This window comes from Nonomuraea africana (assembly GCF_014873535.1).
In the GTDB taxonomy this organism is placed as follows: domain Bacteria; phylum Actinomycetota; class Actinomycetes; order Streptosporangiales; family Streptosporangiaceae; genus Nonomuraea; species Nonomuraea africana.
The window spans coordinates 5,028,564-5,139,424 of sequence record NZ_JADBEF010000001.1; the positions used below are offsets into that span (position 1 = coordinate 5,028,564).

Annotated in this window: 119 protein-coding genes and 9 pseudogenes (2 of these 128 cut by a window edge); 68 read left to right on the top strand and 60 right to left on the bottom strand. The window is 68.3% G+C overall.

Annotated features, from left to right (window positions below; genetic code table 11):
* From H4W81_RS23720 to H4W81_RS48765, 3 genes are all read left to right on the top strand, one after another.
* A protein-coding gene (locus H4W81_RS23720; RefSeq protein ID WP_192776841.1) for a YihY/virulence factor BrkB family protein crosses the window boundary here: on the top strand, positions 1–454 show its end. It extends 536 nt beyond the left edge of the window; 454 of the gene's 990 nt are visible here — the last part of the coding sequence; its start codon lies beyond the left edge, outside the window; the stop codon is at positions 452–454.
* A gap of 176 nt (positions 455–630) precedes the next feature.
* Complete coding sequence (locus tag H4W81_RS23725; RefSeq protein WP_192776842.1) at positions 631–846, top strand: hypothetical protein; 216 nt, start codon at positions 631–633, stop codon at positions 844–846.
* A gap of 41 nt (positions 847–887) precedes the next feature.
* On the top strand, positions 888–1,010 hold the full coding sequence (locus H4W81_RS48765; protein ID WP_264083185.1) for a hypothetical protein: 123 nt from the start codon (positions 888–890) through the stop codon (positions 1,008–1,010).
* Between the two features lie 122 nt (positions 1,011–1,132).
* Here the strand turns inward: H4W81_RS48765 and H4W81_RS23730 are convergent, their stop codons facing one another.
* Positions 1,133–2,545, bottom strand: coding sequence for an aminotransferase-like domain-containing protein (locus tag H4W81_RS23730; RefSeq protein WP_192776843.1), 1,413 nt, complete (start codon positions 2,543–2,545; stop codon positions 1,133–1,135).
* Here H4W81_RS23730 and H4W81_RS23735 point away from each other — a divergent pair.
* From H4W81_RS23735 to H4W81_RS49435, 17 genes and pseudogenes are all read left to right on the top strand, one after another.
* Positions 2,544–3,791: an aminotransferase class V-fold PLP-dependent enzyme gene (locus tag H4W81_RS23735; RefSeq protein WP_192776844.1), complete on the top strand. Its 1,248-nt coding sequence runs from the start codon at positions 2,544–2,546 to the stop codon at positions 3,789–3,791. The genes H4W81_RS23730 and H4W81_RS23735 overlap by 2 nt on opposite strands.
* Positions 3,778–5,088: an MFS transporter gene (locus H4W81_RS23740; protein WP_192776845.1), complete on the top strand. Its 1,311-nt coding sequence runs from the start codon at positions 3,778–3,780 to the stop codon at positions 5,086–5,088. Before H4W81_RS23735 ends, H4W81_RS23740 begins: the two co-directional genes overlap by 14 nt.
* Positions 5,089–5,161: 73 nt before the next feature.
* The gene (locus tag H4W81_RS23745) at positions 5,162–5,425 is read left to right on the top strand and encodes a TetR-like C-terminal domain-containing protein (protein ID WP_192776846.1); all 264 of its coding nucleotides are present in this window, start codon (positions 5,162–5,164) and stop codon (positions 5,423–5,425) included.
* Positions 5,416–5,946 (top strand): cupin domain-containing protein, encoded by a 531-nt coding sequence (locus tag H4W81_RS23750; protein ID WP_192776847.1) that lies wholly within the window; start codon positions 5,416–5,418, stop codon positions 5,944–5,946. The genes H4W81_RS23745 and H4W81_RS23750 overlap by 10 nt, the downstream gene beginning before the upstream one ends.
* Positions 5,924–6,226 (top strand): hypothetical protein, encoded by a 303-nt coding sequence (locus H4W81_RS23755; RefSeq protein ID WP_192776848.1) that lies wholly within the window; start codon positions 5,924–5,926, stop codon positions 6,224–6,226. Before H4W81_RS23750 ends, H4W81_RS23755 begins: the two co-directional genes overlap by 23 nt.
* 402 nt (positions 6,227–6,628) lie before the next feature.
* Complete coding sequence (locus H4W81_RS23760) at positions 6,629–6,886, top strand: helix-turn-helix domain-containing protein (protein WP_225958759.1); 258 nt, start codon at positions 6,629–6,631, stop codon at positions 6,884–6,886.
* On the top strand, positions 6,886–7,389 hold the full coding sequence (locus H4W81_RS23765; RefSeq protein WP_225958760.1) for a DUF2089 domain-containing protein: 504 nt from the start codon (positions 6,886–6,888) through the stop codon (positions 7,387–7,389). Before H4W81_RS23760 ends, H4W81_RS23765 begins: the two co-directional genes overlap by 1 nt.
* Positions 7,386–7,646, top strand: a complete 261-nt coding sequence (locus H4W81_RS23770) for a hypothetical protein (RefSeq protein ID WP_192776849.1) — start codon at positions 7,386–7,388, stop codon at positions 7,644–7,646. Before H4W81_RS23765 ends, H4W81_RS23770 begins: the two co-directional genes overlap by 4 nt.
* Before the next feature lie 11 nt (positions 7,647–7,657).
* The gene (locus tag H4W81_RS23775) at positions 7,658–8,080 is read left to right on the top strand and encodes an SHOCT-like domain-containing protein (RefSeq protein WP_192776850.1); all 423 of its coding nucleotides are present in this window, start codon (positions 7,658–7,660) and stop codon (positions 8,078–8,080) included.
* 497 nt (positions 8,081–8,577) lie between these two features.
* Positions 8,578–8,883 (top strand): DUF1048 domain-containing protein, encoded by a 306-nt coding sequence (locus H4W81_RS23780; protein ID WP_225958761.1) that lies wholly within the window; start codon positions 8,578–8,580, stop codon positions 8,881–8,883.
* Positions 8,811–8,969 carry a hypothetical protein gene (locus H4W81_RS47490; protein WP_225960922.1) on the top strand — a complete coding sequence of 53 codons (159 nt, stop codon included), beginning with the start codon at positions 8,811–8,813 and terminating at the stop codon, positions 8,967–8,969. Before H4W81_RS23780 ends, H4W81_RS47490 begins: the two co-directional genes overlap by 73 nt.
* The gene (locus H4W81_RS23785) at positions 8,970–9,797 is read left to right on the top strand and encodes an ABC transporter ATP-binding protein (RefSeq protein ID WP_192776851.1); all 828 of its coding nucleotides are present in this window, start codon (positions 8,970–8,972) and stop codon (positions 9,795–9,797) included.
* On the top strand, positions 9,794–10,555 hold the full coding sequence (locus H4W81_RS23790) for an ABC transporter permease (RefSeq protein ID WP_192776852.1): 762 nt from the start codon (positions 9,794–9,796) through the stop codon (positions 10,553–10,555). The genes H4W81_RS23785 and H4W81_RS23790 overlap by 4 nt, the downstream gene beginning before the upstream one ends.
* Before the next feature lie 75 nt (positions 10,556–10,630).
* Positions 10,631–11,236 carry a DUF1707 SHOCT-like domain-containing protein gene (locus tag H4W81_RS23795; RefSeq protein ID WP_192776853.1) on the top strand — a complete coding sequence of 202 codons (606 nt, stop codon included), beginning with the start codon at positions 10,631–10,633 and terminating at the stop codon, positions 11,234–11,236.
* Between the two features lie 226 nt (positions 11,237–11,462).
* A complete protein-coding gene (locus tag H4W81_RS23800; protein ID WP_318781916.1) occupies positions 11,463–11,984 on the top strand; it encodes a tyrosine-type recombinase/integrase in 522 nt (173 codons plus the stop codon).
* Positions 11,985–12,284: 300 nt separating this feature from the next.
* A pseudogene (locus H4W81_RS23805) lies at positions 12,285–12,985 on the top strand (aminoglycoside phosphotransferase family protein); the annotation flags it as partial.
* Between the two features lie 18 nt (positions 12,986–13,003).
* Positions 13,004–13,144 carry a hypothetical protein gene (locus H4W81_RS49435; protein ID WP_318782536.1) on the top strand — a complete coding sequence of 47 codons (141 nt, stop codon included), beginning with the start codon at positions 13,004–13,006 and terminating at the stop codon, positions 13,142–13,144.
* Between the two features lie 722 nt (positions 13,145–13,866).
* Here H4W81_RS49435 and H4W81_RS23810 read toward each other — a convergent pair.
* Positions 13,867–14,487 (bottom strand): L-threonylcarbamoyladenylate synthase, encoded by a 621-nt coding sequence (locus tag H4W81_RS23810; RefSeq protein ID WP_192776854.1) that lies wholly within the window; start codon positions 14,485–14,487, stop codon positions 13,867–13,869.
* A gap of 966 nt (positions 14,488–15,453) precedes the next feature.
* A complete protein-coding gene (locus tag H4W81_RS23815; RefSeq protein ID WP_192776855.1) occupies positions 15,454–16,071 on the bottom strand; it encodes a TetR/AcrR family transcriptional regulator in 618 nt (205 codons plus the stop codon).
* Positions 16,072–16,142: 71 nt separating this feature from the next.
* On the opposite strand from H4W81_RS23815, the gene H4W81_RS23820 reads away from it, so the two are divergent.
* Positions 16,143–16,580, top strand: coding sequence for a DUF3995 domain-containing protein (locus H4W81_RS23820; protein WP_192776856.1), 438 nt, complete (start codon positions 16,143–16,145; stop codon positions 16,578–16,580).
* Positions 16,581–17,090: 510 nt separating this feature from the next.
* Here H4W81_RS23820 and H4W81_RS23825 read toward each other — a convergent pair.
* Positions 17,091–18,281: an ISAs1 family transposase gene (locus tag H4W81_RS23825; protein WP_192776857.1), complete on the bottom strand. Its 1,191-nt coding sequence runs from the start codon at positions 18,279–18,281 to the stop codon at positions 17,091–17,093.
* A 19-nt stretch (positions 18,282–18,300) separates the two neighbouring features.
* Between H4W81_RS23825 and H4W81_RS23830 the strand changes: the two genes are divergently transcribed.
* From H4W81_RS23830 to H4W81_RS23840, 3 genes are all read left to right on the top strand, one after another.
* Entirely contained in the window at positions 18,301–18,558 is a 258-nt protein-coding gene (locus H4W81_RS23830) for a hypothetical protein (RefSeq protein ID WP_192781472.1), read from the top strand.
* A gap of 215 nt (positions 18,559–18,773) precedes the next feature.
* Positions 18,774–19,952, top strand: a complete 1,179-nt coding sequence (locus H4W81_RS23835) for an NAD(P)/FAD-dependent oxidoreductase (protein ID WP_192776858.1) — start codon at positions 18,774–18,776, stop codon at positions 19,950–19,952.
* 69 nt (positions 19,953–20,021) lie between these two features.
* Positions 20,022–20,921, top strand: coding sequence for an RNA polymerase sigma-70 factor (locus H4W81_RS23840; protein ID WP_318781917.1), 900 nt, complete (start codon positions 20,022–20,024; stop codon positions 20,919–20,921).
* Between the two features lie 172 nt (positions 20,922–21,093).
* On the opposite strand, the gene H4W81_RS23845 is transcribed toward H4W81_RS23840, so the two are convergent.
* Both H4W81_RS23845 and H4W81_RS23850 read right to left on the bottom strand, forming a co-directional pair.
* Positions 21,094–21,399, bottom strand: coding sequence for a putative quinol monooxygenase (locus H4W81_RS23845; RefSeq protein WP_192776859.1), 306 nt, complete (start codon positions 21,397–21,399; stop codon positions 21,094–21,096).
* A gap of 13 nt (positions 21,400–21,412) precedes the next feature.
* A complete protein-coding gene (locus H4W81_RS23850; protein ID WP_192776860.1) occupies positions 21,413–22,453 on the bottom strand; it encodes an aldo/keto reductase in 1,041 nt (346 codons plus the stop codon).
* Positions 22,454–22,598: 145 nt separating this feature from the next.
* Between H4W81_RS23850 and H4W81_RS23855 the strand changes: the two genes are divergently transcribed.
* Positions 22,599–23,429, top strand: coding sequence for a helix-turn-helix transcriptional regulator (locus H4W81_RS23855; protein ID WP_192776861.1), 831 nt, complete (start codon positions 22,599–22,601; stop codon positions 23,427–23,429).
* Here the strand turns inward: H4W81_RS23855 and H4W81_RS23860 are convergent.
* Positions 23,340–23,720 (bottom strand): hypothetical protein, encoded by a 381-nt coding sequence (locus H4W81_RS23860; protein ID WP_192776862.1) that lies wholly within the window; start codon positions 23,718–23,720, stop codon positions 23,340–23,342. The genes H4W81_RS23855 and H4W81_RS23860 overlap by 90 nt on opposite strands.
* Before the next feature lie 279 nt (positions 23,721–23,999).
* Entirely contained in the window at positions 24,000–24,932 is a 933-nt protein-coding gene (locus H4W81_RS23865) for an NAD-dependent epimerase/dehydratase family protein (protein WP_192776863.1), read from the bottom strand.
* A 297-nt stretch (positions 24,933–25,229) separates the two neighbouring features.
* Here H4W81_RS23865 and H4W81_RS23870 point away from each other — a divergent pair, with 297 nt between their 5' ends.
* A complete protein-coding gene (locus H4W81_RS23870; RefSeq protein ID WP_192776864.1) occupies positions 25,230–25,856 on the top strand; it encodes a TetR/AcrR family transcriptional regulator in 627 nt (208 codons plus the stop codon).
* Between the two features lie 609 nt (positions 25,857–26,465).
* Positions 26,466–27,605 carry a lipase family protein gene (locus tag H4W81_RS23875; RefSeq protein ID WP_192776865.1) on the top strand — a complete coding sequence of 380 codons (1,140 nt, stop codon included), beginning with the start codon at positions 26,466–26,468 and terminating at the stop codon, positions 27,603–27,605.
* A gap of 112 nt (positions 27,606–27,717) precedes the next feature.
* Here H4W81_RS23875 and H4W81_RS23880 read toward each other — a convergent pair.
* Positions 27,718–27,972, bottom strand: a pseudogene (locus H4W81_RS23880) (transposase); the annotation flags it as partial.
* A 331-nt stretch (positions 27,973–28,303) separates the two neighbouring features.
* Between H4W81_RS23880 and H4W81_RS23885 the strand changes: the two are divergent.
* The gene (locus H4W81_RS23885; RefSeq protein ID WP_192776866.1) at positions 28,304–28,729 is read left to right on the top strand and encodes an SMI1/KNR4 family protein; all 426 of its coding nucleotides are present in this window, start codon (positions 28,304–28,306) and stop codon (positions 28,727–28,729) included.
* 26 nt (positions 28,730–28,755) lie between these two features.
* On the opposite strand, the gene H4W81_RS23890 is transcribed toward H4W81_RS23885, so the two are convergent.
* Together H4W81_RS23890 and H4W81_RS23895 are read right to left on the bottom strand one after the other, a co-directional pair.
* On the bottom strand, positions 28,756–28,959 hold the full coding sequence (locus H4W81_RS23890; protein WP_192776867.1) for a hypothetical protein: 204 nt from the start codon (positions 28,957–28,959) through the stop codon (positions 28,756–28,758).
* 269 nt (positions 28,960–29,228) lie between these two features.
* A complete protein-coding gene (locus H4W81_RS23895; RefSeq protein ID WP_192776868.1) occupies positions 29,229–29,402 on the bottom strand; it encodes a hypothetical protein in 174 nt (57 codons plus the stop codon).
* Positions 29,403–29,511: 109 nt separating this feature from the next.
* Between H4W81_RS23895 and H4W81_RS23900 the strand changes: the two genes are divergently transcribed.
* Positions 29,512–29,883 (top strand): hypothetical protein, encoded by a 372-nt coding sequence (locus H4W81_RS23900; RefSeq protein ID WP_192776869.1) that lies wholly within the window; start codon positions 29,512–29,514, stop codon positions 29,881–29,883.
* 52 nt (positions 29,884–29,935) lie between these two features.
* Here the strand turns inward: H4W81_RS23900 and H4W81_RS23905 are convergent, their stop codons facing one another.
* Positions 29,936–30,430 (bottom strand): tyrosine-type recombinase/integrase, encoded by a 495-nt coding sequence (locus H4W81_RS23905; protein ID WP_192781002.1) that lies wholly within the window; start codon positions 30,428–30,430, stop codon positions 29,936–29,938.
* Between H4W81_RS23905 and H4W81_RS23910 the strand changes: the two genes are divergently transcribed.
* Positions 30,409–30,549, top strand: a complete 141-nt coding sequence (locus H4W81_RS23910; RefSeq protein WP_192781473.1) for a hypothetical protein — start codon at positions 30,409–30,411, stop codon at positions 30,547–30,549. The two genes, H4W81_RS23905 and H4W81_RS23910, sit on opposite strands and share 22 nt — an antisense overlap.
* 105 nt (positions 30,550–30,654) lie before the next feature.
* On the opposite strand, the gene H4W81_RS23915 is transcribed toward H4W81_RS23910, so the two are convergent.
* The 6 genes from H4W81_RS23915 to H4W81_RS23935 all read right to left on the bottom strand — a co-directional run bounded on the left by H4W81_RS23915 (position 30,655) and on the right by H4W81_RS23935 (position 33,160).
* A complete protein-coding gene (locus H4W81_RS23915; RefSeq protein WP_318782512.1) occupies positions 30,655–31,170 on the bottom strand; it encodes a DUF1206 domain-containing protein in 516 nt (171 codons plus the stop codon).
* 39 nt (positions 31,171–31,209) lie between these two features.
* The gene (locus H4W81_RS23920; RefSeq protein ID WP_225960073.1) at positions 31,210–31,488 is read right to left on the bottom strand and encodes a DUF1206 domain-containing protein; all 279 of its coding nucleotides are present in this window, start codon (positions 31,486–31,488) and stop codon (positions 31,210–31,212) included.
* A 265-nt stretch (positions 31,489–31,753) separates the two neighbouring features.
* On the bottom strand, positions 31,754–31,942 hold the full coding sequence (locus H4W81_RS23925; protein WP_192776872.1) for a hypothetical protein: 189 nt from the start codon (positions 31,940–31,942) through the stop codon (positions 31,754–31,756).
* A 1-nt stretch (position 31,943) separates the two neighbouring features.
* Positions 31,944–32,573, bottom strand: a complete 630-nt coding sequence (locus tag H4W81_RS23930; RefSeq protein WP_192776873.1) for a hypothetical protein — start codon at positions 32,571–32,573, stop codon at positions 31,944–31,946.
* Positions 32,527–32,763 carry a hypothetical protein gene (locus H4W81_RS47495; protein WP_225958762.1) on the bottom strand — a complete coding sequence of 79 codons (237 nt, stop codon included), beginning with the start codon at positions 32,761–32,763 and terminating at the stop codon, positions 32,527–32,529. The genes H4W81_RS23930 and H4W81_RS47495 overlap by 47 nt, the downstream gene beginning before the upstream one ends.
* A gap of 241 nt (positions 32,764–33,004) precedes the next feature.
* Complete coding sequence (locus H4W81_RS23935) at positions 33,005–33,160, bottom strand: DUF6131 family protein (protein WP_192776874.1); 156 nt, start codon at positions 33,158–33,160, stop codon at positions 33,005–33,007.
* A gap of 166 nt (positions 33,161–33,326) precedes the next feature.
* Here H4W81_RS23935 and H4W81_RS50100 point away from each other — a divergent pair.
* Positions 33,327–33,521: pseudogene (locus H4W81_RS50100) on the top strand (transposase); the annotation flags it as partial.
* A gap of 83 nt (positions 33,522–33,604) precedes the next feature.
* Here H4W81_RS50100 and H4W81_RS47505 read toward each other — a convergent pair.
* Positions 33,605–33,895: a hypothetical protein gene (locus H4W81_RS47505; RefSeq protein WP_225960923.1), complete on the bottom strand. Its 291-nt coding sequence runs from the start codon at positions 33,893–33,895 to the stop codon at positions 33,605–33,607.
* 373 nt (positions 33,896–34,268) lie between these two features.
* Here H4W81_RS47505 and H4W81_RS23945 point away from each other — a divergent pair, with 373 nt between their 5' ends.
* Positions 34,269–34,844: an RICIN domain-containing protein gene (locus H4W81_RS23945; protein WP_192781474.1), complete on the top strand. Its 576-nt coding sequence runs from the start codon at positions 34,269–34,271 to the stop codon at positions 34,842–34,844.
* Between the two features lie 354 nt (positions 34,845–35,198).
* Here H4W81_RS23945 and H4W81_RS23950 read toward each other — a convergent pair.
* Positions 35,199–35,357: pseudogene (locus tag H4W81_RS23950) on the bottom strand (IS3 family transposase); the annotation flags it as partial.
* 297 nt (positions 35,358–35,654) lie between these two features.
* Between H4W81_RS23950 and H4W81_RS23955 the strand changes: the two are divergent.
* Both H4W81_RS23955 and H4W81_RS23960 read left to right on the top strand, forming a co-directional pair.
* Positions 35,655–36,125, top strand: a complete 471-nt coding sequence (locus H4W81_RS23955) for a hypothetical protein (RefSeq protein WP_192776876.1) — start codon at positions 35,655–35,657, stop codon at positions 36,123–36,125.
* A complete protein-coding gene (locus H4W81_RS23960) occupies positions 36,115–37,647 on the top strand; it encodes a multicopper oxidase family protein (RefSeq protein ID WP_192776877.1) in 1,533 nt (510 codons plus the stop codon). The genes H4W81_RS23955 and H4W81_RS23960 overlap by 11 nt, the downstream gene beginning before the upstream one ends.
* 427 nt (positions 37,648–38,074) lie before the next feature.
* Here the strand turns inward: H4W81_RS23960 and H4W81_RS23965 are convergent.
* The 3 genes and pseudogenes from H4W81_RS23965 to H4W81_RS23975 all read right to left on the bottom strand — a co-directional run.
* Positions 38,075–38,239, bottom strand: a pseudogene (locus tag H4W81_RS23965) (ATP-binding protein); the annotation flags it as partial.
* Complete coding sequence (locus H4W81_RS23970) at positions 38,217–38,408, bottom strand: winged helix-turn-helix domain-containing protein (protein WP_318782513.1); 192 nt, start codon at positions 38,406–38,408, stop codon at positions 38,217–38,219. The pseudogene H4W81_RS23965 and the gene H4W81_RS23970, both read right to left, overlap by 23 nt.
* A 158-nt stretch (positions 38,409–38,566) precedes the next feature.
* On the bottom strand, positions 38,567–38,758 hold the full coding sequence (locus tag H4W81_RS23975; protein ID WP_225958763.1) for a transposase: 192 nt from the start codon (positions 38,756–38,758) through the stop codon (positions 38,567–38,569).
* Positions 38,759–39,107: 349 nt separating this feature from the next.
* On the opposite strand from H4W81_RS23975, the gene H4W81_RS23980 reads away from it, so the two are divergent.
* Both H4W81_RS23980 and H4W81_RS23985 read left to right on the top strand, forming a co-directional pair.
* Positions 39,108–39,566, top strand: coding sequence for a hypothetical protein (locus H4W81_RS23980; protein ID WP_192776879.1), 459 nt, complete (start codon positions 39,108–39,110; stop codon positions 39,564–39,566).
* A gap of 216 nt (positions 39,567–39,782) precedes the next feature.
* Positions 39,783–40,994, top strand: a complete 1,212-nt coding sequence (locus H4W81_RS23985; RefSeq protein WP_192776880.1) for a cytochrome P450 family protein — start codon at positions 39,783–39,785, stop codon at positions 40,992–40,994.
* A gap of 203 nt (positions 40,995–41,197) precedes the next feature.
* Here the strand turns inward: H4W81_RS23985 and mctP are convergent, their stop codons facing one another.
* Both mctP and H4W81_RS23995 read right to left on the bottom strand, forming a co-directional pair.
* The gene (mctP, locus tag H4W81_RS23990; protein WP_318781918.1) at positions 41,198–42,811 is read right to left on the bottom strand and encodes a monocarboxylate uptake permease MctP; all 1,614 of its coding nucleotides are present in this window, start codon (positions 42,809–42,811) and stop codon (positions 41,198–41,200) included.
* Complete coding sequence (locus H4W81_RS23995; protein WP_192776881.1) at positions 42,808–43,035, bottom strand: DUF3311 domain-containing protein; 228 nt, start codon at positions 43,033–43,035, stop codon at positions 42,808–42,810. Before H4W81_RS23995 ends, mctP begins: the two co-directional genes overlap by 4 nt.
* A gap of 870 nt (positions 43,036–43,905) precedes the next feature.
* Between H4W81_RS23995 and H4W81_RS24000 the strand changes: the two genes are divergently transcribed.
* The 3 genes from H4W81_RS24000 (at position 43,906) to H4W81_RS24010 (ending at position 45,474) form a co-directional block, all read left to right on the top strand.
* Complete coding sequence (locus H4W81_RS24000) at positions 43,906–44,322, top strand: GMC oxidoreductase (RefSeq protein WP_192776882.1); 417 nt, start codon at positions 43,906–43,908, stop codon at positions 44,320–44,322.
* 107 nt (positions 44,323–44,429) lie between these two features.
* Positions 44,430–44,711: a hypothetical protein gene (locus tag H4W81_RS24005; protein ID WP_192776883.1), complete on the top strand. Its 282-nt coding sequence runs from the start codon at positions 44,430–44,432 to the stop codon at positions 44,709–44,711.
* Positions 44,712–44,889: 178 nt separating this feature from the next.
* On the top strand, positions 44,890–45,474 hold the full coding sequence (locus H4W81_RS24010) for a hypothetical protein (RefSeq protein WP_192776884.1): 585 nt from the start codon (positions 44,890–44,892) through the stop codon (positions 45,472–45,474).
* A 231-nt stretch (positions 45,475–45,705) separates the two neighbouring features.
* Here the strand turns inward: H4W81_RS24010 and H4W81_RS24015 are convergent, their stop codons facing one another.
* From H4W81_RS24015 to H4W81_RS24045, 7 genes are all read right to left on the bottom strand, one after another.
* Complete coding sequence (locus tag H4W81_RS24015) at positions 45,706–46,584, bottom strand: alpha/beta fold hydrolase (protein ID WP_192776885.1); 879 nt, start codon at positions 46,582–46,584, stop codon at positions 45,706–45,708.
* Between the two features lie 132 nt (positions 46,585–46,716).
* Entirely contained in the window at positions 46,717–48,873 is a 2,157-nt protein-coding gene (locus tag H4W81_RS24020) for an ATP-binding protein (protein WP_192776886.1), read from the bottom strand.
* Between the two features lie 101 nt (positions 48,874–48,974).
* On the bottom strand, positions 48,975–49,754 hold the full coding sequence (locus H4W81_RS24025; protein ID WP_192776887.1) for an alpha/beta fold hydrolase: 780 nt from the start codon (positions 49,752–49,754) through the stop codon (positions 48,975–48,977).
* Positions 49,755–50,065: 311 nt separating this feature from the next.
* Complete coding sequence (locus H4W81_RS24030; protein ID WP_192776888.1) at positions 50,066–50,776, bottom strand: alpha/beta fold hydrolase; 711 nt, start codon at positions 50,774–50,776, stop codon at positions 50,066–50,068.
* Positions 50,777–50,784: 8 nt separating this feature from the next.
* Positions 50,785–51,732 carry an alpha/beta hydrolase gene (locus H4W81_RS24035; RefSeq protein ID WP_192776889.1) on the bottom strand — a complete coding sequence of 316 codons (948 nt, stop codon included), beginning with the start codon at positions 51,730–51,732 and terminating at the stop codon, positions 50,785–50,787.
* 165 nt (positions 51,733–51,897) lie between these two features.
* Positions 51,898–52,893 carry an alpha/beta hydrolase gene (locus H4W81_RS24040; protein WP_192776890.1) on the bottom strand — a complete coding sequence of 332 codons (996 nt, stop codon included), beginning with the start codon at positions 52,891–52,893 and terminating at the stop codon, positions 51,898–51,900.
* Between the two features lie 154 nt (positions 52,894–53,047).
* Entirely contained in the window at positions 53,048–53,980 is a 933-nt protein-coding gene (locus H4W81_RS24045) for a helix-turn-helix transcriptional regulator (RefSeq protein ID WP_225958764.1), read from the bottom strand.
* 40 nt (positions 53,981–54,020) lie between these two features.
* On the opposite strand from H4W81_RS24045, the gene H4W81_RS24050 reads away from it, so the two are divergent.
* Positions 54,021–54,260 carry a hypothetical protein gene (locus H4W81_RS24050; protein WP_192781475.1) on the top strand — a complete coding sequence of 80 codons (240 nt, stop codon included), beginning with the start codon at positions 54,021–54,023 and terminating at the stop codon, positions 54,258–54,260.
* Positions 54,261–54,303: 43 nt separating this feature from the next.
* Here H4W81_RS24050 and H4W81_RS24055 read toward each other — a convergent pair whose 3' ends face one another.
* The 4 genes from H4W81_RS24055 to H4W81_RS24070 form a co-directional block, all read right to left on the bottom strand.
* Entirely contained in the window at positions 54,304–55,812 is a 1,509-nt protein-coding gene (locus H4W81_RS24055) for an AAA family ATPase (RefSeq protein WP_192776891.1), read from the bottom strand.
* A gap of 600 nt (positions 55,813–56,412) precedes the next feature.
* Positions 56,413–57,330 carry a TIGR03619 family F420-dependent LLM class oxidoreductase gene (locus H4W81_RS24060; protein ID WP_192776892.1) on the bottom strand — a complete coding sequence of 306 codons (918 nt, stop codon included), beginning with the start codon at positions 57,328–57,330 and terminating at the stop codon, positions 56,413–56,415.
* A 134-nt stretch (positions 57,331–57,464) separates the two neighbouring features.
* Positions 57,465–58,001 carry a GNAT family N-acetyltransferase gene (locus H4W81_RS24065; RefSeq protein ID WP_318781919.1) on the bottom strand — a complete coding sequence of 179 codons (537 nt, stop codon included), beginning with the start codon at positions 57,999–58,001 and terminating at the stop codon, positions 57,465–57,467.
* Between the two features lie 84 nt (positions 58,002–58,085).
* The gene (locus tag H4W81_RS24070; RefSeq protein WP_192776893.1) at positions 58,086–58,907 is read right to left on the bottom strand and encodes a GNAT family N-acetyltransferase; all 822 of its coding nucleotides are present in this window, start codon (positions 58,905–58,907) and stop codon (positions 58,086–58,088) included.
* A 173-nt stretch (positions 58,908–59,080) separates the two neighbouring features.
* On the opposite strand from H4W81_RS24070, the gene H4W81_RS24075 reads away from it, so the two are divergent.
* The 4 genes from H4W81_RS24075 (at position 59,081) to H4W81_RS24090 (ending at position 62,069) form a co-directional block, all read left to right on the top strand.
* Positions 59,081–59,512, top strand: coding sequence for a hypothetical protein (locus H4W81_RS24075; protein ID WP_192776894.1), 432 nt, complete (start codon positions 59,081–59,083; stop codon positions 59,510–59,512).
* A 133-nt stretch (positions 59,513–59,645) separates the two neighbouring features.
* The gene (locus H4W81_RS24080) at positions 59,646–60,278 is read left to right on the top strand and encodes a LysE family translocator (RefSeq protein ID WP_192776895.1); all 633 of its coding nucleotides are present in this window, start codon (positions 59,646–59,648) and stop codon (positions 60,276–60,278) included.
* 127 nt (positions 60,279–60,405) lie between these two features.
* A complete protein-coding gene (locus H4W81_RS24085) occupies positions 60,406–60,942 on the top strand; it encodes an alpha/beta fold hydrolase (protein WP_192776896.1) in 537 nt (178 codons plus the stop codon).
* A 71-nt stretch (positions 60,943–61,013) separates the two neighbouring features.
* Complete coding sequence (locus H4W81_RS24090) at positions 61,014–62,069, top strand: glycoside hydrolase family protein (RefSeq protein WP_225958766.1); 1,056 nt, start codon at positions 61,014–61,016, stop codon at positions 62,067–62,069.
* Here the strand turns inward: H4W81_RS24090 and H4W81_RS24095 are convergent.
* Positions 62,015–62,659 carry a helix-turn-helix domain-containing protein gene (locus H4W81_RS24095; protein WP_192776897.1) on the bottom strand — a complete coding sequence of 215 codons (645 nt, stop codon included), beginning with the start codon at positions 62,657–62,659 and terminating at the stop codon, positions 62,015–62,017. The two genes, H4W81_RS24090 and H4W81_RS24095, sit on opposite strands and share 55 nt — an antisense overlap.
* Before the next feature lie 541 nt (positions 62,660–63,200).
* On the opposite strand from H4W81_RS24095, the pseudogene tnpA reads away from it, so the two are divergent.
* The 9 genes and pseudogenes from tnpA to H4W81_RS24140 form a co-directional block, all read left to right on the top strand.
* Positions 63,201–63,536 (top strand): annotated as a pseudogene (gene tnpA, locus H4W81_RS24100) (IS200/IS605 family transposase); the annotation flags it as partial.
* Between the two features lie 227 nt (positions 63,537–63,763).
* Positions 63,764–64,987, top strand: a complete 1,224-nt coding sequence (locus tag H4W81_RS24105; RefSeq protein WP_192776899.1) for an NAD(P)/FAD-dependent oxidoreductase — start codon at positions 63,764–63,766, stop codon at positions 64,985–64,987.
* A 77-nt stretch (positions 64,988–65,064) separates the two neighbouring features.
* Positions 65,065–65,418, top strand: coding sequence for a hypothetical protein (locus H4W81_RS24110; protein ID WP_192776900.1), 354 nt, complete (start codon positions 65,065–65,067; stop codon positions 65,416–65,418).
* A gap of 104 nt (positions 65,419–65,522) precedes the next feature.
* Positions 65,523–65,792, top strand: a complete 270-nt coding sequence (locus H4W81_RS24115; protein ID WP_192776901.1) for a hypothetical protein — start codon at positions 65,523–65,525, stop codon at positions 65,790–65,792.
* Between the two features lie 103 nt (positions 65,793–65,895).
* Positions 65,896–66,852: a D-alanine--D-alanine ligase family protein gene (locus tag H4W81_RS24120; RefSeq protein ID WP_192776902.1), complete on the top strand. Its 957-nt coding sequence runs from the start codon at positions 65,896–65,898 to the stop codon at positions 66,850–66,852.
* A gap of 5 nt (positions 66,853–66,857) precedes the next feature.
* The gene (locus H4W81_RS24125; RefSeq protein WP_225960077.1) at positions 66,858–68,228 is read left to right on the top strand and encodes a UDP-N-acetylmuramoyl-tripeptide--D-alanyl-D-alanine ligase; all 1,371 of its coding nucleotides are present in this window, start codon (positions 66,858–66,860) and stop codon (positions 68,226–68,228) included.
* 46 nt (positions 68,229–68,274) lie between these two features.
* Positions 68,275–69,276 carry a tyrosine-type recombinase/integrase gene (locus H4W81_RS24130; RefSeq protein WP_192776904.1) on the top strand — a complete coding sequence of 334 codons (1,002 nt, stop codon included), beginning with the start codon at positions 68,275–68,277 and terminating at the stop codon, positions 69,274–69,276.
* A complete protein-coding gene (locus H4W81_RS24135) occupies positions 69,276–69,623 on the top strand; it encodes a helix-turn-helix domain-containing protein (RefSeq protein WP_225958767.1) in 348 nt (115 codons plus the stop codon). The genes H4W81_RS24130 and H4W81_RS24135 overlap by 1 nt, the downstream gene beginning before the upstream one ends.
* Before the next feature lie 87 nt (positions 69,624–69,710).
* Positions 69,711–70,076, top strand: a complete 366-nt coding sequence (locus tag H4W81_RS24140) for a CHRD domain-containing protein (RefSeq protein WP_192776906.1) — start codon at positions 69,711–69,713, stop codon at positions 70,074–70,076.
* A gap of 55 nt (positions 70,077–70,131) precedes the next feature.
* Here the strand turns inward: H4W81_RS24140 and H4W81_RS24145 are convergent, their stop codons facing one another.
* Positions 70,132–72,180, bottom strand: a complete 2,049-nt coding sequence (locus tag H4W81_RS24145; protein ID WP_192776907.1) for an ATP-binding protein — start codon at positions 72,178–72,180, stop codon at positions 70,132–70,134.
* The gene (locus tag H4W81_RS24150; RefSeq protein ID WP_318781920.1) at positions 72,177–73,109 is read right to left on the bottom strand and encodes an MBL fold metallo-hydrolase; all 933 of its coding nucleotides are present in this window, start codon (positions 73,107–73,109) and stop codon (positions 72,177–72,179) included. The genes H4W81_RS24145 and H4W81_RS24150 overlap by 4 nt, the downstream gene beginning before the upstream one ends.
* 134 nt (positions 73,110–73,243) lie before the next feature.
* Between H4W81_RS24150 and H4W81_RS24155 the strand changes: the two genes are divergently transcribed.
* Complete coding sequence (locus H4W81_RS24155) at positions 73,244–73,687, top strand: acyl-CoA thioesterase (protein WP_337959975.1); 444 nt, start codon at positions 73,244–73,246, stop codon at positions 73,685–73,687.
* A gap of 45 nt (positions 73,688–73,732) precedes the next feature.
* Positions 73,733–74,320 (top strand): alpha/beta hydrolase, encoded by a 588-nt coding sequence (locus H4W81_RS24160; protein ID WP_192776910.1) that lies wholly within the window; start codon positions 73,733–73,735, stop codon positions 74,318–74,320.
* A 108-nt stretch (positions 74,321–74,428) separates the two neighbouring features.
* Here the strand turns inward: H4W81_RS24160 and H4W81_RS24165 are convergent, their stop codons facing one another.
* Positions 74,429–76,492, bottom strand: a complete 2,064-nt coding sequence (locus H4W81_RS24165; protein WP_192776911.1) for an AAA family ATPase — start codon at positions 76,490–76,492, stop codon at positions 74,429–74,431.
* 314 nt (positions 76,493–76,806) lie between these two features.
* On the opposite strand from H4W81_RS24165, the gene H4W81_RS24170 reads away from it, so the two are divergent.
* The 4 genes from H4W81_RS24170 (at position 76,807) to H4W81_RS24185 (ending at position 81,105) form a co-directional block, all read left to right on the top strand.
* Entirely contained in the window at positions 76,807–78,165 is a 1,359-nt protein-coding gene (locus tag H4W81_RS24170) for an FAD-dependent oxidoreductase (protein ID WP_225960078.1), read from the top strand.
* A 137-nt stretch (positions 78,166–78,302) separates the two neighbouring features.
* Positions 78,303–78,467: an alpha/beta hydrolase gene (locus H4W81_RS50330; protein ID WP_192781007.1), complete on the top strand. Its 165-nt coding sequence runs from the start codon at positions 78,303–78,305 to the stop codon at positions 78,465–78,467.
* Between the two features lie 426 nt (positions 78,468–78,893).
* Positions 78,894–79,637 (top strand): aspartate/glutamate racemase family protein, encoded by a 744-nt coding sequence (locus H4W81_RS24180; RefSeq protein ID WP_192776913.1) that lies wholly within the window; start codon positions 78,894–78,896, stop codon positions 79,635–79,637.
* Positions 79,638–79,806: 169 nt separating this feature from the next.
* Entirely contained in the window at positions 79,807–81,105 is a 1,299-nt protein-coding gene (locus H4W81_RS24185; protein WP_192776914.1) for an NAD(P)/FAD-dependent oxidoreductase, read from the top strand.
* On the opposite strand, the gene H4W81_RS24190 is transcribed toward H4W81_RS24185, so the two are convergent.
* From H4W81_RS24190 to H4W81_RS24195, 3 genes are all read right to left on the bottom strand, one after another.
* Entirely contained in the window at positions 81,047–81,979 is a 933-nt protein-coding gene (locus H4W81_RS24190) for an MBL fold metallo-hydrolase (protein ID WP_397128824.1), read from the bottom strand. The two genes, H4W81_RS24185 and H4W81_RS24190, sit on opposite strands and share 59 nt — an antisense overlap.
* 157 nt (positions 81,980–82,136) lie before the next feature.
* Positions 82,137–82,373, bottom strand: coding sequence for a zinc-binding dehydrogenase (locus H4W81_RS47510; RefSeq protein WP_225958769.1), 237 nt, complete (start codon positions 82,371–82,373; stop codon positions 82,137–82,139).
* Complete coding sequence (locus H4W81_RS24195) at positions 82,370–83,104, bottom strand: zinc-binding dehydrogenase (RefSeq protein WP_225958770.1); 735 nt, start codon at positions 83,102–83,104, stop codon at positions 82,370–82,372. The genes H4W81_RS47510 and H4W81_RS24195 overlap by 4 nt, the downstream gene beginning before the upstream one ends.
* Before the next feature lie 522 nt (positions 83,105–83,626).
* Between H4W81_RS24195 and H4W81_RS24200 the strand changes: the two genes are divergently transcribed.
* The gene (locus H4W81_RS24200) at positions 83,627–84,667 is read left to right on the top strand and encodes an SGNH/GDSL hydrolase family protein (protein WP_318781921.1); all 1,041 of its coding nucleotides are present in this window, start codon (positions 83,627–83,629) and stop codon (positions 84,665–84,667) included.
* A 108-nt stretch (positions 84,668–84,775) separates the two neighbouring features.
* On the opposite strand, the gene H4W81_RS24205 is transcribed toward H4W81_RS24200, so the two are convergent.
* The 10 genes and pseudogenes from H4W81_RS24205 to H4W81_RS24250 all read right to left on the bottom strand — a co-directional run bounded on the left by H4W81_RS24205 (position 84,776) and on the right by H4W81_RS24250 (position 94,787).
* Positions 84,776–84,949 (bottom strand): hypothetical protein, encoded by a 174-nt coding sequence (locus H4W81_RS24205; RefSeq protein ID WP_192776915.1) that lies wholly within the window; start codon positions 84,947–84,949, stop codon positions 84,776–84,778.
* Between the two features lie 288 nt (positions 84,950–85,237).
* Positions 85,238–85,438 (bottom strand): hypothetical protein, encoded by a 201-nt coding sequence (locus H4W81_RS24210; RefSeq protein WP_318781922.1) that lies wholly within the window; start codon positions 85,436–85,438, stop codon positions 85,238–85,240.
* A 210-nt stretch (positions 85,439–85,648) separates the two neighbouring features.
* Positions 85,649–86,350 (bottom strand): ABC transporter ATP-binding protein, encoded by a 702-nt coding sequence (locus tag H4W81_RS24215; protein WP_192776916.1) that lies wholly within the window; start codon positions 86,348–86,350, stop codon positions 85,649–85,651.
* Entirely contained in the window at positions 86,338–87,102 is a 765-nt protein-coding gene (locus H4W81_RS24220; RefSeq protein ID WP_225958771.1) for an ABC transporter ATP-binding protein, read from the bottom strand. Before H4W81_RS24220 ends, H4W81_RS24215 begins: the two co-directional genes overlap by 13 nt.
* Positions 87,099–88,709, bottom strand: a complete 1,611-nt coding sequence (locus H4W81_RS24225) for a branched-chain amino acid ABC transporter permease (RefSeq protein ID WP_192776917.1) — start codon at positions 88,707–88,709, stop codon at positions 87,099–87,101. Before H4W81_RS24225 ends, H4W81_RS24220 begins: the two co-directional genes overlap by 4 nt.
* Positions 88,706–89,617 carry a branched-chain amino acid ABC transporter permease gene (locus tag H4W81_RS24230; RefSeq protein WP_192776918.1) on the bottom strand — a complete coding sequence of 304 codons (912 nt, stop codon included), beginning with the start codon at positions 89,615–89,617 and terminating at the stop codon, positions 88,706–88,708. The genes H4W81_RS24225 and H4W81_RS24230 overlap by 4 nt, the downstream gene beginning before the upstream one ends.
* 3 nt (positions 89,618–89,620) lie before the next feature.
* Positions 89,621–90,862 (bottom strand): branched-chain amino acid ABC transporter substrate-binding protein, encoded by a 1,242-nt coding sequence (locus H4W81_RS24235; protein WP_192776919.1) that lies wholly within the window; start codon positions 90,860–90,862, stop codon positions 89,621–89,623.
* Between the two features lie 274 nt (positions 90,863–91,136).
* Positions 91,137–91,546, bottom strand: a pseudogene (locus tag H4W81_RS24240) (alpha/beta fold hydrolase); the annotation flags it as partial.
* Between the two features lie 112 nt (positions 91,547–91,658).
* A pseudogene (locus H4W81_RS47515) lies at positions 91,659–92,030 on the bottom strand (integrase core domain-containing protein); the annotation flags it as partial.
* Between the two features lie 1,134 nt (positions 92,031–93,164).
* On the bottom strand, positions 93,165–94,787 hold the full coding sequence (locus H4W81_RS24250) for a collagenase (protein WP_192776920.1): 1,623 nt from the start codon (positions 94,785–94,787) through the stop codon (positions 93,165–93,167).
* Between the two features lie 221 nt (positions 94,788–95,008).
* Between H4W81_RS24250 and H4W81_RS24255 the strand changes: the two are divergent.
* Positions 95,009–96,251 (top strand): annotated as a pseudogene (locus tag H4W81_RS24255) (transposase); the annotation flags it as partial.
* A gap of 65 nt (positions 96,252–96,316) precedes the next feature.
* Here H4W81_RS24255 and H4W81_RS24260 read toward each other — a convergent pair.
* Positions 96,317–96,850 (bottom strand): hypothetical protein, encoded by a 534-nt coding sequence (locus H4W81_RS24260; protein WP_192776921.1) that lies wholly within the window; start codon positions 96,848–96,850, stop codon positions 96,317–96,319.
* A 124-nt stretch (positions 96,851–96,974) separates the two neighbouring features.
* Between H4W81_RS24260 and H4W81_RS24265 the strand changes: the two genes are divergently transcribed.
* Positions 96,975–99,290 carry an ATP-binding protein gene (locus H4W81_RS24265; RefSeq protein WP_192776922.1) on the top strand — a complete coding sequence of 772 codons (2,316 nt, stop codon included), beginning with the start codon at positions 96,975–96,977 and terminating at the stop codon, positions 99,288–99,290.
* Between the two features lie 1,092 nt (positions 99,291–100,382).
* On the opposite strand, the gene H4W81_RS24270 is transcribed toward H4W81_RS24265, so the two are convergent.
* The 5 genes from H4W81_RS24270 to H4W81_RS24285 form a co-directional block, all read right to left on the bottom strand.
* On the bottom strand, positions 100,383–101,792 hold the full coding sequence (locus tag H4W81_RS24270; protein WP_192776923.1) for a WD40 repeat domain-containing protein: 1,410 nt from the start codon (positions 101,790–101,792) through the stop codon (positions 100,383–100,385).
* Positions 101,793–102,008: 216 nt separating this feature from the next.
* Positions 102,009–102,662 carry an integrase core domain-containing protein gene (locus H4W81_RS49440; protein WP_318781923.1) on the bottom strand — a complete coding sequence of 218 codons (654 nt, stop codon included), beginning with the start codon at positions 102,660–102,662 and terminating at the stop codon, positions 102,009–102,011.
* Positions 102,631–103,110, bottom strand: a complete 480-nt coding sequence (locus H4W81_RS47525) for a hypothetical protein (protein ID WP_225958773.1) — start codon at positions 103,108–103,110, stop codon at positions 102,631–102,633. Before H4W81_RS47525 ends, H4W81_RS49440 begins: the two co-directional genes overlap by 32 nt.
* Before the next feature lie 56 nt (positions 103,111–103,166).
* Positions 103,167–103,508 (bottom strand): hypothetical protein, encoded by a 342-nt coding sequence (locus tag H4W81_RS24280; protein ID WP_192776924.1) that lies wholly within the window; start codon positions 103,506–103,508, stop codon positions 103,167–103,169.
* A gap of 1,043 nt (positions 103,509–104,551) precedes the next feature.
* The gene (locus H4W81_RS24285) at positions 104,552–105,007 is read right to left on the bottom strand and encodes a hypothetical protein (protein WP_192776925.1); all 456 of its coding nucleotides are present in this window, start codon (positions 105,005–105,007) and stop codon (positions 104,552–104,554) included.
* Positions 105,008–105,898: 891 nt separating this feature from the next.
* On the opposite strand from H4W81_RS24285, the gene H4W81_RS24290 reads away from it, so the two are divergent.
* A complete protein-coding gene (locus H4W81_RS24290) occupies positions 105,899–106,486 on the top strand; it encodes an LLM class flavin-dependent oxidoreductase (RefSeq protein WP_420538723.1) in 588 nt (195 codons plus the stop codon).
* Between the two features lie 5 nt (positions 106,487–106,491).
* Here the strand turns inward: H4W81_RS24290 and H4W81_RS24295 are convergent, their stop codons facing one another.
* On the bottom strand, positions 106,492–107,586 hold the full coding sequence (locus H4W81_RS24295) for a serine hydrolase domain-containing protein (protein WP_192776927.1): 1,095 nt from the start codon (positions 107,584–107,586) through the stop codon (positions 106,492–106,494).
* A 196-nt stretch (positions 107,587–107,782) separates the two neighbouring features.
* Between H4W81_RS24295 and H4W81_RS24300 the strand changes: the two genes are divergently transcribed.
* The 5 genes from H4W81_RS24300 to H4W81_RS24320 form a co-directional block, all read left to right on the top strand.
* A complete protein-coding gene (locus tag H4W81_RS24300; protein ID WP_225958774.1) occupies positions 107,783–108,262 on the top strand; it encodes a hypothetical protein in 480 nt (159 codons plus the stop codon).
* An 83-nt stretch (positions 108,263–108,345) separates the two neighbouring features.
* Positions 108,346–108,591, top strand: coding sequence for a hypothetical protein (locus tag H4W81_RS24305; protein ID WP_192776928.1), 246 nt, complete (start codon positions 108,346–108,348; stop codon positions 108,589–108,591).
* 148 nt (positions 108,592–108,739) lie between these two features.
* Entirely contained in the window at positions 108,740–108,931 is a 192-nt protein-coding gene (locus tag H4W81_RS24310) for a hypothetical protein (RefSeq protein ID WP_192776929.1), read from the top strand.
* Positions 108,932–109,633: 702 nt separating this feature from the next.
* Positions 109,634–110,464 (top strand): SDR family oxidoreductase, encoded by an 831-nt coding sequence (locus H4W81_RS24315; protein ID WP_192776930.1) that lies wholly within the window; start codon positions 109,634–109,636, stop codon positions 110,462–110,464.
* A 107-nt stretch (positions 110,465–110,571) separates the two neighbouring features.
* Positions 110,572–110,861, top strand: the 5' portion of a protein-coding gene (locus H4W81_RS24320) for an N-acyl-D-amino-acid deacylase family protein (protein ID WP_192776931.1). The gene runs 1,435 nt beyond the window's last position; only the first 290 of its 1,725 coding nucleotides appear in the window; its start codon is at positions 110,572–110,574; its stop codon lies off the right edge, out of view.

Genomic DNA, 110,861 nt, shown 5'->3' on the forward strand with positions numbered 1-110,861 from the left:
CACCGGCGGGCTGGCCGATCAGGCCGGAAAGGTCCTCGGAATCGGCGAGACCGCGCTGGTGATCTGGGGCATCGTCAAGTGGCCGATCCTGGTGATCATGGTGGCGCTGGTCCTGGCCCTGCTGTACTGGGCCGCGCCCAATGTCAAGCATCCCGGGTTCCGCTGGCTCACCCCCGGCAGCATGCTCGCCGTCGTGCTGTGGATCGTCGCGTCCGCCGCGTTCGGCTTCTACGTGGCCAACTTCGGCTCCTACAGCAAGACCTACGCCGCCCTGGCCGGCGTCATCGTCTTCCTGATCTGGTTGTGGATCACCAATATCGCCGTGCTGCTCGGGGTGGAGTTCGACGCCGAAATCGCCCGCGAACGCGCCATCAAGGACGGACACCCCGCCGGCCAAGAGCCTTACGTCGAGCCCCGCGACACCCGCAAGTTCGGCAAGGACGAGCCGGATTGAAGGGCAGATCGAGCGCGCCGTCGGCGAGGGGCCGCCGGCCAGCGGTGGACGGCCGCCGCCGTTGACGAGATCGCCGAGCACGTCGAGCGGCTGACCCTGTACCGCTTCAAAAGTCGTTGCAGGACGCTTGACCTGCGGATCGACCTGGGACGAAGGCTCAGGCATGATCGGTTCTTGTGCCTCACCGTCTCTTCTACCTGCTCATGATCCGGATGTTCGGCTGGCTGGTGCAGCTGGGCCGAAGCGAGGCGGCCAAGGACGCCGAGATCATGGTGCTCCGGCATGAGGTGGCGGTGCTGCGGCGTCAGGTCGTCCGGCCGAAGCCGGACTGGGCCGATCGAGCGATCCTGGCCGCCCCGGCGCGGTTCTTGCCACCGGGGCTGCAGGCTTAACTCGTCCAGGAGGGGCTGTTGCAGGCGCGCGTCCCGCACGGATGGACCAACGCCAGGGGGTCCTGGTTGAGGGCCGCAGCGGCGTGGTGCTCGTCGACGTGCTGCCCCTGGATGAGCAGGCCCTGCAGGACGAGGCGGCCTTGTGGCGGCGCGGCGAGCTGTGATCGCCGCGTGAAAAAGGGGGTGTCGGTAAGGATGACTCCACCAGCCGCCATCTGTGCGTTCCTGCGGGTCAGCGGCAAGGCTAAGAGGTCCGCGGGCGGTGGGTGTGGTTTTGGCGCTTCGATCAGCGCGTGCCGGCGGCGTGCTCGTGGGCGGACGCGAGTCGGCGTGCGGCTTCGATCAGCTCGGTGCGGTCGGCGGTGGCGGCGAATCCGAGGCGTAGGTAGGCCGCCGGGAGTTCGGTGGCGAAGTAGCGGTTGCCGGCGCTGACGGCGACGCCGTGCTGACGGGCCGTGTCGGCGATCACGGTGTCGTCGGTGCCGTACGGCAGGCGGACCCACAGGTGCAGTCCGCCCGTGGGGATACGGGTGAGGGTCCAGTGGGGAAGTTCGTGGGTGACGGCGGCCGCCAGCGCTCCGCACCGCTCCCGCAGGGCTGCGGCCAGAGAACGGACATGACGTTCCCACGTGGGAGAGCTGAGGAGTTCGAGCGCTGTTTCCTGGAGCGGGCGGGTGACGAAGAAGTCGTCGACCAGGCGGGTGGCGCGCAGGCGTTCCATCACCGGGCCTCGGGCCACCAGGGCGCCGATGCGCAGGCTCGGCGCCGCCGGTTTGGTGAGCGAGGTCAGGTAGACCACGGTGCCGTCGCGATCGTCGGCCAGCAAGGGCGGAGGCACCGGCGTGCCGTGGCCGAGGTGCCGCGCGAAGTCGTCCTCGATCACGAATGCGCCCGCTGCCCTGGCCGCGTCGATGATCTGCCGGCGACGTTGTGGCGCCAGCACGGTGCCGGTGGGGTTGTGATAGGCCGGCTGGCAGTACAGCAGGCGTGCGCGGGTCATGGCGAAGGCGTCGGCCAGGAGGTCGGGTTGCAGGCCGTCGGCATCCATCGGCACCGGTACCGGGCGCAGGCCGGCTGCCCTGGCGGCGGCTATCGCTCCCGGATAGGTGGGCGACTCCATCAGGATGGGGTCACCCGGCGCCGCGATGGCCCGGAACGCCATGGAAAGGGCGCTCTGCCCGCCGGCCGTGACCAGGATGTCGTCCGCGCTCACGCCGCCGCCGACCATGGCGGCGAACACGCTGCGCAGGGCCGCCAGGCCGCTGGCGGGGGCGCGGTCCCAGGCGTCGGGGCGGCGTGCGGCGCGGGCCAGCGCCGCGGTCAGGATCTGGGTGGGCTGGAGCGATCGATGCAGGTAGCCGCCGTCCAGCATGATCGTACCCGCGGGTGGCGCACCGACGGCGCCGGTGAGGATTCGGATGTCCACGGTCCGGTCGGCGAGGGTGACGGTCTGCCAGGCTGTGTCGGCCACTTCGGCGCGCCGCTGGGCGCGTGCTGCCACGTACGTGCCGCTGCCTGGACGGGTGACCACCAGGCCCTCGGCGGCGAGCGTGGCGATCGCCTGTGACACGGTGGCGGGGCCGACCTGGTAGCGCCGGATCAGCTCGCGGCTGCTGGGCAGACGGTCGCCCGGTGACAGCCGGTCGATCATCGCGCGCATCCTGGTCGCCAACTCCGCAGAACTGCTACTGTCTGACATGAGAACTGATAATAGCGCTTCCATAGTTTCCCCAGAATCGCTTCTGGACGTCGCGGCCCTGCGCGCGGACACCCCCGGCGCCGGCGACGTCGTGCACTTCAACAACGCCGGTTGCGGTCTGCTGGCCGCGCCTGTGCTGGCCGCGATGGTCGACCACCTGCAGCTGGAGGCGAGCATCGGTGGCTACGAGGCCTCGGCCGCCCGCGCCGAACAAGTCCGCGAGTTCTACGCCGAGACCGCTGCCCTGATCAACTGCGCTCCCGAGAACATCGCGTTCGCCGGTAGCGCCACCCACGCGTTCTCCACCGCCCTGTCGGCGATCCCGTTCGAGGCCGGTGATGTCATCCTCACGACCCGCAACGACTTCATCTCCAATCAGATCGCCTTCCTGTCGTTGAGCAAGAGGTTCGGCGTGCGTGTGGTGCACGCTCCTGACGCGCCCGAGGGCGGGGTGGACGTGGCGGCGATGGCCGCCCTGATGCGCGAGCACCGGCCCCGGCTGGTGGCCGCCACCCACATCCCCACCAACTCCGGCCTGGTCCAGCCGGTCGCCGACATCGGCCGACTCTGCCGCGAACTGGATCTGCTGTACCTGGTCGACGCCTGCCAGTCGGTCGGCCAGTACCCGATCGACGTCGCGGAGATCGGCTGCGACCTGCTCACCGCCACCTGCCGCAAGTTCCTGCGCGGCCCCCGCGGCTCTGGCTTCCTGTACGTGTCCGACCGCGTCCTGCGCGCCGGCTACGAGCCGCTGTTCATCGACATGTACGGCGCGCGCTGGGTCGAGCCGGGCCGCTACCAGCCCGTCGAGACGGCAGCCAGATTCGAGGACTGGGAGTTCCCCTACGCCATCGTCCTCGGCTGCGCCGCCGCCGCACGCTACGCCCGCCAGGTCGGCATGGACGCCATCGCCCGCCGTACCCCCGCCTTGGCCGCCGGCCTGCGCGACAGGCTCGCCGATCTGCCGGGAGTCCGCGTGCTCGACCACGGCCGGCAACTGGGCGCCCTGGTCACCTTCACCATCGACGGCTGGCAGCCGGAGCCGTTCAAGGCCGCCATGGACGCACGTCGTATCAACTCGGCACTCAGCTTCCGCCACTTCGCGCAGTTCGACTTCGGTGACAAGGACATCGACTGGTGCCTGCGCCTGTCGCCGCACTACTACAACACCGAACAGGAAGTGGACCAGGTCGTCGCGGCGGTCGCCGACCTCAGCGTCGCAGGCGGCAGCCGTGACGACCGCTGAACCTCTCACCGAGCCGGGTGCTGCCTCCGCGCAGGAAGGACTGTGGCGCAACAGCGACTTCCTGAAGTTCTGGCTCGGTGAGACCCTGTCGCTGCTCGGCACCCACGTCACCAACCTCGCGCTGCCGCTGACCGCGATCTACGCCTTCCACGCCACCGACGAGCAGGTCGGTCTCCTGCGGTTCCTGCAGCTCGCGCCCTACCTTGGGCTCGCTCTGCTGTTCGGGGTCTGGGTTGACCGGGTCAGGCGGCGGCCGGTCATGGTGTGGGCCAACCTCACCCGGATGGTCCTGCTCGCCCTGATCCCGGTCCTGTCCTGGCTGGACGCCCTCAGCATGGCACCGCTACTGGTCATCGCCTGCGTCATCGGCGTCGCATCGGTGCTGTTCGACGTGAGCTGGATGTCCTTCGTACCCACCCTCGTGAAGGACCCCAAGCACTACGTCGAGGCCAGCGCCAAGATGGGGATCAGCTCGTCGGCGGCTGACGTGGCCGGTCCCGGGCTCGCCGGTGCCCTGATCAGTGCGCTGACGGCGCCGGTGGCGTTGGTCGTCGACGCGTTCTCCTACCTGGTGTCACTGGCGTCCCTGCTGCTGATCCGCACGCACGAGCCACGCCCAGAACCACCTGCGGCGAAGAGACGCCTGCTGACCGAACTGCGCGAGGGTCTGCGCTGGGTCTTCGGCAACCAGATCCTGCGAGCGCTGGCCCTCGTCGGGTTCTGCTGCAACTTCTCCATGGTCACCGTCTGGACCATGTTCCTGCTGTACGGCACGCGTGACCTGCAGCTGGACTCCACGACCCTGGGCGGCATCTTCGCGACGGCCTCCGTGGGCGGCTTGATCGGCGCGGTGATCTCCCGGAAGATCATCGCGCGATTCCGGCTCGGGCTGGTCTATCTCGTGGCTCAGACGGCTCTCCTGCTGGGCCCGACACTGATCGTCCTGGCGGGCGGCCCGAGGCCGGTGATGGTGGGGGTGTTCGTCCTGTCCTTCTTTGCCACCTACCTGGGCCTCGGCGTCGCCAATGTCATCATCGTCAGCCTGCGCCAGACCAGCACCCCGCAGGCGATGATGGGCCGCATGACCGCGGTCTTCCGCACCTTGCTGTTCGGTGGCGGCGCACTCGGCGGTCTGTCCGCCGGCCTCCTCACGGGTGCGGTCGGCGCCAAGGGAGCGCTCACCACGGCGGCCATCGGCTCGGCCGCCGTAGTGATCGGGCTCATCATCTCCCCGGTGAGCCGGCTCCGCACCCTGCCACCAGCGCCGCCAGAACCCGCCGCTGCCGGAAACGGCTAAGCACGACCTGTCGTGGGGTGCCCGTTAACGCGGCTGCTACCAGCCGCCATTTCGGGTTTGACCTGCGCGATCAGTGTGTGCGGCGGCGGGGTGCCAGGACCTCGGTGATTTTGGCGATGGCTTCGGGTCCAGGTATCGCAACGCCATCGCGCTCGCCTTGATCGAGCGTGCGCGCGTGCGCGGCGAGCTGCGCGCAGACCTTGACGCCGAGGCGCTGTTCGGCCAACTGGTCGGCGCGCTCTACTACCGAGTATTGATCACAGGCGCGCCGATCGACCGGGCCTCCGCAGAACGGCTCGTGTCCTCCGCGCTCGAAGGGAGCCTGACATGTCAATGATCGTGGAAACGGCCATTGTCCGCGAGGTCGACGTCGAGACCATCATCTCGCCCACGGCCACGGGACGGCTGCTGCTCGACTCCAGCGACACTGGCGGTGCGCTGAGCACCGTCAGGATGACGCTCGCCGAAGGCGCGGACGGCGCTGTGCCCCATCACCACGCCACTTCGACCGAGCTGTTCTACGTCTTGGAGGGCAAGGCCCGCGTCCTGTCGGGCGAGGAGGTCGTGACGCTGGTGGCGGGCGACGTGGCAGCCGTGCCCCCCCGTCGGCAGCCTTTTCATCCTCTACGTCGGGGAGTGCGTACTCCTGCTACGCGGGAGATCCTCGAACACCCGGCCGCCCCCCTGACAGCGGCCAATCTGGCCCGGCTCGGCGAAGGTCTTCTCCGCGACACCGGATTCGAGCCGACCTTCGCCCTTGATCCGGCCCTGCGAGCGGTGCTGGATACGGCGCTGATAGTCGTGGAGCGCGACGTTCGCGCCGCGGGGATCACCGGTGCTCCGGCTGATCATCCCTGACCGGAACAACAGCGGCTATGCCCAAGTGGAGTTCGCGGGCGGTTACCACGGCAACGGCATCCGGCCCGCCGAGGGAAGAGACCCCCAAGGGGCACTTGCGAGCGTCGCCGACGCCACCCAAGAAACGATCATGGAGCTGACCTGGACGGTCTGGGCCGTCTGCCCCGTGCACGATCAGGGCCTGCACGCCGAGCTGGAACATGAGGTGGCCGTTTGGCGGTGCACGGCTGGTGGAACGCACACCGTTGCACCAGTTGGTGGACTTTCCGCCGAACACTGATAGCGATCTGTCGGCCGGTTGCTGGAGATCAGCCCTTGACGGTGTAGCGCCGTGGGATGCCTTTCAGAAGTGCTGGGCCTTCAGTGGTACCAGAACTCATGAGTGGTCCCAAAACTGGCCGACAGTGGTGCCACTTCAACCGTCGTAATCACTGCCCCGACGCCGACCTTGGCGGCATCCGCATCGCCGCCCGAATCCAGGACCACCTCCCGCCCGACACACGGCGCGGACGGAACCGAACCGGTCGGCCTCGTAGTAGGACACCGCTCTGCGGGGTGGCAGGTCGTGCGGTCAGATACCCCACCAGTAAGACGATCTTCTTTGTGCGATGGGTTCCCGGCCTGCAGTCGTCGCCTGGCCGCCGCCCGCGCTCGCGGTCAGCGCCTGGGCCGCCCGCCGGCGATGACCCCCGAGCAGGTCCAGCACGCCCGCGACCTGCTCACCCGGCCGGAGAACACCGTCTCCTCTATCGCCCGGCTCCTGGGTGTCAGCCGCTCGACCATCACAAGTACGTGCCCGAACTCGCGATGGGCCGCCCTGCCGTCGAACAGCCAACGGCGCGGGCCGAACTGGAGGCGGGAAGCTGATTCCCCAGATCATCGCCTACTTGGCGGCTGGTGGCATGTTGGTTCACTGCACCCCGTCTTGTGGAGCCGGTAATGCAGGCCGCCTCGGGTGGCAAGGCGGGGATGGCGGACCAGCAAGAGCCCGAAGAGAAGTGCGGGCTCAAGAAAATCAAGATCCACCTCTTGAAACTTGAAGTCTCGCCTGGGTATAACTTAAATATGACAGAGCAGGCGATGGACTGGCAGGAACTCACGAACCTGACCCGGGGCCAGCCGTTCGTCGTCGAGCGGGTGCGCCTGGCAGGCAACGGCGTCGCGATCGAGGGCGTGTTCGAGCTGCCGCAACTGGCTCAGCTCAACGTCGAGGATCAGATCTTCGTCACGGCGTTCGTGCGGTGCCACGGTTCCATCAAGCAGATGGAACGGATCTTCGGGGTGAGCTACCCGACGATCAAATCACGACTGAACCGGATCACGCAGATGCTCGACTTCGTCGAGACAGATCCGGCACCGTCGCGGGCCGACATCATCGATCGGTTGCGCCGCGGCGAGATCACCGCACAGCAGGCATTGTCCGAATTGGAGGGCCGGACGTGATGCCGCAGTTGCTGACCGTACGGGTCAAACGCCCGGACGGTCGTCGCATCAGGGTCTGGGTCCCGATACTCCCGGTAGTGCTCGTGCTCTCACCGGTCGTGGTCCTGACCGTACTGGGGGCGGCCGTGGCCTGCCTCGTGTATCGCGTCAGTGTGGTGCGGGCACTCGGCACCGGCTGGCGCATCGTCTCCGCGTTGCCCGGCACCCGGGTCGACGTCGAGCAGGGCCGTACGGCTGTGCTCGTAACTATCCGATAGGAGAGGTTCCGATGAACGAACAGCGCAAGGACATCCTCGACATGCTGGCCGAGGGCAAGATCACCACAGAGGAGGCGGAGCAGCTCATCGCCGCGCTCGAACCGGACCAGCCGCCGGCGGCGTCGAGTCTCGGCGCCCGGCCGAAGGGCAAGGCGAAGTACCTGCGGCTGGTGGTGCACACCCTTGAGGACGGCGAGCCGGGGCGGGTCGACGTGCGGGTGCCGCTGCAGCTGCTGCGGGCCGGCGTACAGCTGGCGGCCCTGATCCCGCCGCAGGCACTGGAGCGGGCCAACGCCGAACTGAACAAGTCGGGCGTGCCGTTCGACCTGGCGCAGGTCAAGCCCGAACACCTCGAGGCGCTCGTGGAGCACCTCGACGAACTGACCATGGAGGTCGAACAGCCCGATGCCCAAGTGCGTGTCTTCTGCGAGTAGGCGCCGTCTAGTTGGACGGACCCCCGGGAGGGTGCTGGAACACCCTCCCGAGGCCGCGCCCGCTACAGCAGAGCACGGTTGAACTGCCAATCTGAACTTTAGCCGCTCATCGGCGCGGCCCGGTCAACCTCCACACCGGCAGCGGCGAGGTCCGCGTCCGCGCGATCGGCGCCTGCGGGGTCATCAAGAACTCCGGCGGATACCCCCGAATCGGCGAGGCCACCGGCGACCTACGGGTGAACTCGGCCAGCGGCGACATCGTCGTCGACCACGCGCACGGCGCGCTCACCGCGAAGACCGCCTCGGGCTCCATCCGGGTCGGAGGGGCCGCCGCGCAAGGTGTATTGCCTGAACGCACGCGGACGGGAGTATCTCGACGAGTCCTGGAGGACCTGGAGCTTCCTCACCGAACGGCTCGAACAGCTCCGCGAAGGAGGTAAGTAGACGTGGCCGTAGGGCTGAGCGAGCCGAAGCGGCGCTACCGGTAGTACCTGGAGATGGTCACCGGGCCGATCGAGGACAAGCGGCGCTATCGGCAGTACAAGGCACGCACGCAGCGGCTTCCCGCCACCTATCACACGGCGATCGATGCGCTGCAGCGGTACCTGCGGTTCTTCAGGCCGTCGGATAAGGCGGACAGCCTGCTGGCGACGCTGGAGGATCTCGCCGATCTGTTCGAGCAGAGCGCGGCGAACGGAACCCCGCTCCGCGAAGTCGTCGGGGGGACCCGGTGGAGTTCGCCGAGGCGTTGCTTGCGAACTACCCGCAGGGTCAGTGGATCAGCCGGGAGCGGGAACGGCTGACCAACGCCATCAATCGCGCCATCAATCGCGCCATCGATCGCGTCACGGGCGACAAGCCCGTGACGAAACAGAGAACGGATATCTGAATGACAGCCAATAAGGTCCGAGGGCCTGTGATCCACGTGCAGGGCCTGGAGAAGTCGTACAAGGAGCTGCAGGTGCTGCGCGGCGTGGACTTCGACGTGGCGCGGGGCAGCATCTTCGCCCTGCTCGGCTCGAACGGGGCGGGCAAGACCACGGTCGTGAAAATCCTGTCCACGCTGCTCAAGGCCGACGCCGGGACGGCCCGCGTCCACGGCTTCGACGTGTCCACGCAACCGGCGGACGTGCGGGAGTCGATCAGCCTGACCGGGCAGTTCGCCGCCGTCGACGAAATCCTCAGCGGGCGCGAGAACCTCGTGCTGGTCGCCCGGTTGCGGCACCTCAAGAATCCCGGCAAGATCGCCGATGACCTGCTGGAGCGGTTCTCGCTGACCGACGCGGGCGCGCGGAAGGTGTCGACGTATTCGGGTGGCATGCGCCGCCGCCTCGACATCGCGATGAGCCTCATCGGCAATCCGCCGGTCGTCTTCCTCGACGAGCCGACGACCGGGCTCGACCCCCAGGCGCGCATCGAGGTGTGGCAGGCCGTCAAGGAACTCGCCGACCGGGGTACGACGGTGCTGCTCACCACGCAGTATCTGGACGAGGCCGAACAACTCGCCGACCGGATCGCGATCCTGCACGAGGGCCGGATCATCGTGAACGGCACCTTGGCCGAGCTCAAGCAGCTGCTCCCGCCCGCCAAGGTCGAATACATCGAAAAGCAGCCGACCCTCGAGGACGTCTTCCTCACCCTCGTCGGTGACAACGGCAGGAACGGCACGCCGGCCATGACCGCAACGTCGGCACGGACGCGTAAGGAACAACGATGACCAAGCATTTCTTCGGCGACACCGCCGCCCTGCTGGGACGATCCCTGCGCCACATCACGCGCAGCGTGGACACCATCATCACGACCACGATCATGCCGATCGCCATGCTGCTGCTGTTCGTCTACGTGTTCGGCGGCGCGATCAACACAGGGTCGGAGTCGTATGTGAACTACCTGCTGCCCGGCATCCTGCTCATCACGGTTGCTTCGGGCATCGCCTACACGGCATTCCGGCTCTTCCTGGATATGAAGAACGGCATCTTCGAGCGATTCCAGTCCATGCCGATCGCGCGGTCGTCCGTGCTGTGGGCGCACGTGCTGACCTCGCTGGTCGCCAATCTGATCTCGCTTGTGGTCGTGATGCTCGTGGCCCTGCTCATGGGCTTCCGCTCGGGGGCGGGAGTGCCGGCGTGGCTCGCGGTCGCCGGCATCCTGATCCTGTTCACCCTGGCGCTGACATGGATCGCCGTCATCCCCGGCCTGTCCGCGAAGACCGTGGACGGCGCGAGCGCGTTCTCCTACCCGCTCCTCTTCCTGCCGTTCCTCAGCTCGGCCTTCGTGCCCACCGACACCATGCCCGGCCCGGTGCGCGCCTTCGCCGAGCACCAGCCGGTGACCTCCATCGTCAACGCCATCCGCGACCTGTTCACCCAGCAGCCGGTCGGCACCGACATCTGGATCGCCCTGGCCTGGTGTGTCGGCATCCTCATCGTCGCGTACGCCTTCGCCATGAACACCTACCGCCGCAGAATCGCCTAGGTAGCTGTCTCCTTAGACCGATCAGTCAGCAATTTCGGTGGCGCGGTGCCACCACCTCGCCACGGAGGAGGCCGGATGCCGGCAGATCCGCCCAGCTCACCCGCGCTGCGCGCGTCCGACGCGGACCGCGACCGGGTCACCGAACTGCTGCGCGCCGCCGTCGCCGACGGCCGGCTCGACCCGGTCGAGTTCGACGAGCGGCTGGACGTGGCGCTGGCCGCCCGCACCATCGACGTGCTGGCCCCGCTCATCACCGATCTGATCGCGGTGCCAGGCGGCGACGGCGCACTCACGCTGCCGTTCGCTGGGACGCCGGCCGAGCCGGCCGCCGAACTGCTCACCATCAATGAGCGGCACGGCTCGGTGCGCCGTGACGGCCGGTGGACTCTGCCGTACCGGCTGGCGCTGCGCACCGCGTGGTGCGACGTGATGCTGGACCTGACCAGCGCGGTGCGCAGCGCGCCCGAGCTGGTCATCGAGCTGCGGGTGCGCGGCGGCAACGTGGAGTTAGTCCTCGCGCCGGGCATGGTGGTGGACGCCAACGAGCTGTCGGTGCGGCACAGCAACCTCGCGATCAGCAGGGACGCGGGCGACAACACGCCGGAGACGCTGCAGGTCCGCTTGGTAGGCCGAATGCGGCACGGCCGGCTCGACACCCGGTGGCAGACGCCGCGCCGGTGACGCGGCAGGGCCCGGATACCGCGGTATCCGGGCCCTGACATCTCGCACGTGGTGCGGGCGCGCCGCCGTGCTACGGCCTGTCATTTACGACGGCACCGCCGCCGACGAACCGTTCTTCCTGCTCATCCCCTAAACCCCTGCCGCCGTGCCCGAACCCCCGACCGCACCCGGGCGCTGGCCCGCGGCGACGTCGACACGCTGCTCACGGCCCCCGTCCTGGCCCTGCGTGAGCGCACCCTGTTTCGGCTGCTGTACGAAAGCGCGGCCCGGGCCGAGGGTCCTGGCCCTCGACGTCGACGACCTCGACCTGCGCAACCGCCGCGCCAAGGTACGGCGCAAGGGCGGCGCGGTCGACGTCATCGTCTGGCGCACCGCCACCGCCCGACTTCTGCCCCGTCTGCTGGACGGCCGCCGCACCGGCCCGGTCTTCCTGACTGGCCGCCGCGCCCGGGTGGAGCTCCCCCCGGGCGACGTGGATGTCGCCTCCGGCCGGGCCCGGCCGACCTACCGCCGCGCCGCCGAGCTGTTCGAGACCGCCACTGCCGACCTGCCCGGCGGTCCATGGGCCCTGCATCAACTGCGCCACAGCGCGCTCACCCACGCCGCCGAAGACGGCGCCAACACCTCCACCCTGCTGGCCTACTCCGGCCACACCTCGGTCGCCTCGCTGGCCCGCTACGCGCGCGTCTCTCCTGAGGCGCTTGCCCGTTGGCAGGAAAGCCGTGACCCGGCGGCCCGCCGGCACTGAGCCCGGGGTCGAGGAACCGGCGGACAGCCGTTGGCGCTGAGAGTGATCATGCATGGCAAACAAGCACGATCTTGGAGGAGTCAAGCCCACCGATGCGGGCAACGACTGATGGTCACGCTGACGGCGCCAGGCAGATCGCCTTGCGCGACGACGCCCACGGCGAGGTGTACTGAGACACTGGGGTCACCAAACAGGGCGCCTCCTCAGTCGCCAGATACGTCCTCACCCTGGTCGCCAAGTGCATCATGAAGACAACCAGCGCCTACGTCTGTCAAGGCCAGCCCGCACTATCGTTGCGGCATGAACACCCCGGCGGCGGAAGCCCACATCGACGACGACCTTGTGGACCGCCTGATCCGCACGCAGTACCCGGATCTGGTGGGCCCGCTTACCCCCGTCGCCAACGGCTGGGACAACATCATCTACCGCCTGGGGACGGACCTGTCCGTACGGCTGCCGCGCCGCCAGGTTGCCGTCGACCTCATCGTCAACGAGCAACGCTGGCTGCCGGTCCTGGCCGAGTACGTCGAGGTCCCGCTGCCCATACCCGTCAGGGCCGGCATGCCCGGCGAGGGCTACCCGTGGCCGTGGACGATTGCGCCCTGGTTCGAAGGCCGCACGGTTGCCGACGTGCCGCCGTCCGACCGCTCCAGCATCGCCGTCCCGCTGGCCGACTTCATGACGGGCCTCCACCGGCCCGCACCGCCTGATGCACCGCGTAATCCCGTCCGCGGCGTCCCGCTCGCCGCCCGCGACGAAGCGGTACGGCAACGCCTACAGTCCATTCCCCGATCAGCTGAGCTCCTCCCCCTCTGGGAGAAACTGGCCGCCCTCCCGCCCTGGCAGGGCCCCGCGCTCTGGCTCCACGGCGACCCGCACCCGGGAAACCTCCTACTCGACGGGGAAGGGCTGGCGGTGTCCTGGACTTCGGCGATCTCACCAGCGGCGATCCCGCCACCGACCTGGCAGCCGCGTGGCTGGTGTTCGACGAGAACGCGCGCGAGGTATTCCGATCACGCGTGGACGCCGACGAGGTGACCTGGGAGCGCGCACGGGGCTGGGCCCTTGCCATGGGCACTGCTCTGGTCGTCTACTCGGCCGATAACCCCAGCATGGCGGCCATTGGCGATCACGTCCTCGACCAGGTGCTTCTCGCCTAGAGGTGTTACGCAGCACCCGATAGAGCACGGTCAGACAACGGCGGTAGCTCGGAGACTGGATCCGGGGATGGGCGCCCAGCACCTTCTGAGAGAGGATTCATTGCAGCGCCCGCCGCAACGACGGCTTGTTCATGCGATCGCACCGACAATCCGACCAGCCGTTTCGAGCCCATTCCAAGATCATCCTGGGTAATTCTGTCCGGTGCACTGTTCCGCGATCAACGCGCTGACCTCCGCAAACGCCGCCACTCCGGCAGCCATCTCGCATTGTGTACGTTTTATGGCGATTCGGCGAGCTCGCCGCCCGCGCCGAGGACCAGGCGGCCGCCATCGCCGCGCTGTACGACGAGATCCGCCAAGGCGATCACGCGGTGCGCCGTACCGGCTTCGGACTGGTCCGGCTCGCCGCCCGCCCGGCCGACGCCGGTGTGGCGCCGTGGGGCGTGTGCCCCCGAACACGGCAACACCCTCACCTCAACCGGAGGCCTGACACGGTGTCATGCCCGGAGGGTGTGACCGCACCTGGGGTAGCGTGTGCTGGAGCTGCTCGCCCAACGTCTCCTTGAGAATGGTCTCCGACGGTTCCATGACCTGTGAGCCGGGACAGGAGGTCGTGGGCGTTTGGACCTGTCGGGACTGAAGATCATGCGGTGGCCGGGATCGACGATATCGCCGCCGTCGGCTCAAGGCGATGGCTCGGCGCCGTAAATGCCGGCGACCGCCTACTCGAAGAGAGACGAGTCTCCGGTGCCTCGGCGGAGGATCTCAGGCTCGCCCTGCGAGAAGTCGACGACCGTCGTCGGGGTGGCGCCGCATTCGCCGGAGTCGATGACGGCGTCCACCACATGGTCGAGCCTCTCCTTGATCTCCCAGCCCTGCGTCAACGGCTCGGTCTCGTCGGGCAGCAGCAGGGTGCTCGACACCAGCGGTTCGCCGAGCTCGGCCAACAGTGCCTGCGTGACGACATGATCGGGGATCCGGACGCCGACCGTCTTCTTCCGGGGATGCAGCAACCGCCGCGGCACCTCCTTGGTCGCGGGCAGGATGAACGTGTAGCCACCGGGGGTCGCCGCCTTGATCGAGCGGAACAGCGCATTGCTTACATGGACGAACTGGCCGAACTGGGAGAAGCCCCTGCAGACCAGGGTGAAATGGTGGTCACTGCCGAGGCTGCGGATCTCCCTGATGCGCTCTATGCCCTCCTTGTTGCCCAGCCGGCACCCCAGCGCGTAGCACGAGTCCGTCGGGTACGCGATCAGCCCGTCCGCATGCAAAAGCTCGACCACCTGGCTGATCAGCCGAGGCTGCGGACTGTCCGGATGCACATCGAAATACTTCGCCACACCCAGAGCTTAGGAGCGGAGACTTCACCGTGACACACGACCCACAAAGGCTGCCTGGAGGTGCCGGGCAAGGTCACGTCCGGCAAAGCGAAGCCTTCGTCGAGGCAGCGGCGAACTCGGCGGCCCTGGCGGCCTGCGGGACGGGCGTGGCGGAAGGCCCTGATGGCTCCAGACTGCAACGGCGCGCACGGGGATCGGACTGTTGGGCATGGCGAAGCCCGCGGCAGTCCAGTGGCGTTCGCCGCTAATGACGAAAAGCACTCCCTGTTCAAGAGCGCTCACGGCAAGCGAGACAGCCGGCCAGGGATCTTCCCGGGCATCATGGCAAAGGTAACGGGGCTGGCCGCAATGGCTGCCGCCACCACTTCCAATGTCGGCCGCATACGCTCTTCCATCTCGACTGCAGAAACTCGCAGATATTTGCAAGCCGGATCAGATCCGAGAACGAGAATGTGCTCGAAGCGGTGAAATCTACTCGGTGCTCGTGTGGGCGACCAGAAATGAATTCCAGCTTCGTTGTCGTGGAGCGAGACGTCGAGGTTGGTGTACCCCCGTTCAGCACCTGGGCTGACAGGTGCAGGCCTTTGGCCAACTGTCGGAGGAGTTCCGCGCTCGGCGTGCGCAGAGCACGCTCCACCTGACTCGACTCGGATAGGGGGTGCAGGCCTTTGTTGTGGCAGCGGGAGCTTCCGGCTGGCTTTTTGTCTGGTGAGTCATGCGCGGGTCCTGGCCGAGGCTGGATGCGAGTCCTCTCGGGGTTGCCTTGATCACGACAGACTCCATAGTTACACATAGTAGCAATAGATTGCTCTATGTAGAGTTGCTGGATCTGCGGAGCCAGAACCACGCACTCCTGCCCCGGGATCGTAAAGGCAGGCGCGATGGCCAACGAGACTCCTGTGCCGCTGGACCCGGCGAGCTTGGAGGCGTGGATCTACCTGCTTCCCCATCTCACGAGACCTTCCGTCAGCGCTCCACTGACCCTCCCGCTCCGGTCCCCTGGTGACCACCGTGCGCGACCGTGAGCCAGGTGATGAGGTGCTCCAGCGCGGCGGTCGCACTCTCGCCGGAGGCGTCGACCTCGGGCACGAGGTCGGAGGCAGCCCGTCGTAGTTCGACCCAGCCCAGGTAGGCGGCATAGGCGGTGACCGCTTGGCGTCTGGCCGGTGCGGGCGCCAGACCCAGGTCGGTATAGAGGTCGGTGAGGTAGGCGATCCTCTGTTCGGTGACCCTGCGCAGGATCGGGGCGACCCGCGGGTGGTCGGCGTGGGCGACGATCGCGGGCTCCAGGCCGCTGATGTCCCCCTCCCCCAGCGCGGTGGAGAACAGGGCCGCCAGCCTCTGACGAGGGTCGGAGATGTCCTCCAGTTGCGAGATCAGGGCCGTGGTGTGGTCGGTCTCCCACCGTTCGAGCGCGGCGGTCAGCAGCGCGTCGCGGTCTTTGAAGTGCCAGTAGAAGCTGCCGCGCGTGGCTCCCAGTTCACCTGCCAAGGCGTTGACCGAGACAGCGGCCACGCCGCCGCGGGCCATCGCTTGTAGGGCCGCAGTAGACCAGTCGTCAGGGGTCAGGTGCCTTTTCACCATGCCCGTACAGTAGTGTATGGTCACGCCATACAAGGGTGTATGGAAGGGAAAGTGGGATCACCATGACGCTGATGAAACTCGCTGGTGGAACGGCTGCGCTCGGCCTGGCCGCCGTCGGGGCGCTGCACGCAGTCTGGACATTCTCGCCCTGGCCTCTGGCCAGTCGGGCCGACTTCGCCCGCACGGTCGTCGGGGTTGCCGAGGCCGACGCTCCGGGACCAGGTTTGACGGCCGCGGTGGCAGCGGCACTCGGGACCGCCGGCTTCCTCGTCGCCGCACAGGCCGGCCTGGCTCCCCGCGTGCTGCCCACCCGGCTCGGCACTCTGGCCACATGGGCCATCGCGGGCGGGCTGCTGCTACGCGGCGGAGCGGGTCTGGCCACCTCCGCACTCGCCAAGCCCACCGATTACACCCGCTGGGACCTGGTGGCCTACTCCCCGCTGTGCCTGACACTCGGCGCCCTAACGGCCTACATCGCCACCTCAGCGACCAAGCAGGGTCAGCCATGACCCGCCGGATTCCCCGCTTGGCGATCCCCTGATCGGCGTGCACTTCCTGGTGGGCGTGCCGGCCTGGAGCACCTTCGGGACATGGTCCCGCACGGATCCACCAAGCCAGAACTCCGGCTCTCAGCGCACTGCAGCAGTCGTTCCCGATCACTGGTAGAACAGCACACAGGCCCCTGGTGGAGATGGTTGCTCTTGGTCGACAACCCTTCTACCAGGGGTCTTCCTGCTTCTGGATCAAGAACGATGATCCCGGGCGGGTGGGACTTGAACCCACGACCCACGGATTATGAGAATCCTCGGCTAATGTCGCACGGTGTCGCGATGTGCCGTTTTATATGGCTCTGGGTGCGATTTTCTTCGCCGTTGTGTTGGGTGCTGTCAATGCGTGCCGGGCCGTATCCCACACACGCGAGCAACCGCCGAGCAACCACGTTTCCTTTACCGTTAGCCTTAGGTGTCATTTGTCCGCATGTGCATCATCGCCGAGCAGGGCCCAGGGCTGAAGCGTTCTCATGTGGCGAGACCGAGTAGCTGAAGCCCGTCGCCTGGGTGGCTGCGGTAGTGGTCAGTGGCGGCGCTGATGTTGGTCCAGCCGATCAGGCGGGCCAGGCCGATGGCCAGGTTGCGCAGGCTCGCCAGGATGCGTGGAGCGGCGCCTTTCCGCACTCTGCAGGCGTCTTCGTGGTAGGTGACGTCGCGGATGTGGTGCAGGGCCTCGATGCTCCAGTGGCCGCGGATGAGGGTGGCGAGGTGGGCGTGGAGGATCCGGCCCGGCGGGAGACTGGTGACGGCGTAGATCGTGACGATGGTGGTCTTGCCGCTCTTGTGGTCGGTGCGGCGGCGCTTGACCTGGATGGCCTGCAGGGCGTGCGGGAAGGGCAGGCCCGGGCGGGCGGTGCAGATCTTCATGCGGCGGATCTCGCGGCGGCCATGCCCGGTCTCGTCGGTGCGGTCATTGAGGATGGCCTCGCGCCAGGGCAGGGCCTTGAGTCGGCGGTGCAGGGTGGGCTGGTTGCCCTTGACGACGAGCAGGTAGTGGCCGCCGGCGGCGACGATCTGGCGGGCATGTTCGTGCTGGGTGTGCAGGGCGTCGGCGGTGATCACCACGCCGGACAGATTCAGGTCGGCCAGCAGCGGCGTGAACGCGGGGATCTCGTTGCTCTTGGCCTGGATCTGGGCTTGGGCCACGACGGTCTGGGTGTCGTGGCGGACGGCGGCCAGCAGGTGGGTTACGCCGTCACCGGTGCGGCTGCCGCGCAGCGTCTTGCCGTCCACGGCCAGGCCGAGTAGCGGTTGTCGGGTGCTGGGGGTGGGCGGTGCGGCGCAGGCGGCCAGCTTGGTCAGATAGGCGCAGGTCGCGGTGTCGAAGGCGTCGCCGTCCAGGCGGGCCAGCAGCCGTCCCAGGGTGCTGGCGGCCAGCCGCGTCGCGGCGGGCAGGCCGAGCTGGACGCGTAGTTCAGGGTCGCATCCGGTGATGAATCTGGTGATCTTCGCCAGGGAGGTGGCGCCGCCGAGTACGGCGAGCAAGGCTAAGGCCAGCAGCGGTCCGAGTTGGTAGCGGCGCCCGCGACGGTTACGTGGGTCGGGTACGGCATCCAGGACATCGGCCAACGCGGGCAGGTCGGTCAGGTCCGTCATCGGGTCGGTGGTGGTGACGTGCTCCAGGTGGCGGGAGAGCACGTCGATCGGGGAAGATGGCACGCGAACGCGGCCCCTGTTCTTGATCGACTGGCTAGACACCGACGATCATCAGGGGTCGCGTTTGTCATCTCCGCACCGGGGCGCCCTCAACCATCTGCCCGTCTACAGGGCTACGACCGTCTCACCAGCCGAGAACGCTTCAGCCCTGGAGCAGGGCCAGGCCTTATTGCCGATCGAATTCATCGCCGCGCCCCTGCTCTTGCTCGCCTACGGCGTGATCCGCATCCTCGACGGTCTCGACGGCAGCCGCGGCACGGCGAGTCGCGTACCCGCGTGACCAGACCGCTCGGAGGTCGCGATCTGGCTCTTCGAGATCGACGCCGCCCCGCCGGTTGCCGACGGCGCCTCCTCAGTCGACCGATGCGACGTGGCACCGAGGGTGGCGCGCAATGTGATGTGGTTCACATCCGCGACCTGTCACGCCCGGTGCGGGCTGTTTGTCCCATGGGCGTCACCGGCACCGAAACCGGTGCCCGACCTTGGGAGAACGAAATGAACAACGGCCACCGCATTGTCGTCCTTGGCGCCGGCTACACGGGCATGTTCAACGCCATCCGGCTGGCCCACCGCACCCGCCGGACCGGCGTGAAGATCACGCTGGTCAACCCTTCGAGCCGGTTCGTCGAGCGGCTGCGGATGCACCAGATCGCAGCCGGGCAGGAGCTGGCCGACCACCAGATCCCCGACCTGCTCGCCGGAACCGGCGTCACGTTCGTCCAGGGCGCCGCCACCGCCATCGACCCCGAGGCTCGGCAGATCACCGTCGACGGTGCCGAGACCCTCGAGTACGACACGCTCGTCTACGCGCTGGGTAGCTCGACCGACACCAGCAAGGTCCCCGGCGCCGACATCCACACGTTCACCCTGAACAGCCCGGAGATCGCCGGCCGGTTCGCCGAGCGGCTCACCGAGATCGCCAAGGCCGGCGGCACCGTCACCGTCTGCGGCGGCGGCCTGACCGGCATCGAGGCGGCCACCGAGATCGCCGAGAGCCACCCGAGCCTGAACGTCACGCTGATCAGCTTGGAGGAGCCCGGCGGCATGATGGGTGCCGAGGCCCGCGCCTACCTCTACCGCGCGCTGGACCGCCTCGGCGTCGCCCTGGAGACCGGCTCCCGCGTCACCAAGGTGCTGCCCGACGCGGTCGAACTGGCCGACGGCCGGCTCGTCCACTCCGACGCCTGCCTGTGGACCACCGGCGTCAAGGTGTCGCCGCTCGCCGCCGACGCCGGGATCGCCACCGACGACCGCGGCCTCATCCTGGTCGACGCCACGCTGCGATCAGTGTCCCACCCGGAGATCCACGCCGTCGGCGACGCCGCAGCGGTCCGCCTGGCCTGGGGGCAGATCCACGGGACCTGTCAGAGCGGCCTGCCCACCGCCCAGTACACCGCCGACACCATCGCGCGGCTGCTGCGCGGCAAGGCCGTCAAGCCGTTCCGCTTCGGCTACTTCCACCAGCCGGTCAGCCTGGGCCGCCGCGACGCGGTCATCCAGTTCACCAAGGCCGACGACACCCCCGGCCGCTGGTACCTCACCGGCTGGGCCGCCGTCGCGTACAAGGAGATGGTCAGCGGCAGCCCCCTCCTGACGTACCGGCTCAGCAAGCGCATGAATGTCACCACCATCGTCTCCAAGGGCGGCCGCGCCACCCGCAAGCTCGCGGCATGACGGGTACCGACTCCCAGCGCCGTGATCTCGGGCTTGCCGCCCAGGTGACGGCGCTGGCAACATGAGCCGGTGATCGTGATCGACGGCAGGGCCGAGGAGGACCCGTACATCGAGAACAGGCGGCTGCTGTTCGCCACTGCCTACCGCATGCTGGGCAGCGTCACCGACGCCGAGGACGTCCTCCAGGACGCCTGGCTCACCTGGAGCACCGCCGACCGCGACGCGATCCACCACCCCAAGGCCTACCTGGTGCGAACGGTCACCAACCTGTCGCTGAACCGCCTCACCTCCGCGCGGGCCACGCGCGAGACCTACGTCGGCCCGTGGCTCCCCGAACCGCTTTTGACCTCCCCCGACATCGCCACGGAGACCGAATTGGCCGACACCGTCTCCATGGCGATGATGGTCGTCCTGGAAACCCTCAGCCCCGTCGAACGCGCTGTCTTCCTGCTCCGCGAGGTCTTCGGCTACTCGCACGCCGAGATCGCCGAGACCCTCGAACGTCCCGAGCCGACGGTCCGCCAGATCGCCCACCGCGCCCGCGAGCACGTCCAGGCCCGCCGCCCCCGCTTCGACACCGACGAGGCACAGCGCCGGCAGGTTACCGCGCAATTCATGAAGGCCTGCGCGGGCGGGGACCTGAACGCCGTGATGGAACTGCTCGCCCCCGACGTCACCGCCTGGTCCGACGGCGGTGGCAAGGTCACCGCCGCCCGCCGCCCCCTCCACGGCACCGACCACGTCGCGCGCTGGATCGTGGGCTTCCTGGCCAAGCCCGAGCTGGCCGCCCTGACCATGGAGCCCGCCGTCATCAACGGCGAGCTTGGCATCCTGGCCACTCTCGACGGCTACGCCGTCGGCGCCCTGTCGTTCGACCTCGTCGACGGCCACATCCAAAATCTGCGCTTCCAGGTCAACCCCGACAAGCTCAGCGGCCTCACCCCCGACAACGGCCTGGCATTCCTCTGATGCGCGAACGCGGGCATCGTCTGCGGGCAGCTCGGTGACCCTGTCCAAGCCGTCGCAGGAGGCACTCAACGATCTCCCGTATATCGGCCGCCGCCCCCGACGATGTCCATCGAAGGCACAGGTGTCGAAGGCGAGCGGCTGTCCGTGGTCAAGACCTTCACGGTGTGAGGACCTACGGAGCGGATTCCTGTGACGCCTCGACCAAGGTCCGAAGGGTCAGTGGCCGGGCCAGGATCCGGTCCAGGACTCTCTGGGCGTGACGCAGATGGGGGGTGGTGAAGTGCTCGTCGAAGGCCTGCCGGTTCTCCCACCGTTCCACGATCACCATGCGGGCCGGGTCGTTGGGGTCGACATAGGCCCGATACGAGAGGCAACCGGGTTCGTCCAGCGTTGGCTCGATCAGGGCTTCCAGCGCCGTGCGGAGCCGATCATGCTGGTCTGGGGCGGCGAGGAACTCGGCGATGACGAAAAGGGACATGGCCCGGCCTCCTTCATGCGTGGCGGGCGGGACCTCTGCCCGCACCGGAGACCGTGATCGCGGTGGCGATCTCCTCGATGTCGGCAGGGCTCAGCTCCAGCGAGCCCGCTCCGATCCAGCCGTCCACCTGGGCGGCCTTGCGCGCGCCCACGATCGCCCCGGTGATGCCGGGCCAGGCGAGCACCCAGGCGATGGCCACCTCGGCCACGGAACGGCCATGGCGTTCAGCGATCGGCCGCAGCGCGTCGGCGAGCTGGAGGTTGGCGGTCAGGCCGGTCGTGAAGTCGTGGTGGGCGGTCCGCCAGTCCTCGGCGGGCAGTCCGGCCACGCGCTCGGCGGAGAAGGCCCCGGTGAGCAGGCCGGACTGCAGCGGCGAGTAGACGATCACACCGGTCTCGTGCGCGCGTGCCCAGGCGATCTCATCGGCGGACGACCGGTTGATCGCCGAGAACGGCGGCTGGATGACGTCGACATGGGCGATCTGCTCGGCCGCCTCGAGCAGGTCGGGCGTGTGATTGGACAGCCCGATCGCCCGGACCTTGCCTTCGGCCTTCAGGTCGGCCATGACCTGCCAGTACTCCTCCAGCGGCGTGGCGTTGGGCGACACCGCTCCGAAGCCGCCACCGGCGTACTCCAGCGATTCGCCGGTGTCGGGATAGTGCACCTGGTACAGGTCGATGTGGTCGACGCCCAGCCGCCGCAGCGAGTCTTCGAGCTCGCGGCGGACGCTGTCCGGCTTCATGATCCGCCGAGGCGAGGCCGACGGATTGTCCGGGTCCCAGACCAGGCCGAGCTTGGTGAAGATGTACGGGCGATCGGCCTGCGGCAGGTCGGCGACAGCCTTGCCGACCAGTTCCTCCGAATGGCCCAAGCCGTACACCGCGGCGGTGTCGATCCAGTTGACGCCCGCGTCGAGCGCGTGGCGGATCGCGGCGACCGACTCAGCGTCGTCCGTGGCCCCCCAGCTGAAGGCCCAGCCCGAGCCCGACACGGCCCACGAACCGAAGCCCAATCGGGTGATCTCCATGCCGGTACGGCCAAGCGTGACAGTCATGAGTGATGCACTCCCGTGAATCGGAAAGCCGGAACCGTTCCGGCGGATTCAACCTTCGGCGATTCACGCCAGGTCAGGCAGTGCCCGGCTCTGCCTAGGCACGCCATGACCAGGCATCCACCTAAATCGCGAAATAATGGGACATATGATCTTCGATCGACGTGTCGAACTGGGTGAGTTCCTCCGATCGCGTCGCGCCCGGCTCCGTCCCGAGGAGTTCGGCCTGACCTCCTACGGACGGCAGCGCCGGGTTCCCGGACTGCGTCGCGAGGAGCTGGCGCAGCTGGCCGGGGTCAGCGTCGATCACTATGTACGGCTGGAGCAGGGACGCAGCCTGCAGTTCTCGGCGGAGGTCCTGGACGCGGTGGCCAAGGCCTTGCGTCTGGACTCGACGGAACGGGAGCACCTGTACCGGCTGGCCCGCCCCGCTCCGGCCGCGGCCGAAGAACCGGCGGACAGCCCGCCGCTGCGTCCGGGCATCCACAGCCTGCTCTCCGCGATCAGCGGTGCCCCTGCCTACGTGGTCGACCGCACGACCGACGTGCGGGCATGGAACCGGCTGGCGGCGGCGTTCATCACCGACTTCGGCGAGCTCCGCGCCGCGGAGCGCAACATGGCCAGGCTGGTATTCCTCGACGACGGCGTGCGCGACCTGTACGTCGACTGGTGGGCACGGGCTCGCGACGTGGTGGCCTTCCTCCGGCTGGACGTGGCGCGCCCACCCGTTCCTCCTGCCGCCCAGGCCCTGATCGAGGAGCTGTCGGCCGCCAGCCGCGAATTCCGCCAGATCTGGGCCGAGCACGACATCAAGGCCCCCGAGCACGGCAGCCACCGATACAGGCATCCGCTCGTTGGCGAGCTCGAATTGACCTACGAGACGCTCCGGCTACCCGGCCACCCCGACCTCGCCCTGGTCGTCCACACCGCAGAGGAGGGATCCTCCGCCCAGGAAGCACTCCGCGTCCTGATGCAGTAATCCCCGTATTTCGGTACTCATACCGAGGGCGATACGGATGTCTTGGCAGGAGGTAAGGCTTAGCGCAAGCGCGCTGGCTGAGGAGGCGGCCTGGATGAAGGCGACCTGCCGGTTGACAATGGTCAGGTGCCGGATCGGCTCGGCGGTGACTCGGTGCAGGTCGCCCAGCGCGCGCAGCTCGGCCAGTACCGGGCCGACCTCGGCCAGGTCGAGGTCGGCACGCGGGTCACGGAGCAGCCGACGGTAGAGACGTTCCTGCTCGGCGGTCAGCCCCAGGCTGCCCAGACTCATCAGCACCTCCTCTCGTCGGAGACTCTCGGCTGGTCACCAGACGGCCCATCCGTACGTCGGGGACGGGGCTGCCGGTCTTTGAACGAGCTGGTCCGGCGTCAGGGCATATGCCGGAATGGAGTACGGCTCCGCCACTCACGCCAGAGCGGAAGTCATTCCGATCTGGGCGAGCTCGTCGGGGGACGGCACCGGGCCTGCCGTTGACTCTGAGCCGGCCGCAGGGAGACTCCCGCGATCGCTGAGCCGGCCCGCAAGATCAGCGGAGGCCTCGACGCCGGGTCACGCCAACTCCTCCTTGAAACCCTGCCGCCAGGAGGGATAACGCAGCTGCCAGCCGAGCTCGGCCTTGGCCTTGGCGTTGGAGAAGCCGCGCCCCTCGGTCAACATCAGCACCGCCACGTCTCCGGCCAGCGGCCGGGCCAGCCAGGCGGGGATCCGCATCGGCCGCTTCGCGCCCGCGCACGCCGCCAGGTACGGCAGCCACTCGTTCGCCGGCGCCGGTTCGTCGTCGACGATGTTGAACACGCCGCGGGCCTGCTGCTCCACGGCCAGGACGGTAGCGGAGGCCGCGTCGTCCAGATGTATCCACGAGCAGTATCCGGCACCGCTCCCGACGACCGGGAACTGCCGCTTGCGCACGGGGCCGACCAGGTCGTCCATGGCGCCGGGGCCGTAGAACCAGCCGTAGCGCAGGACAGCGCCGCCGGCCTTGACGACCACGTTCTCGACGTGGCCGAGCGCCGCCATCCCGGGCTCGGCAGGGGTCCCCGTCATCGGGTCCAGCCCGTCCTGCTCGGTCTTGACCCAGCCGCCCTCGCGGATGCCGTTCCAGGCGCCGTAGGCCTGCGCGACGAAGTGAGGGACGCCGGTCGCCTCGGCGGCGGCCAGCAGGTGATCCGTTCCCTCGGTGCGCAGCCGGTTGGTGCCGGCGAACCATCGATCCATGTGCTTCATGTCGGCCTTGCCGGCGCGCTTCACGGAGATCGCGGTCATCTGGTGCACGATCACCTCCGGCCGGGCCTTGGCCACCGCCTCGCCGACCGAGACCGCATCCAGCCCGTCCATCACGACCGCCTCGGCGCCCATCTGTTCCAGCAGGCCCAGCCTGGCGGTGCTCGTCGTTGTCGCCGTCACCTGGTGGCCACGTGCCACGAGCTGCGGCACCAGCCGCCGCCCCAGCACCCCGGCCCCTCCTGCCACGAATACCCGCATGATCTCTCCTTTGACGTAGGTGTCTGCCTCTGAGACGAAACAGCCGGGCCAGTTCGTGACACGGAAGGCACGACAGTCAGGAAAGACCGTTCACTGCTGTCGCTCGCCGCCTCCACAAGATCAATGGTGCGGCGAGTCATGCCGTGCGTTGGTCTTGCCTGAGCCTCGCTCAGAGATTTACAGGTGTGCATTCACTGCACTGCTATGCAATGAATGCATCAAGATATACTCATGTCGTGTGCGGCCGTCAACACGGCCGCCGGCCAACACGACCGACCCGGGGGATGAAAGGACACGATGACCAGTGGAGAGCCAGTCCGCCGCGGCGGACGCGACGCGCAGCGCCGCCGTACCCGCAAAGCGATCATCGAAGCGGCGGTACGGCTGAGCGCCGGCGGCGCGACGCCGTCCATCGACGAGATCGCCGCCGCCGCCGACGTGTCACGTCGCACGATCTACATGCACTTCCCGTCCCTCGACCACCTGCTGATCGACGCAACCGCCGGCGCGATCAACGACCCCCCGGTCGAGCAGGCACTGGCCGACCCCGCGCTCGCAGGCGATGCCGCAGCCCGCGTAGACGCCCTCATCCAGACCCTGCTGGAGCACTCACCGCAATCGCTTCCCCTGGGCCGCCGACTGATCCGCCTGACCGTCGATATGCCAGTGAACGACACCCAAGAACCGCCCACCCCCCGCCGGACCCAACGCCGGGTCGGATGGCTGGAACGGGCCTGCGAACCGCTCCGCGACACCCTGAGCGAGGAATCATTCCAGCGCCTGATCTCGGCCCTGACCATCGTGGTCGGCTGGGAGGCGCAGATCGCCCTGCGCGACGTCCGCGGCCTTGACCCCCAGGCCGAACAGGAGACCATCAGGTGGGCCGCACGCGTCCTGGTGGAGGCGGCGATCAAGGAAGGGTGACCGCCGCCCTCGCTGCTGCTCGGCCGACTTTCGTCATCAGACGACGCGTGCCGGGTGGCGCGGGGCTCGGGCCGCAATCACCCTCCGCGAGGCTGAACCGCGGAGGGCCTTTCCCGTTGGCTCCAGTTCGCTCGGGCAGGACAACGTCCGAGATTGCGACCGCGCCCGCAACACCCTTCTCGCCGCCACGGCGCTCGCCACGAAGGGACAGGGCCGATCGCGCTCTCCCCGCTGGATCCGCTGCCCGAGCCGTGCAACCCGCGCCGGCGAGCATCTCCAGGCTGATCCTCGTGTCGTTGTTCCTGGCGGTGGGGTCGAACCCTGCGGTGCGCTGGCTGCAGGGGCGTGGCCTGCCGCGAGCAGCAGCGAGCGGCGTCGTGTTCGCCTGTACCGCGTCAAAACCCATCGCATAGGGCATCCTTCTGATGTTGTCGCGGGACACCCCGGCGTCCGCGGGAGAGGGCGACTGGAGCAGCTCCCCTCATGAGGAGTCCGCCGATCCGCGAACGCCATTCGCCTGACGAATGTGGTTTGCGACGGTCATTTGGGCCTTGACCACATGTTACCCATCGGTAACCATCGGCTCACAACGAATGAGAGGAGCTCGTCATGCGTCTCCGCCTCCTGTCTCTGATCGCCCTGCTGGTCGCCTCCCTCGGACTTGCCGCACCGGCTCACGCGGCCTCGGCCGGGAACGTGATCTCCGCCCAGCCCACGACCGTCTACCTCGCGCCGGGCAAGCTTCTCGAGGTGCCCGTCGACGCCTGGCGCCTGCTGTATCGCTCCACCTCGGCCACCGGCCGGCTCAACGCGGTGTCCGGCACCTTACTGGTGCCCAAGACCGACTATCCCTTCGGCAGGCGGCCGATCATCGGGTACGCCGTGGGCACGCACGGGATGGGGGACCAGTGCGCTCCCTCCACCAGCATGAACGAGGGCCGCGAGGCGGAGCTGGCCCTCATCAGCCTCTTCCTGCTGAAGGGCTTCGCCGTCGCGGTCACCGACTACGAGGGGCTCGGCACGCCCGGCACCCACACCTACATGGCGGGGATCTCCCAGGGCCAGGCGGTCCTGGACTCGGTGCGGGCAGCGATGCGCGTGCCGGACGCCAGGCTGTCCGCGGACGCGCCGGTCGCGATCACGGGCTACTCCCAGGGCGGCTCCTCCGCCGCATGGGCCGCACAACTCCAGCCCTCCTACGCTCCTGAGCTACGGCTGCGCGGCGTGGCCGCCGGCGGCGTCCCGGCAGACCTCAAGGCCGTCGCCCAGCACCTGGAAGGATCCGCCTCCTTCGGCCTTGCCGCGGCGGCGGGCGTCGGGCTCGACGCGGCCTACCTCGAGCTGGACCTGGAAGCCGACCTCAACGAGCGCGGCCGCGCCCTGCTCGCCGACGCGGCGGACGACTGCGTGGCCGAGATCAACGCCAAGCTGGCCGGGCTGCGGTTCTCCGACCTGTCGTCCCTGGACCTGCTCAACCAGCCCAAGTGGGTGGCCCGGCTCATCGAGAACCGGCTCGGCGCCGCTGCGCCTCGGGTGCCCGTGTTCCTGTACCACGCGCAGGGCGACGAGATCATCCCGCACTCGGTCGGCGCCACCCTGCGGTCACAGTACTGCTCGGCTGGGGCCCGGGTGCGCTGGGTGAGCCTTCCCGCCGGCAACCATGTGCTCGGCGCTGTCAAGGGTGGGCCCTTGGCCGTCGAGTGGCTGGCGCTTCGCCTGCTCGGCGTCCCGGCGACCAACAACTGCTGACCCCGCTCCGCCCGCCGTACCCATCCCGGTTCATCCCTCGGGCTCTCGCGTACGGCGGGCACATCTCCGGCAAGGGGACGCGACGCCAGCGATCCGAGAACGGCGTGGGTCTCCCGGGCGTTCGACGAGTTACAGGGGACGGGCCGGTCTGCGGCCCCCTTTTAACGCTCTGATCTGGGAGGAGTCCACCGCGGCTCGGGAGAAGTCGAGCGCGTCGGCCGCGCGCAGCCGATCGAGCAGCACCTCGTGCAGGCGCTGCCAGACGCCGGAGGCGTTCCACTCGGCCAGGCGCCGCCAGCACGTCATGCCCGAGCCGTAGCCCAGCTCTTTGCGGCAGATGCTCCCAGGCGATGCCGGTGTGCAGCACGGTTGGTGATCACTGCCGCTACGTTCTGTACCCGGACGACCCGGCACCCTCCCCTGAGTGAGCGCCTGTCGTCCGGAGCGCGATAACCGCTGACTAGCTCGTGCACCACGGACGGCCCGGCTCACCGGACGGTGACCACACCCGCCTGGTTCATGCCTCCTGCCACCGGAGCCATCTCTCCCGGCGTGCTGACCCCGCTCGCTGGCCCCGCCATCCTGGTCACCGCCCTCGCCCCCGGACAGCCTGCGGCTGCGCCGCCTTCTCGACTGCCTGCCCTGACATGACCTTGGGAATTCGGCTCATTGTCGGCGCCGACGGATAACCTCGCCCCATGTGGCGAGAGCTGGTGGCCGAGCTGACGGATGATCACGACTTTGCCGACCCGGTCGGCATCCGCGAGGTGGAAGAAGCGGAACAGGCGCTAGGCCATCCGCTACCCGAAGTGCTGGTTTCCCTGCTGCGTGAGACGAACGGCATCAGAGGCGCGTACGGCCTCGGGCTGGTGTGGTCGCTGAAGGAAATCGTCGAGGAGAACCTGCACTTCAGGAGCGGCTTTTTCAACTGGATGTACATGCCGTTCCATCCGCTGCTGTTCTTCGCCGACGCCGGCAACGGCGACCGGTTCGCCCTGAAACTTCCTCCGGTGACCCGCGAGGACGTGTTCTGCTGGGATCACGAGGACGACAGCCGCACGTGGGCGGCTCCGGACGTGGCCACGTATCTGCGCTGGTGGCTCACCGGTCACCTGAAGGTATGAGCAGAGCACGTCCACGACGCCGCCCTTCACCGAAAGTCGTCCATCTTGCGCTGAAGGTTGGGCGAGGCTTGGCGGCCGAAGCTGGGCATGTCGTCCTCGAAGGGGTGCGAGCCGGGATGGCCGTCGAACAGCAGGCACAGCTCGGGGTTGTCGAGGCGCTCGCCGAGCATTTCGACGATCTGCGCGACGCGCGGACCGCCGCCGTGGCGGTCGAGGCCATCGACGCTCATCTGGCGGCGCCCGATCCGAGCTGGGAAGTCATCCTCGCCAGCGGCTACGTCGCCAACTGGCGGCTCACGTCCGACCCCGGCGGACGCCCTCGGGTGGCGTGTACGACCTCAGCCTCCAGCAGTCTTCCGCTCGGTTGGCACATTCGGCGGCTGCGGGCGGTCCCGATGACCCCCCGGTGTTCCACGCCCGCGCTGACCTTGACCGAGTGACTGGCGCGGCCCCGGCCTACTGAGGCTGGGGCAGGTCCTGGACTCGGCGCCGAATATGGTCAGGCATGCCCCTCCAGCAACTCGGCGAGAACGTCAGCAACGTGGATCGCGGGTGCGGGGAGCCGCCCGCGCAGATGCGGAGGGATCAGCTCGGGGTCGGTGGCCGCCCGCCTCCTCGCCACCGCCGCCACCACCCGCCCGTGGCGGTTGCGCCTGCCGGAAAGTCCATCCACGCAGTTCAAGCGGCATGTGAGTACTCGTGGAGAACCCCTCCGAGCCGATCTCGACGTTTGTCGGCGTACCCACGGCGCACCGGCCGCGGGAGGTCGCAAGGGAGTCGTCATGCGTCTGTTGAAGCAGCTCGTGCCCGTCGCGGCAGTCGCCGCCATCGGCAGCGCGGGCGTGCAGGCAGTGGGGAGAAATCCGTACCTCACCCTGGTCCTCGGTGTCGTGACGGCCGTGCTCGCGCTGTTCGTGTACGCCCGGATGGTGCGCAGGTCCGAGCACCGCGCGCCGGTCGAGCTGGCCGCGAAGGGCGCCGCCACCACCACCGCCCGCGGGATGCTGATCGGTGCCGGGATGTTCGCGGCCGTCATCCTGAACATCGCCTTCCTGGGCGGCTACCGGGTCGACGGCATGGGCTCGGTGACTGGCGCGGTGGCGATGGTCGGGTTCATGGCCGCCGCCGCCGTGACGGAGGAGGTCGTCTTCTGATCGATCCAGCGTAGCCCGGCCGCCTCACCGCGGCGCAGCCCGCGCAGCGCGATCAGCTGCCACAGCGGATACAGCCGGTCGCCGCGCGCGAAGGTGAGGAACTCGGCCAGCTGCTCGGCGGTCCACACCGCCACCGCCGGCCGCTCGCCACCGCGCCGCCATGCGCGGGCAGCCGGATCACACGCGCCGGGTTGGATGCGATCAGGCCCTCACGGACCGCGGCGTTCAACGCCGCGCGCAGCGTCGCCCGGATCCGGTGCAGGGTGGAGGACGCGATCGGCTCCCCGTACCGGTTAAGCCGCCCAGCCAGCATGGCGAACATCCGCGCGATGTCGCGGCCGGCCAGCTCGGTCAGTTCGATCCGGCCCAGATACGGGATCAGATGCAGCCGCACGTGATCGGCGTAGGCCTTGCGGGTGCTGGGCCGCAGCTGGTGCTGCTTCTCCAGCCAGCAGCGCAGCCACCGTGCCAGCGTGCATCCCGCCCTGCCACCCCGTTCCCCCCTGCAGAGATCATTCTTTGCTGGTGATCCCGGCCGCGACCGCAGACTACGACCACCGCTACGTGCTGCCCGTGATACCGCTGGCCTGCCTGGCCGCCGCCCTCACGCTCATCCCCCTCACTCCCCCACCCGAACCAGCCACTGAGAGCCTCGGGATGCACTGAGTCGCAGGGAACGCGGTGACCTGCCGGGTGATCACTGCGAGGTAGCCTGCCCGTCTCCTCAACCGCCTTCTTCGCTGGTGGGAACGGCAGACCGGCAGAGCCCGCCTACCCGGGCTCGGTCTTACGCCAGCGGGCTTCGAAGAAGGAGTAGACCCCAAAGATCACCAGGCCCAGCGCGACGGCAACCAGCAGCCAGGGGCCGAACGGTGTTGTAGCGATCTTACGCAGCGTCCCGTCCAGACCTTGAGCCTCCTTGGAGTCGAACGTGGCGGCGGCGATGATGAGGAACACCCCGAGGACGCTGAAGACGCCTCCTCGCGCGAGGATGCCCATGAGCCCCAGCGTCTCGACCGTCCTGCGGGTGTGCGCGTTCATCTTTGCCATGTGCAGGTTGTCGATGAACTTCTTGAGGACGGCCTGCACCATCATGCCGACCCCGACCCCGACGACGCCGAGACCGATCAGCAGCACCAGCCATCGGCCACCCGTATGGCTCATGAGCGTCGCGGTGAAGTCCTTGGATTGGGTGTTGCCCGAACGTTGGCCCCCGACGCCCATCAGGAATCTGACGACGCCGATGCAGAGGGCTACGTAGATGGCGGCGAGGGCCAGCGATGCCAGCCGCTTTGCGACCGTGTGCCCGTTCGGGCTGGCCTGCCCCTACACCACCTCAGCGAGCCGCCACAACGCCAGCCCCGCAAAGCCGACAGCAACCAACCACAAGAGCACGAACCCGCCGGGATGCGCGGCGACAGCATGCAGCGCGCCCGCGGCATCAGCCGCCTCACCACCGATCCCGAGCGCGATCTGTACGGCCAGCAAACCGATCAGCACGTAATTCACACCACACGCCACGAACCCGCCGCGCGCGAGCCCCTCCAACCAACGGCTGGACGCCGCCTTCCGGCCCGCGGACTCGACCCCGCGCTTCATAGCCATCACAGACCGCCTCCAAGCTCGGCGCGGCAGCCACCAGATGGCCAAGCCCAGGCCGGGCCACAGCCAGGAGGGTCCAGACGATGATGATCGTGTCTGCCTCCTGGGGCAGCAGGTGGCTATCCAGCCGCGCCTGCCCCGAAGGCGGGGCTCGAAACACTGATGCGGGACGGCGTTGATCGGCAGAGACGAGGCTGCCGGGCGATGATGACCGCCGCCTCGCCTGGGAGGGGCGCTCCTCGAGCACCCTCCCCAACGACCGTCAGCGTCATGTACGGCGCGAGCCGCCGAGGAAGCCGCCGGTGCTTCCCGCGCCGATCCCCGCCTGGTGCAGAGCCAGCAGGCACAGGCCGAGCAGCATGAACGTCACGCCGCTGATCCCGCCCGGGATGTCGATGCCCAGCACGTCGAGCAGGAAGCCGATCCCGAAGATGATCGCCGCCACGATGGCGAGCACCTCACCTCACCTCATCTTCGGGGCCGGACAGCGCGAGCAGTTGTTCAAGCATGGCCCGGTAGTCGCGAAGAGCCAGCCTGAGCTGCTCGGTGTCGCCCTGGTCGGTGTTCTTCCATCGATCGCCCAGCTCGCTCGTGCGCGTGGTCAGCGAACTGGTGAGCGCGTTGACGATCTCGTCGACCAGCTCGCCCGCCTGCTCCATCGCCTGGCGCGGGTCGTCCACGAACGTGGCCTGCAGGTCTCGCCAGCGCGTGTGGGCCTGCTCAACGTCCTGGTCGAACAGGGCAGGGCTCTGCGGTGGTACGGCCTGCGCCCGGGCGGGTTCGGGCTCGACCGGCACGTCGGCGGTGGCGGCGTTGGGGTCCTTGGACCGCCTGTCCTGGACTTCGACGTCGGGGTCGGTTGAACCCTGGGCCTCGTGGCCCGTCGGCTCCTCCACCGCAGGGGCATCCCTGCGGGCCTGTTCCTGTTCCACGTGCGCATGGCCAGGGCCCGTCGCTGGGACGTCGTCCTTGTTCACCGCGTCGTCGTGCTGCCGCGGCGTTTGCAGATCTTCGTCTTCGTGCTTGCGCGGGTCCATGTCGTCACCGTCCTCCGGGATCGCGACGGGAGGTGCCTTCGTCTTGGTCATCGCGGCCCGTCGCCGGATCCCGGCGGGAGGCGCGGTCGTTGGCCGGCGACTCCCCGAGGAGCTCCTCGAACAGGGAGCGGTAGTGCATCATCGCCTGGCGCGACTCCTCCGTCGAGGCCTTCTTCGCGGCCGCACGGCCGCTGACCTCATGGGCTTGCCGGTAGTGGTCGAGAGTGTCGCCATGTCCCACCGAAAGTTTCGATGACTTCGCGCGCAGTACCTGGACTAGCGTCTGGCACGATCCTCGTGCTCGCGCTCGTGGCCACTATGCCGACGAGCAGCAGCGCGGCCTGCGGGCTTCACTTGACGCACCGCTCGCCGACTGGCCAGTTAACCCACCCGCAAGGACACAGAAGTGCCGTGACGAGAAGCTGCCCTGATCCCGCAACGTGACTGCGCTCAGTTCGGAAAACCCGCGCCCGCGCCGGGCGTCAGAACCAGTGTCGTCGGCCAGCGACTGGACGCCCGATGGAGCCCAACAAGAGCAGCACGAGGCCGATGACGAGGAGGACGGCGCCGACCGTATACAGGATCGAGATGCCGAGGAGCCACCCAAGCACCACCAGGATCACACCGAGGACGATCATGACATCCTCCTTGGAAACATGAATCCTCTGCTACGTGGTCGCGTAGCAATTGTAATATTCCCTGGTCGCTGGCGTCTAAATCGTTCGAGCGGTCCCACCTGTGGGTCCTGCAGGGAATTGACATGCGGCATGACCGGGGCGGGAAGGAAATCTCGTCGAGCCATGGGTGGGCAGGGGGCGCCGTCGTTCCAAGTCTGCCCAGCACGCAGCACCTCTCTGTCTCACGCCGTTGGGATCAGAGAGGTATGACGGCGGAAATGCGAAGCCGACCGGCTGCCAGTGGAACCTCCTGCCGCACGATCTGCCGCCGCGCAGCGCGGTCTACTACTACTTCGCTCTGTGGCGTGATGACGGCACCGACCAGACCATCCATGACCTGCTGCGCTGGCAGACTCGGGAGAAGAAGGGGCGATTAGCCGACCCGAGCCTGGCCGTGCTGGACACTCATAGCGTGCATGCGGCGGCCGGGGTGCCCGCCGACACGACCGGCAAGGACGCGGGCAAGAAGGTGCCCGGCCGCAGCGCGGCCTGGCCGTGGACGTGCTCGGCCTGGTCATCGCGGTGGTGGTGCTGGCTGCCTCGGCGCATGAGAATGTCGCCGGTACCGCGCTGCTGGACCGTCTGGCCACCCAGGCCCCCACTGTCCAGAAAGTTCTGGTCGACCAGGGGTTCAAGAGCTCGGTCGTCACCCACGGCGCTTCGCTCGGGATGCAGGTGGAGATCGTCGAACGCCATCCCGCAGACCGGGGGTTCGTTCCCCAGCCCAAGCGGTGGGTGGCGGAGCAGACCTACGGCATCCTCATGCTGCACCGCCGTCTGGTGCGCGATTACGAGCATCGCCCCACCAGCTCCGAATCGCGCGTGTACTGGGCGACACGCACTCGGCCGTTGACACGGTCCGGCCACACCGTGGCCCGCCTGGCCGATCCCGGATCCGCGCTTACGGCGAGCACGCATCGCGACGCTGCAGACCTCGATGGGCGGGGATCGGTCAGAAAGCGGTCTGTGGAACGGACAGTGCCCACGCCTAGATTCGGTCCATTCCTGCATTTTGACCCACATGGCTGGGCGAATGCCTCATCCCACCTCGTCGTAACAGGAGAAGATCATGAAACCCGCCCTGCCCATCGGTGTCGTGATCGCGGCTCTGGCCGCCACCACTGTCGCCGCGCCCGCGGCCGCTTCCACCGATGCCTCGGCCGGGGCCGCCGCAGGGACGCCGGCCGCCGCCCCGCCGGCCGGCACCTTGAACATCAGCAACCGCCGGACCAACCTGCAGCTGGAGGTCGGCGACGTCGGCGCCAGCGGCAAGGGCAGGGTCTTCAGCAGGTTCGCCCGCGGCGGCGGCGACACCGAACAGCAGTGGAACTTCATCAACGGTGGCAAGCTGGTGAGCAGGAAGCTCGTCCGAGGGCAAACCGTGTGCCTGGAGACCGACAGCGCCGATCGACTGTTCGTGGCCCGGTGCGTGGGTGGCAAACAGACCCAGAAGTGGGCGTTCAAGCTGGCGCTCGACGCTCCGGGGGCCTTCAAGGACGCCTTCGTCATCCAGAACTTCGCGACGAAGAAATGCGTGACCAGCGCCGAGGCGAATGCGCGGCGCAACGCCGCGGTAGGCGTCGGCTCCTGCAAGAGCGGCAACCTGCTCCAGCAGTGGTTCCCCGCACCGCTCGTTCGCGACTAGTGTCCCGCGCGGCGGTCTTGGACCATACGGGGAATGACCGTCATGGGGACGAAGGTACGGGTGACGGCGTCGTTCCAGTAGGCGACACCGACCGGCGCCTATCAGTCGTGTGATCGATACGCCGAAGTTTCCGGGGCCCGTAGCCGCGACACATCTGTCAAATGACAGCGGCCGACGTCAAAGATTGGTGGGAATGGCCTCGGGCCGCGGCTGAACGCCTCTCGAGCGATCTCCACGCGGCTGCTCATCCCGAGGTCAGCGGGGAGGGTCCGGCGGTCCTGCTCCTGCACGGTGTGCTCGCTTCGCTTACGGCTGACCTCATCGACGGCGCCCGGGCTTGGCCGCTTAGCACGCCGAGGGCGCCACCTCGAGCACCTGGTAGATCGGCTCGACGCCGCACCGGTCGCGATGGGCGTCGATGAAGGCGATCGTCGGGCGGTCGGGGGCGCTTTCCCGGGCGCAAAGAGCGGCCGCCGACTTCAGGATCTCGTTGGCCCGGCGCAGCTCACGCACTCCCGCTCAGTGGATCCTGCAGCACTGAGCAGAGGGTGGGCAGTCAGTGGACTGCCTATGAGCACACGCACCGCTTGAGGTCACCATCACCGGGAGCCGGACGGGTGACTCGGAAGGGACCCGTGATGGCCGCCCACATCCCCCGTCGTGTCACCCAGGCGAAGCCGTCCACCAGGACGCCTTGGTGTACTTCCTGGCAACCTTCCGAGTCGCCGAGCACCCCCACCGTGTCGCGCTCCCCACCGCGACACGCGACAACAGCGGCTCCTGACAGCCGCTATTTAAAAGGAGGGCGTGATGAAACACGTCTACAAGGTCTTGGCTTATCTGGTAGCGATCGAGGTGGCCGTGCAAGCGGCGATGGCAGTCTGGGGTGACGCCGGGCTCGGCAAGTGGATCTCTGAGGGCGGCGTGCTCGACAAGTCGTTCTCCGAGAGCGGGGGCACACCGTTTCCGGAGGTCGCCGGCCTTATCGGCCACGCCCTGAACGGGATGTTCGTGATCCCGGCCATCGCGCTGCTGCTGCTGATCTCGTCGTTCTGGGCGAAGGTCCCGGGAGCCGTGAAGGCGGCCGGGCTGGTGCTTCTGCTCGTCGTCCTGCAGGTCACCTTCGGCGTCGTCGGCCACAGCGTTCCGCTCGTAGGCGCCGTGCACGGCCTCAACGCGCTGCTGCTGTTCACCGCGGCGCTCTACGCGGCACGTCGCGGCGCGGCCGTGAGCCCGCCCGTCACCACGCAACCGCAGCCCGCGGCCGGCCATGCGGCGTAGTCGCCCCAGTGACGGCCGCATCCGTCTCGCAGTCGCGTACGCCGCGACCGCGGCCGTCCTTGGGCCGCTGATCTGGCTCTGGCAGGACAGCCTGCTGCCGGAGGCGTATTCGGTCATGGACATGGGGTACGCGGATTACGGGGGCGGGCCGAGCGGCTCCATGGAGCATTCCGGGGGAGGCGCATCGGCCCACGGCGGCCACGCACGGCAGGAGGGGGCCGGGCGTGACGTCACCCAGCTGATCGCCGACCCGGACCGTCCGGCTGACATCGCGGTGACCGTGGTCGCCCGCAAGCAACGGTTCCGGCTGGCCTCCGGCCGCGCTTTCGAGGGGTACACGCTCAACGGCCAGTCGCCCGGACCGGTCATCAAAGCGACCCAAGGCCAACTGGTCCAGGTGCGACTGGTCAACGAGTCGGTGCCAGGGGGCATCACGCTGCACTGGCACGGCCTCGACGTGCCAGGCGCCGCGGACGGAGTCGCCGGCGTCACCCAGGACGCGGTCGCCATCGGCAAGGAGTTCACCTACCGGTTCATCGCCGACCAAGCGGGCACCTTCTGGTATCACTCACACCAGATGTCGCACGAACAGGTGCGCGGGGGCCTGCTCGGGGCACTGGTCGTCACACCGCCGGGCAAGAGCGCCGACGCGAGCCAGACGATCGACGTCGAGGCGTTGGTGCACCTGTACAACGGAGTACGCACCATCAACGGCCGCGAGGGCGACGTCCCCGTCCGGGTGCCACCCGGCGCACGGGCACGGGTCCGGGTGATCAACACCGAGTACGGCGTCATGCCCGTCTGGGTCAGCGGCGCGCCATACCGGCTGGCCGCCATCGACGGCACCGAGATCAACGAGCCCACGCCGGTCCAGGACAAGGCCGTGGCGGTGGCCGCCGGAGGACGCGCCGACATCGAGGTGACCATGCCCGAAGACGGCTCACCGGTCCGGATCCACCTCGGCGGCCCGTCCGCCGTCGTGCTCGGCTCGACATCGCACGTCCCACCCCCGATCCCCCGGCCGGCGGCAACGCTCGACCCGCTTACCTACGGCACCCGCGCGCCGCTCGCCTTCGACCCCGGCACACCCGACCGGCGCTTCGAGTACGACATGGGGCGCCGCCCCGGCTTCCTCGACGGGGTCCCCGGGCTGTGGTGGACCATCAACGGTCACATGTATCCGGACGTGCCCATGTTCCACGTAGCCCAGGGCGACGTGGTGCGGATGCGCATCTCGAACAACAGCGGCGAGGCCCACCCCATGCACCTGCACGGCCACCACGCGGTCGTGCTCAGCCGCGACGGCGTGCCCGCCACCGGCAGCCCCTGGTGGGTCGACTCCCTCGAGGTCGGCGTCGGCGAGACGTACGAGATCGCCTTCGTCGCCGACAACCCGGGCATCTGGATGGACCACTGCCACAACCTGCCCCACGCCTCCGAAGGACTGACCGCCCACCTCATGTACGAGGGAGTCACCACACCCTTCACCGTGGGAGGCCCGGCCGAGAACGAACCGGAGTGAGCTGGTTTCGTCCACGATGAGCACGTCGCCTTTGTGGGTGATGAGCAACAGGGGTGCGGCCCGCCGCGAACGCTCCAAAAGCCCATCGGGTTCTTGAGCGTGCTGCGGATGGAGGGCGAAATCTACATTTCCCCCAGAACGTCGCTCACTGCCCGGATCGGCCGACTGGCACAGTCCTGTTCACCCGCGCTGCCCCCGCCCGTCACGGCCGGCCCAGCGCGAGAGTCTCCCGACGGAGTGAGCGAGAAGTGGGCAGCAGATGAATTGTTGCTTGAGTAGCAGGCGAAAATACCCTCCGCAGATCCGCATCCGCGAAGCACTTGCCGTTCGTCGTTAAGGAACTTCTGCATGCGTATCGGCTTCGCAGTACCTCAATATGGCGCCTTCGCCGACCCAGCCGCCATCTGTGCTTCCCACAGGTAGTGATTCAACGGGGCAGATTCATGGGTAGCCGGAGGGTGAACGTCGCGCCGTGACCAGAGACGCTTGCCACGGTTGCGGAGCCCCCGTGGGCCTCAGCCAACTGGCGAACGATGGCCAACCCCAGTCCACTCCCGCCGGTCTGCCGGTTACGCGACTTGTCGGCGCGCCACGCCCCCCTGCTGCCGTCCATCGGTCAGTTTGTATCCGACGCCGAACACGGTCACCAGGTGAGCCGGCCTCCGAGGATCAAGCTCGATCTTCTTGCGCAGGTTCGCCATGTGCACATCGATCGCACGCTCGGTGGAGTCACGGTCATAGCCGTTGGTCCGCTCCAGCAGCTGCTGGCGGGTGAATCAGGTTCAGCGGCCATCGCCCGGAGAATCTCGAATTCGTCTGGCGTGCACGCCTGCACCTGCCGAAAATTCCATCCATGCAGGTCAAGCGTTATGCGAGTACTCGTGGAGGACTCCGCCGAGCCGATCTCGTCGGCGTATGTTCAGGTCGATGATTCGTTGGGGTCCGTGATCGGGTCCGGGACAGTACGCAGCGGGGCGGCTTGGGCCAGGGCTTGATGGGCGCGGTGCTGGTTGTAGAAGTGTTCGTACTCGCGTAGGGCGTGCCGCAGGTGGCGCTCGTTCCAGAGCAGGCAGCGGTCCAGGAATTCGTGGCGGCACGACTGCGCACCCATCGCTCCATGATTGAGTTCATGCGCGGCATCCGGATCCCGGTGAGTACGGTCTGGATACCTGCCGAGGCGGCGCAGGCGTCCATGGCGGTGGTCGTCCCGTTGTGCGTCTTGGCGCCGAAGATCACCTCGTCGGAAACCGCCCCCGCAGTGAGTCGACGCCCATGTTCCCCACCGTCTCGATCGCACCCTCAAAGCCGAGGGTGATGACGAGTGACGTGACCCGGTCAGACCGGCCGCGCTCAGGTGCCCGGACAGTTAGTGAACAGCTTTCGGAGTGGTGGGCGAATAATTTCGTCTACCAGACTCTGGCTCCTCAGAAACGTGTCTTCGAAAACTTAGGGAGCTATCAGTGTTCAGACCAATTGCCAAGGCGGCGAGTTGCGCCATGGCCGCGGTCGCCCTCGCCGGGATCACCACCGCGGTGACCGCAACCCCGGCACTCGCAGACGGCACCGCCTGTAAGAGCGGAACGCTGAAGTCCGTACGCTCGGACGCCATCAACGCCGAGGGGTGGAGTGCCGAGGCGCGGGTGAAGGTCTGCATCCAGACCAGCAATAACACCAGAAAAGCCCTCGTTTCCAGCTGGATCACCTGGGTGGACACGGACCCCGTCTGCAGCATCAGGTTGCAGTATCTCGGGCCGCGTGGCTGGAGCGACGACGGAGACCCGGTGCACTGGTACGACAACCGCTACAAGTACCCGCAGCCGATGGGCGGGGTGATCGGCAACTACACCGGCCGCGTCAAACTGTGGTGCAAGGGCGAGCGAGCCTACCTGGACTCCCCCAGCCGGTATCTGACCTGGTAGTGACACGCCCGCCACCGGCAAGGAGGCGTGGGAGTCCTGGGGGCGACCGGAGTCAGGGACCGCAGTGATCACGCGTGTGCCTTCCCGGCCGACGTTGGCGCGTCGGCCGGGAAGGCACATCCTTTCCGACCGCACCCCTCGCGTTTCCTGGCAAGGCCGCGGAATGAACGTCATCTACGCGGATCAAAGAATCAGGGCACAAGAGTGAGGAGCGTCATGCCAATCCCCACGACCGGGGACACCCGGCCGAACCCGTTCACCGCCGTCGCCGACGGAGAGCGGCACGCGATCTACGCGGAGCTCACCGGCAAGGGGCCCGTCCATCGCGTGACCCTGCCGACCGGCCGGCAGGGCTGGATGGTCACCAGCCACGCCGAGGCCAGGGCGCTGCTGTCGGACCCGCGGCTGGTCAAGGGCGGCTGGCAGACCGGCGTGTACGCGAGCAAACTGGGCGAGGACACGGCCCGAGCCATCCACACCAGCATGCTCCACAGCGACCCGCCGGACCACACGAGGCTGCGCAAGCTCATCACCTCGGTGTTCACCCGGCGGAGGGTCGAGATGCTCGCCCCCGGGATCCAGCAGATGACCGGCGACCTGCTCGACGCGCTCGGCGGCCAGGACGTGGCGGACCTCGTCCCCGCCCTCGCGGTCCCGCTGCCGATCAACGTCATCTGCGAGCTGATCGGCATCCCTATGGAGGCCAGACCCGACTTCCGGAGCTGGACCCCGCTGATCGTGTCGCCGGACATCCACGGCTTCGAGGAATACCAGCGGGCCGCGCTGTCGATGCTCGCGTACACCCGCGGCCTGATCGAGGACAAGCGGCGCAAGCCGCGCAACGACCTGCTCTCGGACCTGATCGCCGCCCGCGACGGCGAGCACAGGCTCTCCGAGGACGAACTGACCTCGATGGTCTACCTCCTGGTCATCGCGGGGCACGAGACGGCCGCCCACCTGATCGCCAATGGCGTACGCGCGCTGCTCACCCATCCCGGCCAGCTCGCTCTGGTCCGCGAGCGGCCCGAGCTGCTCGAACCGGCGATCGAGGAGATGCTGCGCTACGACGGCCCGCTGCAGAACACGCTGCCGTACTGGACCGCCGAGCCCGTCGAGGTCGGCGGTGTCACGATCCCCGCCGGCGAGCTGGTGATCGTGGCCCTGACCGCGGCCAACCGCGACCCCGCGCAGTTCCCCGGCGGCGACGTGCTCGACATCACCCGCGAGGCGCCCGCGCACACCGCGTTCGGGCACGGCCTGCACTACTGCGTCGGCGCGCCACTCGCCCGCACCGAAGCGCGCATCGCCCTCGGCATGCTCCTCGACCGCTACCCCGCCCTGCGCCTGGCCGTTCCCCCCGGCACCCTCACCAGGACCGCGTCACTGCTGATCAACGGCCTGGACGCCCTCCCGGTGCACCTTCGCTAAGACCTGGTTCTCGAATCTTCTGACAGCGTGGGAGCGCCGCTGGTCGGTCTGGGCGCCCAGTTGGCGGCGGTGGTCAAGGCGGCGAGTGCTGAGGGTGCTCGCGCGGCGGCTTCGCCCCAAGTGCCCCTGGCCGCTGCCGCCGGCGCTGAACCACGGCGAAGCCCGCCCCCGGGCGTGCGGGAGCGGGCCGTGCGGGTGCCGGGTCAGTGCGAGCCGGTCAGATCCAGGTGCTTGACCTTGGGGTCGCCCTCGTCGGCGAAGTAGTCGCCGCGCGAAGTCGCGTCGTCGCCGTCGGCGATCTTGGCCGCACGGAACAGCAGTGTGCCCAGCGCGGCCACCGCCAGGTTGACGATCAGTCCAACGAAGCCGGCGTAGATGGTCATCTTGGTGTCGAGGCCCAGGTTGGACAGGCTGAACGCGGACCCGCCGAAGTGCAGCTTCCCGCTTCCTGGCGCGCCCGGAATGGTGTACAGCATCCACATGCCCGCTGCCAGGCCCGCGGCCCAGCCGGCGAGCAGGCCGCTCTTGTGGAACCAGCGGGTGTACAGGCCCAGGGCCACCGACGGCAGGGTCTGCAGGATGATCACGCCGCCGATGAGCTGCAGGTCGATGGCGAACTGCAGGTCGAGCAGCAGGATGCAGGCCACCGCGCCGACCTTGACCACCAGGGAGACCAGTTTGGAGACCCTGGCCTCCTGGGCGTCGGTGGCGTTCTTGTTGAGGTATTCGCGGTAGATGTTGCGGGTGAACAGGTTGGCCGCGGCGATCGACATGATCGCGGCGGGAACGAGCGCGCCGATGCCGATGGCGGCGTAGGCGACACCGGTGAACCAGTCGGGGAACAGCTGGTCGAACAGCTGGGGCACGATGGTGTTGTTGTCGGGCTTGCCGTTCGGGTTCATGATCGGTTTGGTGCCGGCGGCGATGGCCATGAAGCCGAGCAGCGCGATCAGGCCGAGCACGAGGCTGTAGGCGGGCAGCGCCGACATGTTCCGCTTGATCACGTTACGGTTCTTCGACGCCAGCACGCCGGTGAGGCTGTGCGGGTAGAGGAACAGCGCCAGCGCTGAGCCGAACGCCAGCGACACGTACTGCAGCTGGTTGCCGGCGTTGAGCAGGGTGCCGTCGCCAAGTGCGGGGGTTGCCGCGAACTTGGCCCCGGCCGCGTCGAAGATGGCTCCCCAGCCGCCGAGCTTGGCCGGCAGGTAGAGGACCGCGGCCAGGATGACGATGTAGATAAGCGCGTCCTTGACGAACGCGATCAGCGCCGGCGCGCGTAGTCCGGACTGGTACGTGTAGGCGGCCAGGATGGCGAACGCGATGATGATCGGCAGATGCCCGGTGATGCCCATCGATTTGAGCACCGCCTCGATGCCGACCAGCTGCAGCGCGATGTACGGCATGGTGGCCACCAGCCCGGTGATGGCGACGGCCAGCGCCAGCGTGGGCGAGCCGAACCGGGCCCGGACGAAGTCGGCCGGGGTGACGAACCCGTGCACGTGCGACACCGACCACATCCGGGCCAGCACCAGGAACACCAGCGGGTAGACCACCACCGTGTAGGGCATCGCGTAGAAGCCGATCGCGCCCGCCCCGAACACCAGCGCGGGCACCGCGACGAAGGTGTAGGCGGTGTACAGATCGCCGCCGACCAGGAACCAGGTGATCCAGGAGCCGAAGTTCCGGCCGCCCAGCCCCCACTCGTTCAGGCTGGCGATGTCGTCGGGCCGTCGCCAGCGCGCGGCCACGAACCCCATGCCGCTGACGAGCAGGAACAGCAGGCCGAAAACGACCAGCTCGGTCGTGTGCCCACTCACTTGGTCATCCGGTAGACGATCGTGGTGGCGGCGACGCCCACCGCGATGAAGGCCGTTTGCAGCCAGTAGAAGAGCGGAAAGCCCAGCAGGCGCGGCTCGTCGGCGTTGAACAGGAACGTCAGCAGCGGCAGCACGATCGGCACGACCAGCAGCCAGTTCCACGGGCTGCGGTCAGTGTGTGTCCCGGACCCCGCGGCGCCGACGCCGGCCACTTTTCTCGTCATCGGGTTTACTCCATTACTTTCTTGGGCGCGTCCACTCAAAATGAGCGCGAGATTCAGATACACCTATCGCGGCACGTCAACTGAACAGCCGTTATCGAGCCCATTCTTGGGACGGGACCGCTGATAGGAATGATCGGTGAGCCCGGTGATCAGAAACACGTTCGTTCTCTGCCCAATTCGCGGCCACCGGGAGAGTGTGGTCCGAGCCGAGCAGCGGCGCGCCCCCGGAGTCGCCCGGGTTGGGTGAGCAATGACCGAGCAGAAAGCGGTCTTACCTCGGGACAGCCGTCCCGGCGATGGTATTCGTGGGCCCCATGCGGGCCCTGGCTCGGCCGGGACTTGATCTCAAATGGCACCCGGCAGGGCTCGGACGAATCGAGACGTGAAATGAAGGCTGCTCGGATACTGCGTGCGCTGACCGATCTGGCGGGGACGGCTGTCATGGTCGCTCTGACCTGTACGTCTCCACACCGGCATGTGAATCGGCGTCGGCCGGATGCCGAACGTCAAGCCAACGGTGGTCATTGACCTGGCCCGCACGCGCGGCAGTACAGGCTGAAGTCGTGGAGGGCAGATTGGACGGCTACGACTACATCGTCGTAGGCGGCGGAACCGCCGGGTGCGTGCGCCTTTCCGAGAACGCTCACGCGGCCTCCGGCTCGACGGTCGACTGGCCGCGCGGGCTGGGGGCGGTGCTGGACCGGCCCAACCTCGATGTCGTGACCGGCGCGCTGGTCCACCACGTACGCGTCCGGGACGGGCGGTGCACCGGCGTCGACTACACCGTCGACGGCGTCACGCTCCGCGCGGGCTGCCCCGGAGAGGTCGTGCTCTGCGCGGGCACGGCCGGGTCGCGGCGCCCACCCGAGCGTGCCGCCCCTGCTGGACCCGGACTACCTCTCCGACGTCCGCGACCTGGACGCGATGGTCGCGGGGCTCAGGCTCGCCCGTCAGCTCGGCAACGCCGCAGGTCTGGACCCGTGGCGGGGCGAGGAGGTACTGCCGAGGCCCGGACTGAACAAGGACGGCACCATACGTGCGTACCTGCGCAGGAATCCGAACTCCTTCTACCACTACGCGGGCACCTGCCGGATCGGCACCGACGACATGGCGGTAGTGGACCCCGACCTGCACGTACGGGGCATACGAGCCGATCAGGCGTTCGCCCGACGAAACCCGACATGCGCACACACCGATGACGGCCGCGACCGCGACCACAGGTGTCAAGAGGGGAGAATCCACAGTGATCGCGCGAGTGAGCGTGCGCGGGGAGCGAAGCCTGGCTGAGGTGCTGCAAGCCGACCTCGCCGAGTGGACGCGACGCACAAATAGATACGTGGAGATCTGGGCGTTGCCCGAGCATGCCGTGCCGCCCCCGGGCGACCACGGCGGTGTTGTCGGTCGTGAGGATGGTGCTGTCCGCTGTGGAGCGGCGCGAGCTGGCGCGTACCGTGTCGCTCGCCGTCACCGTGGCGCCCTCCGGGCTGCGCCTGACAGCGAGTTTCGACAGAGCCGACGACAAGGACGTGGACGGAACGGACGAAGGCTTCGACGTGCCTTCGATGCGCGCCGCCTTCGCCGAGGCGGGCGGCACGCTGAACGTGACGACCTGCGCCGGAGGCGCGACGGTCAATGGCACCATCCCGGCCACCAACCTGCGCCGACGGGCCCGCTGACGCTTGGGCCGAGGCACCGACCGGCGATCGCGCCCGCGCAGGGCAGATCACCGCATTCACAAAGACGGACAGGTAATGAGCAGCGAAGTGATCTGGTCGAGCGGAAACGGGCCGCGTACGTTTTCCTCGCGACCCGGCAGTCGGCGTCGCCAGTCCACGCATGCTCTGGAGATATTCGATGATGCGAAGACATACGAGGTTATTCGCAAGTCTGGCCGTCGCGGCGGCACTGCCCGCGGTCACCGCTCAACCCGCACAGGCCGTCGCCGGCCCGCGCACCGCGGCCGCCTATTCCTGGCATCAACTGCAGTCCGCGACCGGCCATTGCCTCGTCCCCCGCGGCCGAACCGTGAAGGCGTTGCCCTGCAAGCCGGGTCAGTGGCTCTGGCGGGAAGTCGTGGTCCCCGCGCGCGACACCTTCACGGCGGACTCCCACATGTTCGTGTACGGCGAGGGCAAGACCGTGGATCCCGATGGCGGCACGTGGTGCCTGGACACCAACGGGATCTCGGAAGCCTATATGAGCAAGTGCGACAGCAATAGGGCGGACGATGGGCAACTGTGGTATCCGCTGTCCGATAGGAGGGTGAACGACTACTACTACTTCACCCTGGTCTCGGAGCAGTCCATGGGCAAGTGCAAACAGCTCGTCCACGCCGGCGGAGACACCGGAGTGACCCATTGCCCGCCTGGCATGCTCGATAAATCGCCCAGCAACCAGAATTGGCGGTTCGGACAGCCGAAGGGTGAATACCACTGGTAAATATCATTCAATTCTTCTGAAACACGGAGCCCCCGGCGTGGCCGGGGTTTCCGCTGCGTCGGCCCGGGTTTGCCTCTCCTGGCCGTATCGGAACACAGGCGCCCGGCCGTGGCGGTGACACCGGCCGCCGGGCGATCTCCCGGATGACCTCTGCGGAGGGGAACGCGGCGCTCATCGGGCGGAGTTCGAGCATAAGGTGAAAGGCCGGCTGCCCCGGGCTGTTGGCGTCGTTCAGCGGGTGAGCAGGTCGCAGATGGCTCTGGCGATGTCGGCCGGGGCCTCTTCGGCCATGAAGTGGCCGCTGGTGACGGTGCTGTGGTGCAGGTCGGGGGCCCAGGCGCGCCACAGGGCGGCGGCGTCGAAGCCGAGGGCGGCGCCCCAGTCCTGCTGGAGCACGGTGACCGGCATCCGCAGCCGGTTCCCGGCGTCGCGGTCGGCCTGGTCGTGGATCACATCGATCCCGGCCGAGGCGCGGTAGTCAGCCACGATCGAGGGCACCGCGTTCCGGCAGGCGTCCAGGTAGGCGGCGCGCACGTCGGCGGGGATCGCCTGGGGGTCGTTGGTCCAGATGTCGAGGAAGTAGCCGAAGAAGGCGTCCGAGCTGGCGGCGATCATCTGCTCGGGCAGGCCAGGCGGCTGGGCCATCAGGTAGAGGTGGAAGCCGACGGCGGCGCTGGTGCCGTGCAGCACGTCCCACATCTCCAGGGTGGGCAGCACGTCGAGGCTGGCCAGGTGGGTGATCGTCTCGGGGTGGTCGAGTGCGGCGCGGAAGGCGACCAGGGCGCCCCGGTCGTGTCCGGCCAGGGCGAAGCGCTCGTGACCGAGCGCGCGGGCCAGGGCGACAATGTCGGCGGCCATGGTGCGCTTGGAGTAGACGTCGGGGCCGGTCTCGGCGGGCTTGTCGCTGGCGCCGTAACCCCGCAGGTCGGGAACGATCACGGTGTGGTCGGTCGCGAGGTCGGCGGCGACGTGCCGCCACATCAGGTGCGTCTCGGGGAAGCCGTGCAGCAGCACGATGGGGCTGCCCGAGCCGCCGATGGCCACGTTCAGGGACACGCCGTCGGCGACGTGGACGCGCTGGTAGTCGAAACCGGGAATGACAGGCGTCATGATTGCGCCCTTTCAAGGAAGTGAACGGAGACCTATAACGTGCCGCGCGCGGATGAGCATGTGATCAGCGCGCCATCGTGGCCGGGCTTTGACTACGACTGGCGGCCGAGGCAGGACCCAGAAGAAGACCAGTCACCTGATCTGGGCGTTCTTGGCAAGGGTGCGAGATGGGCGGTATCTGTGTGGAAGATCGCTTCGACGAGCGGGTCGGGCAGGTGTTCTTCCGTAGAGTTCGCGGTGCCACAGGCTCGCGCACACGCGTTCGATGCCACTCGTGAGATGCCGACGATAGGTGGTGAAGGGCAGGCCGAGACGTTCGGCGGCGACTTCCTGAGCGGGGGCGCCGCGTAGGAATGTCATGGCCAGGGCGCGGTGGAGTTTATGGCTGCGTGGATCGTCGCGCAGGCTATTGATCGTCTCTTGTATCAGGTCCCGTAGAGCGGCGCCGGGATCGGATGCGGGATGTTCGGTGACGAGTCTGCTGCGGGCCAGGACATTGGTGGCCAGCGCGCTGGGCTGGAACATCTGACGCAGCGCGGTGCGAACGGCGTCGGTGAACTGTTCGTGGGACAGCACGGCGAGTTGGCATGCCGGGACGTCGGTGTGTTCCTGCCGTCCTGCCCGCAGTAGGTACTTCAGGCGTTCCAGCCACGCCTGCGCGGATACCGCACGCCAGTCATGGGCGAACAGGCCGTAGGTTTGCCCACCCAGTTGTGGCCGTTCGGTGATGTCATGCATGTCATAGTGGCGCTGGTAGCCGGCGGAGGAGTCGGGGTCCTGGATGACCACGTAGGACCAGGCCATGCGTTCGGAGCGCAGGCAGTTGCTGATGGCGCGCCATTGGATGAGGTCCATCACCGGCGAACTGCCGCGGTAGGGAGGTAGGACCCAGCTGCGGCCGATGGCCAGGTGTTCGCCGGCGCGTAGTGGGGTGGTGGCGCGGGCGTGTGCCCAGACGGTAGCGGTGATCGGATCGGTGGCGAGTTCGTGTTCGTCGAGGTGTTCCAGGCGTAGCCAGGCGCAGAAGGCGACCGGCTGGCCGGTTTCTGTGAGCCGGTAGAGGCGGAACGCCTGGGGCTGGCGTTCGGCCCAGTAAGCGGCGCCGGCTGCGGATTCCTCGTTCTCCGCGGCGTTGGCCACCTGGATCAGCGCGTCGATGTCCTGGGGCTGGAAGAGGTCTTCTTGGACCTCTCCTTGTCCGCGCCAATGGTGGAAGTCGGAGGTCATCGCATTGTGGCGGTACAAGAAGTACAGAGATCCGACCGCGTCCGGCGCATCGCGGTCGGCCACGCTGCAGAGCCTGCCGACATGATGGGCGTGGATGCGCTGATGCATGTCGGCGTAACCTTGCGGGTCGCGCCAGCGTAGGTCGGCTTCCACCACTTCGCGGATCACATCGTGGGGGAACAAACCTTGAGTGGTGGATTCGACGAACGGCAGCCGGCGCAGCCAGGCGAACAGTTGCGTTACATCACCTGGCGATGCTTGTCTTGATGTGGCTTCGTCCTGCATGACCTCGCGTAGCAGGGTCTCGGTGGTCATGTAGGTGTGGGCGCACACTTCCAGCGCATACCGGTGTTCGGGGGATGGGATTTCGCCGATCAGTTGGTCCAGCAACGTAGCCACCACGTTCTGATCCGGGCTCCACCGGCTGCTGGCCTGCCGGTCCTTGACCGCCACCGCGGCGCCGATCGCCAGGGCCAATGGATGCCCGCCGGCGAAGGCCAGCAGCGGCTCCTGCAGATCGGCCGTCACCCCGCGGGCGGCCACCAACGCCCTGGCCTCCGCGGGCGCCAGGTCTCGCAGCGACATCATCTCCAGAGCGTGTGCCCAGCCTGGGTCGGCACGCCAGGCAATGGCGGGCGGGGTGCGGCCGGCCACCACGACCAGCGCTTCTTCGGGCATCCTGGGCAAGAACCGTTCGTGTAGCCACCCCTCCAGGCCTTGAATCTGTTCGAAGGCGTCGATCAGCAACACCGTCCGCTCGTCGCGCAGCATCGGGGCGGCCTCGGCTTCGAACACCTCAGGTGAGGCGGTGATGGTGCGTCCGTCGATCGTGGCCACCGATCGGCCGACCGTCGCGGCTTCCTGGGCGAAGCGTCGCAGCAACGCCGATTTGCCGATCCCGCCGGGCCCGTGCACGAACATCACGCTGCAATCGCCGCCGAACAGGGCCGAGCCGAAAACCGCCAGTTCCTCCTCCCGCCCGACGAACGCTGCTTCACGTGCACTCTGCAGACGCCGCCCCAGCAGGCCGAACCGCTTTTCCGCCCGCTCATCCGCCGCCATCAAGATCTCTCTTTGTGTCCAACTTGGGAAAGTCCGTCATGCATGGCCCATCACCGCTTCCGGACCGTGGCGCTCGGCTTGTGCAGTGCGCCCGTGGTCTCTCAGCGGGCGGCGCGGCGGATGAGGTCGGTGACCGCCGCGGGTTCGGAGACCGAGATCGCGTGTGAGGCGCCCTTGACGCTGACGGTGCGGGCGTCGGCGCGCTCGGCCATCCACTGCTGGGCCTTGGGCGGGATGTTGTAGTCCTGGCCGGCGATCAGGGCGTAGGAGCGGATGTCCTTCCAGGCGGCCTTGGTGGCCTTCTCCTCCAGTGCCAGGGTGGAGACCGGCCGCTGGGTGGCGGCCATGATCGCGGCGGTGGTGGCGGGCACGTCGGCGGCGAACTGCTTGCGGAACCTGTCCTGCTTGATGGTCAGTTCGGTGCCGGTGCCGCCGCCGGGCAGGGGGTAGGAGGCCTTGCTCAGGGTTTCGCCCAGGGTGCTGCCGGGGAACTTGCCGGCCAGCTCACCGGCGCTTTCGCCGGCGTCGGGGATGAACGCGGCGATGTAGACCAGGGCCTTGACGTCGGGGTCGCCGGCGGCTGCCTGGCTGATGACCGAGCCGCCGTAGGAGTGGCCGACCAGGACCACGGGTCCTTGCACGGTGTCCAGGACGCTGCGCAGGTAGGCGGCGTCGCTGCTCAGTCCGCGCAGGGGGTTGGCCGTGGCGAGGACGGGGTAGCCGTCGCGCTGCAGGCGCCGGATGACGTCGGACCAGCTGGAGGCGTCGGCGAAGGCGCCGTGGACAAGGACGATGGTCGGCTTGGCCTTCTGCGAGTTCGCGGCGCTACTGGTCGCGGTGGCGGCCAGCAGCGAGCCGACCACGACCGGAGCGATGGCCATGGTGGCGAGGGTACGAACGACCAAGCGGGTGCGAGAAGAACGGGACATAGCGATTTCCTTAAAGGTTGTTGCTGGCAGATGGCGGTCCTGCGGGGGATACGTACTTCCCGCCATGGCCACCGAGAGCGGGTTGACCGGACATACCCCCCCGCCACGGAGGCGGGGCGACGCCCGCGCATCGGCGACGAGCGCCGTGAGGGCTTGGATGACGGCTCGGCGGATCGCCCGTCTGAGGGCGACCCGCCGAGCCGGCCGATGTTACCGACTCTCCCGGTGGCTGATGTGCTGGTCGGCTTTCGGCGTGAGGGCCGTCATGCCACGGCTTTGACGGCCTTGAGGATGACATCGGCGACGGCGATGGGCTGGGAGGCGGGCAACGCGTGCGAGGCGCCGGCGATCTCCACCTGCTCGCGGGCACCGGCCCGTTCCGCCATGAACCGGTGGGCGGCAAGCGGGATGTTGAAGTCCAGTTCGGGATAGACGAACCAGGACGGCAGGTGCCGCCAGGCCGGCGGACCGGACTTGTCCTGCAGCGCCCGATCGTTCAACGGCCGCTGGGTGACGGCGTCCAGGGCGGCGCGCTCCGGCGGCAGGTCGGCGGCGAACTGCTGGTGGTAGCGCTCCTGGCGGATGTACAGATCGGTGCTGCCATCGGGCAGCGCGACCGCGTTCAGGGTCTCGCCGAGTGTGCTGCCGGGAAAGCGGCCGCTCAGCTCGGCGATGCTCTCGCCCTCCTCGGGCGCGAACGCGGCCACGAACACCAGCGCCTTGACCCGGTCGTCGCCGCGGACGGCGCCCGAGATGACCTGGCCGCCGTAGGAATGGCCGACCAGGACGACCGGGCCGTCGAGGGAGGACACCAGGCCGGCTACGACGTCGGCGTCACCCGACAGGCTACGCAGCGGGTTGGCGATGGCGATCACGCGCAGGTCATGCTCACGCAGCCTGGTGATGACGCCGTTCCAGCTGGCCGACTCGGCGAACGCCCCATGGACGAGAACGACGGTGGGCGAAGTGGTCATGATTACTCCTAGCGGGTCTTCAGCGCGGTGGACAGAAAGTCGATGGCCTGGCGGATGGCCCTTTCGGCGGCATGAGTGCCGCGCAGGGCGTTGAGCATCACGAAGTCGTGGATGACGCCCTGGTAGCGCACAGCGGTGACCGCGACCCCGGCCGCGCGCAGCTTGTTCGCGTACTCCTCGCCCTCGTCGCGCAACACATCGGCCTCAGCGGTGATGACGAGTGCCGGCGGCAGCCCGGCCAGCTCCTCCAGGCTCGCTCGCAGCGGCGAGGCGGTGATCTGCGCACGCTCGGCGGGATCGGTGGTGTACTGGTCCCAGAACCACTGCATGCCGTCGCGGCGCAGGAAGTACCCCTCGGCGAACTCGTGGTAGGAGCCGGTGTCGAAGGCGGCGTCGGTGACCGGATAGAACAGCACCTGCGCCGCCAGCGGAATCCCGCCCCGCTCCTTGGCCAGCAACGTGAGCGCGATGGCCATGTTCCCGCCGACCGAGTCTCCGGCGACCGCCAGACGGGAGGCGTCCAGACCATGGGCGGAGCCGTGCTCGACCACCCAGCGGGCGGCGGTGTGGACCTGTTCGATCGCGACCGGGTAGCGGGCCTCGGGGGAAGCGCTGTAGTTGACGAACACCACCGCCGCGCCCACGCCGAGGGCCAGCTCGCGGGCCAGACGGCCGTGGGTGTGGTCGTTGCCGAACACCCAGCCCGCCCCGTGCACATAGATGATCACCGGCAGGGGGCCGCTCACCCCCGCCGGCCGGAACACGCTCACAGTCAGCCCGTCGGCGACCGTGAGAATCTCCTTGCCGGTGCCGGGCACCTCGATCTCGGGCGTCTGAGCCTGGTCCACGGCCTTGCGGCCGTCGGCGGGATCGAGGTCGAACAGGTAGGGCGGGTTGGCGGTGGCCTCGGCGAAGGCCTGCGCGGCCTCCTCGAGAACCGGTTTGACAGTGGACATCCTGGCCTCTTTCCCTGTGCATGACGTGCCGCTGCGGCCTCACGCACCTCAGCCTGACAAACCTGCCTTTCCGGACACATCAGTAAAACGACTGGTCTGTCGCTGGCTGCATCCTGAAGCGAGGGGACCCATCTCCTCCGCGGGTGGGGAGGCGGCCTGCCGGTGTCAGCGCCGGTCGGCCAGGGCGTCTTTGAGGAAGCGGCCACCCTGCCTCACCGCGGCCACCGTGGGCGGGCTGTCCCGCAGCGGGTTCAGGAATGCGAAGTCGTGCACCGTCCCCAGGTAGCGCACGCAGGTCACCGGCACGCCCGCCCGCCGCAGCAGGCGCGCGTACTGCTCACCCTCGTCCCGGACGACGTCCGCCTCCGCCGATACGACCAGGGCGGGAGGCAACCCCGAGAGATCCGCCGTGGTGGCCCGCAGCGGCGAGGCAGTGGGTTCGGCGATCTCATCGCCGTCGTCGGTGTACTGCTGCCAGTACCACTCCAACGCCGCGCGCGTCAGAAGGTAGCCGGACGCGAACTTTTCCCGCGACACGGTGTCGCAGTACGGGTCGGTCGTCGGGTAGTACAGCAGCTGCGCGCGGATACGGGGGCCGCCACGCTGCTTGGCCATCATGGTGAGCGCCGTCGCCATGGTCGCACCGGCACAGTCGCCGGCCACCGCCAGCCTCCGGCCATCCAGCCCCAGGGCGGCGGCCTGCTCGACCAACCAGGTCAGCACCGCGTACGACTCCTCGAGGGCGACCGGGTAGCGGGCCTCGGGCGTGCGGGTGTACTCGGGCACCACGAACGCGGCGCCGCTGGCGGCCGCCAGCTCGCAGATCATGCGCGCGTGAGTCCGCGCGTCGCCGAGCATCCAGCGGCCGCCGTGCAGGTACACGACCACGGGTAGAGGACCGGCCGTCCGTGGAGGCCGGAACGTCCAGAAGCCGACGAGCCCGGAGGGGCCCACCGGCGCCACCGCGTACTCGGCGTCTACATCGAAGTCGTCGTGCGCGTGGCCCTGGATCTCCAGGAGCGCCTGCCGGCCGTCGAGCGGACCGAGCTGGTGCAGGTAGGGCGGTGCGGCCGAGGCCTCGACGAACCGCTGAACGAGGGGATCGAGGACGACGGCCAAGCGGTCGGGCTCTCCTGGGCCCGTGACGGGCTCGAAACTCACGCGCCTCACCTCTCCTGTCGTCGTAGTGATCAACGAGCAGCGGCCCACGGGCCGCTGGGGCGATCGCCCTCGGCGCTGCCCTCCGTCTGCGACGACCCGGAATCTCTGCCGCCTTCGGAGATGGGCGCATCCGCCGGACGGCTCGCCGTGGCGGTCACAGATCGCCCAGCAGAGCCCGGAGTTGGTTGCGGCTGCTCACGCCGAGCTTCGGATAAACGTTGTAGAGGTGATAGCTGACCGTGCGCGGGGAGAGCATCAGCTGCTCGGCGATCTCTCGGTTGCGTAGTCCCTGCGCCGCCAGCCGTACGATCTGGCGCTGCTGGGCGGTCAGCCCCGCCAGCGGATCGGCCGGGGCGGGCGAGGTGGCCACACCACTGGCCCGCAGCTCACCGCGTGCCTCCTCGGCCAGGCCGATCGCGCCGAGCCGGGTGAACGACTCCAGCGCCGTGGCCAGGAGCGGGCGGGCGTCCAGCGGGCGTCGCCGCCTGCGCAGCCACTGCGCGTAGTGCAGCCTCGCCTGGGCCCGGGCCAGCGGCCACTCCTCGCCCACCGGGTTCACCGTGGCCAGCCGGAAGTGGTGCTCGGCGTCCTTCGGGTCGCCGGTCAGCGCGGCGGCGTGGTGAAGCAGCAGCGTCATCCGGGTCGTCGGCCGCGGGCCCAGCGCGGTGCGCACCGCCGCCACGATGCGGGCCGCCTCTTCCCACTGGCCCGTCCGCTGGGCGGCCGCCGCGAGGTCGGCCACCGACCGGTGCGACAGGAAGTAGTGCAAAGGTGCGCCGTCCCCGTCGAACAGCAGCCGGAAGTGACGAAACGCGCCGTCGAAGTCGCCCGCCGCCGCGGCGGCGGTGCCGGCGGCGTGCAGCAGGCGCGCGTGTGTGGCCCGGTTCTCCTCCAGGCCGACGGCCGTCCAAGCCGGGTCGGCCGGCATGACTGCGGGCTGACCGCGCAGGGCTTGGAGGGTCACCCGCAGCGCCTCGACGTCGATCTCCAGGTGCCGCAGCTTGTGCACGGCCGCGAGCGTCGCGGCCTCCTCCAGCAGGTCGTCGGCCTCCGCCCACCGCCCGGTGTCGATCAGCGCCGAACCCATCAACGCCAGCGTAGGAGCGGCAACGCCCATGGAGCCATACGTGCGGAACATGGCGTACGCCTGCCGGAGGGACTCCACGCACAGCTCGGACTCGTCGGCCGCCCAGGCGATGCAGCCAACGGCGCTCAACCGGTTCATCTGCGCGACGCCGACCAGCGGCTCCGGCAGGTTCGGCCGCAAGGTCCGCCGCAACAGCTCGGGGGCGTTCGTCGGGTCGGCCCCGGCCAGGGTGGAGGCCCGAACCGCGTCGAAGGCCGCGATCGTCTCCAGCTCCGCGTAGGGCGTGTCGCCGCCCCCGGTCTCGATCCGGTCGAGCAGGCCCGCTATCCGCCCCTGACCTCGGGCAGCCCTGACTGGAACGCGACTCCCTGAAGCACGGCGGTCAGGGCGAGCGCCGTCGTACCATGCTTCGGGGACTTCGGCTCCAGCGCTCCGAGCAGCACCTGGAACGCCTCCCGCTGGTGGCCGAACAACGACAGGGCCATGCCGGCGCCGCACGCCGCCAGGCCTAGCACGTCCGGATCATGAGTCAGCGCCGTGACCTTGCCGTACAGCTCGCGCACCCACGAGGGGTCGCCGGCGTTGTTGGCGGCCCTGAGCGCCTTGGCGTACCGGCGTGCCCGGTCCCTGGCTGCGGGGCTGCACTCCGCCGAGCGCTCCAGCGCCCGCGCCGCCGCGAAGAACCCGCCGCGCCGCTCGGCGAGCTCCGCGGTGTCCTCCAGCGCCGCCGCCACCGACTCGTCCTGGCCGAGGCACGCGGCGGCCAGATGCCAGGCCCGGCGGGCCGGATCCGCCGTCAGCGCCGCTGCCAAATCCCGATGCGCCCGCTGCCGGAGGTAGGCCGGGGCCCCGTGATACGAGCCTGCACGCGCCAGCGGATGCCGGAAGGCGACTCGCCCGTCCGCGACGGTGACCAGGCCGGCGGCCTCGGCGGGAGCCCATACCGCGATATCCTGCCCCGCGCCGGCGGCGGCCATGATCGTGGCGAGGTCTTCGTACTCCGACGCCGCCGCGTACAGGATCAGCCGCTGGGTGATCTCCGGCAGGCCGTGCAGACGCGCTGCGTACATCTGCTGGATGCGCTCCGTCCGCGGCAGCCCACCATCGGGCAGCGCTCCCGTGCCACCCATCTTGGCCGCCCGGCACAGCTCGATGATGGCCAGCGGATTTCCGCCGGCCTGCTGGAGCAGGTCGATCCGCGTACGGCCGGTGGGCGGGTGCGGCTGAGCGTCCACGAGGTCAGCCGCGGCCTGCTCGCTCAATGGCCCCAGCAGCAGCGTGGGCAGGTCCCCGGCGACACCCTCCGGGGGAGTCTGCCCACGCGACGTCAGCAGCACCGAAACGTCCTCCGCCGCGATACGGCGGGCCACGAAGCCGAGGACGTCGAGAGAGTCTCGGTCGGAGTGCTGGACGTCGTCCACGACCAGCAGGACGGGCCGCCGCCGGGAGACGCCTGTCAGCAATGTCAGGACCGCCACACGCAGCAGCATCGGGTCCGGCTGCCCGCCCACGGGAGCGATGCCCACCGCGCTCTCCAGCGCCCCCCGCAGATGCTCGGCAAGAGTGCCGGCCTCCGGCAGGACAGGAAGAAGCAACTGGTGCAAGGACGCGAAGGACTGCTGCGACTCCGCTTCGCTGCCCTGACACGCCAGCACGACCCATCCGCCGCCGCGCGCATGGTCGGTGGCGGCGGCCACCAACCTCGTCTTGCCAGTGCCGGCCTCGCCGAGCAGGAGCAGGATCCGCGATTCGCCGCGCTCCGCCTCGATGACGTCCAGGATGCGACGGATCTCGGACCGCCGGCCGACCAGCGTCACAGCGGGCTCGGCCACACGCGTGACGCTGTGCCCGCCGTCTCTCCGACGCCTGCTCCGGAGGTGCTGGTGGACCGTGCGGGAGGGACACAACCGGTCAGTTCGTTCACGGCATGCTTCCTCTCCCGTCGCATCACTGCCCCGAGGCCTGCGACTACTCGACCGCAGCGCCGCAGCGGATTCACGCATTCTCCCATCCTCCTCACCCAACGGCGGACACCGGGACTGCCCAGTAAACGGCTCTGTCTCTCCTCTTCCTGTCCCAACACTGACGCGTCGGGCGTTTGAAACAATGCGGCCGACGCCGGCCGACCAGTGCGGATTCTGTTTCATGGGTTGTTGCATGCGGCTGGACGACCGAAACACCCACATGAAACGATCTCGGGGCGCGCGACGACGACTTCGTGCGCATGGAAAGCCAACGACTGCCCCATACGGCCGCGAACAGCGCGGCAACAGCGCTACTCCTCCATGCCGGGGAGCCGTGCACGTACAACACGCTGCAGTCGGGGTCGTACGGGGCGGCACCGAAGGCCGCCAGTTCCTCCGCCCCTCCGACTGTGCGCGGCACCACAGCATCGGGCTTGCGACTACTCATTCGGGAAGGCCGTTGTCCGCTCAACCCGCGCGCAGCCCCGTGATGAGGGACTCCGCGACATCCAGCAGTTCGCCGCGCGATCGTGTCGTCGCCTGCACGTCGACGAACACTTCATGAGCGCCCGCCGCGCCCAGGGCGAACAGGTACTCGATGATCTGGCTCACGGTACCGGCATGGGGCACGTGGGCAGGGTCGGCCGGCTCATCAACGATCATCGGATTGAGCCGTATCACCATGCGCAGCGCCGATGGGTCCCGGCCGGCCCGCTCGGCGGCCTGTAGCGCCGTACCCCACAACGACTCCAGGTACGGCTGAGGCAGTGCCGCCCCCAGCCAGCCGTCGGCGCGCCTGCCGACGCGTTCCAGGGCCGCATGGGTGAAACCGGCGAGCAGGATCGGCGGACGGGGTCGTTGGGCGGGCTTGAGGTGAACGTGGGAAGGCGGCACCGTCCACAGCGGCCCCTTGTGCTCCACCACCTCCTCGGCCCAGAGGGTCTCCATCAGGTCGAGCGTCTCCTCCAGCCGGACGCCCCTCCCCTGCCAGGGCACCCCCGCCGCCGCGTACTCGTCCCGCAACCAGCCCAGCCCGATGCCCACGTCCAGCCGCCCGCGGCTGAGCAGGTCGAGCGAGGCCAGGCTGCGAGCGAGCACGACGGCCGGCTGCCACAAGGCGTTGAGCGTGCTGGTCCCCAGCCGTATGTCGCTCGTGCTGAGGGCCGCCAAGGTCAGGGCCGACAACGGATCGAAGAACGTTGTGAAGGCCTCCGGGATCGTGCCGTCTCCCCCAGGATATGGATCACTGGGTGCCAGTGGCACGAGGATGCGATCACTCGCCCACAGGCTGTCGTAGCCCATGCTCTCCAAACTCGCACTGGCACGGCCGATGAATTCCGGGTCGGCGAAGGCGCCATATTGTGGTACCGCGAAGCCGATGCGCATGCAGGATCCTTTGACCTTGAACGAAAAGTGATTGTGGCGTGGAACGCCGCGTCCATCGCCGATCGCCACCGGGCAACGCCCAGGCACTGACTTCGGTACCGAGGGCTTGTTCCGGGCGTCGCCCGGACGAGCCCCTAGAGACGCTTGCGGTAGACCACCAGGTCACATGGGGTGGCCAGCAACGGAGCCAGCGCCGGGTAGGACCCCTCGACCGGGCTGACGCCGGTCCGCAGGTAGCCGAGCCGGGTGTACCAGCCGGCCAGGAACTCTTTGGAGGGATGCGTCCAGGACCGGGGCGTGAGGATTTCGAGCTGCATGACCGGGCGTCCGCTGTCGAGGGCGCGACGCTCGGCGAAGGCGACCAGCTCGTGGCCGATGCCGTGGCCGCGGTGCGCGGGATCGGCCGCGAGCATGCCGAACTCGGCCGCGCGGTGATCCGGGGGGCGGATGCGGACGCAGCCGACGATGTACGTGCCCAGGCAGGCCACCGCGATCTGCCCGGCGGCGGTCAGCTCGGCGACCTCCTCGACGGTCGTACGGGCCGCGCCCGCATGCCACAGGCCGCTCTCGGCCTCGGCGTAGACCTCGTTGACCAGGCCGGACAGCCGCGCGAGCACGGCGGGGTCGGCGTGCGCGCCGGACGGCAGCAGAGATGGACGAAAATCGTGCACGATCTCATCCTCGTTGGTGGGTGGGTGCCACAGCGGCACCGTATCGGCCGGTGCGGCCGGGTCTATGCCGTCGCTCGCGTCACGTCAGCCGGCGTCCGGCCGCCAGATCCAGTCCCGCCGGCTGTACAGCGGGCGCAGCCCGGCGCGGAGCATGTTGTTCAGCGAGGGGTTGGCCGCTCCTTGCGCCGGCAGCCCGGTCTCCGCCACCAGCCAGCTACAGCCCATGGCCGCGGCCTCCATGGCGCGCCTGGCGAGCAGGGCTGACTGCGCGCCCTGGTTACGGTGTTCGGGCAGTGTCGCGCCGGCGTTGAGAGAGCCGATCGACCCGCGGATGAAGAGGTTGGCGGTGGCGATCATCGTGTCGCCGTCCCATGCGGCGAACGGGTGGAAATCCGGGTGGTCGTTGCTGCCCGCCAGCATCTCGGCGAGCCCTTCCTCGGGCATCCCGAACCCCCGGAGGCCGACCGTCGCCCATTCCATGGCGGCCTCCGGGCCGACCGGCCTGATGTCCAGCTTGCTCTCGCCGGGCCAGAACGTCTCAACCGGACAGGCCAGCTTCACGTTGTACGCTCCAGGGCGGAGATTGTAGGCGGCGCGGATCTCCTCCCAGTCCGGCGGCAGGACGGAAGGGGCGATCTGGAGGACGGCGACCTTGCTGTCCTGCGACCGGTAGAAGTCCACCACGCGGCCGATGAGGTCGTGCGTGACCGGCTCGTCGAAGCCGAATCCGAGCGCCTTGCTCCAGAACTCGGTGGGGTCGTTGCGCACCGACGTCGCCACGCCGCCACCGATGCGCGTGGTGGCGATCCCCAACGCGGACTTCATCGGCGGCGGCGCCATCGACACGTACTGGTACATGAATTCCGCCTCGATACTCTCGGCGAGAGCGGTCGGCAGTTCTTCCATGTCAAACTCCTTACTGGTGAATTGCCCTTCCCCGGCAGTCAGTGATCTTCGAGAAATCGGGGTCGCAGTGGTCTTCCGTATAGTCGGTGAGCGAACTGTCCACTTGCCAGCTCGTCCATTGCCCATGAACCGTCCGTTTCCGGGACGTGCGGCGTGGCGCGTGCCGTCAGCCGATGGCCTCCATCGCCAAGCTGAGCGGCCGCTTTCCCGGCGGCTCGCTGGGCACGACCCTGAACGCGGTCGCGCTGCCCGATAGCACCGATCCGTACATCCGGCAGGAGCGCTACCGCCAGCGGTTCACCGCCGACCTGTCACCGGGGCGCGCCACCTTGGACGCCGTCGCCCCAGCGGCCGTTGAACGACCGGGCGCTCAATGCCTCCCGGCCCGCCGCCGTCGCCGACGTCATCCTCCAGGCCGTCAAAGCCATCGCCTGACGACCCTCGCCGCCGTGGGGCCGGCGGTGACGGCCGCCCAGTCGCGACGGAGATCGGACGCGAAGCCACGCAACTCGATGACCGGGCTGAGCGGCTGCTCGGTGACCCAGTCCTGTGTCCCGGCCCTCGCTGAACAACATGCACCGCGCGAACAAAAAGTGGGCAGGTGAAGATCTGGAAATGAGCAGCCGCCTCAGGTCACCTTGTACGAACGTGTCTCTCCTCCCCCACGCGGGACCGCGGCGGAGATCCGCGCAGCGGGTGAGCGACGTGCATCAGCACCTGGATGCAAGGCGGATATCTATGATCAACTGGGTCGGCTTCATTCCTGCCGCTCTCCTCATCTCCCTCGTCCCCGGAGCGAATCAGCTCCTTGGCCTGAGCAATGCCGTACGCCATGGCACCGCGTACGCCCTGGCCGGAATCGGCGGGCGGCTGGCGGCCTTCGTCGTTCTCATCGGGCTGGTCGTGGCCGGGCTCGGCGCGATATTGGCCACCTCGGCCACGGCGCTCACGGTGATCAAGTGGGTGGGTGTCGTCTATCTCGCGTGGATCGGGTTCTCGAGTCTGCGCCGTGCCCGGCGCGCGCCGGCCGCCACCTCAACCGCCTCCCCGTCCGACACCGGCCAGAGGCTGCGGCCGCTCATCGTCAACGAATTCGTCGTGGGGATCAGCAATCCCAAGGCTCTGCTGCTCTTCGCCGCCTTGTTGCCCCAGTTCACGGGCGGACCGGCAGGTGACGCGGACAAGCAGCTCGTCTTGCTCGGGGCGGCCTACCTCGCCATCGAGTTCGTTGTCGGCCTCGGCTATATCGGAATCGGAAGCGGGATCGGGGCGATCGGGATCTCGGCGCGAACCCACCGCAGGATCGATCTCGGCAGCGGCCTGTGCTTCCTCGGCCTCGCCGGGCTCCTCGCCGTGGACGACGTCACCTGAGCCCCGGAACCGCCGTTCGGAGCCGGCTCGGCAGGATGCGTGCCGGCCATCGCGGGGGAACGGTCGCGATCGAGTGGCCGAGCACAAGCCATGGCGTCGCTGACGCCGCCACGGCGTAGGCAGCTCGATGCGGCGCTTACTCGTGTGGAGGGTCAGTTCGGGCAGGAGCACCACGGTCGGAGATCGGCGCCGTCACGTTCCCCCAGCCGGGCACTGGGGTCCAGACCCGTTCGCGCCCGAGGAAGGGGAGAGCATCGCCGAACTGAGCGGCCGCTTTCCAGGCGGCACGCTCGGTGAGACGTTGTTCCCGGTGGCTCTGCCCGACGGCAGCACGGATCTGTACATCCGTCAGGACCGCTACCACGCGCAGTTCGCCGCCGATCTGCCGGCGGAGCGTGCCGCCTTGGACGCCGTCACGCAGCGGCCGTTGAACGACCGGGCGCTGAACGACCGGGCCGGTACGCCGGCCTGGCGGGATCTGCCGTCGTGGTTCGTCTATCCCGAGCTGGACTTCAACATCCCCCTGGCCGCGCACCGGTTCATGGCCGAGCGGGCCGGTGCCCGCGAGGTCGTGGAGATCGCCGGAGCTTCGCACGCGCTGCCGGCTTCTCAGCCGCATGCGGTGGCCGAGGTCATCCTGCGGGTGGTCAAGGCCGTCGCCTGACGCGACGGGTTGCGGCGGATGGCTATCCCGGGGCCCCCATCCGCCGTTGGCCGGCGGCAGGTGGACAGGAAATGGCCTGGCCGGTGGACAGGGAGCCGGGCGACCATACCGGGACGGTCCACAGCATTCGTTTTTCTGGAGAACACATGATGATGGCCCAGCCCGTCAGCCGGCGCGGTGTACTGCGGGGCGCGGTGTTGCTCGGCGCCGCGGCGACCACCGTGAGCGTGACGACTGCCCCTGCGGCCGCCGGTCCTGCCGGGATGCCGACCTACCGCTACCTGCGTGACGCCCTGAACGTTTCGAAGTTGCATTACAACCGCGACGGCGAGTTCATCTTCCCCACGATCCGGGGGGTGGGCGACAAGATCAGCGACGCTCGCGCCCGCTACTACCTCTACTACGCCCCACACGAGAATCCCGGCGGCATCTGTGTGGCGTTCAGCGACTCTCTGGACCGGGAGTTCGTCGAGCACACCGCCAATCCGGTGATCGACAGATGGCTGCCGAGCACCACCGTCAGCCACGTCTCCTCTCCGCACGTCATCTGGGATACGGCCACCAAGCAGTTCTTCTGCTACTTCCACGGCGAGAACACCGTGACCCGGGTGGCCCGTTCCAAGGACGGCATCAACTTCACCGACGAGACGCCCATCCTGAGCACTCGCCTCATACCGGGGACCTCTGAAACGTCATATGCGCGGGTGTTCGAGCACGCTCTGCCGGGGCGCAACAACAAGTACGTCATGGTCTTCATGGGCGTCAGGAACGGCCGGCGAATCTTCTACGGCTGGTCTCCCAACGGCTGGGACAACTGGCAGTTCAGCTCGGCTCCGCTCGTCAACCACGAAGCCGACGGCGTGAGCGACATCTCCGGCCCCACGCTGGTCAAGCGCAATGGCACCGTGTACGTCGCCTACCACGGCAGCGACGGCAAGATGCGCATCACCGAAGTCGGCGAGAACTTCGACAAGGAGGTCCACCTCGGCGTCTTCCATTCGCCGATCGCCTCGGACGAAGGCCGGGTGGCCGCGCCGTCATTCGGCACCCAGGACGGCACCGAGTACATGTTCTACGAGGCCGGAGCGCGTCTGAAGGCGCGCATCTGCATAGCCCGGGCCGTCTGAGCGACCTCAGCGCGCTCAGACTCGACGGCTTGTCTGAGCTGGGACCGGGAGGTGACGCCGAGGAGGGGGAAGGCCTGGTAGAGGTGACTGCCCACGGTGCGGTACGACAGGTAGAGCCGCTCGCCGATCTCCTTGTTGGTAAGCCCTTCGGCGGCCAGTTCGACGATCTGGCGGTTGTGGGCGGGGAGGCTGGCCAGCGCTCCCCGGCTGACGGGTCCGGGGGTCAGACCCGCCGCGCGGAGCTCCGCTCGGGCCCGTTCGGCCCAGGGGGCGGCGCCCAGCCGTTCGAAGATCTGCAGCGCTTGCGCGAGCATCGCCCTGGCCTCGGTGATCCGGCGGGCCCGGCGGAGCCATTCGCCGAATTCCAGCCGGGTCTGTGCCCGCTCGAACGGCCATTCCTCGCCCGCCGGATCCTTGAGCGCCGCCTGAAAGTGCGGTTCGGGATCCTCGGTGAGCAGGGCGCGGGCCCGGTCGAAGATCAGGCGTAGCCGCAGGGAAGGGCCCGCGTCGCTCGCGGTAACGGCGCGTTCGAGAATGGCGCGGGCCTCCTCGCCTCGCACCGCCGTACTGACCCCCGGCGACCTGGTCATCTACGACACCACGCGCCCCTACACCCTCGACCATCCAGAACGCACCCGCCTGCACCTGCTCCACCTGCTCGCGGCACGCTCTGGCCGCCCCGGCCCGGCACGTGAGACAGATCACCGCCACGGCCCTCCGCCCCGACCACGGCCTGGCCCCGATGCTGTCTCCCTTCCTGACCGCCCTGGCAACCTCCGCCGGCGGCTACGCACCGCACGTCGGCGAACGACTGGGAGGCCATGTGAGCGATCTGCTGGCCACCCTCATCGCCGACCACGCGGAGGACCAGGCGGGGGACCACGCGGCCCAGGCCTTCGTCCGGCGCATCCAGCACTACGTCAACCAGCACCTGGCCGACCCCGGCTTGTCACCCGAGTCGATCGCCGCGGCGCACCGCATCTCCCTGCGCTACCTCTACGAGCTGTGGGCCGGTGAGGACACCGCCATCAGTCGCTGGATCCAGCGGCGCCGCCTCGAAGAGTGCAGCCGCGAACTGATCCGCCGCGGCCGGGTTGACGGCTCGGCGCTTGGCTGTCGCGCGGAGCCTGGTACCGGCGTGGGGCCTTCACCGACCCGATGCTGGTCCGATGCGAACAGATCATGCGGGAGGTCTGTGCCGACTTCGAGGTCGAACTTCGCGAGTTCAACGGCGACGACCACGTCCACCTGCTGGTCCGCTATCCGCCCAAGGTCGCCTTGTCCAAGCTGGTCAACTCGCTGAAGGGGGTCTCGGCTCGGACGCTGCGCAAGGAGTTCAGCGCCCACGTCCGCAGGTACCTGTGGGGTGATCGTTTCTGGTCCGGCTCCTACTTCGCCGGGTCGGTTGGCGGGGCCCCGCTGACCGTGCTCGAGCAGTACATCGAGCAGCAGAAACGGCCGGTCTGATCGGGGTTGGCGCCGGTTCGCCTGGCGGCGAATCGGCTGTTCTTGCCCCGCTACGCGGGACAATCCGCTTCACCGCCGGCCTGAAGGCCGGAGCACTACGGACGAACCCGGTAGACCGGGGGCATCACGGCCACTAATGGACGGAAAGCGGCAACTGTTTGGCCTGTTGACCGACCGGTTCGCCGGGCCACCCTTTCCTCAGCCGATGAGGGAACGAGGAGGGCGGAATGTCGAAGGTCGTGGTGGTGGGAGCCGGCCCCGCCGGATTGGTGGCGGCGCTGCTACTGGGTGCCGACGGGCACGACGTGACGGTGCTGGAGCACGATGAGAGCCGTTCGGGCATCCACCGTGCATGGGAGGTGTGGCGACGGCCCGGACAGAGCCAGTTCCGCATGCCGCACCTGCTGGACGACCTTGGCTGGCAGGTCCTGCGCACACAGCTGCCTGATGTGGTCGCCGAACTGCGAGGCTCGGGAGCGGTGGCGCTCGGCCTGACTGAGGGCGTCTGGCACGTGCCGGCGAACACCGGCCGCTGGCCGGACGACGACTTCGACACGGTGGGCGTCCGTCTGCCCGTCCTTGAAGCCGCATTGCTCTCCGTCGCCGAGCGGGCTCCCGGCGTCTCAGTCCGGCGGGGCGTCGGCGTCGCGGGGCTCGTCGCCGAGACCGCTCCCGACGGGAGGGCGCCCCGTATCCGGGGCGTGCTCACTCACCAAGGCGACACCGTCCACGCCGACCTGGTGGTCGATGCCACCGGACGTCACGGGCAGGTGAGCAGGATGCTGCGCGAGCATGGCGCCCACGTCGCCGAAGAGCGGACGAACGCCGGCTTCGCCTTCTACGCCCGGCACTTCGCCGGTCCCATGCCCCGGCGGAGCGCCAGAGTGCTCCAGCATCACCCGTTGCTCTCCTCCATGGTCATACCCGGGGACGTCGGAACCTGGTCGGTCGCCCTCGTCGTGGCGGACGGCGACCGTCAACTGCGCGCGCTGCGTCATGAAGCCGCGTGGCAACGGGCCGTGGCGATGTTCCCGCACGTGGCGGACTATGGTGCCGGCATCCCGATCAGCGATGTCCTGACGATGTCGGGGCTCCACGGCAGCCGCCGGAGTCTCGTGGCGGACGGGCGGCCGATCGCGACCGGGGTGCTGGCCGTGGGCGACGCCTGGGCGACCACCAATCCGATGTTCACGCTGGGCATGTCCTTGGCGTTCAGGCAGGCCGTCCTGCTGCGGGATGCCGTGCGGACGACCGGCGTCGACGCCGCCGGAGAGCTGGTGCTGCGTCTCCATGAGGCCACCCAGAGCGTGCTCTCGCCCGTCTATGAACGTCTCACCGCCTGGGAACGGCGGAGGCTCGCGGAGTTGGGCGGTCTCGTGCCGGGCCCACCGTACGAGGGCGACACGGACGCGTCGCCCTCACGCACCGAGCTTCTGGCGGCGATCGCGTAATCGAGGTTCGGTCAAGTGTTGGTTCCGTAGAGCTCCCGGAATCGTCCAAGCGGTGGGCGCGGGGCTCGTGGCGGCCGGTGCGCTGCTTCCCTGGGCCGGCATGGTGCTGCCCCGGCGGCGCCTACCCCGACCGGACGACGCTGCAGTTCTTCGACGCCCCGCATCTGGTCACCGGATTCCGCCTGCACCTGGTTCTGCTGGCTGTGGCCGCACTGCTGTGGCTGTTGTCGGCGACGCTGACCGCGGGTGGGCAGAGCAGGGCGACCAACCCGTACGGCGGAGCGGAGTTCCTGGCCTTCTGCGGCTTCGGCCTGGCCTTGATCGGCACGTTGTCGGCCTACCGGATCCTGGCCTGGATCGCCGCGCTGACCGAACGGCACCGGTCCTTCAGCTTCACGGTCATGCTTGCCTGCGCGATGTCGCTGCCGTGAACCGAGGCCGGCACGGGCTACTGGATGACCGTCGCCTCCAGCATCGGCGTCTACGCGGCCACCGCGATCGGGCTCGCCCACCCTGCGCGTGCAGGGCGACGCTCATGGTCGCCGCGGCGATGGCGGCGCTGGCCGACTTGAAGCGCAGCCGTACCGGCCGGGCCTGGCAGGCGATCAGTCAGGACGAGGACGGCGAACCGCTGGCCTTCTCCGTCATCTTCAACAATTACCTGGCGGCTCCCGTCAAGGACGTGGAGGACGCCATCGCGATCAGGCTCGCCTGCTTCAGCCGCGACCCCGCCCGCGCTGGAGGGCCACCGGCCAAGGCCGCCGGATACGCGCGGGAGACGTCCTGGTCACAGCCCCGGTCGTGAAGTGGACAGCAAATGGCCTGGGAATCGGCCGGGCGATGAGCCGATGCTCGCCAGGTCCAGCGGCGCACAATGGCGCGCTCACCCATGGAAAGGCTGATCGATCATGACTGAACGGCTGCGCGTGGCCGTGCTGGCAGGCGGGCCGTCCGCTGAGCACGAGGTGTCCCTTCAGTCGGCACAGGCGGTGCTCGACGCCCTGCCGAGGGATCTGTACGAGCCCACCCCCGTCATCATCGACCGGCAGGGCAGGTGGCCGGTCGAGTTGCGCGGCGACGTGGTGGACGTCGTCTTCCCTGTGCTGCACGGGCCGTTCGGCGAGGACGGCGTCCTGCAGGGCCACCTGGAGACACTGGGCATTCCGTACGTGGGCTGCGGCGTCCTCGCCTCGGCCGTGGCCATGGACAAGGTCGCGATGCGGCGCGCGTTCTTGGCCGAGGACATTCCCGTCACCCCGCACGTGTGGCTCACCCGGCACGAGTGGCACGCCACAACCGACCTCGGGAGCTTGGTGAAGTCACTCGAATGGCCGATGTACGTCAAACCGGCCAACATGGGATCCTCCATCGGCGTATCACGAGTCACCTCTCCGGAGGAACTGCGCGCGGGCATCGAGCTGGCGTTCACCTACGACCGGGCGGTCATCGTCGAGCAGGGCATGACCGCGCGCGAGCTCATCTGCGGCGTGCTCGGCGGCTACGACAACCCTCAGGCGTCGGTGCCCGGGGAGCTCAACGTGAGTGGCGCGTGGCTCGACTACGAGACCAAATATCTCAGCCGTAAGGACATCGCCACCATTCCCGCGATGCTGACCGAGCGGGTGGCCGAGGATGTGCGCGAGCTGGCCTTGCGCGCTTTTCGCGCGATCGGCGGCTACGGCCTGTCCCGCGTCGACTTCCTGTACGAGCAGGACACCGGACGCCTGTACGTGCTGGAGATCAACACCATGCCCGGCTTCACCTCCCGTTCCGTCTACGCCAAAGCCTGGGGGGCCAGCGGCGTCTCCTATCCCGATCTGCTGCGCCGCCTCATCGACCTGGCGCTCGCGAGGAGCGGTTCGTGATCCCCATGAGGCTGAGTGAGATCGCGCGCGTCCTCGACGCCGACCTGTGTGATGTCCGCGATCCGCAGGCGCTGGTGACGGCGCCCTCGGCGGTCGACTCCCGTGACGTGGTGCCGGGCGGCCTGTTCGTCGCGACAGCAGGCGCGCGGGCCGACGGTCACGACTACGCGGTCAAGGCCGTCGCCGGCGGCGCCGTGGCCGTGCTGGCCTCCCGGCCCGTCGGCGTGCCCGCCCTCGTGGTGCCCGACGTCCAGCTGGCGCTCGGCCTGCTGGCCAGGCACATGCTCGGCCACATCAGCCCGGCGGTGATCGGCCTGACGGGTTCCGTCGGCAAGACCACGACCAAGGACCTGCTGGCCCAGGTGCTCGAACGGCACGCGCCGACGATCGCCACGGACAAGTCGTTCAACAACGAGATCGGGCTGCCGCTCACCGTGCTGCGCGCTGATGCCATGACCCGGTATCTGGTGCTGGAGATGGGGGCCGGGCGCAAGGGCGATCTGACGTACCTCACCGAGCTCGCGCCGCCGCGGGTGGGCGTCGTGCTCAACGTCGGCGCCGCCCACGTGGTGAGAATGGGAGGCGGGCTGGCCAATGTGGCCGCCGCGAAGGGCGAACTGGTCGAGGCGCTGCCCACCGACGGATTCGCGCTGCTCAACGCCGACGACCCGTACGTCGTGGGCATGGTCGGCCTCACCCGAGCGCAGGTCACCCTGTACGGCAGGTCGGCAGGAGCTCACGTACGCGCCGCCGACGTGCGGATGGGCGAGGGGGCACGGCCCTCATTCGAGCTGGTCACGCCCTCCGGCCGGGCCCGCGTCGAGCTCGACCTCATCGGCGAGCACCAGGTGAGCAACGCCCTGGCCGCCGCCGCCGTGGCCACGACGCTCGGCCTGTCCGCCGACGAGGTCGCCGACGGGCTGAACGCGGCCAGGCGCCGCTCCGCGGGCCGCTTGGAGATCCTCGAACGACCTGACGGCGTCACCATCGTCAACGACGCCTACAACGCCAACCCCGAGTCCATGCGCGCCGGGCTGCGCACGTTGAAGGCGCTGGCCGGCGGCCGCCGGACCGTGGCCGTACTCGGCGCGATGGGGCAACAGGGGGAGGCCTCGCGCACCCGGCACGCGCAGGTGGGCCGGCTCGTGGCCGAGCTCGGGACCAACGTGTTGATCGCGGTCGGCTCGGGGGATCCGGTCGCGATGGCACAGGAGGCGCAGTCCGCGAACATGGGCGTCACCGTTCACCTCGCAGAGGACGTCGCCGGGGCCGTCCGCCTGGCCGCCGGGCTTCTCGAACCGGGGGACGTGGTGCTGGTCAAGGCCTCCAGCGAGATCGGGCTCAGCGCCTGCGCACACGAGCTGGCCAGGGCCTGACCGGCGCGGTCAACAGCACATGAACGGAGAGAGAACGTGTGCGGCGATGTCTGATGTGCTGAGCGTGGCATCCACGAGGCGGACGCCACGAGACGAGATCACACTGACCCGCTCCGAGGACGACGTCTTCGACGCGATGCTCGAAGGATGGCTGTGGCAACAGCGCAGCACAGGACGTTTCCAGGCGTCCACGCTCGTTTTCCGCGAGCAGATCGTCCGCCGCTTCGCCAGGTTCACCGGTGCTTACCCATGGCAGTGGTCACCCGAGCACGTCGACAGGTGGGGCATCCATCTGACCGTCGAGCTGCGCCGGGCGCAGTCGACCGTACGCGGCTACCAGGCCGCGCTGCGGTTCTTCTGCGGCTATGTCATCGAGTCGCGCAGCGGGTGGCCGGCGCTGTGCCAGGCCCGCTTCGGTAGGGCGCCCGAGCAGGTCTGCCATGAATGGAACACGGACGCGCATCTGGTCGACTACCACGGCGACCCGGGACGCCGGCCGATGACCCGCGAGGAGATCCAGCGCTTTCTCGACCACGCCGACGGACAGGTCGACGTGGCGTTGCGCCGCGGTCACAAGGGAGCGCTGGCCTGCTACCGGGACGCCACCGTCTTCAAGGTCCTCTACGCCTGGGGACTGCGCTGTTCGGAGGCGTCCGCCTTGGACGTCACCGACTTCCATCCGCATGAAGGTGCACCGGAGCTGGACCGTTTCGGATCCCTGTACGTACGGGCGGGTAAGCGCGCGAAAGGCCTTCCGCCACGGAGGCGGACGGTCGTCAGCGTGATGCCGTGGGCGGTGGAGGCGGTCCAGGACTACCTGGTCCACATCCGGCCTCGCTTCCGTGCCGCGCACCAGCCCGCGCTCTGGCCGACGGAGCGGCGCGGCCGTCTGGGAACCAAGGAGATCGAGGGCCGGTTCGCGGCCTACCGGGACGCTCTCGGTCTGGACAAGGCGCTGACGCCGCACTGCCTGCGCAGCGCGTACACGGTTCATGTGCTGGAGGACGGTGCGCGATCCTCTGTTGATCCACAGTCAGGAGTGACGTGATGGCGAAGTTGAACTATCGCTGGCATCTCCGCAAGGTGATGGCCAGCCGGGGCATGTACGCCACCACGCAACTGCGCTCGCTCCTGGCCGAGCAGGGGGTGGAACTGTCACAGAGCCAGGTCTACCGGCTGATCGTCAAGCAGCCGGAACGGCTGAACCTGCGCGTGCTGATGGCCCTGCTGGACATTCTCGGCTGCGCGATCGACGACCTGATCGAACCGGTCCCGAGGGCAGGAGAGCGCCGCGGTGGCACGGACCGCCAGGAGACGGCGATGCGCCGGCCGTCCGCCACCGAGGCGCGGTTCGGCCCGATGCGGCCCAAGCCGGCGCGCGTCCTGCCCGAATGAGTGAGGATCCGCGCTCGGCCAAGTCACCGAGGAGGCGGCGACCGCCGTTTCGAGCTCGGCGACCGCGCCGGTTCACCAGGCCAGACGGTGTCCACTTTCTACCCATTCGCGACCCGTAGCAAGAGCGAAGCCGGCCGCGGCTTCGGCGCGCAGGCGCGCACTCGGGAACACCGGGATGCTGCTGTCCTCCTCGCGGATCAGGAGCTCGATTTCCGTGCAGCCGAGGACGACGCCTTCGACGCCCTCGTCGGCGAGATCGACGATGATCTGGCCGTCTTCGCCGCCCCCGGCGGTCTCCCCGCGGGCGTCACCGGCGCGGCGGGCAGCGCGACGGCCTCGCCCTCCGTGGCCAAGGGCATTGAGCGCAACCCGAAGAACTGGTACACCAAGTTGCACACCGCGACGTTCCCCGACGGCGCGGTCCGCGGCCAGCTCAGCAAGGGCGGCTGGTAACGGCGGTTTGCCGCGCCGTCCCACGGAGTCGCGGCCACCAGAGCACGGCTGCGACTCACCCTCGGCCGTCGACCGCCCCGTAGATCTCGCGGTGCCAGAGGTCCTCGCACACGCGCTCGATGCCGGCGGCGAGATGACGGCGGTAAGTGGTGAAGGGCAGACCCAGGCGCTCGGCGGCGACTTCCTGTGTCGGGGCGCCGCGGAGGTAGGTCGTGACCAGGGCACGATGGAACTTGTCCGCGCGCGGATCCCCGCTCAGGTGGCCGATAGCCTGCTCGATGAGATCGCGCAGTGCCTTGGCGGGATCCGTGTCGCCGTGTTCCACGACGATCCTGGTGCGGGTCAGCGGACTGGCGGCCAGCTCACCGGGTCGGGACAGGTGGCGCAGCGCCTTGCGTACGGCGTCGGCGAACTCCCCCTGTGACAGCACCGCCATGCTGGGCGCCGGGACGGCCACGGCCTCCTGCATGCCTTCGAGCAGCAGCCGGTCGAGCCGGTCGAGCCAGGCCTGCGCGGAAACCGCCCGCCAGTCGTGGGCGAACAGGGCGTACTCGGTGCTTCCGAGCCAGGCGTGCTCTCCGACGTCGTGCATGTCGTAGGTCCGCAGGTAGTCACGCATGGGGTCGTCGTCGCGCATGGCCATGAACGACCAGGCCATGCGGTCGGCCCGCAGGCAGTAGCCGATGGCCCGCCACTGGATCAGGTCCGTGACCGGGGACGCGCCGCGGTATTCCGCACACACCCACGTCCGGCCGACAGCCAGGTGCTCGCCGGGCCGCAGCGGCGCCATGGCGCGGGCGTTGGCCCAGGCCGTGGCGGCGATCGGATCGATCCGCGACTCTTCCTCGGAGGGCTCGTACAGCCGCAGCCAGGAGCAGAAGCCCACCAGCTCGCCGGTCTCCGCCCTGCGGTAGAGGCGGAACGCCTGCGGCTGCCGGACGGTCCAGTAGGTCACGGCGGTCCCCGACTCGTCGTTCTCCACCTCCGAGGCCATCCGCGCCAGCGCCTCGGCGTCCTCGGGGCGGAAGGCGTCCTCGTACACCTCCCCGTCCCCCCGCCAGCTATGGAACTCCGCCGTCGACCCGACGGCGCGGTGCAGATAGAAGAGCGAGCCGACGGCTCCGAGAACCTCGGCATCGCTCGTTACACGCGTCCGGTCAGCCAGGAAGGCGGTGATGCGCCGATGCATGTCCGCGTATCCCTGCGGGTCGCGCCAGCGCAGGTCGGCCTCCAGCACCTCGCGGACGACGTCGTGGGGGAACAGGCCGAGCCGGCTGGACTCCACGAAGGGCAACCGCCGCAGCCAGGCGAACAGGGACGCGGCGTCGTCCGGCAGGATCTCGCGCAGCAGGTCCTCGGTGGTCACGTACGAGTGCGCGCAGACCTCCAGCGCGTGTCGGTGCGCCGCGCTGGGCACCTCGCCGACGAGCTGGTCGAGCAGGGTGGATATCACGTCCTGCGCGGGCGTCCAGCGCGAGCTCGCCCCACGGTCCTTGACCGCCACCGCTGCCCCCAGGGACAGGGTCAGGGCATGGCCGCCCGCGAAGGCCAGCAACGGTCCGCGCAGGTCGTCCGCCACGCCGCGGACGTCCAGCAGCTCCGCCGCGTCCGCGGGGGCGAGGTCGCGCAGCGGCATCACCCGCAGCGCCTCCGCCCAGCCGGGGTCGGCCGTCCACAGCAGGTCCGGCGCTATGCGCCCGGCCACCACGACCAGCGCGCCGACCGGCAGGCGCGGGAGGAACCGCTCGCGCAACCAGCCCTCCAGACCCTGCACACGCTCGAACGTGTCGATGATCAGCACCCCGCGCTCGTCGCCGAGCACCGATCCGGCCTCGGCCTCGAACTCCGCGGGCGTGGGGTCCAGCGTGTACGCGTTCAGCAGCGTCACGGGCCGCCCCGCCGCCTTCGCCTCCTGCTCGAAGCGCCTCAGCAGCGCGGACTTGCCGACGCCGCCGGGACCGTGGACGTACAGGACGTTGCAGGCGCCACGCAGCGCCGACCTGAAGAGGCCCAGCTCTTCCTCCCTGCCGACGAAGGTCCGCTCACGCATGGCCTGCAAACGCCCTTCCAACACCGTGAGATCCTGCTCGCCCCCCGAACTCATGGGACAACTGTAGTAACTCCAGACGGTTGGATCAGGCGGATAATTCCGTGTATTTCTACGCATTCGTGCTCCTGGGCCGTCCACGCCGACGCCGGGTAAAGACGGGTGCCTGTCTGGATCCGACGTCGTGCCCTGTGTGGCGCCCGCCCCCACGGCGGAGCCGGGCCAGGTCTCCGCATCATGCCCGTACCCTGCTGGAGGCTTGCTTCATGTCCCCCTATACCCGCCTGCATACCGTCCGGCGGGCACCAACGCGCCCGGCGGCAAACTTGCTCGTGCCTGGCCAGAATCTCCGGCAGATCGCTCCTGCCCGCGAGCGGCCCGTGTCCCGGCACGACGTGCTCAGCCTGGAAGCCCGCACGCCAGTCCAGCGACTTCAACGCCCCTTCCAGTGACCCCATCAAAACCATGGGCGTGAGGCCGTTGAACAGCAGGTCGCCGGCGAACAGCACACGCTCTTCAGGAAGCCGGGCCACCACGTCGCCGGCCGTGTGCGCGGCATGGCCAGGATGCCGCAGCTCGATCCGGCGCCTGCCGGAGTGGAGCGTCAGCTCGGACCGGAACGCCACGGCAGGAACGCGGCGCGTCACGTTCCCCCAGTCCGGTACCGGGGTCCAGATCGGCGGGCACCCGTCAATCAGGGGATCGGCCAGCTGCGCGTCCCGCATCGCCTCGTGTCCGAAGATCACGGTGTGGTCCGGCAGCAGGCTGTTGCCGTAGGCGTGATCCCCGTGCTGATGGGTGTTCACCGCCATCCGCACGGGAGCGTCGCGGGTCGCTTCAGCGACGGCCTCCAAGAACCGGCGGGTACGCTGCTCCGTCGCGCACGTGTCGACGATCACAACGCCGTCGTCGCCCGCCACGGCTCCGGCGTTGTTCACCCACCAGAACGGTTCCTGGCCAATGGGTGCGCACCGGGCGAGCACCACGGCCCATCTCGGCGTGTCCACGGGCGCTGAACAGCGCGTGGCCGGATATTGGGCAGCCAAGTGGTCTGGAACGCGGGGACACCGGACGGCATGATCTCCACCGTCCAATCACCCCCTCAGTGAAGGAAACCACGGTGACCGCTCCATCACATGGCCACATCACACCCGTACGGGTCCACTTCGACGAACTCGACCCCATGGGCATGCTGCACCACTCCCACTACATCCTGTTGCTGGACCGCGCGGTCAGCACCTACTGGAACGAGCAAGGCTGGGACACCGACCCAGCGAAGTCGGCGTTCAAGGAAGCGATTCTTGCCGTCCGCGACCTCAGCATCACCTACCACGTGCCGATCACCGGGGTGTCCGAGCCGCTCGTGCACTTCTGGCTGGAGAAAATCGGACGCAGCAGCGCGATCTACGCTTTCCGGGTCCTCTCGTCCGATCAGACGATCGTGCACGCCGAAGGGCGCCGCGTCAGCGTCAACATCGATCCGGAGACCCTCACCTCGGCGCCCATCAGCGCGGAGGCCCGGGAGGCGGCCATGGCTCTGCTCGGAGCCCCGGCGGAGGCGTGAGATCGCGTTCGTGACCCGGAGTCGCAAGTTCACCAAGGTAATCAGGTGGCCGCGCTCAACGCCGCCGGATACCGCACGATCGCACCCGACCTGCGCGGCTTCGGCGCCTCAGCCAAACCGGAGGAGCTGGCCGGCTACGACATGGCCGAACACGTCGGCGACCTGCTGGGCGTCCTCGACCATTTCGAGGTGCCGGAGGCACACCTGGTGGGCCACGACTGGGGAGCGGCACTCGCGCAAATGGTCGCGATCAACGGCCCGGCCAGGGCCACCAGCCTGTCGCTGCTGTCGGTCGGCCACATCGGCGCCGGCGGACCGGCGGCTGGCATCGAGCAACTCGAGAAGTCCTGGTACATGCTGCTGTTCCAGCTCGAGGACATCGCCGAGCGGTGGTTCAGCCACGACGACTTCGCCAACATGCGCGCGTGGCTGGCCACGCATCCGGAGCGGGAGGAGGTCATCGCACGCATGCGTGATCCACAGGCCCTCACGGCGAGGCTCGGCATCTACCGCAGGAATCTGCCGCCGCAGGTACGAGCGGCTGGAGGGCTGCGGCCACTGGATGCAGCTCGACGAGCCGGAAAAGGTCAGCGAACTGCTGCTCGATTTCTTCTCCACACTGCGTCGACCTAGGGTGTCCTGACCTTCGGGACCCGGAGGTCGCGTCCTGCCGGCCACTCCAGGTGGTCGCCCGCCGCTCCGCGCTTGCGGCGGCCGACCATGACAGGAGTGCGCCGATCGTCATCGCGCAGGCGAATGCGCGGCGCCCGTGCCGTACAGCTCGCGGTGCCACAGGTCGGCGCAGACGCGTTCGATGCCCGAGACCAGGTGACGGCGGTAGGTGGTGAAGGGCAGTCCGAGCCGTTGGGCGGCCAGTTCCTGGGTCGGCACCCCGTGCAGGTAGGTGGCCGCGATGGCCCGGTGGAACTTGACCGAGCGCGGGTCCTCGCGCAGCGCCTCGATCGCCTGCTCCACCAGTTCGCGTAGCGCCTTGGCCGGGTCCTGCTCGGCATGCTCCGCGACCAGCCTGCTGCGCGCCAGAGGGGACTCGGCCAGCACGTTCATCCGCGACAGGTGGCGCAGCGCCTTGCGGATCGCCTCGGCGAACTCCTCCTGCGACAGCACCACCAGCCGCCCCGCCATGACCCCGTTCCTCTCGTGCGGGTCCGGCGCCCAGGATGGGTTCAGGCGCTCCAGCCAGGTCCGCGGCGGCACCGCCCGCCAGTCGTGAACGAACAAGGTGTACGTCTCATCCTGCAGCTGTGGCCCGCCGGGGAGGTCGTGCATGTCGTGATATCGAAAACAATGCACCCGGCCCGGACTGGGCCGTCGTATCGCGAGATACGACCACGCCATCCGCTCCGACCGAAGACAATTGCCGATGACCCGCCACTGCAGCAAATCCATGACCGGCGAATTACCGCGGTAGGAGGGCAGGATCCACGACCGGCCGACGGCAAGATACTCGCCATCGCGCAGCGGCGCGGAGGCACGCGCGTGCGCCCACGCCGCCGCCACGATCGGGTCGGCCGCGAGTTCGGCCTCATCGGGCTCCGGCAAACGCAGCCACGCGTAGAAAGCCACCGGTTCTCCGGTCTCGGTCCGCCGGTATATCCGAAACGCCTCCGGTTGCCGCCGCATCCAGAAATCGGCATTGGCCGCCGACAGCTCACCCTCGGCCGTGTTCGCCAGCCGCCGCAGCGTGCCGACATCCTCGGCCCGCATGACGTCCTCCTGGACCTCGCCCTCGTCGTACCAGCTGTGCGGGTCGACCATCGCCTCGTTGTCGCGATGCAGGTAGAACAGTGCCGCTACCGCGCTCAGCACGCTGGGACCGGCCGCCGTACGCACCTTCTCCGTCAGATGCGCGTGGATGCGGTCGTGCATGGCCGCATAGCCCTGCGGATCACGCCACCGCAGGTCCGCCTCCAGCACCTCCCGCACCACGTCGTGCGGGTACAGCCCGAGGCTGCTCGACTCCACGAACGGGAGCCGCCGCAGCCAGCCGAACAGCGTCCCTGGATCCTCCGGCAGGGCCGCGCGGAGCAGCTCCTCCGTCGTCATGTAGGCGTGCGCGCAGATCTCCAGTGCGTGCCGGTGCGCCGCCGACGGCACCTCACCCACCAACTGGTCCAGCAGGGTCGCCACCACGTCCTGGTTGGGCGTCCAGCGCCGGCTCGCCCCGCCGTCCTTCACCGCCACCGCCGCCCCCAGCAGCAACGCCAGCGGATGCCCACCGGCAAAGGCCAGCAGCGGCTCGCGCAGTTCGTCGGCTACTCCGCAACTGTCCATCAGCTCCTTGGCGTCCCCCGGCGGCAGGTCGCGCAGCGACATCACCTCCAGCGCTCCGGACCACCCCAGATCGGCCTGCCACTGCATGTCCGGTGGGAACCGGCTTGCGATCACCATCAGCGCACCCACGCGCAGCCGCGGCAGGAAGCGCTCCCTCAGCCAGCCCTCCAGTCCCTGAATCCGCTCGAAGGTGTCCACCAGGAGCACCGCCTGCTCGTTTCGCAGTATCGGCTCGGCCTCGGCCTCGAACGCCTCGGGCGACGGTTCCAGAGTTCGTCCGTCTACCCTGGCCACCGACCGCCCGGCGGCCGCCGCCCGCCGCGCGAACCGCCGTAGCAACGCCGATTTCCCGATGCCGCCGGGGCCATGCACGTACAGGACGCTGCACCGGCCGCCGTACAGCGCCGTAGTGAAGACCGCGAGCTCCTCGCCCCTGCCCACGAACGCCTGCTCACGCGCCGCCTGCAAACGCCCGCCCAAAAACTCGGACTTGTTGTCGATCCCCGGTGACATGCCGCTAACTCTAACCTCTGGCCAGCTACCGACTCTGCTGAATCAATGCATATTTCGACGCATTCGAATGCGCCACAAAACGGGAAATTATCGAGGTCTGCTGCAATGGCGCTGGGGATTGATTCTGTCCATGCAGGAATCGTTCATCAGATGACATCGAGCTGCCACCGCGGGGCCGATGTTCCTACCGGCATGACGGTCGCCGAACCTGGCAGCTGAATAATCCGGTCGGCCCGGCCCGCACCGTGAATGAATAGATATTGGTCAACCGGCTGGTCTGGAAAGTGAGCACCGATCCGGCTGACCATGCAGCAATGACGGCTGACGTAGTGGTACTGGGAGCGGGGCCCGCGGGGCTGGCCACGGCTCTCCTTCTCTCCGCTGACGGGCATCGAGTGACGGTGCTCGACCGCGATTCGGCCGAGCCGACTGCTCGTGATGGTCAGGGCATGTCCCGGTTCCGTCAGCCACATCTGCTCCTGCCCCGCGGACTGGCCGTCCTGGAACGGCTGTTGCCCGAGGTGGTCGCCGCGATCGAGAACAGTGGCGGCCGACGCTGCAACCTGCTGGCCGGCGCGCGCGCGGAGCCCGATCGCCGGTACGAGGCCATGGCGGCGCGACGGCCGCTGCTGGAGGCCGCGCTGGCCGTCGTTGCGGCGCACGAGCCGAACATCGAGATCAGGCGCGGCGCCGGCGTCCGCGCGCTGCTGACTGGGCATTCGCGTAGGTCCTGCGTCCCCCACGTGCGCGGGGTGACGACGGAAGGCGGCGAGACGCTGGAGGCCGGGCTCGTGGTGGACGCGAGCGGATGCGATTCTCCGGTGAGCGCCATGCTGGGCGATCTTCGCCGCGTTCAGCGGTCCGCGGTGCGGACGGACGCGGGATTCAACTACTATTCGCGCCTTTTCCGCAGCGCCGATGGCTCCCTGCCCGCCCAGCCGGCCTGGCTGCTCGACCACCACGACAGCGTCTCCACGCTCGCCCTGCCCGGTGACAACGGCATGTGGTCGCTGACACTCGTGGTCTCCCGGAGGGACTGGGTCATGCGGTTGCTCTATGAGGAGGACGTCTGGAACCGGGCCGCGGCCTTGTTCCCCGAGCTGCGTGAGTGGATCACGTATGGCGAACCCATCACCGGAGTGCTGACCACGGCCGGCCCGGCCACTCGGCGGCGCCACCTGATCAGCGAAGGCCGGCCTTCAGTGACGGGACTGGTCAGCGTCGGAGACGCGTGGGCGACCACCAACCCGATGTTCTGCCAGGGGATGTCGATGGCATTGGTACAGGCCGAGCTGCTACGCGACGCGCTACGGGCGCAGGCCGACCCGGAGAAAATCATCCTCCGGTACGAGGAGGCGGCGCAGGCGGCCCTCGGCCCGTTCTATGACACGCTGCGCTTTTGGGAGCGCAACCGGCTGGCGGAGATCTACACCCGGATACGCGGCGGGCGCTTCTACGGCAGTGCGGGCTGGACCACGGCCAAGGCGCTGGAGGCCGCGAAGCTGGCCGACCCGGAGGTGCTGACGGCGATGGGAGACATCGGTTCCATGCTGGTCTCGCCCGAGGAGGCACTGGCCCGCCCGGGCGTCGTGGGCCGGGCGATGTCCCTGAGGGCGGACGCGCCGGCGACCGCCCTGAGGAGGGCGGAACTGCTCGGCGTGATCACCCGATGACACGACCCCTTCTCGCCCGCTCGGCGGCGAGCCGCCTGACCAGCCCGCCTCATCCAACCCAACGACGAAAGGGGCATCAACTCTCAAACCGCCCTCTGAGTGGTCATCCGACGGCGATTTGATGCTCCTACGCCCTGATCGCCGGCCAGGACTACAACATCCCGCCCAAGGCCCAGCAGTGGATGGCCGAACGCGCCGACGCCCGCACCGTCACCGTCAAGGGCGCCTCACACGCGGTCTCGGTCTCCGAACCCGCGGCGGTCACCGACCTCATCCGCCGCGCCGCCAGCGACATCCGCTGACACACCTCGGCCTCACCGGCCACGGCCGGTACCGGTCACCGAAGGCGGCCTCCTACCGGAGGCCGCCTTCGGCCGTTTCCCCCTGACGCCACGCAGGCGAAGGCCTTCATCACAGCGGCCCAAACCATCGACCGGTCCATCGCCGGCCGCACCCGTTCCCGGGCAGTGGGCCCACCGGTGCCTACGCTGAATCGCCCTAGCCGGCGTTCGTGCCCGAACCCTCCGACGCACGGCAGGCCAAGGACACCGGCCGCATATCCAGCGGCCGGGCCGTCCCCTCGCCGGTACGGCGCTCGCGTCGGCGCCGTCAGCAGGGGATCGCAGAGCCCCTTTTCCCTGGCCAGGCACGACCGGGCAGTTTTCGGCCTGTGAAATGAGCATGCAGTCCACCTAGCCTGCCACCACGAGATAACGAAACGGAGTCTCATGCGTACTATCGGTCTCATCGGCGGGCTGAGCTGGGAATCGACCGTCATCTACTACCAGATCATCAACCAGCGGGTACGTGAGCGCCTGGGCGGCAGCCACTCCGCAAACAGCCTTATCTGGTCAGTCGACTACACCACGGTCGAAGATCTCATTTTCGCCGACCGCTGGGAAGAGGTGAGCACGCTGCTCGTTGACGCCGGGCGGAAACTAGAGGATCTCGGTGCTGACGTCCTGCTCATTTGCAGCAACACCTTCAACCGCGTGGCTGATCAGGTGGCGCAGACCTCGAGTGTTCCCGTGCTCCACATCGTGGACGCCGTAGGCGCCGGGGTCCGCGCAAGGGGCATGCGCAAGGTCGGCCTGCTGGGAACCCGCTTCACCATGGAAGAGCCCTTCTATCGGGACCGGCTGGCCGCGCAGGGCTTTGAGGTGGTCGTCCCGGAGCGCGAGCAGCGCGAGCTGATCCATCGTGTGATCTTCGACGAGCTGGTGCGCGGGGTTCTGAAGGAATCATCCAGGAATGCCTATGCGCAGATCATCGCCGATCTCGCCAACGATGGCGCCGAAGGCGTCGTCCTCGGCTGCACGGAAATCGAGCTCCTGATCGATGAAAGCTACAGCGGCATCCCGGTGTTCCCGAGCGCGCGGCTGCATGCGGAAGCAGCGGCCAATTTCGCCCTCGCTCCGGAGTCGGCGCATCGCCTCATGGCAGCCGGGAGCCCATCGGACTGGAGCACATGAGCAGTCGCCGCGCATGGGCAGAAAGTGGATACCATCCGGCCTGGTGAACGGGCGGCCCTCGGGTCGGCCGTAAGCGGTATGACCATGAACGTGATCGTTATCGGAGCCGGGCCGGCCGGCCTGCCTCGCCACCGCAATGCTTCTCGCTGGACGGGGCCACCAGGTCACCGTGCTCGAACGCGACCCCGCAGAACCACTCTCGACGGGCCCGCAGTCGTGGGAGTCCTGGGAACGGCCAGGGGTGAGCCAGTTCCGGCTGCCCCACGTGATGATGCCCCGCGGGCTGGCCCTGCTGGAGGCAGTGCTGCCCGAGGTGGTGGCCGAGTTGGAAACGGCGGGCGCCAGGCGGCACAACATGATCGCCGGGGCATGGGGCGCACCTGCCGTAGGAGGCCGGCTCCCGGGGGACGAGCGTTACGAGACCATCGCCGCACGCCGGCCGGTCCTGGAGTTCGCGCTGGCGACCGTCGTCGCGCGCACCGCCGGTGTCACCATCCGGCGGGGTGACGGCATCACACGGCTGGTACCCGGCAGTGAACGACTGTCCGGCGTGCCGCATGTCGCCGGAGTGGAGACCCGCGACGGGGAGGTGCTCCACGCCGACCTGGTCGTGAACGCGAGCGGCCGCAACTCGCAATTCGCCAGGATGTTCGCCGAACTCGGCCCGATCCGCGACACCGAGGAGCGAGCCGAGGCAGGGTTCGTCTACTACGCCCGGCACTACCGTGACAGCGGCAACGGGTTGCCGGAGGCCACGCACTGGCCGCTCATCCACCAGGAGACCGTCACCGCGGGCACCCTGCCTGGCGACAACGGCACGTGGTCCCTGTTCCTCGTGGCCTCAAGCCGCGACCAGGACCTGCGGGCCTTGCGGGAGGTGGACGCGTGGGACCGCGCCATCGAGCTGTTCCCCGAGTACGCCCACTGGGCACGACATGGCGAGCCGCTCACCGGCGTACAAGTCATGTCGGCAGGCCAGACCAGGCGACGGGACTTGGTCGCCGACGGGCTGCCGGTGGTGACAGGCCTGCTCGCCGTGGGCGACGCCTGGGCCACGACGAACACCACGTTCGGGCTGGGGCTGTCGATGAGCCTGGTACAGGGCGCCCTGCTGCGGGACGCGATCGACACCGTGGGCGTTGGTGATCACGTCAAGCTGGGCCTCGCCTTCGCCGAGTCGCTGGAGACCACGGCCGCGCCCTACTACCGGGCGCTGGCCGACTGGGACACGCACCGGCTCGCCGAGATCGACTCCGTGCTCAAGGGCGAGCGGTACGAGACCGCCGACCCGGCCTGGCTGGTCATCAGGGCGCTGGACGCGGCAGGCGTCCGGACGCCGGCTGATCGCGACGAAAGGGCGCCCTGCCGCTCCGTGCAACGGCGGGCCGCCCTTTCGTCAAGGCTTGGCCCTAGACAGACGTCGGCAGCGGGCCGCCGTTCCAGGTCATCGTGTCGCCGAAAGCGGTGAGGAGATCCACCTCGCCGCCGACGGCCTCGGCGTAGGCGCGGTGGAGGTTGAGCACCAGGCGTTCGGCGTCCCCCCATCCCGCGAACTCACCGAGGTCAGCGTCCTGAGCTGCGGCCAGTGGTGTGAGTCCGTTCTCGCGCCCCTTTCGGGCGACCTCGAGCACGAAGCGGTAGTAACGCTCGTGAACGGCCAAGATCTCCGGCAGATCGCTCGCGGCCGCGAGAGGCCCATGCCCCGGTACGACGTGCTCGGCCTCGAAGTCCGCCAGCCAATCCAGCGACTTCAGCGCCCCTTCCACCGACCCCATCAGCAGCAGCGGTGTGAGGCCGTTGAACACCAGGTCGCCGGTGAACAGCACGCGCTCTTCAGGAAGCCAGACCACCACGTCCCCTGCCGTGTGCGCGGCATGGCCAGGGTGCCGCAGCTCGATGCGGCGCTTGCCGGCGAAGAGGGTCAGCTCGGACTGAAACCCCACGGACGGGACGCGGCGCGTCACGTTCCCCCAATCGGGCACCGGCGTCCAGATCGGCGGGCACCCGTCGATGAGGGGGTCGGCCAGCAGCGCGTCCCGCATCGCCGCATGCCCGAAGATCACTGTCTGGTCCGGCAGCAAGCTGTTTCCGTATGAATGATCCCCGTGCTGGTGGGTGTTCACCGCCATCCGCACGGGGGCATCGCCGGTCGCCTCGGCGACTGCCTTCAGGAATCGGCGGGTACGCTGCTCGGTCGCGCACGTGTCGACGATCAGAACGCCGTCGTCGCCCGCCACGGCTCCGGCGTTGTTCACCCACCAGGTGCCGTCCGGCTGCACCCAGGCGAACACCCCCGCGCTGATCTCGTGCAACCTCGCCGTGTCAGCCTGCTTCTCCACGATCAAAACTCCATTCTCCAGCCGTGCCGGCCCAGCCTCGGGTTTGGCGCTGTTGATTTCACAGACCGATCCATGGCCGATCAGTGCTTCACAACGGCTCCCTCGCCCCCATGGCTACAGGTGCTGACCGGCTAGGACGGTGGCCGGTCAGCGTCGATGTTCAGGTGATCAGCAGGGTCTTGCCGAGTGCCGTACGCGCTCCGATGGCGGCATGTGCGTCGGCGACGCGCTCAAGCGGGAACGTCTGCCCGATGGCCGGTCGCAGACGACCTGCGGCACCATCGGCCAGCGCCTGCACGGACAGCTCCTGCATGGCGGCGGCCGAGGGGAACGCCGCGCCCATCGGCACCAGGGTGACGCCCCGTGCGACGGCCTCCTCCTCGGAGACCTCGGTCATCGTCCCGCTGCCCACGCCGAACGCGATGAACCGCCGCCCCGTGCGACCAGCTCGAAGGTGGCGCGTCCGATGTCGCCGCCGGTCGCATCGCACGCCACGTCCACCCCTGCGTCCCCGGTCGCCTCCCGTACACGCTCCTCCCAGCCCGACCGGCTGTAGTCGATCGCGACGTCAGCGCCTCGCCGGGCGGCGAGGTCGAGCTTGGCCTCCGAGCTCGCGGTCGCCACCACCCGCGCGCCGGCCTGCTTGGCCACCTGGATCAGCAGGCTGCCGACGCCTCCACCCGCGGCCCCGATCAGGACCCACTCCCCTGCCTTCGGCGCGACCGCGCGCGCGATGCCCAGGGCCGTGCGCCCGTCGTTGACGAGGCCCACCGCGTCCTGGAACCCGAGCCGGTCCGGGATCGGGATCACGGTGGAGGCGCTTACGGCGACCTTCTCGGCATAGCCGCCCGACCCGCCGGTCGTGGTGGCCACGCGCCGCCCGATCAGCGCGGTGTCGGCGCCTGGTCCTACCGCCACGACCGTGCCCGCGACGCCGTTGCCTGGGATGATCGGCAGCGGGGGCAGCGGCATGGGCGCGGATCCGGAGCGCACCAGCGTTTCCACGTACGTGATGCCGCTGGCCACCACCTCGACCAGGACCTGTCCCTCCCCCGGCACGAAATCAGGAGTCTCCTCGGCCAGCAGCACCTCAGGCCCACCGAACTTCCTCAACCAGACTGCCCGCATTTCGACTCCTTGGTGTTTCCAAGCGCGCCATGTCGACCACTGACCCGCAGACCGACCACGCTGCGCAACCTTCGGCCGCGTCGCGCCCAGAATGACCCATCCGGGAGTTCATATTTCAGGCCATTTCCCGGCCAATTCCCGTCCGGCAGCACCGCGTCGCCAGGGTCGGACCGGCCATGCCCGTCCTCGCAGACCGCCCCACGAACGCCGCCTGGCGATGGGCCCGCCGCAGCGCCCGGACCCCGCCGTCCCAATCAGTCAGACGGAATGTGGACAGGGAACGGTCTGGGGAGTGGCAAGACGATGGCGCCACGCTGGGGTCTCGTTCGCGCCCGCGTCTTGAAGGAGTCACATGTCCAGGAGTGTGTCATGCGTGTAGAGGTCAACGGAATCGGTCTCGAGGTTCAAGTCGGCGGGGAGGGCCCGGCGGTCCTGCTCCCGAGCCAGAGACACGGGTGTCCTCCGTATGAGCACCAAATGGACATGCAACGCACTAGTAGATGAGCAGTCTGCTCCGCGAAAGTGCTGCAGGAAATCCCGGCCTGCCACCGTCGCGGATCGCCGCCGACCTGGCCGAACGGCCCCGGCACCGGGCGGTGGCGGGTCATGACCCCCTGCATCACCTTCACCCATGGAGACTTCATGTTCCGCTATGCCCGCTTGCGACCCGTTCAGCGCGCGACCGTGGTGGCTACCGCTGTGCTCGGCACCTGTGCAACGCTCGTCACCGCGGGCGGGGGAACCGCCGCAGCCGCCGGAACCAGCGCGAGCAGCACGATCGCCGCGCGGTACGTCGCACTCGGCGATTCCTACGCCTCCGGATACGGCATCGACGGTGTGGAGAACGCGGCATGCGACCGTTCCACGAGCAGCTACCCGTCCATCCTGCGCAGCACGTACAAGTCGCAGAGTTTCACGAGCGTCGCGTGCAGCGGCGCCACCACGCGCAGCATCTGGAACACGCAAGGCAGCCAGGCTCCCCAGATCAAAGCGCTCAAGCCGGACACCAGTCTGGTCACGCTGACCCTCGGCGGCAATGACATCGGCTTCACGCAGCTCGTCATCACGTGCGCTTCTCTCATGCAATCGCAGCCGACCGGCGACCCCTGCCGTCAGAACTTCCGAAAGGGCGGCAAAGACCAGATCCTTGCCCGCATCGACGACCTGAAGCCGCGGATCGCCTCCGTGCTGACCGACATCAAGAGGAAGAGCCCGCAGGCCACGATCGCGCTGGTCGGCTATCCCTCGCTGCTGCCGGACAGTGGCGAGAGCTGCCGCTCGACGCAGGTGCCCTTCGCCGACGGGGACTTCGGCTACCTGCGCAACATCACCAAGAGGCTCAACAGCGCACTTCGTGACCAGGCCGCCAAGGCCGGCGCCGTCTACGTCGACACCTACACGCCGACCATCGGCTATGACATGTGCCGGGCGCAGGGGCGCATGATCGAGCCGCTGTTCACCGCCGATGGCCGCGTCGCCCCAGCCGCCGCCCACCCGAACCTTGGGGGCACCCTTAGCATGGCGGCCATCATCAAGAAGAAGCTGGACGCGCTCGGCCGCTGATCATCCCTCAGCAGCCACCGGAGGTCGCGCACGCGGCCGTCGCCTTCGCAGGCGGTGGCCGCTTCCTCATGCCCGGCCGCCCCTGCAGCTCGACATTGACCGCGCCGGTCAGGCCCTGGCCAGCTCGTGTGCGCAGGCGCTGAGCCCGATCTCGCTGGAGGCCTTGACCAGCACCACGTCCCCCGGTTCGAGAAGCCCGGCGGCCAGGCGGACGGCCCCGGCGACGTCCTCTGCGAGGTGAACGGTGACGCCCATGTTCGCGGACTGCGCCTCCTGTGCCATCGCGACCGGATCCCCCGAGCGGCATGGATTCGGGGTTGGCGTTGTAGGCGTCGTTGACGATGGTGACGCCGTCAGGTCGTTCGAGGATCTCCAAGCGGCCCGCGGAGCGGCGCCTGGCCGCGTAGTCGTGACCGTCGGCCCGCGCGCCTGCTGTCGCGACGAACAGGCCGCCCGGCACCACGTCACGGGAGTCGACCGCCGAGGGCGCCGTCACCAGCGCCTGCGGATCGCGGACATCACACAGGTCGGCGTCGAGGACGCGCGCGATCTCACTCAGCCTCATGGGGATCACGAACCGCTCCTCGCGAGCGCCAGGTCGATGAGGCGGCGCAGCAGATCGGGATAGGAGACGCCGCTGGCCGCCCAGGCTTTGGCGTAGACGGAACGGGAGGTGAAGCCGGGCATGGTGTTGATCTCCAGCACGTACAGGCGTCCGGTGTCCTGCTCGTACAGGAAGTCGACGCGGGACAGGCCGTAACCGCCGATCACGCGCGTGGAGCACCGCCTGCGCTGACTGGAGCGACACCTCGTGCTCGGCGGACGGCCCGCCCGCCAGCACGGCCACGCGCAGGCGTTCAGTCACGATCGATCAGCCTTTCCAACGTTGAGCCCGCCGCTGTCCGTGACGGACCTGGCGAGCATCGCCCGGCCGGTTCCCAGGCCATTTGCTGTCCACTTCCTGGCCAGGGCGGCCCGAGGCTAGTTGCCGAGGTATGCCTCGCGTACGCGATGGTCGGCGAGCAGTTCCCTGCCCGTGCCGGAGTGGGTGGTGCGGCCAAGGTCGATCACGTAACCCTGGTCCGCCAACGTGAGCGCCGCGAGGGCGTTCTGCTCGACCATGAGAATCGTCGTCCCCAGCTCGCGGAGCACGCCGATGGTGTCCAGGATGTGCTGGATCATGATCGGGGACAGGCCCATGGTGGGCTCGTCGAACATGAGCAGCCTCGGCCTGGCCATCATGGCCCTGCCGATCGCCAGCATCTGCTGCTCGCCACCGGAGAACAGCCCCGCCCGCTGTGCTCGCCGCTGCCCCAGGACGGGGAAGAGCTCGTACACGCGGGCCACGTCCGCCGCGATGTCGCGGTCCCTTCGCAGGTAGGCGCCCAGGAGCAAGTTCTCCTCGACGCTCATCCCGGCGAACAGCCTGCGGCCTTCTGGGCAGTGCGCGATGCCGGCGGCGAGTACGGAGTGCGCGGGCAGGCGGTGGATCGGCTCGCGCTGGAAGAGGATCTCGCCCCGGCGCGGGCGGATCAGGCCGGAGATGGTTCTGAGCGTGGTGGTCTTTCCTGCGCCGTTGGCGCCGACAAGGCAGACGATCTGTCCTTCGGCGATGGTGAAGCTGACGTCTTTGACCGCTTCGATGGCGCCGTGGGCGACCGAGAGTCCGTTCACTTCGAGCATTCGGTGGTTCCCAGGTAGGCCTCGATGACCCGAGGATCGGTGCGCACGGCTTCCGGTGGGCCGCTGACGAGCACCCGTCCACGCACAAGCACGTGGACGTGGTCACAGAGGGAAAAGATGAACTTGGTGTCGTGTTCGATCACGACCACGGCGATCCCGCGGTCGCGGATGGCGCCGATCAGTGCCCGGATGGCGGTGGTCTCCGCGCCGTTCATGCCGGCGGTCGGCTCGTCCAGCATGAGCACCGCCGGGTCGCCGGCCAGCGCTCTGGCTATCTCCAGGCGGCGCTGGTCGCCGTAGGCGAGGCTGTGGGCGGGGGCGCGACCGTCGGGGTCGAGGCCGACGAAGGCCAGCTCGGCGCGGGCCCGCTCGGTCGCTTCGGCCTCGCTCGCGCGGAAGGCCGGACCGTGGAACAGGGCGCTCATCAGCCCCTGTTTGATGCGGGTGTGCCGGCCGACGAGGACGTTCTCCAGTGCCGACATGCCGGAGAAGAGCCGGATGTTCTGGAAGGTGCGCGCCACCCCGCGGCGGGCGGCCTCGGCGGGATCCGCCTTGAGCGGGCGGCTGCCGAGCAGGACGCGTCCCGATGTGGGGGCGTACAGCCCGGTCAGGCAGTTGAACAGCGTCGTCTTGCCCGCCCCGTTGGGGCCGATCAGACCGGTGATCGCCCTGTCAGGTACGGTCAGCGTCACGTTGTCCAGCGCGACGAGCCCGCCGAAGGCCATAGAGACGCGCTCCGCGGTCAAGCTCATGACGACGACACCAACCCTTGCGGCCGGAAACGCATGATCAGGATGAGGGCGAGCCCGAAGAGCATCAGCCGGTAGTCGCTGAACTCCCGCAGCTTCTCCGGAAGCACGAACAGCAGCGAGGCGCCCACGACCGCGCCGGGCACCGTGCCCATCCCGCCGAGGACCACCGCGGCCAGCAGCGTGACGGATTCACTGAAATCGAAGCTCTCGTACCCGACCGTTCCCAGCTTGTGCGCGAAGACCGCGCCTGCGAGGCCCGCGAGCGTGGCGCCCACCAGGAAGGCTACGATCTTGGCATGTCCGGTCCGGACGCCCATGGCGCGGGCCACGTCCTCATCCTCCCTGATCGCCAGCCATGCCCGCCCCGTACGGCTGCGCTTGAGGTTGGTCAGGACCACCATCGCCCCGGCGACCATGAGCACGGAGACCATGTAATAGAGGGATCCGGCCGGAAGCCCGCCGACGGACTCGTTGAACGCCTGGCCCAGAACGGTGATCGGCGGGACGCCGGGAATAGAGTTGGCGCCGCCGGTCAGTCCGCCGATGTCGTTCTGCGCCGCCCGGAAGAAGATCTCGCCGAACGCGAGCGTCACGATGGCCAGGTAGTCCCCCCGTACGCGCAGGGTGGGCGAGCCGACCACCACGCCGAAGAAACCGGCCGTCACCGCCCCCGCGAGGGCTGCCACCGGGAAGGGGACCGTGTGGGCCAGGTTCGCCGCGGTGAAGGCGCCGATCCCGAGGAAGGCCACGTAGCCGAGGTCGAGCAGCCCGGCCAGGCCCACCACGATGTTGAGGCCGATCGCGGTGGCCGCGTAGACCCCGATGCTGGACGCCACGGTCATCCAGTAACCCGTGCCCGCCTGGGTGAACGGCAGCATCAGTGCGCAGGCGAGCAGGACCGCGATGCTGAACACCCGGTGCCGCTCGGCTAGGGCGGCGATCCACGCAAGGACCCCGTACAAGGCCAGCACGCCGACCACGGCCAGGCCGAAGCCGCAGAACGCCAGGAACTCGGCGCCGCCGTACGGGTTGGTCGCCCGGCTCTGCCCGCCCGCAGTCAGCGTCGCCGAGATCAGCCACAGCAGGGCGGCGAAGGCGGCGAGCAGGACAGGCCAGGCCACCGCCCGGCCTGGAAGCTTCCACTCCGGCGCCGGTGCGACGGTCCGGCCCGACCACACCAGGAGGGCACCGCCGGCCAGCGTGACCGGGCCGCCGATGGACAGCGTGTCGAGGACGGTGAGGAACCCCAGGTGCACCAGCGCGATGGCGATCACACCGACGCCCACGGGCTTGCGGGCGCGCGGGAGGATCGCGATCAGGCCCAGCAGGACCAGGTGCAGGCGGAACCCGGTGACCAGGTGCGGGGCGTCGAAGAACTGCAGCGTGGCCCGGTCGGGGTAGGCTCCGCCGGGTAGTACGACGCCGGCCCAGGGAAGCAGGGCCCCCGCCACCACGAGCGCGGCGCCCGCTGCCGGACGGAAGTCCCACGCTCGACGCGATCCGCGCCCGCCGTCGTGGAGTTTCCGGTCGTCGGAGACAGGGAAAACCTCCGAAGTGCTGGGCGTCCGGCCTGCCAGATCGTGGAGTTGGGGACCCTCTGGTGTCATGCCCGCACCCCTTCCGGCCGGCCGAGGAATCCTTGGGGACGGAACATGAGCACCAGGATCAGCAGCACGAAGACCCAGACGTAGTCGTACTGGGCCCCACCCCAGGCGTACTGTCCAGCCAGCGACTTCACCATGCCGATGCAGAAGGCGCCGAGCATGGCGCCCCGGATGCTGCCGATGCCGCCCAGCACAGCCGCCGTGAAGGCGAAAATGCCGTTCTGGAAGCCCATCGCGGTGTCGATCTGGCCGTAGTGGATGCCGTACAGCACGGCGCCGAGCCCCGCCAGCACCGCACCCAGGACGAACGTCGCCAAGATCACCCGGTTGAGGTCGATCCCCATCAGGCGGGCGGTGTCCGCGTCCTCGGCAACGGCCCGCATGGCCCGGCCGAGCCGCGAACGCTCCACGTACAAGTGGAGCGCCGCGGCCAGCAGCGGAGAAACGGCCACGGCCAGCACCCCGGTCCACAGCACGATCGTCGATCCCACGACGAGTTGGGAGTCGAAGAAGACCCGGGGAAACGGCAGCGGCGCGGTGGCGCCCGGGTAGAACACCCGGACCATCTCCTGTAGCAGGATGGACACGCCGAGCGCGGTGATCAGCGGTGCCAGCCTGTGCGCGTCCCGCAGCGGCCGGTAGGCCAGCCGCTCCATCAGGACCGCGACGGTCACCGACGTGGCGACCGCCGCGACGCAGAGCACCGGCAGCGCCGCGTACCAGGACACCCCGTCGGGCAGCAGGTACACGGAGGTGAAGTGGGCGCCGAAGGCGCCGGCCATGAACACCTCACCATGTGCGAAGTTGATCAGCTTGATGATGCCGTAGACCATGGTGTAACCGAGCGCGATCAGTCCGATCAACGCGCCGAGCACCAGACCGTTGACAATCTGCTGGGCCAAGGTCGCCACAGGTCACTTCGCCTCGAACTGGCTGCTCTCGACGTCCTTCCAGGCACCGTTGGTGACCTTGTAGACCGTGAACAGCTTGTTCTTGCTGTCGCCGTACTCGTCGAAGCCGACCACGCCGTTGGCGCCCTGGTCGGTTGAGTACTCCTGGACCTCCTTCACCAGCGCGGTGCGCTGCTCGGGCGCTCCCGTCCAGGCGCCGTTCGCGGTCACCTTGCCGATCGAGGAGACGATCACGTTGGCCGCGTCGTAGGCGAAGGCGCCGAAGCCGCCATACCCCTCGGCGAAGTTCCTCTTCTTGTACGCTTCGACGAACGCCGCCCCGGTGGACAGCTTGTCGATGGGCGCGCCGACCGAGGCCGCGATGTCCCCATCTCTGCCGCCCAGCGCGATGAACTGGGCGTCGAACAGGCCGTCGTTGCCCGACATGGGCACGTTCAGCCCGAGGTCCTTGGCCTGCTTGGCGAGCGGTCCGCCGATGGAGTAGTCGGTGCCGGTGAAGATCGCGTCCGGCTTCAGAGACTTGATCTTGGTCAGGACGCTGGAGAAGTCGCTGTCGTTCTCGTTGACCTTCTCACGGCCGACGATCGTGCCGCCCAGCTTCTCGGCCTCCTTGGCGAACTCGGTCGCCATGTTCTCCGCGACCGCCTTGCCGTCGGTGACGATCGCGATCCGCTTCATGCCCTCGCCCCCCACCAGGTAGCGGGCGTTGAACGGGCCCTGCAGATCATCGGTGCCAACGACGCGGAAGTAGTTGTCGTACTGCCGCTTGGGCGCGGTGGCGTACTCGGCACCCCTGGTCAGCGCCGGGTCGGTGTTGCCGGGCGAGATCTGCACCAGCTTGGTCGAGGCGATCTTCGGCTGGATCGCTCGGGCCACCCCGGAGTTGTAGGAGCCCACGATGCCGACGACGTTCGCGTCGTCCGCGAAGCGCTGAGCCGCCGCCGCGCCCTTGTCCGGGTTCGCCTCGTCGTCCTGGGCGTCCATCTTGAGCTGGTACCCCTTGACCGCGCACGTCGCGTTGGCCTGATCGACCGCGAGCTGCACGGAGTTGCGGATGCCCAGCCCGATCGCCGAGAGCTTGCCCGACATGGGGGCGATCACGCCGATGACCAGCGTGCCCTTGCTCGTATCGCAACCGCCGGTGCCCCCTGCGGCCTCGGTCTTGCCCCCACCGCACGCGCTCGTCGCCATCGCCGCGCCGATGGCCAACAGGCTCGACAGTACGGCGGTGCTCTTGCTTCTCAACGGAAACTCCTTGCCTTCGGTAACGACTCTCGCTTCAGTCCGGAGGCAAGCTATGGTCCCTAACTGCTCATTTGACAGCTCAATCGCTGGCCAGCAACTGTCCGCTCCGCCGCCTCCGCGGTACCGCTTCACCGGTGAGGACTCCCGCCAGGACCAGCAGACAGACGCCGCTGCCGAAATCGATCCTGCGTCGAGTTCCAGCCGAGATGCCGGCCGGCGATCCGGCGGCAACTGTGCGGGCCGGCCTTGCGCGACGCCGGCGCACTCAGGTGGTTCAGCGGGTGAGGAGGTCTCGAAGAGCCTTGGCGATGTCGGAGGGCGCTTCCTCGGCCATGAAGTGGCCGGAGGTGACGGTGACGTGCCGCAGGTCCGGCGCCCAGGCGCCCCATAGGGCCGCCGCGTCGAAGCCGAGGACGGCGCCCCAGTCCTGCTGGAGTACGGTGACCGGCATCCGCAGCCGGTTGCCGGCATCCCGGTCGGTCTGGTCATGGTCGACGTCGATGCCGGCCGAGGCGCGGTATTCGTCACGATCGAGGGCACCGCTTCGCGGCAGGCCTCGAGGTAGGCGGCGCGAATGTCGGCGGGGATCGCATGCGGGTCGTTGGTCCAGATGTCGAGGAAATGACCGAAGAATGCGTCCGGGCTGGCGCCGATCAGCTGCTCGGGCAGGCCCTGGGGCTGGGCCCTCGGCCACCCTACGCGCATACTCGTGGATCAGCCCGCCGAGGCGATCACGGCGGATGACCTTGATATCGGCCTCAACCGGGTCGGGCAAGGCTCGTAGCGGAGCGGCCTGGCCCAAGGATCGGTGGGGGCGGCGCTCATTGAAATGAGCCTCGTACGCGGCCAGTACCAACCGCAGATGTCGAGCGCTGACGATCAGCACCCGATCGAGGACCTCCCGGCGCAGGCAGCCGATCCACCGCTCGACGCAGGCGTTCCCCCGCGGAGCCCGTGGCGGTGTCTTCAGCACCCGAATGCCCGTGCTGGTGAAAACCTCGTCGAACGCCGTGGTGAACTTCGCATCCCGATCGCGAATGAGGAAACGGAAGCCCTCGACCCGATCCTCGAGTTCAATCATCAGATTCCTGGCCTGCTGAGCGACCCACTGCCCGGTGGGTTGATCGGTGACGTCGAGGACATGCACTCTCCGAGTGGACATCTCCATCGCATGCGCCAGCGAGCTGCCCAGGCCCGATCACATCCCGTACGGGTCCTGAGCACGACAGCGAGGTCATGGATCTGGGCACCCCGGAACGGGGTCATACCTCGGTAACAGGCTCGCCGGTCAGGTACTTGCGGTAGGCCCTACCGCTCTGCGGGGGCCTCCGTGCGGTCGTCGGGCAGGATCTCGGTATAGGCAGCCAGGAGTGACCGTCGATGGCGGTGTGCGGGAAGCCGTAGCCAGCAAGGGATTGCGGTAGGCGTTGTGAGGCCGATCTAGGTGGCCGCGCCCAACCCCCTGGCGCGAGCCCCGTCACGAGTAATACCTGAACCACTGCCAGGTCATAAGCGAGTCATAATCATGGTTGGGGCAGCTCCTCAGGCGAAGATACTCCGGCAGTCATAAAGTTCGGCCTTGCTCAAGCACTTATCTAGTCGAGGATAGCGAAGCGCGAATCTATTTCCGCCCATGAATGGCCATATCCATTCGGTGGCAGTGTTGCTACATGGCGTAAGGCGGACCCCCTGCTCCTTCCCGCCGCCGCCCGGTACGGGCTGTAGCCGCGCCGCTATGCATTCCCCCTGTGAACTTATTCGCTATTTTGATCTTGCCTATATTGCCATTTCGCGGAAACCGGATAGTCCAGGCTTGTGAAGCGCGCGTGTTTGAATCGTGATTCATATGGTTGTCCAACCGAACGAATCCAGCCTCCCGTTTCCGGTCCGCTTCCGCTTCGGCGCGTTCAGCGGCCTTCTGGGCCTTTCTGCGAGGTCGCGCGCATGAGCCGCCGTAGCTCTGGGGTTGCTACCGGATCGCTGGTGGGCGACCGGGCCTCACGAGTAGCCTGCTCGCGGTGAAGTTCCTCCCAGCTCGGTGCGACGGTCTAGAAGCTGGCGCTGCCGCAGGACCGAGGCGTAAACCCGCGGCCTCGACATCCCTGTCAACGTCGGTCCCGACCCCGGCCGCCGGTACCGCCATCCGCCGTACAACCCAAGGTCGGAGCCAGGTTCGTTGGACTTTCCGTGATCGCTGATGATCGTCGAACGGCGCTGCGGTGGTGGCCAGAACGATGTACCGTCGCGACGGCGTCGGCGAGACCAGGCCGAGTCCCGCCGAGACCGTCGTGAGAAGCGAAAGCTAACAGCCGCCGTTGGCGCAGGCGGTGAGCCACGCGTCGAAGTCCGCGTTGTAGTTCAACGCCTTCAGATGGGCGCGTGCGGCCGCCCAGTTGCCGACCCGGTAGTAGCCCAGCACGGTGGCCACGTCGCTGTGGTGCCGCTCGACCATGTAGCGAACGGCCAGGTAGCCCCACCTGTAGACGCGCGTCGTGTCGTGGTCATAGGTGGTGTCGAAAAGGGTGCTGAGCGTGTAGGTGTGTTTGGCCGCCTCGGTGACGGCAGCGTCGTAACGTACCCCGCGATAGCCGTACGAGACGTATTCCGCCATACCCTCGATCCACCACACCGTCGGGGTGCTGATGTTCGCCTCGAAGTCGCCGTACATGTCGAACCGGCCGTCGAGGTAATGCGTGTACTCGTGGTTGAGGTTCCAGATCTGGAAGTCGGGCCGCAGCCACTCGGCCTCGTAGGCGATGAACCGAGCCTGATTGCCCGGCTTCGACGGATCGCCTTCGAGGTACATGCCGCCGTTGTTGGTGTCGATGCCGAACATGGCGCGCGCGTACCGCCGGTAGTCGCGGCTGGAGTCGTAGACGACCACTTCCAGCGCCGTGTTGTAGTCGTCCGCCACGGGTCCGCTGTCCTGGACCAGGTTGTGGAAGTAGCCGTCCTCGTTGAAGAGACTGGAACAGGTCCACTGGAGTTGCTCGGGAGTCATGTCCTGCGCCCGGATCCGCAGTGTGGGGCCGCAGGTGTGGGTGATCTGCAGGACGTCCTTGCCCAGCGCGGCGAGTGTCCCGCATACGCCGTACGCGCTGCACCCGGCCTTGTCGAGAGCACCGGCCATCTCGGCCACCGCGACCCAGAGGCCCGCCGTCCGCCCGTGCGGGCTCGATCGCCCGAGCAGATCCTTCAGCATGGGGCGGACCTTGCCGCGTAAGGCGTCGTATCGGACAAAACGGGCGAGCTCGCTGCCCGCGTTCGCCGTCAGGTACTCCCTGTCGGTGCCCAGCAGCCCGGCGTTGCGGTCGGCGAACGCCTTGAGAGCGTCCAGGACGCCGCTGTCGGCGCGCACCGCGGTCAGGAAGTCAGATCGCCGGTGTCCGCCGAAGAGCACGAAGAAGGCGCGGGTGCGCGCGGCGTCGAGTTCCGGCCGGTCGGTCGCCAGCAGGCGTTCGACGATGTCGAGGTAGCGTGAGTTGAGCCCTGCCGCGTCGATCAGTCCCACGGCCTCCGCGAGCACCTCGCCGTTGGAGCGGGTGGCCTGGTGTGAGGCCGGGTTGGCGAAGAAGGCGTCGAGCGCGTCCCGTGTGACGGCGTGGACTGCCTCGCCGAAGTCGCGGGACTGATGACCGGCGCGGAGGTAGGCCAGCAGCTGTGCCGTGCCGGCGCGGTTGTCGCCCTGATAGCTCTCGGCGTCTTGCCGTACGGCGGAGGCGGCCCGGAGCATGGCCGGCTCGTTGAAGCTCGCCGCGCTCAGGGCGCTGACGCAGCGGAGTTCCGCTGCTCTGAGCGCGGCGATGTGATCCGACTCGACGCGGCGGGTGAGGCCGGGGACGTCGCAGCTCTCAGCCGGATCCTGCCCGTGGGTGATCGCGGTGAACGGCGGTCGGTCCTCGGCCTTGAGCGGTTCCGATTGCACGTGTCTGGGTCGAGCGGCCTGCTCGGGCCGAGCGTGGGCCGGAACGGCGTGACCGGATAAGAGAAGTCCGGACACGAGCCCGATGAGGACGGGAAGTCGCTTCATGGCACTCCTTGGGGGGAGGGAGTACGATCACATGTGATATGTAAAATTGCATGATCTGTGACTGTGAGCAAGCCCTTGATAGATGGCTTCTCTAAGTGGCAGGAACAGCGGCGCTGCTGACCTACTTCCGGCGCCGGCTGGCCCGCTCCAGCCGGCCGAACCGGATCTTCGAGGCGGTCCGCGAGGTGGTCACCGCGACCGGTGCCCTGAAGGGCAGGCAGCGGCGGGCACTGGATTCCACGGTGCTGGATGACGCGGTGGCCACCCAGGACACCGTGACTCAGCTGATCGCCGCGATCCGCCGGGTGATCCGCCAGGTGCCCGGCGCGGCGCAGGTCGCGGCCGCCTGCTGCACCGCCCATGACTATGCCGATCCGGGTAAACCGCGCATCGCCTGGAATGACGAGCAGGCCCGGGCCGTGCTGGTGGACGCGCTGGTCGGTGATGCCATCCGGTTGCTGGCCGGTCTGCCGGAGCAGGCACGGGGGGAAAAAGCCGCGAACGCGGTGGGCATCTTGGCCCTGGTAGCGGGCCAGGACGTGGAACCGGCCGAAGACTCCGACGGCGGTGACGGGCGCTGGCGCATCGCCCAGCGCACCGCCCCCGATCGGATGGTCTCCACCGTCGATCCCGAATCCCGGCATGTGCACAAAACCCGCACGCACCGCCAAGACGGCTTCAAAGCCCATCTCGCGGTCGAACCCGAGACCGGCCTGTTCACCGCGGTGGCGCTGCGGCCCGGCTCCGGCGCCGCCCATCACGAAGGCGCCCTGGCCCCCGACCTGCTGGCCGAAGAGAGCGCCCCGGTCGAGGTCTTCGGTGATACGGCCTACTCCAGCGGCACCTGCCGAGGCGCACTGTCCTCGGCCGGGCACCGCGTGGTGATCAAACCCGCCCCGCTGCGGCCGGCCGTCGCGGGCGGGTTCGACCTGGACGACTTCGCCATCGACACCGCCGCCGGCATCCTCACCTGCCCAGCCGGACACACCGCCCGCCTGACCGGCAACACCGACAAGAAACGCGCCATCTTCGGCAAGATCTGCGACGGCTGCCCCCTACGGCACCGGTGCACCACCGCCAAGAACGGCCGCGTCGTGCAGATCCGCCCCGAGCACGACCTGCAGGCCGCCGCCCGCCGCCAGGCCACCACCGACCCGGACTGGCAGGCCGACTACCGCCGCTGGCGACCACCGGTCGAACGCGCCGTCGCCTGGATCGTCACCCGCGGCAACCGGCGATTACCATCAAGAACAACGCCTGGCTCCACACCGCGCCGCAGCCCTCAACCTCCGCACCCTGATCAACCTCGGACTCACCCGAACCGACGGCATCTGGACACTCGCCCCTGGCACGGCCTAGACAGCCCGCAGTCCATCCACCCACCCCGGAAACACAGCGGCCACCACAAGATCTTCAGTGATCTTCTAGGGGTCGCCCGGCCGGAGTGAATCAGCCAGACGACCAGTAATCCAGGCCCAGCGCCCCGCATAGCGCGTAGTTCGAATTATGGATGGAATCTGCGGTTTCGCCGGACTTGGGCTTGGTGGCGTCGCCATAGACTGGCCGGTCGTGACCTTCCAATACCCCTGGTTGTTGTCACAGTTGTCACCGTTGTCGCGGTTAGAGCCCTCGAGGTGCTCGACCTTCGTGCCGTCGTCGCCCTTGATCTTCCAGGTGTCGTTGCCGGCCGGAATCAGCTCACCGGCCCTCCCGTCGAACGAGATCGCGGCGTTGTCGTAGCCCAGCTGATGTCGCGCGGCTTGATGCCGTCGGGGTTCTTCACTCCGTGATCCGCGCATGGCTCCCGACAGTGGCTTCTCCGCAGCCGGAATCTTCGGCAGCTCGTCCGCTTGCGCGCCGGGCGAGGCCACCACGCCATGCAGGAAGCTCATCACCAGCAACGCCGAGACCGTCACGGCGAGGCGCCGCCCTAATCCTGACCGGGTCAATCCGTGCATCCCGTCTCCTGTCCGGTCGTCTGAGATGGGCGTCAATCTCCATGGGTCCCGAGGCCGTACTGCACAGCGCAAGCGCGCGGTGGGTTTGACCGGCTGAACGCCACCCGCTTAGCGTGAAATCGCTATGGTCTCGAAGGGGCGTCGCCTGCTGGACAACCTGCCGGCCGACTTCACGAGTTTTGTCGACCGGCGCCTCGAGTTGGCGGAGATCAAACGGCTGCTCTCACTGGCCCGGCTGGTGACGCTGACCGGTGTGGGCGGCGTCGGGAAGACGCGGCTGGCGTTGCGTGCCGCCACCGATCTGCGGCGCGCGTTCGCCGACGGGGTCTGGATGGTCGACCTGGCCGCTCTCGGCGACCCGGAGCTGCTGGTCCACGCCGTGGCAGAGCCGCTCGGCGTCAGCGACCAGTCAGCCCGGCCGCTCCTGACGGTGCTGTCCGAGCACATCGCCGACAAACAGATGCTCCTTGTGCTCGACAACTGTGAGCACATGCTCGACGCCTGCGCGAGGTCGGCTCACGCGCTGCTGCGGGCCTCTCCGGGACTGCGGATCCTGAGCACCAGCCGAGAGGCGCTGGGGGTGTACGGCGAGCATGTGCTGGCCGTACATCCTCTGTCGGTTCCGACGGAGTCGCAGGAAAACGCCACGCCATCAGCGGCGGTTGCCCTTTTCGCGGAACGGGCGGCGGCCGTTGTACCAGGATTTGGTGTCACTCCTGATAATGCGGCCATCATAGAAAGACTCTGCCAGCGGCTCGAGGGCATCCCGCTGGCCATCGAGCTGGCCGCGGCCCGCATGCGTGTGATGTCGGTACAGAATCTCCTGACTCGGCTGGATGACCGTTTCCAACTGCTCTCCGGCGGCCCCCGAACCATGCCACACCGTCAGCAGACGCTGCGCGCGCTGATGGACTGGAGCCGAGACCTGTGTTCGCCCGAGGAGCAGATGCTGTGGGGGAGGCTGTCGGTGTTCTACGGCAGTTTCGACCTGGGGGCGGCGGAAGAGGTCTGCAGTCTGGGCGGCCTGCCCAGGGAGAGCATCCTCGACCTGCTCATCCAGCTGGTGGAGAAGTCGATCCTGGTCAGGGACGAGGCCTCGCCGGATCGATACCGGCTGTTGGAGACCATACGACAGTACGGTGCCGAACTGCTGTCCGGCTCCGGCGAGGTGACGCCGTTGCGCCGTAGACACCGCGACTACTACGAGGGCTTGGTCGTACGGGCTGAGGCGGAGTGGTTCGGCGAGCACCAGCTCGAATGGACCACCCGACTGTGGTGTGAGCACGCCAATATCCGGGCCGCCCTCGACTTCTGCCGGACGGAGCCAGGCGAGGCCGAGGCCGGTCTGCGCATGGCCGCCGCGCTGCGGATGTACTGGCTCGGTTCGGGCCTGATCCGGGAGGGACGCGGCTGGCTCGATCGTCTGCTCCCGCTGCACACCAAGCCGACCCCGGTGCGGGTCAAGGCCATGTGGCTCGACACCTGGCTGAGCCTGCTGCAGAACGACGAGGCCACCGCGTTGCCGATGCTCAAGGCCAGCCGAGCGCTCGCTGAGCAACTAGGCGACACGAGCGCCCTGGCGTACGTCGCGCAGATCACAGGGCTCGCCGAGTTCAGGGGAGATCTGCCCGCCACGGTCGCGCTGTTCGATGAAGCGCTCGCCCATCACCGCGCCGTCGGCGACCTGATGGGCGTCGCGTACGCCCTCATCCGCCTGGCGACCACAAGCATCCTGCTCGACGACGCCGACAGGGCCCTCGCCTACTGCGAGGAGTGCGCCGCGCTGAGCGCTTCGCATGGCGAGACCTGGTTCAAGGCCCACGCACTGTGGATGATGGGCATCGCGGTTTGGAGGCAGGGCGACCATCGCAGGGCCGCCGCGCTGGAGCAGGAGAGCATCCAGGTCAAGGCAGCCTTCCACGACCAGGTGGGCGTCGCGATCGGGATCGAGGTCCTGGCCTGGATCGCGGCGACAGACAGGCAAAGCGAGCGGGCCGCCACCCTATTCGGAGCGCTGGAGACGATCTGGCGGCCCACCGGGATGTCCCTGTTCAACTTCATGACCTCCTACCACGACGAGTGCCAGCAACGCACCCAGGAGATTCTCGGCGACCAGCGCTACGAATCGGCATTCGGGCACGGGACTCGGTTCGCGGTGGAGGCGGCGATCTCTTTCGCGCTGGACGATAAGCTCGACTCCGCGGCCGTGCCGGCCAAGTCCGAGGCGGAGTCCTGCCCGCTGACGCGCAGGGAGATGGAGATCGCCGAACTGGTCGCGCAAGGCTTGAGCAACAAGGAGATCGCCGCCGCGCTGGTGATCGCGCCGCGCACGGCGGAGGGCCACGTGGAGCACATCCTGGCCAAACTCGGCTTCACATCCCGGGCACAGATCGCGGCTTGGGCCGTCGAACACGGCCGACAGTGGTCGCGCAACGGTTGATCCGACAGCCACCGGCCAGCACACCAGGCGACCGAAGGAAGAACCAACCGGCGCCACCGGTCGTCACGAAGGCTTACGGGTCTTGATCCCCAAGCAGTGGACGACCGTGCAGCGCTCTGTACCCCTGCGACTCAAGACGTTCAGCCTTCACCACTGATCGCCGTCGGCTGTGCGTCGGCAAGAGACGCTGGACGACTTCGTTGATCATCGGGTCGGTTATGACGCTCCTGTATCCCGACTGGACGGCGAACCGACGCAGCGGGTCGAGAACCTCTCGGCGAATCCCGGGGCAGAGAAGGTCGAGGTAGAGGCTTTCGATCTCCGACGCGTGGGCGACTTTTGTCGAACCCGAGCACACGGTACGACTCCGCGGCGTCGCGGACGCCGCCTTGAATCCAGGCGACCGGGATCCTGGTCTCCAGCAGCCTGTCTCGCATGCTGGTCAGCTCCGCAGCCAACTGGCTCGCCTCGCGTGTCCGCGTTCCCGCTCCAGCCCTGCCCACCAGGTCGGGGATGTCCGCGGGCCTCGCCCTGAGGAGGGCCCCCAACGCGATCTGCGGGTGTATGCGGGAGCGCATGGGGTGTATTCCCAGACGTCGAGTGGATTCAAGAACCACACCGACCTGCAAGTTCGGTCCGCCGAGCTCATTCCAGATGTCCGCGGGATAGCATGCTGGCTTGATCCCGGCCCCGCCCGCCAGCGCTGTGCTTCGCTGTTGGCCGTCGACGATGAAGATGTGGGCGTCCGATGTTTCCCGGTACCGGCCTGCCCCCGGACGAGACTGCTCAGGGGGACCCACCACACAAAGCCGCTGATCGGCCACTGCGGGTCCCGAGCCAGCGATGCCCATAGTTCCGCAGTCCAATGGACGTTGCGCTGGAACGGCCGACCGAACTGGACTACATCTATTTCTCCTGAATCCAGCATGTGAAGGAGGTCAGCGAGCTTGGAAGAACTGGTACGCCAACCTGCACGCCAAGTTCCCCGACGGCCCGGTACGCGGTCAGCTCTACAGAGGCGGCTGGTGAGACCGCTCACCTCTCAACGGGTTTACAGCCACAGTTGGCGAAGGCACTCATGACCAGGTACACCTAGGCCAGGCTCAGAGCCCAATCGATCGAGCACGCTGCCAAGGTGTCCTTCCCCAAGAGGCCGCCGCCGTATCGTGTCCAATCAGCATCGCCGGCGTATCGAGTCCACTCTTCGCGAGTGATCTTCAGACTGTCGGGAGCATTGCAGGCGACGCCAACGGGATCCTCCAGCATCTCTGGCAGGTCCCTCAGATCCCACATCGTCACTCCACGGTCGGGACTAGCAGTCAGCGCCACCTCTCCGTCAGCGCTTACGGCGATATAGCTGACTTCTCGGGAGTAATTCTTCAGGGAGGAGGTGTTCGTTGGCCGAGATGGGGTCGACAGATCCCAGACTGGCACGCTGCCGCCGTCTCCCGCAAAAAGCGCGATCTTCTCGGAGTCGGAGAGGGCAATACCGTAAAGATCCTGGTTGGGCATGTCCAGAGTGGCGGTGTGAATCGGCTTGGCAGGGTCTGCCAGTGACCATACGTCCGCCCGTTGTGAGCTCCCGACGAGGATTTCACGTCCATCTGCGGTAATAGATATTGGCTCCGCAGTATTGAATGGCAGTTCCAGTCTGCTGAGTTGGATTGGGTTGTCGGGGCGGCTGAGGTCCCAGACAGTCACGTCCCGATCCCCTGCCAGGATTGCGGCAAGACGGGCATCAGCGTCAAGGGAGATACTCCTGATGCGGCCGGCCGGGAGCCGAACGTGCGAGCGCCTGATCGGTTTCGTTCTTACGCTGAGATCCCAGATGGCAAAATTGCCGTCGAGGTCACCGACGCATGCCGTGCGGCCGTCACGTGACAAAGCGAGCGCCTCTATCCCGCGATCAGCCTCACGTGCGGCACCCGCATTGATGGTTTCTGAGCGAGTGGGCTGTGCGAGGTTGGTCAGATCCCATAGCGCTGCGGTGCCGTTATCTTGGCCGATCAACGCGGTTCGGCCGTCAGAGGAGAGTGCAAGGAAGTCTACATTCTCATAATCACCTTCCAATTCGGCCCGCTCTTCGGCTTCACCTTCCGGGTTCTCGTCGAGCATTCCGCTCAGATCCCAGACGCCGATCTCGTCTGCATCTTTTATGAGCGCCACGTGGCCGTCCTGGCTCAGCGCCACACTGCTGGCACCTCTTGGATCCATCGAGAAGAGATCTTCGCGTCGCAGTACCAGGAGGCTTTCAAGTAATGCCTTGCGGCTTGCGGCGTCCGCGTTGATGTGTACCGCGGCCACGCCGAGCTTGAGGGATGTGTATGGATCCACATCCCTCAGTTCGCTCGCCTGGAGGGCGAGCGAGCGAGCCAGCAGGGCCTGCTCCTTCATGAGCGCTTCCTGGCGCACGTAGACCAGCAACGAGCCGATCGTGGCTATGACACCCAGCACGACCAGGCCGATGGTGACAAGGCCTTTCGCGCTAGGACGGATGTTCATGGCGGTACACGTCTCCCACTAGTGGCCGATGCCGCTGGGCAGCACTCTATCTCGCCGTCACAGAGGCTTGTATGTCGTTTTCCTGGCGTATGGGGATTTTGGATCGCAACAAGCTTCCACTGCTGCTTCATACGCGACCGTGGTGCAAATACTCATATTCATGACGAGCTGAATCCCGCCCAGCTCTGCGCCGGCCGAAAATTACATCCATGCAGTTCAAGCGGCATATGAGTACTCGTGGAGGACGCCGCCGAGTCGGTCTCGTCGGCGTATGTTCAGGTCGACGATTCTCGCTGGATCGGCGATCGGGTCCGGGACTGTGCGCAGGGGGGCCGCTTGGGCCAGGGCCTGATGGGCGCGGTGCTGGTTGTAGAAGCGTTCGTACTCGCGCAAGGCGTGCCGCAGGTGGCGTTCGTTCCACAGCAGGCAGCGGTCGAGCAGCTCTCCGCGGCACGACTGCACCCACCGTTCCATGACCGCGTTCATTCGCGGCATCCGGATCCCGGTGAGCACGGTCCGGATGCCGGCCTCAGCCAGAATCTCCTCCATGAGAGCGGGGAACTTCCCATCCCGGTCACGGATCAGATAGAGCGCCCGACAACCAGCGTCTTCCAGGTCCATCACGAGATTCTTCATCGCCTGGACAACCCAGCTCGCAGTCGGGTGCGCGGTGGTGCCAAGCACGCGGACGCGCCGGGTGGCGTGCTCGATGACGGCCAGGATGTCCTGGCGCTGGCCGTTGAGGGTGACGGTCTCGATGAAGTCGCAGGCCAGCAGCGCATCCGCTTGGGAATGCAGGAAGTCGGCCCACGTGGTGGAGGCTCGCTCGGGTGCCGAGTCAAGGCCTTCCTGTTTGAGGATCTCCCACACGGTGGGAAGGCGCGACCTTGATGCCAAGTGTGGTGAGCTCGCCGTGCACCCGCCGGTACCCCCAGGACGGGTTCTCCCGGACCAGTCGCAGGATGAGCGCGCGGATGGAGCGGACCGTGGGCGGGCGCCCAGGCCGTTTCGGCCGGCACGTACGGGCATGACGCCGTTTCATGAGATCGCGGTGCCAGCGCAGGACGGTATCCGGGTGGACGAGGAGCCGCAGTCGGCGCAGGACCTCGCGAGGCAGTGATGTCAGCAGGGCGGCCAGGAAGGCACGGTCCTCAGGAGCGAATCTCACCCTGGTGCCAGTGCCGAGCTGCCGTTCGAGAACGGTGATCTGGTGACGCAGGGCGAGGATCTCGACATCCTTGTCCCTATCCCCCATCGGCAGCAGCCACAGTGCGGCGAAAGTATTCGTGACGGCGACATAGGCCAGGCGAAGGAGCACAAGCGATCATCATGCCGCACTTGTCTTCCTCTCCTGATGGCCGAAGCTCGCACACGCTAAGCGAAGCCCTGTAAGGCCATGACCTGGGCGGATGACATTATCGGCAGGCACAGGGTCGCCTCATGCAGGTCACGAAGCAGTACGCCGACAGCCGCCGTCCCCTCGAGCGACCATGGACCCGGCTGGGTGAACTCCCCTTCGATGAAGGTCAGGGTCTCCCTGCCATCGGCGTCGTAACCGGTCCCGACCAGGCGCGGCGCCCGCTCGAAGCCAACCTCTTCCAGGTGCCTGAGTAGCGCGTGGACAGCAGGCGTCCAAGGCCCCACATCCCGCACGATGACGTCGCCACGCCGATGGACGGCGCTGCGCCCAAAGCCGGTCGTCAGATCGATCTCCACGTGGTCGAGTCTGTCATCCGTGTCGAACGAATAATCACTGTCCGGGCTGCCCTCGCGGTCACCAGTGCTGTCGCACCGGCTTCCTCGGTAAGGACGCGGCGTCAGTCGCCAGGCTCGGCAGCAGCTTGCCGCACGGCTGACTTAGAGAAGACTTGACCGACTGCAAGATCGCAGCAGGTTCGCAACCGCGAGGACCGTTCTGTCTTGGCGATGCGATGGTCGCTTGGAGACCTGACTTGGGAATACCAGGCCTAAATGATCTACCGGGAAACACAGTCCGTACACAAGAGCAACCACCGAGCAACCAACCATGATCGTTTCTCGGCCGGAGGTTTAAGGAGGGTCGAGAAACCCCAGGTCAGCCAGGGTATGAGAGAGTAGGGCGGGTGGGACTTGAACCCACGACCCACGGATTATGAGAATCCTGGATCAGTACCGCTCACTGTCGCGACGTGCCGATTTCTATCACTCTGCCCGCCATTGTCACCGCCGTCATGCCGGGATGTGAGGATGCGTGACGGGCCGTGCCGCATACACGCGAGCAACCAGCGAGCAACCACGCGCCCTTGACCATCGATGTCATGTTCCGCATGTCCGGAGCTCCCTACCCCACGCACCACGGCACCTCCCGCCACGTCCACGACGAGACCTGGCTATTTCCCCGGTCGCCACCCCGACCGGCCCCTCCACCCCACCAGCTTGGCCCGCTGCCTCGCCCGCCTCGGCATCGGCGCCCGCCCCCACCGCAACAGCGCCCTACTCCACTACGCCCGCCAGCTCGCGCCACCCGTCATCGGCCGACTCCTCTGCCTCGCGCCAGGAACCGTCGACCGGTGGGTGACATCTAGTGGCCGATGGGCCCGCTACAGCCCACCAACTTGACCTGACACCATGCCCAGCATGACCCGCTGGATCCGCCTCTATTGCGCCGAGGACGTGGTGCGGGACGCAGACGTTCTCGTCCACGCCTATGATCCAGGCGACGATCTGCTAGAGGCCTGGGGAGCCTGGCTGACGAGAGCGGCACCGGTACCACCACCGAACTACCCTGCGGTCTCGTAGATGTAGTTCCACTTCCCGCACTTGTGCTTCCCCTGCCAGGCGTCGTCGAAGCAGACGCGGAGCTGCACGGTCTGGGCCCCGAACTCCCAGAAGCGGAACTGTTTCCAGCCGTCGCACGCTTTGGCCGAGTAGTGCTGAGGGTTGCGGTCCTCGGGCTGGAAGTCCCCGAACTTGACCTCCACGTAGCCGCATGTGCTCTTGGGAGAGCGCTTGTCGTAGAGCTTGCCGCCGACCACGACCCTGCCGTTCGTGTCTACGTAGACGCTGCCCTCGGCGTTGGCGCGCGCTCGGCCGGAGTACTTGGAGAAGAACGGGCCCCACTTGCCGTCGCCGTAGGAGGCGAAGGAGCTGGCCGGTGTTGCGGCGGAGACCACGGCCGGCATACCGAAGGCGATGACGGTGGTGGCAACGGCGAGAGCGAGCAGGGGGCGTTTCATGGGGTCTCCTAATGGCGAGTGGATCCCGGCCTGATAGGTCCGGATGTTCGGACAGCCCTCTCGGTGTCCGACACCGCTGATGTTAGGGAGACGTGGCCCGGTGTTCTGCGGAGGAATGCACACTCGCGCAATGTGTGGAAGCTTCAAACGCCCTACGACGACTTTTGAAGCGGTACAAGCCGAGCCGCACCAACTCCCCGTGCACCCGTCGATGGCCCCACACCGGATTCTCCCGCGCCAGACGGACGATCAAGTCCCGGATCTCCCGGCTCGTCCTCGGCCGCCCACACCGATGCGGGTAGATCCATGCCCGTCGGCCCAGGCGACGATGCCACGCCAGCAACGTCGCCGGAGTGACCAGCCGATGAGCGCGCAGCACCGCCGGCAGCCACCGGGCCAACGCCGCGAGAACGGCCCCATCGGCCCAGTCCGGCTTCGGTCGCCCGACCTGACGCCGCAACACCGCCACCTCATGACGCAACGCCATGATCTCAACGTCCTGCCGCACTCGGTCCCTCCCCTGGCGGCCGGAGATCGCGCCAGGCCACGCGAAGCCCTGCAAGGTCATGACCTGGGTGGATGACATTATCGGCAGGCACACTCCTGGAACGGGGGCATATGAACCTTCAAACCCGTCGGAGGGCCACCTGCTGGTCGAGGGACTGGTGGCCGAGGGCGTCACGCTCGGTTACTGAAATTCTTGGCACCGACGCCGTCGGTTTCCTGACGCTCAACACCCATCACCCTTAGTGGCGCTCGTAGTCGTCCGACCATGACAGGTCCGGGAACGGGGACTCCTACGATTCGTCGTCGTCTTCGCTGCCGTACAGCGATGCGCGTCTCTTCTCGCCAGCGATACTCGGCGTAGGCGTCGGCCGTGATCAGATCGCGGTGCCTAGGGCGAACGCGTCGCGTCCGGCGCCTGGGCCTCGGCACCGCCGTCACCCCGCTCGCCCGCCACGCCCCCTGGAGGCTCGCCAGACCGTGGCCACCCTCGACCGGCTCAGCGGCGGCCGCGTCACCCTTGGCGCCGGCCTGGGCGGCGTGCCCACGGAGTTCACCGTGTTCGGCCAGCCCATGCCGTCCGGCGCCGAGCTTGACTCGTGCCTCTCGCTCGTCTCGCGATTGTTGTCGGGTGACGAGGTGCGCTTCACGGCCGACGGTCCCGGCGTAAGGCTCGCGCCCCTGCCCGTCCAGCGGCCCGTCCCCATCTGGATCGGCAGCACCAGCCCGGCGGCGGCGCGGTGTGCCGAGCGCTGGGGCGGCTGGATGATCGCCGGGGACGACGAGCAGGGGCGCATGGCGATGGCTCCCGACCAGGTGCCGGACTATTCCGGCGAGCTCGCGCTGATCGGCGTCTCCGAGCCCGGGTCGTCGGTCAAGGACTACACCGTCAGCTGGTGGCTGGAGCACCTGCACGGTTACCGGGGCACGTACGACGAGCTGCTCGACCGGGTGCGCGCCGGACCACCCCGGTAAACGCGTCAGCCGCAGACGGCGGCGTCGACGGTGGCGAAGGCGTGCTCCTCGGTCTGAGGTCCGCTCTTGCCGACCGTGACCGAGCCGTTCACCCGGTGCTTGCTGTCGGCCGAGGCGAAGGAGAAGCTCTGGTAGCCGGGGATGCCGCCGGTGTGGCCGTACATGGTGATGCCGCACGAGGTGGGGAGGGTCACCACGCCCAGGCCCCAGCTCTTGTTGTGAGCACCGGGCTTGCGGGCTTCGGCGAGCCAGCGGGGTGAGATCAGCTTGCCGCTGGTGAGGGCGACCTGGAAGATGTCCAGGTCGGCGGTGGTGGAGATCATCTCCCCAGCCGCGCCGCCGAAGCTGGGGTTCAGCCGGGTGATGTCCAGCCCCTGGTGATAGCCGTGTGCGTGCTTGCCCGGGATGCGGGTGCTGTCACCGGGGATGAACGTCTCCTTCATCCTGAGGGGCTGGAGGATGTGCTTGGTGACCTGCTTGGACCAGTGCTCGCCGGTGACGTTCTCGATCAGCATGCCGAGGAGGAGGTAGCCGGTGTTGCTGTAGGCCCACTTGGTGCCGGGGGCGAAGTCGGCCGGCCGCTTCAGCGCCATGTCGACGAGTTCGCGTGCCGTGTAGTGGGTGAACCGGGCCTTGCGCACCTCGTCCGGGCCGCCGGTGAACAGCGGCAGCAGGTCGAGGTAGGTGGCCAGGCCGTTGGTGTGGCCCAGGAGCATGCGAACGGTGATCGCGCCGTGGTCCTGGGGGTTCAGCACGTTCGGCAGATAGCGGTAGGCCGGCGCGTCCAGGTCCAGCTTGCTGTCGCCGACCAGCATCAGGACGCGTGTGGCCACGAACATCTTGGTGATGCTGCCGATGCGGAACCTGCCGTCCAGCGCGACCGGCTGCGTGGTGCCGAGCTGGGACACGCCCGCGGCGCCGAAGCTCGTGGTGCCGTTCCTGATTACCCGCACCTGCATGCCGGCCACACCCACGGTCACGGACTTCTCCAGCTGCTGCTGCAGTGACATCTTCGGCGGTTCGGCGGCTGCTGCCACCGGTGAGAGGCCGACAAGGGTGGTGGCGACGAGGGCGACAGCGGTGAGGGACTTGTGGAGCATGAACGAGTGGGCCTTCCTTGCTTACACGCGGTGTCTCCGCGCTCATAGAAGACCGTAGAGAAACAGACACCGTGCCCACAGTTATGCGAACACCCCAAACATGGAGGAGGCTGGCCTCATGTGACAGGTAGGGCCAGCCGGTAGTTCCAACAGTGCGCCCACCGGCTCGGCGAACGTCCGCACCGCGCAGGACGGGTTGCCGCACCTCAGGCTTGATCCGGCTCCTGAGCGGGCGTCCACCACGTGGACCGCCTTCCTGCGCTCGCAGGCCGAGGCTTTGCTGGCTTGCGATTTCATCGAGACTGTCACCCTCAACGGCCAGCGTCAGTACATCTTGGCGGTCATCGAGCACGCCAGCAGGCGCGTGCGCGTGCTGGGCACTACCGCGCATCCGACCGCAAGCTGGGTTATGCAGGCGATGAAGAACCTCGTGATGGATCTGGAAGAGGCGGGCTGCCGGGCGCGCTATCTGATTCGTGACCGGGATGGGAAGTTCCCGGCGCTCATGGACGAGATCCTCGCCGATTCAGGTATCCGAACCGTGCTCACCGGTGTCCGGGTGCCGCGCATGAACTCGATCATGGAGAGGGCGGTACAGGATGCTCCGCGAACACGACGAGCAGATGGCCACCGCGGTGAGTACGTGATCCCCCGCTACTTTGCGGCTGGTGTCTGAGCTAGGGCACCGGGGCCGAACAGGGAGGTCAACCCCGGGGTGATAGGCCTCCTCATAGGCTGTCTGGATGGTCCGAGGAGCAGTTGGAGCAGCTGCGCTCGTTCCCGGAGATCAGCGCAGATGAGGCCGCACAGCGCCGCTGGCTGGCCCGCACCCAGAACGCCCACACCATCGCAGGCCGCCGCGACCCCATTCCCGTGGGCACCGGCCAGCTCGGCGCCGGCGAGCGGCCTGCCGACCAGGACAGCGACCAAAGCAGCGGCCAGGATGGCGAGCGTGCCTGGCTGATCCAGATGATGGCCGCCCGCACCCAGCAGGAAAGCCGATGACCGCCCCCGCGTTCCGTCGCCCGAAGACCTTCGGCGGCCGCCACGACGAAACCCCGCCGACCCGTCCGGTGTTGCGTCGCGTCCTCGAGGCCGCGAGCTCGCGAGACGAAACCGCCCCGTCGACCACGGCCACGCCAGGAGGCCCGCGATGACCGCCGTACCGGCCGCCCCGGCCTGCCCCGTGTGCAGCACGCCGATCGAGCAGGCCCGCACCGGCCGCCCGGCCCGCTACTGCGGAACGCCCTGCCGCCAGGCCGCCGCGCCGCCGAGGCCGCCGCAGAGGTGCGGCCGTGGCCAGCGCCGTCTACTCGCCGCGACGCCGGGCACGCTGCGCGAATAGGCGTACTGCCAGGGCTACAGCCAGAATTTCATGCGTTCTCTCGCGACTGCCCCAGGTGACGGATCGCCCGCTGCTGCCTCCGCCTCAGCCAGGCCGCGCCAATGGCGTTCAGGCCCACACCCCAGATCAGCAGGACAACGATCCACTGCGCCCACGTCAGCAGGCTCATCTGGCCGGAGAGCAGGTTGCGAACGGTGGCGTATGGAGTGGCGCAGCATCAGGATCTCGACATCCTTCGACGTCTCGGAACGGACCAGCAGCACCAGCCAGCCCGCGAGTCAGAGGAAGATCAGATAGAGCAGCCGCAGCGCCATGAGCAACGATCATGCACAGTGCACGCGCGAGCGTCGAACCGCAGATCAGCCGCGTTGGCCGAGTTTCTGGCACCCACACCGTCGTCACAGGCGTGATCAGCGAATACCACCACGCCGCCTAACCGCAGCTCAGATCACGTAACTCATATTCGAGCAGTACACCCGAAGGAACAGCCACATTACCAAGCGCTTGCTTGTGATAGCCGTACGACTTAGAGTCGAGGAGATGTCCATGCCTGAAGGTCCTCCGGCCGGAGTGCGGGTGCCGGAACCGGCCAGGCTCGCCCGGGCCCGTTCGCCGGGATGATGCTCGCCGACCACGGCGCCGAAACCGGTGGGGCGACCCGGACGGCTTCACCGTCGACGAACCGTTGTGGAGGGAGCAGCCATGAACCTCGGCGGCCAGGGAGTGCTCGTCACCGGCGGCGGCAGCGGCATCGGGCTGGGCGTCGCCAAGCGCCTTGCCGCCTCGGGCGCCGCCGTGACAATCTGCGGCCGCAGCGAGGATCGGCTGGCCGCCGCCTGCGCGGAGATCGGCAAGGCGAGCTACGTGGTGGCCGACGTGGCTGTCGAGGAGCAGATGGCGGCGGCCGTACGGCGGGCGTGGGAGCACGCGGGCGACCGCCTGGACGGGGTGGTCGCCTCGGCGGGCGGCTCCGGCTGGCTGGGTCCGATCACCCAGCTGCCGATCGAAGAGTGGCAGAAGGTCATCGCGACGAACCTGACCGGCACCATGCTGGCGCTCAAGCACTCCGCCGCGCTGATGGCCTCGGCGGGCGGCGGCTCCTTCGTGGCGATCTCCTCGATCGCCGCCTCCAACACCCACCGCTGGTTCGGCCCGTACGGCGTGGCCAAGGCGGGCATCGACCACCTGTGCATGCTGGCCGCAGACGAGCTCGGCCCCAGCGGCGTCCGGGTGAACGCGATCCGTCCCGGCCTGACCCGCACCGAGATGGTGTCGATCATCACCGACGCGGACAACCCGGTCCTGGCCGACTATCAAGCCTGCACCCCGCTGCCCAGGGTGGGCGAGGTGGCGGACGTGGCCGCGCTGGCAGCCTTCCTCCTGTCGCCCGAGGCCTCGTGGATCACCGGCCAGGTCATCAACGTGGACGGCGGCCAGTCGCTGCGCCGCGGCCCGGACTTCTCCCCCTGGCTCGAACCCGCCTACGGCCGCGACGGACTGAGAGGGGTGACACCTGCCCAGTCCACATCGTGATATGTCCGGCGCTGGCGCCCGACATATCAGGAACTTTCGGCATGACCGCCAAATCGTCGGCGTGAGCGATGCGGCGGTTCCGTGGCACTCTCCCACTGGAGCTGACCATGCACGATCTCGTCATTCGCGGCGGCACCGTCGTCGACGGCACCGGCGCTCCGCCGTACACCGCCGACGTCGCTGTCACCGACGGCCGCATCACCGAGGTCGCCCGCCAGAACGGCGCGGACCGGCCGGGACGCGCGCGGCGCACCGTCGAGGCGGACGGGTTACTGCTCACGCCCGGCTTCGTCGACCTGCACACGCACTATGACGGCCAGGCCACGTGGGACCCGCTGCTCGGTCCCTCGTGCTGGCACGGCGTCACCACCGTGGTCATGGGCAACTGCGGCGTCGG

What these genes read in the sequence shown, in the direction of transcription:
- H4W81_RS24270 (WP_192776923.1), bottom strand. Translation starts at nt 101,792, where the DNA reads ATGAACATCCGTCCTAGCGCGAAAGGCCTTGTCACCATCGGCCTGGTC.
- H4W81_RS24075 (WP_192776894.1), top strand. Translation starts at nt 59,081, where the DNA reads ATGGCCTCCATCGCCAAGCTGAGCGGCCGCTTTCCCGGCGGCTCGCTG.
- H4W81_RS24220 (WP_225958771.1), bottom strand. Translation starts at nt 87,102, where the DNA reads ATGAGCTTGACCGCGGAGCGCGTCTCTATGGCCTTCGGCGGGCTCGTC.
- H4W81_RS23815 (WP_192776855.1), bottom strand. Translation starts at nt 16,071, where the DNA reads ATGGTGAAAAGGCACCTGACCCCTGACGACTGGTCTACTGCGGCCCTA.
- H4W81_RS23920 (WP_225960073.1), bottom strand. Translation starts at nt 31,488, where the DNA reads ATGGCTATGAAGCGCGGGGTCGAGTCCGCGGGCCGGAAGGCGGCGTCC.
- H4W81_RS23790 (WP_192776852.1), top strand. Translation starts at nt 9,794, where the DNA reads ATGACCAAGCATTTCTTCGGCGACACCGCCGCCCTGCTGGGACGATCC.
- H4W81_RS23860 (WP_192776862.1), bottom strand. Translation starts at nt 23,720, where the DNA reads ATGAGTCTGGGCAGCCTGGGGCTGACCGCCGAGCAGGAACGTCTCTAC.
- H4W81_RS23750 (WP_192776847.1), top strand. Translation starts at nt 5,416, where the DNA reads ATGTCAATGATCGTGGAAACGGCCATTGTCCGCGAGGTCGACGTCGAG.
- H4W81_RS24010 (WP_192776884.1), top strand. Translation starts at nt 44,890, where the DNA reads ATGATGCGAAGACATACGAGGTTATTCGCAAGTCTGGCCGTCGCGGCG.
- H4W81_RS24225 (WP_192776917.1), bottom strand. Translation starts at nt 88,709, where the DNA reads ATGACACCAGAGGGTCCCCAACTCCACGATCTGGCAGGCCGGACGCCC.
- H4W81_RS24195 (WP_225958770.1), bottom strand. Translation starts at nt 83,104, where the DNA reads ATGCGGGCAGTCTGGTTGAGGAAGTTCGGTGGGCCTGAGGTGCTGCTG.
- H4W81_RS24105 (WP_192776899.1), top strand. Translation starts at nt 63,764, where the DNA reads ATGTCGAAGGTCGTGGTGGTGGGAGCCGGCCCCGCCGGATTGGTGGCG.
- H4W81_RS24310 (WP_192776929.1), top strand. Translation starts at nt 108,740, where the DNA reads ATGACCGCCGTACCGGCCGCCCCGGCCTGCCCCGTGTGCAGCACGCCG.
- H4W81_RS24285 (WP_192776925.1), bottom strand. Translation starts at nt 105,007, where the DNA reads ATGAAACGCCCCCTGCTCGCTCTCGCCGTTGCCACCACCGTCATCGCC.
- H4W81_RS23885 (WP_192776866.1), top strand. Translation starts at nt 28,304, where the DNA reads ATGTGGCGAGAGCTGGTGGCCGAGCTGACGGATGATCACGACTTTGCC.
- H4W81_RS23775 (WP_192776850.1), top strand. Translation starts at nt 7,658, where the DNA reads ATGAACGAACAGCGCAAGGACATCCTCGACATGCTGGCCGAGGGCAAG.
- H4W81_RS24165 (WP_192776911.1), bottom strand. Translation starts at nt 76,492, where the DNA reads ATGTCACCGGGGATCGACAACAAGTCCGAGTTTTTGGGCGGGCGTTTG.
- H4W81_RS23865 (WP_192776863.1), bottom strand. Translation starts at nt 24,932, where the DNA reads ATGCGGGTATTCGTGGCAGGAGGGGCCGGGGTGCTGGGGCGGCGGCTG.
- H4W81_RS23765 (WP_225958760.1), top strand. Translation starts at nt 6,886, where the DNA reads ATGCAGGCCGCCTCGGGTGGCAAGGCGGGGATGGCGGACCAGCAAGAG.
- H4W81_RS23730 (WP_192776843.1), bottom strand. Translation starts at nt 2,545, where the DNA reads ATGTCAGACAGTAGCAGTTCTGCGGAGTTGGCGACCAGGATGCGCGCG.
- H4W81_RS24215 (WP_192776916.1), bottom strand. Translation starts at nt 86,350, where the DNA reads ATGCTCGAAGTGAACGGACTCTCGGTCGCCCACGGCGCCATCGAAGCG.
- H4W81_RS23900 (WP_192776869.1), top strand. Translation starts at nt 29,512, where the DNA reads ATGCGTCTGTTGAAGCAGCTCGTGCCCGTCGCGGCAGTCGCCGCCATC.
- H4W81_RS24090 (WP_225958766.1), top strand. Translation starts at nt 61,014, where the DNA reads ATGGCCTGGCCGGTGGACAGGGAGCCGGGCGACCATACCGGGACGGTC.
- H4W81_RS23780 (WP_225958761.1), top strand. Translation starts at nt 8,578, where the DNA reads ATGGTCACCGGGCCGATCGAGGACAAGCGGCGCTATCGGCAGTACAAG.
- H4W81_RS23845 (WP_192776859.1), bottom strand. Translation starts at nt 21,399, where the DNA reads ATGTCCCTTTTCGTCATCGCCGAGTTCCTCGCCGCCCCAGACCAGCAT.
- H4W81_RS47510 (WP_225958769.1), bottom strand. Translation starts at nt 82,373, where the DNA reads ATGACCGAGGTCTCCGAGGAGGAGGCCGTCGCACGGGGCGTCACCCTG.
- H4W81_RS23995 (WP_192776881.1), bottom strand. Translation starts at nt 43,035, where the DNA reads ATGACGAGAAAAGTGGCCGGCGTCGGCGCCGCGGGGTCCGGGACACAC.
- H4W81_RS24125 (WP_225960077.1), top strand. Translation starts at nt 66,858, where the DNA reads ATGAGGCTGAGTGAGATCGCGCGCGTCCTCGACGCCGACCTGTGTGAT.
- H4W81_RS48765 (WP_264083185.1), top strand. Translation starts at nt 888, where the DNA reads ATGGACCAACGCCAGGGGGTCCTGGTTGAGGGCCGCAGCGGCGTGGTG.
- H4W81_RS23870 (WP_192776864.1), top strand. Translation starts at nt 25,230, where the DNA reads ATGACCAGTGGAGAGCCAGTCCGCCGCGGCGGACGCGACGCGCAGCGC.
- H4W81_RS23850 (WP_192776860.1), bottom strand. Translation starts at nt 22,453, where the DNA reads ATGACTGTCACGCTTGGCCGTACCGGCATGGAGATCACCCGATTGGGC.
- H4W81_RS24115 (WP_192776901.1), top strand. Translation starts at nt 65,523, where the DNA reads ATGGTCGCCGCGGCGATGGCGGCGCTGGCCGACTTGAAGCGCAGCCGT.
- H4W81_RS24205 (WP_192776915.1), bottom strand. Translation starts at nt 84,949, where the DNA reads ATGGCACAGGAGGCGCAGTCCGCGAACATGGGCGTCACCGTTCACCTC.
- H4W81_RS23855 (WP_192776861.1), top strand. Translation starts at nt 22,599, where the DNA reads ATGATCTTCGATCGACGTGTCGAACTGGGTGAGTTCCTCCGATCGCGT.
- H4W81_RS24130 (WP_192776904.1), top strand. Translation starts at nt 68,275, where the DNA reads ATGTCTGATGTGCTGAGCGTGGCATCCACGAGGCGGACGCCACGAGAC.
- H4W81_RS23890 (WP_192776867.1), bottom strand. Translation starts at nt 28,959, where the DNA reads ATGAGCGTCGATGGCCTCGACCGCCACGGCGGCGGTCCGCGCGTCGCG.
- H4W81_RS24265 (WP_192776922.1), top strand. Translation starts at nt 96,975, where the DNA reads ATGGTCTCGAAGGGGCGTCGCCTGCTGGACAACCTGCCGGCCGACTTC.
- H4W81_RS24070 (WP_192776893.1), bottom strand. Translation starts at nt 58,907, where the DNA reads ATGGAAGAACTGCCGACCGCTCTCGCCGAGAGTATCGAGGCGGAATTC.
- H4W81_RS24315 (WP_192776930.1), top strand. Translation starts at nt 109,634, where the DNA reads ATGAACCTCGGCGGCCAGGGAGTGCTCGTCACCGGCGGCGGCAGCGGC.
- H4W81_RS24060 (WP_192776892.1), bottom strand. Translation starts at nt 57,330, where the DNA reads ATGCGCATCGGCTTCGCGGTACCACAATATGGCGCCTTCGCCGACCCG.
- H4W81_RS24045 (WP_225958764.1), bottom strand. Translation starts at nt 53,980, where the DNA reads ATGGGTTCGGCGCTGATCGACACCGGGCGGTGGGCGGAGGCCGACGAC.
- H4W81_RS23975 (WP_225958763.1), bottom strand. Translation starts at nt 38,758, where the DNA reads ATGGGTGCGCAGTCGTGCCGCCACGAATTCCTGGACCGCTGCCTGCTC.
- H4W81_RS23960 (WP_192776877.1), top strand. Translation starts at nt 36,115, where the DNA reads ATGCGGCGTAGTCGCCCCAGTGACGGCCGCATCCGTCTCGCAGTCGCG.
- H4W81_RS23835 (WP_192776858.1), top strand. Translation starts at nt 18,774, where the DNA reads ATGAACAACGGCCACCGCATTGTCGTCCTTGGCGCCGGCTACACGGGC.
- H4W81_RS23930 (WP_192776873.1), bottom strand. Translation starts at nt 32,573, where the DNA reads ATGACCAAGACGAAGGCACCTCCCGTCGCGATCCCGGAGGACGGTGAC.
- H4W81_RS23875 (WP_192776865.1), top strand. Translation starts at nt 26,466, where the DNA reads ATGCGTCTCCGCCTCCTGTCTCTGATCGCCCTGCTGGTCGCCTCCCTC.
- H4W81_RS23735 (WP_192776844.1), top strand. Translation starts at nt 2,544, where the DNA reads ATGAGAACTGATAATAGCGCTTCCATAGTTTCCCCAGAATCGCTTCTG.
- H4W81_RS24025 (WP_192776887.1), bottom strand. Translation starts at nt 49,754, where the DNA reads ATGGCCATCGCTCCGGTCGTGGTCGGCTCGCTGCTGGCCGCCACCGCG.
- H4W81_RS23785 (WP_192776851.1), top strand. Translation starts at nt 8,970, where the DNA reads ATGACAGCCAATAAGGTCCGAGGGCCTGTGATCCACGTGCAGGGCCTG.
- H4W81_RS24080 (WP_192776895.1), top strand. Translation starts at nt 59,646, where the DNA reads ATGATCAACTGGGTCGGCTTCATTCCTGCCGCTCTCCTCATCTCCCTC.
- H4W81_RS24135 (WP_225958767.1), top strand. Translation starts at nt 69,276, where the DNA reads ATGGCGAAGTTGAACTATCGCTGGCATCTCCGCAAGGTGATGGCCAGC.
- H4W81_RS23945 (WP_192781474.1), top strand. Translation starts at nt 34,269, where the DNA reads ATGAAACCCGCCCTGCCCATCGGTGTCGTGATCGCGGCTCTGGCCGCC.
- H4W81_RS24180 (WP_192776913.1), top strand. Translation starts at nt 78,894, where the DNA reads ATGCGTACTATCGGTCTCATCGGCGGGCTGAGCTGGGAATCGACCGTC.
- H4W81_RS23985 (WP_192776880.1), top strand. Translation starts at nt 39,783, where the DNA reads ATGCCAATCCCCACGACCGGGGACACCCGGCCGAACCCGTTCACCGCC.
- H4W81_RS24170 (WP_225960078.1), top strand. Translation starts at nt 76,807, where the DNA reads ATGACGGCTGACGTAGTGGTACTGGGAGCGGGGCCCGCGGGGCTGGCC.
- H4W81_RS24120 (WP_192776902.1), top strand. Translation starts at nt 65,896, where the DNA reads ATGACTGAACGGCTGCGCGTGGCCGTGCTGGCAGGCGGGCCGTCCGCT.
- H4W81_RS24035 (WP_192776889.1), bottom strand. Translation starts at nt 51,732, where the DNA reads ATGTCCACTGTCAAACCGGTTCTCGAGGAGGCCGCGCAGGCCTTCGCC.
- H4W81_RS24085 (WP_192776896.1), top strand. Translation starts at nt 60,406, where the DNA reads ATGCGGCGCTTACTCGTGTGGAGGGTCAGTTCGGGCAGGAGCACCACG.
- H4W81_RS23820 (WP_192776856.1), top strand. Translation starts at nt 16,143, where the DNA reads ATGAAACTCGCTGGTGGAACGGCTGCGCTCGGCCTGGCCGCCGTCGGG.
- H4W81_RS23935 (WP_192776874.1), bottom strand. Translation starts at nt 33,160, where the DNA reads ATGATCGTCCTCGGTGTGATCCTGGTGGTGCTTGGGTGGCTCCTCGGC.
- H4W81_RS24015 (WP_192776885.1), bottom strand. Translation starts at nt 46,584, where the DNA reads ATGACGCCTGTCATTCCCGGTTTCGACTACCAGCGCGTCCACGTCGCC.
- H4W81_RS24145 (WP_192776907.1), bottom strand. Translation starts at nt 72,180, where the DNA reads ATGAGTTCGGGGGGCGAGCAGGATCTCACGGTGTTGGAAGGGCGTTTG.
- H4W81_RS24260 (WP_192776921.1), bottom strand. Translation starts at nt 96,850, where the DNA reads ATGCACGGATTGACCCGGTCAGGATTAGGGCGGCGCCTCGCCGTGACG.
- H4W81_RS23760 (WP_225958759.1), top strand. Translation starts at nt 6,629, where the DNA reads ATGACCCCCGAGCAGGTCCAGCACGCCCGCGACCTGCTCACCCGGCCG.
- H4W81_RS24030 (WP_192776888.1), bottom strand. Translation starts at nt 50,776, where the DNA reads ATGACCACTTCGCCCACCGTCGTTCTCGTCCATGGGGCGTTCGCCGAG.
- H4W81_RS47505 (WP_225960923.1), bottom strand. Translation starts at nt 33,895, where the DNA reads ATGGCGTTCGACGATCTCCACCTGCATCCCGAGCGAAGCGCCGTGGGT.
- H4W81_RS23795 (WP_192776853.1), top strand. Translation starts at nt 10,631, where the DNA reads ATGCCGGCAGATCCGCCCAGCTCACCCGCGCTGCGCGCGTCCGACGCG.
- H4W81_RS24020 (WP_192776886.1), bottom strand. Translation starts at nt 48,873, where the DNA reads ATGGCGGCGGATGAGCGGGCGGAAAAGCGGTTCGGCCTGCTGGGGCGG.
- H4W81_RS24295 (WP_192776927.1), bottom strand. Translation starts at nt 107,586, where the DNA reads ATGCTCCACAAGTCCCTCACCGCTGTCGCCCTCGTCGCCACCACCCTT.
- H4W81_RS24095 (WP_192776897.1), bottom strand. Translation starts at nt 62,659, where the DNA reads ATGACCAGGTCGCCGGGGGTCAGTACGGCGGTGCGAGGCGAGGAGGCC.
- H4W81_RS23955 (WP_192776876.1), top strand. Translation starts at nt 35,655, where the DNA reads ATGAAACACGTCTACAAGGTCTTGGCTTATCTGGTAGCGATCGAGGTG.